Origin of the sequence: Ruminiclostridium sufflavum DSM 19573 (genome assembly GCF_003208175.1) — a bacterium.
GTDB lineage: Bacteria > Bacillota > Clostridia > Acetivibrionales > DSM-1351 > Ruminiclostridium > Ruminiclostridium sufflavum.
This window is the reverse complement of record NZ_QKMR01000001.1, coordinates 155,844-257,594: the sequence shown is the minus strand read 5'-3', so window position 1 is coordinate 257,594 and position 101,751 is coordinate 155,844. Positions and strand designations below refer to the sequence as shown.

Annotated in this window: 83 protein-coding genes and 1 riboswitch (1 of these 84 cut by a window edge); of the genes, 67 read left to right on the top strand and 16 right to left on the bottom strand. The window is 40.8% G+C overall.

Going from position 1 to position 101,751, the window contains the following annotated elements:
- Nucleotides 1-2,053: S-layer homology domain-containing protein (locus tag LY28_RS01045; RefSeq protein ID WP_165835455.1), on the top strand; the 2,053-nt coding region annotated here is incomplete at its 5' end.
- A 98-nt stretch (nucleotides 2,054-2,151) separates the two neighbouring features.
- On the opposite strand, the gene LY28_RS01040 is transcribed toward LY28_RS01045, so the two are convergent.
- Nucleotides 2,152-3,339 carry a DUF2225 domain-containing protein gene (locus LY28_RS01040; RefSeq protein ID WP_110460304.1) on the bottom strand — a complete coding sequence of 396 codons (1,188 nt, stop codon included), beginning with the start codon at nucleotides 3,337-3,339 and terminating at the stop codon, nucleotides 2,152-2,154.
- Nucleotides 3,340-3,489: 150 nt separating this feature from the next.
- Nucleotides 3,490-5,217: a DEAD/DEAH box helicase gene (locus LY28_RS01035; protein ID WP_110460303.1), complete on the bottom strand. Its 1,728-nt coding sequence runs from the start codon at nucleotides 5,215-5,217 to the stop codon at nucleotides 3,490-3,492.
- Between the two features lie 392 nt (nucleotides 5,218-5,609).
- Here LY28_RS01035 and LY28_RS01030 point away from each other — a divergent pair, with 392 nt between their 5' ends.
- From LY28_RS01030 to LY28_RS01020, 3 genes are all read left to right on the top strand, one after another.
- Entirely contained in the window at nucleotides 5,610-6,263 is a 654-nt protein-coding gene (locus tag LY28_RS01030) for an MtnX-like HAD-IB family phosphatase (RefSeq protein WP_110460302.1), read from the top strand.
- 153 nt (nucleotides 6,264-6,416) lie between these two features.
- Nucleotides 6,417-7,481, top strand: a complete 1,065-nt coding sequence (locus tag LY28_RS01025; RefSeq protein ID WP_110460301.1) for an iron-containing alcohol dehydrogenase family protein — start codon at nucleotides 6,417-6,419, stop codon at nucleotides 7,479-7,481.
- A 223-nt stretch (nucleotides 7,482-7,704) separates the two neighbouring features.
- Nucleotides 7,705-8,892 carry a GGDEF domain-containing protein gene (locus LY28_RS01020; RefSeq protein ID WP_110460300.1) on the top strand — a complete coding sequence of 396 codons (1,188 nt, stop codon included), beginning with the start codon at nucleotides 7,705-7,707 and terminating at the stop codon, nucleotides 8,890-8,892.
- Between the two features lie 228 nt (nucleotides 8,893-9,120).
- On the opposite strand, the gene LY28_RS01015 is transcribed toward LY28_RS01020, so the two are convergent.
- The 3 genes from LY28_RS01015 to LY28_RS01005 all read right to left on the bottom strand — a co-directional run bounded on the left by LY28_RS01015 (nucleotide 9,121) and on the right by LY28_RS01005 (nucleotide 11,758).
- Entirely contained in the window at nucleotides 9,121-9,738 is a 618-nt protein-coding gene (locus LY28_RS01015) for an HAD family hydrolase (protein ID WP_110460299.1), read from the bottom strand.
- A 47-nt stretch (nucleotides 9,739-9,785) separates the two neighbouring features.
- Nucleotides 9,786-11,291, bottom strand: coding sequence for a stage V sporulation protein B (gene spoVB, locus LY28_RS01010; protein WP_110460298.1), 1,506 nt, complete (start codon nucleotides 11,289-11,291; stop codon nucleotides 9,786-9,788).
- Nucleotides 11,292-11,491: 200 nt separating this feature from the next.
- A complete protein-coding gene (locus tag LY28_RS01005; RefSeq protein WP_110460297.1) occupies nucleotides 11,492-11,758 on the bottom strand; it encodes a DUF1294 domain-containing protein in 267 nt (88 codons plus the stop codon).
- A 316-nt stretch (nucleotides 11,759-12,074) separates the two neighbouring features.
- On the opposite strand from LY28_RS01005, the gene LY28_RS01000 reads away from it, so the two are divergent.
- The 3 genes from LY28_RS01000 (at nucleotide 12,075) to LY28_RS00990 (ending at nucleotide 15,314) form a co-directional block, all read left to right on the top strand.
- Nucleotides 12,075-12,524, top strand: a complete 450-nt coding sequence (locus LY28_RS01000; RefSeq protein ID WP_110460296.1) for an FHA domain-containing protein — start codon at nucleotides 12,075-12,077, stop codon at nucleotides 12,522-12,524.
- Nucleotides 12,525-12,617: 93 nt separating this feature from the next.
- Nucleotides 12,618-13,829 (top strand): FtsW/RodA/SpoVE family cell cycle protein, encoded by a 1,212-nt coding sequence (locus LY28_RS00995; protein WP_110460295.1) that lies wholly within the window; start codon nucleotides 12,618-12,620, stop codon nucleotides 13,827-13,829.
- A gap of 72 nt (nucleotides 13,830-13,901) precedes the next feature.
- The gene (locus tag LY28_RS00990; RefSeq protein ID WP_110460294.1) at nucleotides 13,902-15,314 is read left to right on the top strand and encodes a peptidoglycan D,D-transpeptidase FtsI family protein; all 1,413 of its coding nucleotides are present in this window, start codon (nucleotides 13,902-13,904) and stop codon (nucleotides 15,312-15,314) included.
- A gap of 5 nt (nucleotides 15,315-15,319) precedes the next feature.
- On the opposite strand, the gene LY28_RS00985 is transcribed toward LY28_RS00990, so the two are convergent.
- Both LY28_RS00985 and LY28_RS00980 read right to left on the bottom strand, forming a co-directional pair.
- Entirely contained in the window at nucleotides 15,320-17,497 is a 2,178-nt protein-coding gene (locus tag LY28_RS00985) for a family 10 glycosylhydrolase (RefSeq protein ID WP_110460293.1), read from the bottom strand.
- An 829-nt stretch (nucleotides 17,498-18,326) separates the two neighbouring features.
- Nucleotides 18,327-18,941, bottom strand: a complete 615-nt coding sequence (locus tag LY28_RS00980) for a CAP domain-containing protein (protein WP_110460292.1) — start codon at nucleotides 18,939-18,941, stop codon at nucleotides 18,327-18,329.
- Between the two features lie 305 nt (nucleotides 18,942-19,246).
- Here LY28_RS00980 and LY28_RS00975 point away from each other — a divergent pair, with 305 nt between their 5' ends.
- The 23 genes from LY28_RS00975 (at nucleotide 19,247) to LY28_RS00865 (ending at nucleotide 47,133) form a co-directional block, all read left to right on the top strand.
- Nucleotides 19,247-21,010, top strand: a complete 1,764-nt coding sequence (locus tag LY28_RS00975; RefSeq protein WP_110460291.1) for a bifunctional homocysteine S-methyltransferase/methylenetetrahydrofolate reductase — start codon at nucleotides 19,247-19,249, stop codon at nucleotides 21,008-21,010.
- Nucleotides 21,011-21,297: 287 nt separating this feature from the next.
- Entirely contained in the window at nucleotides 21,298-23,007 is a 1,710-nt protein-coding gene (locus tag LY28_RS00970; RefSeq protein ID WP_110460290.1) for an AMP-dependent synthetase/ligase, read from the top strand.
- A complete protein-coding gene (locus LY28_RS00965) occupies nucleotides 23,004-23,789 on the top strand; it encodes an inositol monophosphatase family protein (protein ID WP_110460289.1) in 786 nt (261 codons plus the stop codon). The genes LY28_RS00970 and LY28_RS00965 overlap by 4 nt, the downstream gene beginning before the upstream one ends.
- Before the next feature lie 349 nt (nucleotides 23,790-24,138).
- A complete protein-coding gene (locus LY28_RS00960; protein WP_110460393.1) occupies nucleotides 24,139-25,332 on the top strand; it encodes an endo-1,4-beta-xylanase in 1,194 nt (397 codons plus the stop codon).
- 209 nt (nucleotides 25,333-25,541) lie between these two features.
- The gene (locus LY28_RS00955; RefSeq protein ID WP_110460288.1) at nucleotides 25,542-27,452 is read left to right on the top strand and encodes a MutS family DNA mismatch repair protein; all 1,911 of its coding nucleotides are present in this window, start codon (nucleotides 25,542-25,544) and stop codon (nucleotides 27,450-27,452) included.
- 339 nt (nucleotides 27,453-27,791) lie between these two features.
- The gene (locus LY28_RS00950) at nucleotides 27,792-28,982 is read left to right on the top strand and encodes a PucR family transcriptional regulator (protein ID WP_110460287.1); all 1,191 of its coding nucleotides are present in this window, start codon (nucleotides 27,792-27,794) and stop codon (nucleotides 28,980-28,982) included.
- 144 nt (nucleotides 28,983-29,126) lie between these two features.
- Nucleotides 29,127-30,353: a hydantoinase/carbamoylase family amidase gene (locus tag LY28_RS00945; protein WP_110460286.1), complete on the top strand. Its 1,227-nt coding sequence runs from the start codon at nucleotides 29,127-29,129 to the stop codon at nucleotides 30,351-30,353.
- A complete protein-coding gene (locus tag LY28_RS00940; protein ID WP_110460285.1) occupies nucleotides 30,340-31,623 on the top strand; it encodes a dihydroorotase in 1,284 nt (427 codons plus the stop codon). The genes LY28_RS00945 and LY28_RS00940 overlap by 14 nt, the downstream gene beginning before the upstream one ends.
- A gap of 9 nt (nucleotides 31,624-31,632) precedes the next feature.
- Nucleotides 31,633-32,340: a dihydroorotate dehydrogenase electron transfer subunit gene (locus LY28_RS19440; RefSeq protein ID WP_110460284.1), complete on the top strand. Its 708-nt coding sequence runs from the start codon at nucleotides 31,633-31,635 to the stop codon at nucleotides 32,338-32,340.
- On the top strand, nucleotides 32,333-33,235 hold the full coding sequence (locus LY28_RS00930; RefSeq protein WP_242981111.1) for a dihydroorotate dehydrogenase: 903 nt from the start codon (nucleotides 32,333-32,335) through the stop codon (nucleotides 33,233-33,235). Before LY28_RS19440 ends, LY28_RS00930 begins: the two co-directional genes overlap by 8 nt.
- A gap of 1 nt (nucleotide 33,236) precedes the next feature.
- Nucleotides 33,237-34,658: an aspartate ammonia-lyase gene (locus LY28_RS00925; protein WP_110460282.1), complete on the top strand. Its 1,422-nt coding sequence runs from the start codon at nucleotides 33,237-33,239 to the stop codon at nucleotides 34,656-34,658.
- A gap of 224 nt (nucleotides 34,659-34,882) precedes the next feature.
- Nucleotides 34,883-35,617: an IclR family transcriptional regulator gene (locus LY28_RS00920; protein WP_110460281.1), complete on the top strand. Its 735-nt coding sequence runs from the start codon at nucleotides 34,883-34,885 to the stop codon at nucleotides 35,615-35,617.
- Between the two features lie 29 nt (nucleotides 35,618-35,646).
- Nucleotides 35,647-36,393 (top strand): ABC transporter ATP-binding protein, encoded by a 747-nt coding sequence (locus LY28_RS00915; RefSeq protein ID WP_110460280.1) that lies wholly within the window; start codon nucleotides 35,647-35,649, stop codon nucleotides 36,391-36,393.
- Nucleotides 36,390-37,175: an ABC transporter permease gene (locus LY28_RS00910; protein ID WP_110460279.1), complete on the top strand. Its 786-nt coding sequence runs from the start codon at nucleotides 36,390-36,392 to the stop codon at nucleotides 37,173-37,175. Before LY28_RS00915 ends, LY28_RS00910 begins: the two co-directional genes overlap by 4 nt.
- 11 nt (nucleotides 37,176-37,186) lie before the next feature.
- Complete coding sequence (locus tag LY28_RS00905; protein WP_110460278.1) at nucleotides 37,187-37,978, top strand: nucleoside phosphorylase; 792 nt, start codon at nucleotides 37,187-37,189, stop codon at nucleotides 37,976-37,978.
- Nucleotides 37,979-38,019: 41 nt separating this feature from the next.
- Nucleotides 38,020-39,084 carry an ABC transporter substrate-binding protein gene (locus LY28_RS00900; RefSeq protein WP_110460277.1) on the top strand — a complete coding sequence of 355 codons (1,065 nt, stop codon included), beginning with the start codon at nucleotides 38,020-38,022 and terminating at the stop codon, nucleotides 39,082-39,084.
- Between the two features lie 73 nt (nucleotides 39,085-39,157).
- Nucleotides 39,158-39,937, top strand: coding sequence for an ABC transporter permease (locus LY28_RS00895; protein WP_110460276.1), 780 nt, complete (start codon nucleotides 39,158-39,160; stop codon nucleotides 39,935-39,937).
- 393 nt (nucleotides 39,938-40,330) lie between these two features.
- Nucleotides 40,331-42,142: an outer membrane protein assembly factor BamB family protein gene (locus tag LY28_RS00890; protein ID WP_110460275.1), complete on the top strand. Its 1,812-nt coding sequence runs from the start codon at nucleotides 40,331-40,333 to the stop codon at nucleotides 42,140-42,142.
- Nucleotides 42,143-42,291: 149 nt separating this feature from the next.
- Entirely contained in the window at nucleotides 42,292-44,097 is a 1,806-nt protein-coding gene (locus tag LY28_RS00885; protein WP_110460392.1) for an outer membrane protein assembly factor BamB family protein, read from the top strand.
- A 179-nt stretch (nucleotides 44,098-44,276) separates the two neighbouring features.
- Nucleotides 44,277-44,849: a signal peptidase I gene (gene lepB / locus LY28_RS00880; RefSeq protein WP_110460274.1), complete on the top strand. Its 573-nt coding sequence runs from the start codon at nucleotides 44,277-44,279 to the stop codon at nucleotides 44,847-44,849.
- A 15-nt stretch (nucleotides 44,850-44,864) separates the two neighbouring features.
- The gene (locus tag LY28_RS00875) at nucleotides 44,865-45,626 is read left to right on the top strand and encodes an acyl-[acyl-carrier-protein] thioesterase (protein WP_110460273.1); all 762 of its coding nucleotides are present in this window, start codon (nucleotides 44,865-44,867) and stop codon (nucleotides 45,624-45,626) included.
- The gene (locus tag LY28_RS00870) at nucleotides 45,619-46,239 is read left to right on the top strand and encodes a GerMN domain-containing protein (RefSeq protein ID WP_110460272.1); all 621 of its coding nucleotides are present in this window, start codon (nucleotides 45,619-45,621) and stop codon (nucleotides 46,237-46,239) included. The genes LY28_RS00875 and LY28_RS00870 overlap by 8 nt, the downstream gene beginning before the upstream one ends.
- Nucleotides 46,240-46,362: 123 nt before the next feature.
- Nucleotides 46,363-47,133 carry a YdcF family protein gene (locus LY28_RS00865; protein ID WP_242981109.1) on the top strand — a complete coding sequence of 257 codons (771 nt, stop codon included), beginning with the start codon at nucleotides 46,363-46,365 and terminating at the stop codon, nucleotides 47,131-47,133.
- Between the two features lie 14 nt (nucleotides 47,134-47,147).
- On the opposite strand, the gene LY28_RS00860 is transcribed toward LY28_RS00865, so the two are convergent.
- Entirely contained in the window at nucleotides 47,148-48,470 is a 1,323-nt protein-coding gene (locus tag LY28_RS00860) for an MFS transporter (RefSeq protein ID WP_110460271.1), read from the bottom strand.
- Between the two features lie 417 nt (nucleotides 48,471-48,887).
- On the opposite strand from LY28_RS00860, the gene LY28_RS00855 reads away from it, so the two are divergent.
- From LY28_RS00855 to LY28_RS00845, 3 genes are read left to right on the top strand one after another with little or no spacing between them, the layout of a single operon-like run.
- Nucleotides 48,888-49,307 carry a hypothetical protein gene (locus LY28_RS00855; protein WP_110460270.1) on the top strand — a complete coding sequence of 140 codons (420 nt, stop codon included), beginning with the start codon at nucleotides 48,888-48,890 and terminating at the stop codon, nucleotides 49,305-49,307.
- Nucleotides 49,308-49,324: 17 nt separating this feature from the next.
- Nucleotides 49,325-49,660 carry a DUF3969 family protein gene (locus LY28_RS00850; RefSeq protein WP_110460269.1) on the top strand — a complete coding sequence of 112 codons (336 nt, stop codon included), beginning with the start codon at nucleotides 49,325-49,327 and terminating at the stop codon, nucleotides 49,658-49,660.
- Nucleotides 49,661-49,664: 4 nt separating this feature from the next.
- A complete protein-coding gene (locus LY28_RS00845) occupies nucleotides 49,665-49,871 on the top strand; it encodes a hypothetical protein (RefSeq protein ID WP_110460268.1) in 207 nt (68 codons plus the stop codon).
- A 424-nt stretch (nucleotides 49,872-50,295) separates the two neighbouring features.
- Here LY28_RS00845 and LY28_RS00835 read toward each other — a convergent pair whose 3' ends face one another.
- The 3 genes from LY28_RS00835 to LY28_RS00825 form a co-directional block, all read right to left on the bottom strand.
- Nucleotides 50,296-51,486 carry an MFS transporter gene (locus tag LY28_RS00835; RefSeq protein ID WP_242981108.1) on the bottom strand — a complete coding sequence of 397 codons (1,191 nt, stop codon included), beginning with the start codon at nucleotides 51,484-51,486 and terminating at the stop codon, nucleotides 50,296-50,298.
- 120 nt (nucleotides 51,487-51,606) lie between these two features.
- Nucleotides 51,607-52,131, bottom strand: coding sequence for a pyridoxamine 5'-phosphate oxidase family protein (locus LY28_RS00830; RefSeq protein WP_110460266.1), 525 nt, complete (start codon nucleotides 52,129-52,131; stop codon nucleotides 51,607-51,609).
- Between the two features lie 258 nt (nucleotides 52,132-52,389).
- The gene (locus tag LY28_RS00825) at nucleotides 52,390-53,007 is read right to left on the bottom strand and encodes a lactate utilization protein (RefSeq protein WP_110460265.1); all 618 of its coding nucleotides are present in this window, start codon (nucleotides 53,005-53,007) and stop codon (nucleotides 52,390-52,392) included.
- Nucleotides 53,008-53,332: 325 nt separating this feature from the next.
- Between LY28_RS00825 and LY28_RS00820 the strand changes: the two genes are divergently transcribed.
- Entirely contained in the window at nucleotides 53,333-54,238 is a 906-nt protein-coding gene (locus LY28_RS00820; RefSeq protein WP_110460264.1) for a helix-turn-helix domain-containing protein, read from the top strand.
- A 163-nt stretch (nucleotides 54,239-54,401) separates the two neighbouring features.
- Here the strand turns inward: LY28_RS00820 and LY28_RS00815 are convergent, their stop codons facing one another.
- Entirely contained in the window at nucleotides 54,402-55,916 is a 1,515-nt protein-coding gene (locus LY28_RS00815) for a hypothetical protein (RefSeq protein ID WP_110460263.1), read from the bottom strand.
- A gap of 431 nt (nucleotides 55,917-56,347) precedes the next feature.
- Between LY28_RS00815 and LY28_RS00810 the strand changes: the two genes are divergently transcribed.
- Nucleotides 56,348-57,415 (top strand): helix-turn-helix domain-containing protein, encoded by a 1,068-nt coding sequence (locus LY28_RS00810; RefSeq protein ID WP_110460262.1) that lies wholly within the window; start codon nucleotides 56,348-56,350, stop codon nucleotides 57,413-57,415.
- Between the two features lie 193 nt (nucleotides 57,416-57,608).
- Nucleotides 57,609-59,033 carry a family 43 glycosylhydrolase gene (locus tag LY28_RS00805; RefSeq protein WP_110460389.1) on the top strand — a complete coding sequence of 475 codons (1,425 nt, stop codon included), beginning with the start codon at nucleotides 57,609-57,611 and terminating at the stop codon, nucleotides 59,031-59,033.
- 52 nt (nucleotides 59,034-59,085) lie between these two features.
- Here LY28_RS00805 and LY28_RS00800 read toward each other — a convergent pair whose 3' ends face one another.
- Nucleotides 59,086-59,265: a C1 domain-containing protein gene (locus tag LY28_RS00800; protein WP_110460261.1), complete on the bottom strand. Its 180-nt coding sequence runs from the start codon at nucleotides 59,263-59,265 to the stop codon at nucleotides 59,086-59,088.
- Nucleotides 59,266-59,517: 252 nt separating this feature from the next.
- On the opposite strand from LY28_RS00800, the gene LY28_RS00795 reads away from it, so the two are divergent.
- The 3 genes from LY28_RS00795 to LY28_RS00785 are packed head-to-tail and all read left to right on the top strand — an operon-like array spanning nucleotide 59,518 to nucleotide 61,564.
- Complete coding sequence (locus LY28_RS00795; RefSeq protein ID WP_110460260.1) at nucleotides 59,518-60,660, top strand: PP2C family protein-serine/threonine phosphatase; 1,143 nt, start codon at nucleotides 59,518-59,520, stop codon at nucleotides 60,658-60,660.
- 47 nt (nucleotides 60,661-60,707) lie between these two features.
- A complete protein-coding gene (locus LY28_RS00790; protein ID WP_110460259.1) occupies nucleotides 60,708-60,914 on the top strand; it encodes a ferritin family protein in 207 nt (68 codons plus the stop codon).
- Nucleotides 60,915-60,952: 38 nt separating this feature from the next.
- Nucleotides 60,953-61,564 carry a DNA-3-methyladenine glycosylase gene (locus LY28_RS00785; protein ID WP_110460258.1) on the top strand — a complete coding sequence of 204 codons (612 nt, stop codon included), beginning with the start codon at nucleotides 60,953-60,955 and terminating at the stop codon, nucleotides 61,562-61,564.
- Nucleotides 61,565-61,662: 98 nt separating this feature from the next.
- On the opposite strand, the gene LY28_RS00780 is transcribed toward LY28_RS00785, so the two are convergent.
- Together LY28_RS00780 and LY28_RS00775 are read right to left on the bottom strand one after the other, a co-directional pair.
- Nucleotides 61,663-62,619: a sugar-binding transcriptional regulator gene (locus LY28_RS00780; protein ID WP_110460257.1), complete on the bottom strand. Its 957-nt coding sequence runs from the start codon at nucleotides 62,617-62,619 to the stop codon at nucleotides 61,663-61,665.
- Nucleotides 62,620-62,635: 16 nt separating this feature from the next.
- Entirely contained in the window at nucleotides 62,636-64,156 is a 1,521-nt protein-coding gene (locus tag LY28_RS00775; RefSeq protein WP_110460256.1) for an FGGY-family carbohydrate kinase, read from the bottom strand.
- 289 nt (nucleotides 64,157-64,445) lie between these two features.
- Between LY28_RS00775 and LY28_RS00770 the strand changes: the two genes are divergently transcribed.
- The 18 genes from LY28_RS00770 to LY28_RS00685 all read left to right on the top strand — a co-directional run bounded on the left by LY28_RS00770 (nucleotide 64,446) and on the right by LY28_RS00685 (nucleotide 84,115).
- Nucleotides 64,446-65,123 carry a nuclear transport factor 2 family protein gene (locus LY28_RS00770; protein ID WP_110460255.1) on the top strand — a complete coding sequence of 226 codons (678 nt, stop codon included), beginning with the start codon at nucleotides 64,446-64,448 and terminating at the stop codon, nucleotides 65,121-65,123.
- Between the two features lie 36 nt (nucleotides 65,124-65,159).
- Complete coding sequence (locus LY28_RS00765; RefSeq protein ID WP_110460254.1) at nucleotides 65,160-65,834, top strand: nuclear transport factor 2 family protein; 675 nt, start codon at nucleotides 65,160-65,162, stop codon at nucleotides 65,832-65,834.
- Between the two features lie 26 nt (nucleotides 65,835-65,860).
- The gene (locus LY28_RS00760; RefSeq protein ID WP_110460253.1) at nucleotides 65,861-66,637 is read left to right on the top strand and encodes an SDR family NAD(P)-dependent oxidoreductase; all 777 of its coding nucleotides are present in this window, start codon (nucleotides 65,861-65,863) and stop codon (nucleotides 66,635-66,637) included.
- A 90-nt stretch (nucleotides 66,638-66,727) separates the two neighbouring features.
- The gene (locus tag LY28_RS00755; RefSeq protein WP_110460252.1) at nucleotides 66,728-67,441 is read left to right on the top strand and encodes an MBL fold metallo-hydrolase; all 714 of its coding nucleotides are present in this window, start codon (nucleotides 66,728-66,730) and stop codon (nucleotides 67,439-67,441) included.
- Between the two features lie 240 nt (nucleotides 67,442-67,681).
- The gene (locus tag LY28_RS00750; RefSeq protein ID WP_110460251.1) at nucleotides 67,682-68,656 is read left to right on the top strand and encodes a sugar ABC transporter substrate-binding protein; all 975 of its coding nucleotides are present in this window, start codon (nucleotides 67,682-67,684) and stop codon (nucleotides 68,654-68,656) included.
- 92 nt (nucleotides 68,657-68,748) lie between these two features.
- Nucleotides 68,749-70,236, top strand: a complete 1,488-nt coding sequence (locus LY28_RS00745; RefSeq protein WP_110460250.1) for a sugar ABC transporter ATP-binding protein — start codon at nucleotides 68,749-68,751, stop codon at nucleotides 70,234-70,236.
- 15 nt (nucleotides 70,237-70,251) lie between these two features.
- A complete protein-coding gene (locus LY28_RS00740) occupies nucleotides 70,252-71,193 on the top strand; it encodes an ABC transporter permease (protein WP_110460249.1) in 942 nt (313 codons plus the stop codon).
- Nucleotides 71,194-71,348: 155 nt separating this feature from the next.
- On the top strand, nucleotides 71,349-72,407 hold the full coding sequence (gene ulaG / locus LY28_RS00735; RefSeq protein ID WP_110460248.1) for an L-ascorbate 6-phosphate lactonase: 1,059 nt from the start codon (nucleotides 71,349-71,351) through the stop codon (nucleotides 72,405-72,407).
- Nucleotides 72,408-72,423: 16 nt separating this feature from the next.
- On the top strand, nucleotides 72,424-73,467 hold the full coding sequence (locus LY28_RS00730) for a hypothetical protein (RefSeq protein WP_110460388.1): 1,044 nt from the start codon (nucleotides 72,424-72,426) through the stop codon (nucleotides 73,465-73,467).
- Nucleotides 73,468-73,490: 23 nt separating this feature from the next.
- Nucleotides 73,491-74,333, top strand: a complete 843-nt coding sequence (locus LY28_RS00725) for an L-ribulose-5-phosphate 3-epimerase (RefSeq protein WP_110460247.1) — start codon at nucleotides 73,491-73,493, stop codon at nucleotides 74,331-74,333.
- A gap of 108 nt (nucleotides 74,334-74,441) precedes the next feature.
- Nucleotides 74,442-76,439: an oxidoreductase gene (locus LY28_RS00720; protein ID WP_110460246.1), complete on the top strand. Its 1,998-nt coding sequence runs from the start codon at nucleotides 74,442-74,444 to the stop codon at nucleotides 76,437-76,439.
- A gap of 31 nt (nucleotides 76,440-76,470) precedes the next feature.
- Entirely contained in the window at nucleotides 76,471-77,169 is a 699-nt protein-coding gene (gene araD / locus LY28_RS00715; RefSeq protein ID WP_110460245.1) for an L-ribulose-5-phosphate 4-epimerase, read from the top strand.
- 17 nt (nucleotides 77,170-77,186) lie between these two features.
- Nucleotides 77,187-78,164 (top strand): ABC transporter permease, encoded by a 978-nt coding sequence (locus tag LY28_RS00710; protein WP_110460244.1) that lies wholly within the window; start codon nucleotides 77,187-77,189, stop codon nucleotides 78,162-78,164.
- A gap of 22 nt (nucleotides 78,165-78,186) precedes the next feature.
- Complete coding sequence (locus LY28_RS00705) at nucleotides 78,187-79,071, top strand: ABC transporter permease (RefSeq protein ID WP_110460243.1); 885 nt, start codon at nucleotides 78,187-78,189, stop codon at nucleotides 79,069-79,071.
- 11 nt (nucleotides 79,072-79,082) lie between these two features.
- Complete coding sequence (locus tag LY28_RS00700) at nucleotides 79,083-80,066, top strand: ABC transporter ATP-binding protein (RefSeq protein WP_110460242.1); 984 nt, start codon at nucleotides 79,083-79,085, stop codon at nucleotides 80,064-80,066.
- A gap of 64 nt (nucleotides 80,067-80,130) precedes the next feature.
- Nucleotides 80,131-81,093 (top strand): ABC transporter ATP-binding protein, encoded by a 963-nt coding sequence (locus LY28_RS00695; RefSeq protein WP_110460387.1) that lies wholly within the window; start codon nucleotides 80,131-80,133, stop codon nucleotides 81,091-81,093.
- A gap of 51 nt (nucleotides 81,094-81,144) precedes the next feature.
- Complete coding sequence (locus tag LY28_RS00690; RefSeq protein ID WP_110460241.1) at nucleotides 81,145-82,818, top strand: ABC transporter substrate-binding protein; 1,674 nt, start codon at nucleotides 81,145-81,147, stop codon at nucleotides 82,816-82,818.
- A gap of 112 nt (nucleotides 82,819-82,930) precedes the next feature.
- A complete protein-coding gene (locus LY28_RS00685) occupies nucleotides 82,931-84,115 on the top strand; it encodes a lactonase family protein (RefSeq protein WP_110460240.1) in 1,185 nt (394 codons plus the stop codon).
- Between the two features lie 220 nt (nucleotides 84,116-84,335).
- Here LY28_RS00685 and sugE read toward each other — a convergent pair whose 3' ends face one another.
- Nucleotides 84,336-84,656: a quaternary ammonium compound efflux SMR transporter SugE gene (sugE, locus tag LY28_RS00680; protein ID WP_110460239.1), complete on the bottom strand. Its 321-nt coding sequence runs from the start codon at nucleotides 84,654-84,656 to the stop codon at nucleotides 84,336-84,338.
- A 54-nt stretch (nucleotides 84,657-84,710) separates the two neighbouring features.
- A riboswitch (guanidine-I (ykkC/yxkD leader) is annotated at nucleotides 84,711-84,808 on the bottom strand.
- Nucleotides 84,809-85,131: 323 nt separating this feature from the next.
- Between sugE and LY28_RS00675 the strand changes: the two genes are divergently transcribed.
- The 10 genes from LY28_RS00675 to LY28_RS00630 all read left to right on the top strand — a co-directional run.
- Nucleotides 85,132-85,773, top strand: a complete 642-nt coding sequence (locus LY28_RS00675) for a TetR/AcrR family transcriptional regulator (RefSeq protein ID WP_110460238.1) — start codon at nucleotides 85,132-85,134, stop codon at nucleotides 85,771-85,773.
- Between the two features lie 87 nt (nucleotides 85,774-85,860).
- Nucleotides 85,861-86,814, top strand: a complete 954-nt coding sequence (locus LY28_RS00670) for an ABC transporter permease (protein WP_110460237.1) — start codon at nucleotides 85,861-85,863, stop codon at nucleotides 86,812-86,814.
- Nucleotides 86,814-87,608 (top strand): ABC transporter permease, encoded by a 795-nt coding sequence (locus LY28_RS00665; protein WP_110460236.1) that lies wholly within the window; start codon nucleotides 86,814-86,816, stop codon nucleotides 87,606-87,608. Before LY28_RS00670 ends, LY28_RS00665 begins: the two co-directional genes overlap by 1 nt.
- Entirely contained in the window at nucleotides 87,601-88,404 is an 804-nt protein-coding gene (locus tag LY28_RS00660) for an ATP-binding cassette domain-containing protein (RefSeq protein WP_110460235.1), read from the top strand. The genes LY28_RS00665 and LY28_RS00660 overlap by 8 nt, the downstream gene beginning before the upstream one ends.
- Nucleotides 88,371-89,111, top strand: a complete 741-nt coding sequence (locus LY28_RS00655) for an ABC transporter ATP-binding protein (protein WP_110460234.1) — start codon at nucleotides 88,371-88,373, stop codon at nucleotides 89,109-89,111. The genes LY28_RS00660 and LY28_RS00655 overlap by 34 nt, the downstream gene beginning before the upstream one ends.
- A 32-nt stretch (nucleotides 89,112-89,143) precedes the next feature.
- Nucleotides 89,144-90,739 carry an ABC transporter substrate-binding protein gene (locus tag LY28_RS00650; RefSeq protein ID WP_165835454.1) on the top strand — a complete coding sequence of 532 codons (1,596 nt, stop codon included), beginning with the start codon at nucleotides 89,144-89,146 and terminating at the stop codon, nucleotides 90,737-90,739.
- Between the two features lie 56 nt (nucleotides 90,740-90,795).
- Nucleotides 90,796-91,659 (top strand): serine O-acetyltransferase, encoded by an 864-nt coding sequence (locus tag LY28_RS00645; protein ID WP_110460232.1) that lies wholly within the window; start codon nucleotides 90,796-90,798, stop codon nucleotides 91,657-91,659.
- 36 nt (nucleotides 91,660-91,695) lie between these two features.
- Nucleotides 91,696-93,294: a (2,3-dihydroxybenzoyl)adenylate synthase gene (locus tag LY28_RS00640; protein ID WP_110460231.1), complete on the top strand. Its 1,599-nt coding sequence runs from the start codon at nucleotides 91,696-91,698 to the stop codon at nucleotides 93,292-93,294.
- Nucleotides 93,295-93,308: 14 nt separating this feature from the next.
- Nucleotides 93,309-100,979: a non-ribosomal peptide synthetase gene (locus LY28_RS00635; RefSeq protein ID WP_110460230.1), complete on the top strand. Its 7,671-nt coding sequence runs from the start codon at nucleotides 93,309-93,311 to the stop codon at nucleotides 100,977-100,979.
- Nucleotides 100,976-101,751 carry the 5' portion of a Gfo/Idh/MocA family oxidoreductase gene (locus LY28_RS00630; protein WP_110460229.1) on the top strand. Its footprint extends 304 nt past the window's final position, so 776 of the gene's 1,080 nt are visible here — the first part of the coding sequence; the start codon lies at nucleotides 100,976-100,978; its stop codon lies off the right edge, out of view. The genes LY28_RS00635 and LY28_RS00630 overlap by 4 nt, the downstream gene beginning before the upstream one ends.

Here is a 101,751-nt window from a genome sequence, read left to right as displayed (position 1 = left end):
TGAAAGCTATGTGCTTACCGGCGCAGAGTTGGGAAAATATATCGCATTTGAGGTAACGCCGGTAGCCCTGACCGGAACGACACAGGGAACAGCGGCATTGCTTGGATGGATTGGATATGTCTCACCGGCGGAAGCAGCACCTACGGCAACAGTGCAGCCAATAACAGGAATTTTGCAGGTGGGAGAAACACTTACAGGACACTATACTTACTATGATGTAAATAATGATTCGCAAGGAACAAGCATTTACAAATGGTATAGAGCGGATGATTCATCAAGCTTGAATAAGGCTGAGATAGCAGGAGCAACAGGTATTACATATATACTTGCCAGTGCAGATTTAGGGAAATATATAAGCTTTGAGGTGACGCCGGTAGCTCTGACCGGAACGACACAGGGAACAGCAGTATTGAGTGCATGGGCAGGAGCAGTAGTACCCGCGGAGACAGCCCCTACAGCAACAGTGCAGGCAATTACAGGGACATTAAAGGTGGGAGAGACACTAACCGGTCACTATGCCTACAGTGATGCAAACGGGGATTTAGAAGGAACCAGTACCTTTAAATGGTACAGATCAGATGATGGAGCAGGCTTAAATAAAGCTGAGATAGCAGGAGCAAACGCTAAAACCTATGTGCTTGCCAGTGCAGATGAGGGAAAATATATAAGCTTTGAGGTAACACCTGTGGCAGCAACCGGAACGGCACAGGGAACTGCAGCTTTGAGTCCTGTAACAGCTGTTGTAGGCCCTAAGCAGGCACAAGGAACTACTACCTCCTCACCGACAGCGGATACCTCTGATAAAAAAGCAGAAGTTCTTATTAATAATACTAAGGTAAACTTTGCAAGCTCAGAAGTAAAAGAGGAGAATGGAAGGAAAAAGACAATTATTACCTTGGATGATGAAAAATTCAATGTACAGTTTAGTAAGGAAAAAGATGGAAGTATTATTACTATTCCTGTCAGCAATAATTCAGACATTGTTATCGGACAGCTCAATGGTCAGACTGTAAAGAATATGGAAGACAAAAAGGCAGTGATTGAAATTAAAACTGAAGATGTTACTTATAGCATTCCGGCAGAGGATATAAATATTGACAGCATTTCAGAAAAAATAGATAATAAGATTCAATTGAAGGACATTACAGTAAATATCAGTGTTTCCAAGTCATCAAAGGAAACAGAAGCAATAGCTGAAAATTCCTCAAGAAAAAATAATTATCAGCTGGTAGTCAAACCTGTCGATTTTGAAATAACCTGTAAAAACGGTAACAATATAATAGATGTGTCCAAATTTAATAGCTATGTTGAGAGAACAGTGGCGATACCTGCCGGAGTTGACCCTTCAAGGGTAACTACGGGTGTGGTGCTGAATAAAGACGGTACCTTCTCACATGTTCCTACTATGGTTAAGGTTATAGACGGAAAATATTATGCTAAAATAAGCAGTCTTACAAACAGTACGTATACAGTTATATGGAATCCGGTAACCTTCAAGGATGCTGAAAAGCACTGGTCAAAAAGCTATGTAAATGATGCAGGGTCAAGACTTATAGACAATGGAACGGGAAATGGAAATTTTGCTCCAGACAAAGCAATTACGAGAGCGGAATTTGCATCAATGATAGTCAAAGCACTTGGACTGACAGGTACGAATTTTACCGCGAAATTCAGCGATGTTCAAAAGAGTGACTCATACTATAGCTATATATATACGGCATATGAATATGGTATACTTGCAGGCTACTCAAACGGGAAATTCGGGCCGCAGGACTTGATTACAAGGGAGCAGGCTATGACAATGCTTGCAAAAGCTATGGATATAGCAGGAATGGATGTAAAAGTAACAGATGCGGATATAAGCAATCAGCTTGAGCTGTTTAAAGATTCGGAAAGTATTTCTATATATGCAAGGCAGACAGCTGCAATCTGTGTAAAGAATGGCATTTTTGACGGAGATACTAAAGGAAGGCTGACTCCAAAAGACAGCTTTACAAGAGCAGAAAGTGCAACTGTAATCATAAAGCTTTTGAAAAAAGCGGAATTGATTTAAAAGTTAAAGCTTAAAATATTCGGTTACAAAATGAAAAGTCCTGAGCAGTGTTTTCTGCTCAGGACTTTAATACTTTTAAAGTAAAAAATAGACAATTCTCAATTAGAACTGGATTTTTCTTTTTCTTTCAATTCATCAAGTCTGAATTCGGCCATTTGGGCGTAAGTCCTATTCCCGCCTCTTTGCTTGCGGGCAGACATCAAATATTTAAAAGCATCCTCAGGCTTATTGTTCAAGAGACATAGCTCGGCAAGGATAATGCAGAGCTGCTGCTCAGTCTCAGGCTTTAGCTCGCTGTCACATTTAAGATAGGCATCCTGATAATAGCTAAGTGCAGAAGCGGCTGCTGTTTTTTCCATTGCTTCGTCTCCGGAATCTCTGTATAACCACATGAGATTCATCCATATCTTACCCAGCTTTATATTTGGCGCTTTGTACGCTTCGGCACAGTACAGGGAAAGGTAATACTTCGTAAATAGCTGATTAACATCAATATCATTGGTTATAACAAGCTTCTGGCCATTCAGGATGGAACTGAGCTTGGCAGTAACCAGCTTAAACTTGGAAGGCGAAAGATTTGGAAATTCATTATAAAAATTTGAATAACAGCATTCAGGACATGTCCAAAGGTTAAACCACAGGGAATCAAAGTTTTCATATCTTCTTCTCAAGTCCTTATCCATACATGAGGATCTCAGCTTGGATACCTTTTGTCCATACGCCAAAAACTTATTGCCGCAAATAGGGCAATGCACATTTTTTTCAAAAATATATTCGGAACTGTCAAATGCGGGAACAAGGCTGTATGTTTTATGTCCCTCAGGAAAAAACGCTTTAACTGTATTGGTCTGAACAGCTTTGGCCGCTGCTGGCTCTGTATTAGCCGGAACGGGAATCTGTGAGCTTGCGGCGGCTTTTGACAAAGCGGCATTTGCAACTCTCAGCCTTGAAGCCATGGCTTTCATCATTTTAAATGCCATTTCAGGCTGACGGCTGATAAAAAGCTCAAAATTACTTCTGTCTATTTCAAGAACACTTAACGGTTCTAATGCAATTACTGTAGCACTTCTGGGAAGCTCATCCAATAAGCTCATTTCACCGAAGGTTTCACCAACGCTTAATTCAGTGAGCTTAACTGCATCATCAGTAAATGTATTCAAAAACACACCTACCTTACCTGATAATATAAAATACATTTCATTTGTATTTTCACCTTCGAGGGTAACGACAGCATCGGTGTTATATCTTTTTATAGTCCCACAAGACCTAAGTAGCTCAAGATCCATTGTATGCCTCCATAAGAATTATAATCAAATATTTTAAATCTTTTTACAAAATACAATAACATTATAACAAAAAAAACTAAATAAAGGTGAAAAAGACATAAAAAAAGCCACAAATAGTCAAATTATCAGTGGCTTTTATGGCTATGAGAGTTAGTCCTTCTTAAAGTGCTTGTTATTATTTGAAAAGCCTTGCTTCCTTTTTGAACTATGTCCGTTCCTGTTTGGTGAAAATGAATGGAGGCTCTTTTTCCTTGCATTGGATTTTTCTATATTTATTCTTTTACCCTTAATTATATAGTTTTTCATAGACTTGAGCACTTCCGGCGCAAATTCCTTAGGTACCTCTACGAAGGAATACCTGTCATGGATATCTATAGAACCTACCAACTTTCCGGGAACACCTGACGAAGCAACAAGACTTTCTATTATATGCTTTGGCTGAATTTTATTTTCGCTTCCGATATTTATGAAAAATCTTACCATGTCACCCTCGGAAGTAAATTCAGAGGCATCATCAATTTCACTGACCTTGTTTGTCTGCATGCCGGTTTGATCAATATAAAGCTTCAGCAGTGCGGCGGCAATATCAATGGAGGTAACAAAACCGTCACCTGAAGAGCCGGGTTCGGAAGCTTCAGAATTTATGTCCTCTGCAAATTTCTCGATTTGTCCGACAAATTGAGAAATTGGCTCATCCTCTAATTTCTCTTTAAGGGATTTAAGTATGTTGGACATTTTCTTCTCTTCAACATCATTTATACTGGGTGGCTTTATAAACTTAATATTGGATTTTGTATAACGCTGGATATCTCTAAGCTTATATATTTCCCTGCCTGAAATGAAGGTAAAGGCTTTTCCTGCCCTGCCTGCCCTGCCGGTTCTGCCTATTCTGTGGACATAATACTCGTCATCATTCGGCAAATCATAGTTGAAAACAGCTTCAACATCATCAACATCAATACCTCTGGCAGCTACATCAGTGGCAATAAGAATATCAATATTGCCTTTTCTGAACATATTCATTACCTTGTCTCTTTGTTCCTGCCTCATATCTCCGTGAAGTGCTTCGGCAGAGTAACCTCTTGATTGCAGACTTGCTTTAAGCTCGTCAACCTTCCGCTTTGTGTTGCAGAAAATCAGTGCCAGCTTGATATCATTAGTATCTATTAAGCGTGACAGTACCTCCAGCTTTGCAGTTTCCTTCACCTCGAGATAATATTGCTCAATGCGCGGTACGGTCAGTTCCTTGTGAGCTATCTTGATATGAATAGGAGAGGTTTGATATTTTTTTGTAATATCAAGGATTTCTCTTGACATGGTAGCAGAAAACAGTATTGTCTGCCTTGCCTCAGGAACCTTTTCCAAAATAGTATCTATATCTTCTCTGAAGCCCATATTCAGCATTTCGTCGGCTTCATCCAGAACTATCATTTTAAGATTTTCCAGCTTTAATGTTTTGCGTCTCAAGTGGTCCATTATACGGCCTGGAGTTCCGATAATAATCTGCGGACGTTTTTTCAGAGCCATAATTTGTCTGTCTATAGGCTGGCCCCCGTATACAGGAAGAATCCGCACTCCTTCTTTGTATTTCAGCAGGTTTTTTACCTCTTCAGAAGACTGAATAGCCAGTTCTCTTGTTGGACAGAGAACTAATACTTGAATAGCTTCCATTTCAGGGTTAATCATTTCAACAGCAGGTATTCCAAAAGCACAGGTTTTACCTGTTCCGGTTTGGGCCTGTCCGATTAAATCATTTCCGTCTAGGATGTAAGAAATTGATTGAGATTGAATTGGTGTTGCCTCTTCGAAGCCCATATCAATTATTGCTTTTTGTACTTCATTTGAAAGGTTGAAATCCTTAAAACTTAAATTTTCCATTTTAATTCCTTTGCTTTTATTATTTTTTACACTAATAATAATAAATATTATCAGTGGGTTTTGCAATCTTTATTTACTATAAATAGTCTTATTTAAATATTTATAGTAAAGATATTCTGTATCAGTGTACTAAATTGTAAAAAAAATTCCTTGGAGTATAAAAAATAAAATTTATATCTAACAAGTATGTTATGATAAGTATAATATATTACGATAGATTATGCGCTTTAGTATTCAAAAATCAATTTTAACAAATACTTACATGGATTCAGTTCATTAATACAAAAGAATATAAAAGACAATATATAATTATATGTCAAATAAGGATAAAAGACAAGATATTTATATGTAAAAATCAAAGAGTGGATAACTTAACGTGGAGGTTAGTTAAAATGAAGGAATTTGCTTTTGTATCGGATTTTGACGGTACACTTACGGACCGTGATTTTTATCACATAGTAATGGATAAATATTTAAAGGAGTGGGCGTGGGATTATTATAATGAATGGAAAAAAACTAAACGGATAAATGTTGATTTTCTGAATAAGATATTCGGCTCCATGGACAGGAGCGAAGAGGAAATTCTGGAGGATATACTCGGTCTTCCTCTGGATCCGTATGCAATGGACTTTATAAAGAGAGTTGAAGGCTGCGGAGGAGACTTTTATATATTAAGTGCAGGAACCTCTTACTATATAAAAAAGCTGCTGGCACATTACAGGCTAAACACTGTTACCGTTATTTCCATGGAGGGAGTGTATAAAAACAGAGGAATCCAAATACTTCCCGATCCCAAAAGTGAATTTTATTCGGAATTGTGGGGTGTGGACAAGGAAAAAGTAATATTGTCTTTAAAGCAAAATTATTCAAGAATATATTTTTCCGGTGACAGTGACCCGGATGTAGGTGCTGCAAAGGCAGCTGACTGTGCCTTCGCCAGAAATGACCTGAAGGAGCTGCTAAGTGAAAGAAAAATACCTTATGTACCGTTTAATAAATTCAATGAGGTGGAAGAATATATGCTAAGGCAGGGCTGGCTTAAATAGAAGCTTCAGGCATAAAGGTAAGCGGAGGGTATAGAAAAAGAGATACCTCCACGGCTAAAGCCTTCGGACGATAAAATATCGGAACGATATGTATCGGTTTTCATCGGATATTCAGCTGATAGTAATTAACCTATATTATTAGTGGAGGTTGGCATGAGTACAACAATGCATAGAATTGAAATACCTACAATAATGGAAGTTGACAGCAATATACTCAAAAATGCCGGAGCATATATTAAAAGGGCCGGCATCAACAGGGTCGTTGTTTTATTTGGAGAAGGAATAAGGGAACTGTTTGGACAAATAATACTTGATTCTATAAATTCAACAGCCTCTTTAACACTGCTTGAAACATATGATTATGATGATATAAAGATAGAAAGCCTTATGCCTATGGCGTTTTCAATTTCATCAAATACGGAGGCAGTAATAGGAGTAGGAGGAGGAAAGGTACTGGATGCCGCAAAATATATAGCCTTTCTGAAAAACCTTCCGTTTATAAGTATTCCCACATCAACATCAAATGACGGATTTTCCAGTTCGGGCTGTTCTCTGATTATAAACGGCAGAAGGACATCTGTTCATGCAGTAATGCCGTTTGGAATAATAGTAGATATCGCTGTTATTAAAAATGCACCTGTGAAGTTTATTTATTCAGGTCTGGGTGATATTGTTTCAAAGATAACCGCAGTATTTGACTGGTATTATGAGGAAGGTAACAGGGCTGCAAGGGTAAATGACTTTGCGGCAATGCTGGCAAAAAAATCTGTAAACAGTATTGTAAGAATGCCCTATACGCAAATAACGGAAGAATTTTTCCTGAAGGAAATGGTTGACTCTCTTACAATGAGCGGAATAGCCATGCAGATTGCGGATAACAGTGCTCCGGCAAGCGGAAGTGAGCATCTGATATCTCATGCTTTGGACAAAATACTGGAAAAGCCTCAGCTGCATGGTATTCAGGTTGGAATTGCTACTTATCTTATGAGTTTAGTGCAGCAGCACAGGTATAAAAGAATTGAAAAGTTTCTGAGCGACACAGGATTTTTTGATTATGTACAAACTCTGCAATTGAGGGCGGAGGATTTTGAAAGGGCAATTGAATTGGCACCTGAAATAAAGCCGAACAGGTATACTTACCTTCATACTGAAAAAAATAGGGCTATGGCAAAGGAGCTTCTGAGAAGCGACAATATTCTTAATAAGATTTTAAAATAGAGAGCCAGATAAAGCCTTAATAGCAGAAAACGGCAGTTGTATTTGTAAAGATTATTTTAAATGCTCTTAATTTTAGAATTTAATTGAAATATTACAATGTTTGTTATAAAATGGTATAGTATTCAAGCCAATTGCAAAAGCTGAAAGCTTATAATGTATTAGGAGAGCTGTTTTAGCTGTAATTGGCTTAGTTGAAGGCTTTTTAGATGCAAGGGGTATTGGCTTGAAAGAACTTGCTTCGCTTCATGATTTTTTGCTGATACTTGATGTGGGGGTTAATATGCAAGTACTGATTCATCAACAGATGAATATTATTTCTGCAGTTGTGCTGTTATTCTTTATAATATATTCGAGTAATGTCTTTGACAAAAAATTAAAGCTTAACAAATTATACTTAGTCTCTCTGTCTTTAAACATACTGTTAATAACCCTGAATATAATGCTCGACTTCTTAATTGCAGGCGGCAGTACAACTTCTGCTGCAATCAGGAGCGTTAAGGCTCTTATTTTAGCGGCTGCACCTTGTCTGGCATTTGTTTTTCTGAAAACAGTGTGCAATTATTATCCCAGACCGTTCAAAATAAAGAATTCCGTAAGGCTGGTTTTTAACCTGCTTATGCTGGTTAATACTGTAACGGCTGTTTCCATGAATAATATCAGCATAATATCAGAATATACGGTATCAATTTTTGTAAGCTTTATTTTTACGGCATACAGTGCATTTGTAGTATTCAAAAGCAGAAACAAGATAATCAGGTTTGAGTTTGCTTCCATTTTTACAGTAACCGTAATGGCAAGCATGTTCTTAATTATTCAAATTACAGCCGGAGCTACTGCTTCTATCTGGTGCGTCAGTTCAATCATATTAGTGTTCATGTTTGTTATTATTCAGCAAAGGGAGCTGTACAGAGATTCTCTTACAGGTGCCAGAAACAGAATTGTCCTGAAAAAGTCTATTGATGCGTATGCAAAGAAGCCTTATGGTACTCCTGCCGTGATTATGATAGACTTGGACCATTTTAAAAGCATAAATGATTGCTACGGGCATTCAGAAGGAGATTATGCTCTTAAAGCCTTTGTAAGAATACTGCAAAAGGCGTATTCGGAGCAAGGTATTGTTATAAGGATGGGCGGGGATGAGTTTCTTGTTTTGATTAATGATGCCTGTGCGCTGGAGGTAAACGACATGATTAGGGGAATGGCCAAAATGATTGATAATTTTAACAGCAAAAATGAAAAGCCCTATAAAATCAAATATAGCTACGCCAGTGGAATGTATGACAATAAAGGTATGAGCCTTGAACAATTTATTCATGATCTGGATATGAAAATGTATCAAAACAAGCAAGGAAGACGAGATGGGATATGGAGCATTAAAAACATTTCGTCCGAAGGCTTGAGGCGTAATTGACTTCTTGGCAGGGAGGTTCAAGGGCGGCACAAGTCAATTGCTACCGGCTAAAGCCTCCTAAAGTCAAAAACGAAATCAACCCCAAACTGTGTTCAAAATAAGCTTAAAAGCTTATTCGCCTGAAAAGACGATATATCGTCGCGAAGGCTTGAACCGTAATTGACTTTAGTCATATTTAAAGCCGGCTGCCTAGCTGTTTGGCGCGGCCTGGTAAGCAAGACAACTTGCTTATAGTATATTAAGCAGCTCTGACGGCTTATTCAGATAATAGTCCGCGTATATGCTGCCTGCATTGTTAGTGCCCCAGACTGCCAATGCAAACTTGATGCCTGCGCTTCTGGCACACTTTGAATCAAAAACCGTATCACCGATATATATTGTTTCAGATGGGACAGCCTTCATATCATCCATTGCTTTCAGAAGAGGATCAGGATTTGGCTTGTGTTTAGCCGTATCATCAGAGGAAACAACAGAAACGAAATTATGTATCAGACCCTGAAGACACATATCAGCGTCTATTTCATATTTACACCTTGAGGTTACAATTCCCATTGGAATATTTCTGGCCTTTAGCTCCTTAATAACTTCAGCAATGCCATCGAAGGCCGAACAGTGTGAAAAGCCCTCTACAAGGTATTTATAATAATCCTTAATGGCAGCCTCAATATCTGTAAAGCCATAATTGGATAAGGCTTGGGGAGTAGGTACTCCATAGCCTTTTAATAATTCATCGTCTGTCAAATTTCTTCCGAACTTTTCAAATATTATTTTCTGGTATGCATACACAACAGCTTCTTCGGTATCTATCATGGTCCCGTCTACATCAAATACTACATACTTGTACATTTTATCCTCCGTTGAATGTTATAATATTTTTATTATAACATATACCATCAGCTGTTGCTTATTCTATTGTAGAATCTTGAAAGGTAAAATATTGATATAAAGCAGATAATTGTCGAAATACAAACATTAAATACAATCAAGCTGTCAGGAATAATAGTGCTTGAAATCTTTATAGTCATATATCCGATCAGGCCTATCATAATAAAAACGAAAAAGCTTTTAAAGGAGAATTTTATTTCACAAAGCTTTCTTATTTCAAACAGGTTTATTAATAAACCTGTTACAGACGTCAGAATAATAGAAATTCCATATCCGTATATATTTAAGGATGGGATGCCTGTGAGAATTGCCACGCATATCAGTCCTTCCACAGAGACAATAATAGAATTTCTCAGGTTGACATTTTGCTTTCCCAGGGCATTTAAAATTCCAAAGGTAGCAGAGGATGCATAGCTCATGAAGCTGCATATTCCGGCTGCCTTAATCATTGTGCCAAGGTCATCCCTTGAATAAAAAAGAATGCCAAGCTTTTGAGGAATGCAGAGGGATACCAATAATGTTGCCAATCCCACAAGAAAGGATATTTTCAGAACCTGATAAATTCTCCTCTCAGTGCTCCATAAATCCTTCTTGCTTATGCTCAGAGACATATCCGGTATTAATACCGTCATCATTGATCCTACTATTATAAACGGAAGATTGACGGTTGTAAGAGACATGCCTATAAATTTACCAATCAATGCCAGAGCATTATCATAGCTCATTCCGGCAGCTATTAATCTTCTTGGAAGTATTAATGTAGATGCTGTATTTAATATTGAGGACAAAAATCCATTCAGACACAGCGGACTGGATATCACCAGTATATCAACCAAAAGCTGGAGAGGATTTTTAACCTTTGTTTTAATGGGTACAAGCCTTTTAAAAAATATTTTGTAAGACAGGAGCAGCATTATAAGGCTTATGGCTTCTCCTATGGACAAGGCGAGATAGGCTGCGGTTACAGCCCCTTTTACATTATTTAGTGTTAATAAAGACATTGTTGCTAACAGTATTGTTATTCGGATACATTTTTCCAGAATATCAATGCCTGCCGGAATTGTAAACTTTTCAAAGCCATAGAAAACACCCTTGAATATTGCAGAAAAAGGAATGAATACTAGAGCGGGACATATTATTTTCAGAGCATTTGCGGCTCTGATGTCTTTAATGAAAAAAGTACTGATATTAGAAGCGTTGATAAAAACAAGCACTGCGACGGAGATGCTCCACAAGCCCATAAAAATGAATGCAATCTTTACAGTTCTATTCAGGTTTCTATAGTCTTTTTTACTGTTGTATAGCGCACAGGTTTTTGATACTGCGGTTATCAGACCATCTGCCGTCAGGCATATCAGCAGAGAATATACAGGCATTATAAGCCCGTACAGACCGAGGCCTTCGGCACCAAGCTTTTTAGAAAGCACAATCGAAAAAGCAAAACCAATAAAGCCGGTTATAAAATTTGACAACGTAAGTATAGCGGAATTTTTGTAAAATTTATCTGAATTCATTTAATACAACCCCATTTTCACTGTTATTAAAGGGTATTCAGTAAAGTCCGCCATTATTACAAACAAACATTTATAAGGCTGCTTGCATATCATATTAAGGGTTGCTTGCGCTTGTAAAAATATCTGAAAATAAAATTCAGATATACTGCAAAATATTTAGAAAGGAAGTGATTTAATAAAAGAAAAAACAGGAGGCAATCCTATTTTCCCGATAAGAAATATATAAATACAATCTGGGCAAGTATGATTAAAGGTATAATAATCATAAAATACCAATGGCGGGTTTTGTGATTAAATAATATAAGTCCCGTATATACTCCGATGCTGCCTCCAAGTATAGACAAAATGAAAAATGACCTCTCGGGTATTCTCCACAATTTATTTTTTGCTTTATATTTGTCCAAGGAGACTAATATAAAACCAGATATATTTAATATCAGCAATACAATAACAATAAATTTTTGCATAAATATGTCCATGCTTACAATTTAAAAAAATTCCCGATAAAAAATCGGCATGAACTTTAAGGCCTCCTTTTTTATATATTTAAATTACTAAAACTTTATAAATCCTTTTAATCTGAATTTAGCTTAACAGCAAGTATATAAATATTATACTTCTAAAGGATGCATTTTGTTTAGTGCTTTTTATGAAATTTTTGATAAAATATACAAATTATTTGTAAGGTCAAATTTGTAAAACGAAGAGTATTTGTATATAATATGGTTAGATATATGAATATTATATGCAATATATTTAAGAAATAAAGAATGTAGGTGAATTATGAACTTTAATATCTTAGATTTAAGTTTTTTATCAGTAATATTTAAAGTAGTGCTGGTAATAATTGTGTTTTTAATTATAATGCAAGCTTTAAAAATTATGTCTAAGGATGTGAAAAGGAGTACATTAAAGGGAGGAAAAAACCTCGGGTGGAAACTCAGGCTTGATTATTCAGGCGATGGAGGCAGCTTTATTTCAGGTGATATCATACCGATTGGCAGCAGGATATCAATAGGAAGAAATCAAGCTAACCAGCTGCTGCTTCCTTCACAGTCCGTATCGGCCTATCATGCCAGAATATATTTTGAGGATGGGCGATATATGCTTGAGGATTTAAAGTCAACAAACGGTACCTATATAAATGGAGTCAGGGCAGATAAGAAAAGCTTGCAGCCCGGCGATGAAATACGTATTTCTCAAACAGTGCTGGTGGTTATGGACGACGAATAAAAGTCTCTTGCAGGTATTTGAAATTTTGACCGGAATATTGCTGTGTTCTGAAATAAAAGCAATATCCGGAGTATTGGGAGTGAAATGTTATAAATGACTAAAAGCTTAAGAACTCTTCAGTTTTATATATATTTATTTCTATTTTTTGGTTTTTTGAACCTTGCTTTATTAAAAAAGCCTATAGATCTATTGGCTGGAATATTTTTTGCCGTGCTGCTGGTAATAATATCTGTGACTGTACGTATATTAAAAAAATATTACCCAATGGGCGACCACCTGATATTTTTATTGGCTATATCTCTATGCTCAATAGGACTTATAATGCTTTTCAGATTGGACAGAAAAATTGCTGTTAGGCAATTGGTGTGGCTGGTTTTGGGAATATTCCTGTTTTTATTTATTGTTTTGTACCTGAAAAAAGGAATAATTAAGTTTTCTGAATATAGGTATATATTTTTGGCGGGAACTATAATATTTATGGCAATGGCTACCTTCTTCGGAGTTGAAAAATTAGGTGCGAAAAACTGGGTAAAAATAGGGTTGGTTGGCTTTCAACCCTCTGAATTCGGGAAGATATTTCTGATACTTTATTTAGCCTCGGCACTTTCAGATATTTGCTCAAGAAAACAGCTGATTGAGCCGTGTATTGTAATAGGAATTTCTTTGGGCTTTATGGTAATCCAGAAGGATCTTGGAACGGCTCTGATAATATTTGCTATTGCAGTAACAATGGTATATCTTTCAACATCAAAGACGAGGTATGTATTGATTTCCTTGGGCCTTTTTTCGATAGGGGGTATGGCAAGCTATGCAATGTTCAGCCATATCCGGAGGAGAATTATGATTTGGTGGAATCCATGGCTGTATGTATATAATGAAAGCTATCAGGTAGTACAGTCTATGTATGCAATAGCAATGGGAGGTATTTTTGGGAGAGGCCTTGGGATGGGGAATCCTGGATATGTTGCCGTCAATGAGTCTGACTTTATTTTTTCGGTAATATGTGAGGAAATGGGACTTTTGATAGGGTTTTCCGTTTTGATTCTGCATTTTTTGTTATTCTACCGATCCATCAGAAGTGCAATACATGCCAATAATAATTTTACCAAGCTTCTTGTTTCAGGATTAAGTGTTATGATTGCTGTTCAGGCTCTGGTAATTGTAGGAGGAGTGACAGGCTTTATTCCTTTGACGGGAATAACTCTTCCGTTTGTGAGTTATGGGGGGACTTCTCTGTTAATCAGCTTTCTGGCATTGGGGATTATTCAAAAGGTCTCTGAGGGCGATGAATCGGAAAGAAAATAGAGAACAGCCGCTAAAATAATACGGAGGTAAAAAATTTTTGCGATAGAATAAAAGACAAAAATTTATAAAAAAATGGATAATCTAACGTCAAATATAAAAAGAGTTATGATAATTTTTTTGGTTGTATTTATAGTTCTGATGGGCTATTTGTCATATTTTACTTTGTTTAAGGGCCCCGATATTGTAACAAGACCTGATAACAAAAGAATGTGGGATGTGAGAAATAAGGTAGTCAGAGGAATAATCTATGACAGAGACGGAAAAAAATTGTCTTTCAGCCAAAAAAACGGGAGTGCCGGTTATAAACGTGTCTACCAAGGCGGAGCTGCGACGGCTCATATACTGGGGTATTATGATGAACGGTATGGAATAACAGGGCTTGAGAACTTATATGACAGCCGCTTATCCAGTAATAGTTCCACCTCGTTTCTGGCATGGGCCGGTAACGGATTTAAGGAAGTTGATAAAAAGGGTGATGATGTATATACCACTCTGGACTATGAGCTGCAAAAGACGGCTTATAATGCGTTAGGAAGCTCAAGAGGCTCTGTGGTTGTATTGAAGGTTGATACCGGAGAAATATTGGCGATGGTGTCAACGCCTTCCTATGACCCTAATAAGCTTGGGGATATATGGGAATCCCTGAATGAAAATGAGCACAGGCCTCTTTTAAACAGGTCTGTATCAGGCTTGTATCCGCCTGGCTCGACATTTAAGGTTGTTACAGGGATAAGTGCTCTTGAAAATATAGACGGGATTACCGAAGAAATATTTAACGATACGGGTAAGATGGATTTGGGAGGCGGCTATACTCTCAGCAATGATAAGGGCAAAGCCATGGGTAAGATTAATTTCCGGCAGGCTGTGGCAAAGTCAAGTAATTTATATTTTGGAGATTTGGGTATAAGACTTGAAGACAAGCTTTTTAAAACAGCGGAGAGGTTCGGCTTTAACAAGAATATTCCTGCTGAGGGAATACTTATAGACAACAGCCGATTTCCAAAATATAAATCAAGTGAAAAGGGAAATTTGGCACAGAGCGGATTCGGGCAGGCGGAGGTGCTGGCGACACCTGTCCAGATGGCATTGGTGGCTCAGACCATAGCAAATGACGGTATTATGATGCGGCCGACACTTATTAACAAAATTACGGATTACAGCGGCAATGTGGTTCAAAGCCTGAATACCTCTTCCATAGGAGAAATCACAGAAACTCAGTATGCCGCTGAAATGAAAAATTTCATGAAGGATGTAGTCTCAAAGGGAACAGGAACCCGTGCTCAAGTGAGAGGAATAAAAGTCTGCGGGAAAACAGGGACTGCTCAGCACATAGAAAGCAAAAATCCACATAGCTGGTTTATAGGCTTTGCTCCCTACGAAAAGCCTGAGATTGCAATAGCTGTTATCGTTGAGGAGGGCGGCTATGGAGGTGTTGCCGCAGCAGGGATATCGTCAAAGGTGATGAGTGAGTACTTTAAAAAATAAGTATTCTATAACAGTTTTGACAATATTGCTGCGATTTCGGCTCTTGTTGTATAGCCTCTTGGATTTATCCTGTTTCCGGAGCCGCTTATATACCCGTTTTTAGTCAGGACTGCTGCGGCTTCCTTTGCATAATCACTTATCTGTGAGCTGTCAGAGTATTTGGCCAATTCTGACATGTCTGCTCCTGCAAGAGGAATTTCTGCGATTTTCAAGGCTTTATATACTTGAACTATCATATCCTGTCTTGTAATATTACTTTTGGGTTCAAATTTATTATTTCCTGTTCCGTCTGTTATACCCAGAGCCTTGGCAGTACCTACGGCATTGTAATAATAAGAGCTTTCAGGTACGTCGGAGAAATTGCCTTCGAATTCAGCTTCCAACTTTAAGGTTTTTATGAGCATGAGAATAAAATCTCCCCGTGTGATGTTGCTTGAGGGCAGGAAATATCCGCTGCCGACGCCTGAAACGATGTTGCTTTCATATAGCTTGTCAATAGCAGTAATTGCCCATGCTGTATTGGGGCCTACATCCTTAAAGTATTTTGACATATTGCTTATTTTTAAAGAAGAACTTTGATTGTGCAGCCTGTCTAGGGCAGTAACGATATAAACTGCTCCGCTGAGGCTGTTTCCTGAACTATCAATAAATTCCTGCGCGCCATTTCCGGTTTTCCTTATGGTTGTGACCAGATGCCTTGCACTGTCATTTGAATTAATATCTGCCGTTTCACCGTTCAGATATTTGTAAACAGCGTAATAAGCTGTACTGCTGTCATTGTCCGTCCAGCTTATTTTTGTTTTGCCGGATACGGTGCTTATAGAGCCGTTTGCAGGTGCAGCAGGTGCTTTCCCGCCCTTCCAAGGCATTACCGGTACTAAAGCTTTAGTTGACCATAAATCATTTTTAAGTGAATAAACAAAAGATTGCGCAGAGCTTGCAAATAAATAATTTGCTCTAAAGAGAACACTGCCGTCAACTCCTGCCATGGTTGTATTTTGTTTAAGCTGACGGGACATTTCTGGAACCCCGTTGTCAACTAAAAAATCCTTGTCAGCGGTACCCGCTTCGCTGATTTTATACAAGGCCATGCCGATATAGAGATGAACATTTTTGCCTTTAACCAGATTGGACCACCAGGTAACAAGCTCACCATAAGGAGCGGCGGCGTTTGCATAAGTGAAATATATCTGCGGACAGATGTAGTCAATCAGCTCCTCATCAACCCATTTTTTTGTGTCCGCATAGCATTTGTCATAGTTTGTATACGAGGAATTGGTGTTGGAGCCTGCAGGGTCATCCTTTTTGTTTCTCCAAATGGCAGAAGGGCTTATCCCGAATTTTACCCAGCTCTTGGCAGAGGAAATCTTTGCGGAAAGCTCTTTGATTAACAGGTATGTGTTATTTCTTCTCCAATCTGCCTTGCTTGCAAATTGTCCGTTATTGTATTTTTTATAGGTTGTGTCATCACCCATTTCATTTGCTGAAGCCTCATAATAGAAGTAGTCATCAAAGTGAATTCCGTCAATGTCATAATTGTTTACTACCTCCATGACGCAATCTTCAACCCATTTCCTTGCTTCAGGGATACCGGGGTCTACAACAAATCTGCTGTTTGCTGTTTTAATCCATCCGGGATGTTCTTTATAAACACTTTTATTTACATTGAGGGAAGCTATGGTGGCTGTACTTGTGTTCATTGAAACACGATAAGGATTAAACCATGCATGAAGCTCGAGATTCCTTTTATGGGCTTCATCTATCGCAAACTGAAGGGGATCAAAGCCGGGGTCCTTGCCTAAGGTTCCTGTCAGATAGCTTGACCAGGGCACAAGTTTCGATTTGTAGATGGCATCGGCGGCAGAGCGAACCTGTAAAAAAACAGCATTCATATTGTCAGCGGCTGCTTCATCTAAAAGCTTGATAAGCTCTTCCTTCGTTTTTTGGATTCTTTGGGCATCATTTGCGATAGCTTTTGTTTGTGCAGAAGGCCAGTCTAAGTTCGCAACCGTACTAATCCATGCGGCACGGAGATGGCTTTTTGTAATTGGCGTAGAACTGGGGATATACTGGGAATATGGGCCCCATGCTGCTGAAAAAGCATCTAAGGGCAGTGAAAATAAAATAATTGACATTAAAAGGCTTATAGAAACAAAAACCCGAAAAATACCCTTTTTAACCATAGATACCTCCAAAAAATAAAGAAGCAAGAAGGTTTACATAACACTAAGAAAAGCTGTTTTTATAAAGTGAAATTGTATTAAGCGCATAAACAACAGATATATGTTATTAAAAGCCATGCCTCTGAAATTATTTTAAATTTACAATTGTACTTGCAAAATGTACTTCATCAGCTGAAGAAATCAGTATATGATGTTCAAGTAAGGTAGGGTATTCCCGGAACTGATTATCGCGGTGCTATACCGCAGGGATACTATAATCTTTCCATATGATAGCAATTGTCTGTATGAAAGCACATCAGTATAATAGCACACATTCTTATGTTATGTCAACTCGTGAGCAAATGTGACATAAATATGCTAAATAGCCTTATTATGCTGTTAAAAACCTGCAAAAGGCTTTAAAATTAAATTTTAATATTTCGGATTTTTTTTACCGGAATAGATTACTATACATATGAAATGAATAAAGAAATACGGATAATGAATTATTGCTCAGTGACAGTGATATTATATCAATGGAAGTGTATAACAAGCAGTATGATGAATTGCTCACCTGCTACGTAGGTAATACAAAAAGCTCCTTTACTCCAAAGAAATTTAAAAAAAATATCTTTTGGAATAAAAAAGCTGAATAACGTCAATTATGGCTCCAAGCCCTAGCACACTAAAATATCAAGATACTATCGATTTTCAGACAGATTATGTTTTTTAACTGTCTTTAAAAGCAGCTGCCTTCGCGCAAGAAAATACCGCGGATAATATTCTGTTGCGAGAAGGCTTATCATACAAAGCTTTGGGTTTCACCCGGCAAGCAGTGTAGACCTGTATATTACTTTAAAGGCTTTATGAACATTTGTGTCCAATAACATAAGCCATTGCTGTTTTTTGCAAGTCCTACGCCGATATGGGTATATGAGGGACTCAAAATATTAGCCTTGTGACCTGCTGAGCCCATCCAGCTTTTCATAACCGCCGCCGGAGTTTTTTGACCGTAGGCGATATTTTCACCTGCTGAAGAGAACCTTATCCCGAAGGATTCCAGCATTTTAAACGGTGACCCGTATGTGGGAGAGGTGTGTGAAAAGTATTTTTTGTTTATCATATCCTGTGATTTGTATCTGGCTACTCTTGATATTTGCCAGTCTGCTTTTAACGCCTGCAGTCCCTTTTTGGATCTTTCAACGTTAACCAGCCTCATTACTTCGGCTTCCATTGTTTTGACACTGCTTTGATCCGGTATCGTAAGCTTTTGTCCCGGGTAAATCAAGCCGGGATTCTTTATTTGAGGATTTTTCGCCAGAATTTCACTGATGCCTGTCTCATACTTTACAGCGATTTTCCAGATGCTGTCACCTGACTTTACGGTATAGGTTGTCTGCGCGGCAGCTTCCACTACGCTTATACTGAAAATCACTGCTACTAATAATAAAAGTTTTTTTTTCATATACTATTACTATGTCCATATACGGTATTTTGCTTAAACCTATTTTTGCCGTATGGGACTCCTCCTTATAATTTATTTTAGGTTTAAATATTTACTTGATTAATATTATTTGAGGAAAAAATAGATATTATGACAAGAAAATATTTAAAATTTATGAAATAAATACTTCAATTGAATTTCTTAAATTCAAGCTATCGTCTGATAGCCTCGGTTCTTTAGCTGATAGTAATTGACTCTCACACAAACAAAAAGTATAATAACTTTCTGAGGACATAAATAAAGAATGCATAAGGATTAGAGGTGTTATGAGTATTTTTGAGGGGAAGGAATATTTTTTGTTTGACGGGGCCATTGGCACCTATTATTCATCAAAATTCAATAAAAACACAGCGTGTGAGCTTGCAAATCTTTTTGACAGAGATTCGATTTATGACATTCATAGGGAATATATATCTGCGGGTGCTAATGCGATTAAATCCAATACCTTTGGTGCAAACCGGTTTTCATTGGCTTGTGATCAGTCGGAAGCAGATAAGATTATTATAAAAGGCTGGGAAATTGCCAAGAGGGCAGCAGAAGGGACAGCTGCGGCAGTTTTTGCGGATATTGGTCCGTTGCCCATGGATGAAAATATATCGGCACCGGAGGAGTATAAAAAGATAGTTGATATTTTTATTTCATGCGGTGCAGAGAACTTTTTATTTGAAACCTTTTCAGGCTATGATATTCTGCTTGAATTATCAGCATACATACGCTTGAGGATACCAAAGGCTGTTATTATAGCGTCATTTGCTGTATATCCGGATGGATATACAAAAGAGGGATTATTTTATAAGGACATAATTGACAAGGTCAGTACAAGCGGGCTGGCTGATGCATGCGGGCTGAATTGTATCAGCGGTCCTGCGCACATGTGCAGACTTGTTAAGGACTTAAATATTCAGGGCAGAAGAATTATAATAATGCCAAACTCAGGATATCCGTCATCTGAAAGAGGCAGGGATTTATTTATCGATAATTCGGATTACTTTGCTGAAAAAATTCTTGATTTAAAAAAAATGGGAGTGCAAATATTAGGAGGCTGCTGCGGGACTACGCCCAAGCATATTGCTGCATTGGCAGGGCTGCTTGATGCCAATAATCATCAGGAAGGTAATTTGGCTCACAAAGTAAATAGTACAGCTTGCGTACCGTCAGAAGAAAATGTTCTGTATAAGCTGCTGGAAAGCAAAAAGCCTATTCTGGTCGAGATAGATCCCCCCTTTGATACCAAATGGGAGTATATGCTTAAGGATGCCTTTTTATTAAAGCAGGCAGGTGCAGATATGATTACTATAGCGGATTCACCTCTGGCAAAAGCACGGGCGGACAGTTCCATACTTGCTTCGAAAATTTATCGGGAAGCAGGGATACCTGTAATGCCGCATATAACCTGCAGGGATAAAAATCTTTTAGGTATAAAGGCAATGCTTCTGGGACTTCATATAGAAGGAATCAGAAATATTTTAACGATTACCGGTGACCCTATAGCACATACTGAACGGGAAAATATAAAGGGTGTATTCAGCATAAATTCATCAAAGCTTGCAGGCTATATATCCAGTCTGAACAGTAATGTATTCCATGACGGGGAATTTAAAATCGGAGGGGCTCTTAATGTCAATGCTGTTAACTTTGATGCCGAATTAAGACGTTCGGTAAATAAAATTGAAAATGGCATAGGATATTTCCTCACACAGGCGGTATATACAGACGCAGGAATAAATAATGCCGTCAGGGCGGTTCAGACTCTAAAGGTACCTGTATTTGCCGGAATAATGCCTCTTGTGGGCTATAAAAATGCACAGTTCATAAATAATGAAGTTCCCGGAATAGAAATTGATGAGGAGACAATTGAGCTGTTCAGAGACAAAAGCCGGGAAGAATCAGAGCGTATTGGAATAAATTTTTCTATGAAGAGCATAAATAAATTATATAAGCATGTATCAGGTTTTTATTTGATGACTCCGCTCAAAAGGACTCATGTAATCTGTGAGTTAATAAAAATGATTAGGGAAATTAATATATGATTGTGCTTTTAGCTAAATAAATTTATTTATACTAAATCAATTATATTAATATTTATTGATATGTGACATAATACAAGAAAATATGATAAAATCATTTAGTGCGATTTTGTAATTGATATTTAGTGCGGAGGCTGGCAAAACAGCTCCAAGAAGTCTTTGCCGAATTTTTGTGCCCGAATTGGGTGTGGAGGTTAGCTTGAAGGAATTAAGACATGGTTGCAAATTAACTGCGTACCTCCACGAAGTCTTGCCAAATTTTTGTGCCCGGATTGGGCGTGGAGGTTAGTATGAAAAACAAACCCTTATATGAGGTTAGAGAAATTTCCAATCTAAGAGATATGCTTGAACAAAGTGCAAATTTATATTCTGATAAGCCTGCATTTTTAGTTAAGGAGAAGGGGAATCAGGATTACATTCCTGTATCCTTCAGAAAATACAAATCGGATATAGATGCTTTGGGAACTGCGTTGATAAGCTTGGGACTGAAGGATAAAAGGATTGCAATAATAGGTGAAAACAGATACGAATGGTCTACGTCATATCTGGGAGTCTGCAACGGTACAGGTATTGTTGTTCCTCTGGACAGAGAGCTTCCTCAGAATGAAATAGAAAATTGCATACAGAGGAGCTACTCAGATGCTGTTATTTTTTCGGGTAGTGTTTCCGCAAAGATTGAAAAGATAATGAAGAGTGCAGATACCTGCAAATATTTTATAAATATGGATTTAGAAGAGGATACCGGAGGACAGATATCCTATGGGAAGCTGCTTAAAAAAGGGTATGAGCTGCTTGAACAAGGCAGCCGGGAGTTTCTTGATGCGGAAATTGATAATGAAGAAATGAAGATACTTTTGTTTACATCTGGAACTACTGATAAGTCAAAGGCAGTTATGCTTTCACACAGAAATATTGCTGCAAATTTGATGGCTATGTGTTCTATGCTGTATATTGATGATAAGGATGTTTTTCTGTCCGTATTGCCTCCCCATCACACCTACGAATGTACCTGCGGTTTTCTTTGCCAGATGTACAGAGGCTGTACAATAGCATATTGCGAGGGGCTAAGGCATATTGTCAAAAATCTGAGAGAATCAAAATGTACAGTTATGAATGGAGTTCCTCTTGTTTTTGAATCAATTTACAAGCAGCTTATCAATACAGTCAAAAAGAAGCCGGGTGCGGAGAAAAAGCTTAAATTTGCAATCAAGCTGAGTAATATATTAAGCATATTTCATTTAGATGTTAAAAGAACGCTTTTTTCAGAAATTCATGAAGCCTTGGGCGGGCATCTGAGGTTGTTTATAAGCGGAGCCGCTGCAATTAATCCTGAGGTATCAAAGGGATTTAAGGATATCGGTATAAAGCTTGTACAGGGATACGGACTGACTGAATGTGCACCGATAGTCGCATTAAACAGAGATTGCTGGTTCAAGTTTGATGCCGCAGGTCTGCCTCTTCCGGGACTGAAGGTAGTCATAGACAGCCCCAGTTCAGATGGAATAGGCGAAATTAAGGTATCAGGCCCGAGTGTTATGCTGGGGTATTATGAAAATAAGGAAGCAACCGATGCAGCTGTCAAAGACGGCTGGTTTTATACCGGAGATATGGGATATTTTGATTCAGACGGATTTATTCACATAACCGGAAGAATGAAAAACATGATTTTAACTAAAAATGGCAAGAATGTGTATCCTGAAGAGATAGAGACTCTTCTTGGCAGAAGTGATTATATTAAAGAAGCCTTGGTTTATGGGCGTGATGACAAAGATGATATAATTGTTTGCGCAAAAATAGTTCCGGACAAGGAAAAAATTGAAGAGGATATAAAGGAAGGTATTATTTCAGAACAGGATATAACTGCTTTGATAGGCTCCGAAGTCAAGAAGATAAATAAGGAATTAGTCAATTATAAGGCTGTAAAGGAATTTACTCTTCAGGACAGTGAATTTGAAAAAACAACAACAAAAAAGATAAAGAGGTATCAGGAGCTTAAATGAAAACAATAGAGGAATCAATAGTGGAAGAGGCAGTAAAGTTAGTAAGAGAAGCCGGGAAAATGCTTCTCAGCAGTATGGATGATAAAAAGGTGTTTTCCAAAAGCGGTACGGCTAATTTTGTAACAGAAATCGATATACGGGTTCAGGAGAAAATTATCGGAGGCTTGAAGGCTATACTTCCGGAAAGCAATATCATAGCTGAGGAAACAATCGGGAATGAATACTCATTTGGGAAATATACATGGATTCTTGATCCTGTTGACGGCACAACGAATTTGATGTACGGATTCAAATATTCCGCTGTTGCGCTGGGGCTTTTTGCAGAAGGGGTACCCTGTGCCGGAATAGTATATAACCCCTATTTAGAAGAGATGTTTACCGCACAGAAAGGGAAGGGCGCATTTGTAAATAATCAGAAAATAAGAGTGACGGACAACAGGCTGCTTAAGGATAGCCTGCTGACCTTTGGAACATCTCCTTATGACAGGGAAAAGGCTGACGAGACCTTTAGAGTCACCAGAAATGTTTTCCTGAAATGCCGTGATGTCAGACGTACAGGCTCAGCCGCATTAGATATCTGTAACGTTGCCGCCGGCCGTTCGGATGGCTTTTATGAAATGGAGCTTCAGCCTTGGGACTATGCAGGGGCATCCATAATATTGGAAGAGGCAGGAGGCAGAATTACAGACTGGCAGGGCAAAAGACTCAGCTATTTAAGTAAAGCAGCCGCTATTGTCACAAATGGGTATATTCACGATGAGTTAATAAGGGCTGTTATATAGATACTTAAATAGAAAAAAATGTAATAGTTATTCGATAATTGTAAATAAAAAATTGCTTTAACTACATAAAAACACCTGACACATACGCATTATATAGTGTAGGTGTTTTTTGCGTACATATATATGGAATTGGAAGCTGTATATGCTTATGAATAATTACAGCAGATTAGTTTGAAGGGCTTGAAAACAGAGCTTGTACAAGCATAGTGAATTTTCGGGCTGTGAAAACCTGCGTACCGCCGTGAAAGCTTTGCTAAATTTTTTGCCTGAACGGGGTCGGTATATCTGCAGCTGATATTCTGTAAGCATAAATAGTTTTCAATAAAAAAATTAAGGGGGAAAAAGGGGTATGCAATGTTCAAAAATTTTTAAAAGAGGTGCGGCACTGATATTATCGGCGGCCATGCTTTCAGCTCTTTTACCGTCAGGCTTGGCCAGCGCTGCTGGTATGTCTTCCGGTGAAAAATTTCTGGGGAATATTATTGCTTCCAGTGTTCCTGCTGATTATGACACTTACTGGAATCAGGTAACACCTGAAAATGCCAGTAAGTGGGGATCTGCAGAGCCAAGCAGAGACAGCTTCAATTGGGGAAATGTAGATTTGATTTACAATTACGCGAAAAGCAAAAATATGCCGTTCAAGTTTCATACACTTGTATGGGGAAGTCAGGAGCCAGGCTGGATAGGAGGGCTTTCTCAGGCCGACCAGAAGGCTGAGGTTCTGGAGTGGATTCAGGCTGCAGGAAAAAGGTATCCGGATACACAATTTGTAGATGTTGTTAATGAGCCGCTGCATGCTCCGGCATCCTACAGAAATGCAATCGGAGGAGCCGGCACAACGGGCTGGGATTGGATTATCTGGTCATTCGAGCAGGCAAGGCAGGCTTTCCCTAACAGTAAGCTGCTTATAAATGAATATGGGATAATAAGCGATGTCAATGCAACTAATAATTATCTTACTATTATAAATCTCCTGAAGGCCAGAGGATTGGTGGATGGCATAGGAATACAATGCCATAACTTCAATATGGATACAGTTACCGTAAGCACTATGAATACAGTTCTTAATAAATTATCGGCAACAGGGCTTCCTATATATGTGTCAGAGCTGGATATGACAGGCGATGAAAACACACAGATGCAAAGATATAAGGAAAAATTCCCTGTTTTCTGGGAGAACCCTAATGTTAAGGGTGTAACACTCTGGGGCTATGTTGAAGGGAAAACATGGAGATCCGGTACAGGTATACTGAATTCAAATAATACTGAACGTGCCGCAATGAAGTGGCTCAAGGAATATATGTCTACGCACGGCGGAGAACCGGAGCCTGCTTTTATATACGGAGATCTGAACGGCGACAAGGCAGTGGATGCCATCGATAATGCGCAATTAAAGCAGTACTTGCTTGGGCAGATAAGCGACTTCTCCTCCAAGGACGGAAAGCTTGCCGCTGATCTGGATAAAAGCGGAACAATAGATGCATTGGATCTTGCGATAATGAAGAAATATCTGCTTAAAATAATAACAACACTTCCGGTATAGGCGCTTTTTACAAATAAAATAAATCAATGTTAGGGTATGGTATCAGAAGCATATGTTTTTGATACCATACTTTTTAGGGTTTTAAAGGGAAATGGTATTTCGTTGCTATCTGTAAAAATTAATATGGTATTTTACTGTAAAGATTGGTATCATATGCATTAGTGGTATCCGGCATATACTATAATTCAATTTAAACGGAGGAAATGGCAATGACAGCACCTGAAAAAAAATACAGTAAACGGGTTGATATATATTCTGCGAAACTGGGCATATACACGCGAAAAGGCAGTTCTCTCGGCAATTATAAGCTGTTGGTGTTTTTTTCTGGAATAGCGGCGGCAGTAATTCTCTATATATTTAACCAGCTTATTTTTATGCTGGCCCAGTTGATTGTTTTTACAGCTGCATTTATATATCTTGCTGTTATTCACAATAAAATTATAAAGAGAAAAATATATACTTCAGCTATGCTTCAGATAAATAAAATGTGCTTAAAAAGAATAAACGGAAAATGGACTGAATTTTCCGATACAGGTGAGGAATTCGAAAATCATGAGCACAATTACACATATGATTTAGACATATTCGGGAAAAGCTCACTATTTCAGATGATTAACATGACATCAACATATTCGGGAAGGCATAAGCTGGCTGAATTGCTGTTGAATCCTCTTGATAACAGAAAGGCTATTTCCGAAAGACAGAAGGCTGTGACTGAATTATCAGGAAAGCTTGCTTTCAGGCATAGAATGTTATCGAATGCACTGATATCAAATAAAAATATATCCTTGCTTGAGGATGAAGAAAAAAATAATGAAGGCAGGCAAACAGGCAGTGCCTATGGCAGTAAGAAAAAAAGCAGGACCTTGCTGGACACAATGAATAAACCGGAGGATATATATGGCTGGGCAAAGCAGGAAAACAAGCTTTACAGCTCTGTCGGCTTTAAAATTTTAATTATTGTACTTCCGGCTGTGACAATAATATCACTGATGCTTGCCATAATTGGCGTGGTTTCTGTTTTGCTTCCTGCTGCCGGCTTTATTATTCAGTTTTTGATGCTGGCATATAGAGTGAATTTCAGGAACAAAAGCTTTGAAACGGTGGAAAAGTATGCCAATACATTGAAGGTATACAGTGCGGTTCTAAAGCAATTTGAATCTGAAAGGTTTGAAAGTGCATACATCAATGGTCTGAAAAATTCCCTGAAGGGTAAATCGGAGGAGCCGGCATGGAAGCAGATAGACAGGCTTTCAAAGCTGTGGGAATTGATTGCCAACAGGTATAATTTCCTGCATGCAGTTGTAAATGCAGCCACCTTGTGGGATTTTCACTGCCTGGTAAGCTTGGAAAAATGGAAAATGACCAGCGGCAGATTTGTTGAAGAGTGGTTTGACATAATAGGCGAGATGGAGGCTTTAAGCAGTATGTCTGTTCTCAGTCACGACCATCCAGAGTTTATAATGCCTGAAATAGCAGAAGACCTTAGCTCGGGAATATGTGCCGAGCAGCTGGGACATCCGCTCCTTGACAAAAACAGAAAATGCAATGATATCAGCTTTGACAGCAGGCAGCCCATACTTTTGATTACGGGGTCAAATATGTCCGGGAAAAGTACCTTTCTGAGAACTGTGGGAATAAGCCTCATTCTTTCAAATTTAGGGATGCCTGTTTGTGCAAAAGCTTTTAGCTGCCCTGTTTTAAAGGTGTATGCATGTATGAGAACAAGTGATAATCTCGGACAAAACATATCCTCATTTTATGCGGAGCTATTAAGGGTTAAGATGGTAGTTGAAGCTGTTGACAGGGATGAAAGAGTATTTTTCTTATTGGATGAAATTTTTAAAGGAACTAATTCCGCAGACAGGCATATAGGCGCGAAAATGCTTATTAAACAGCTGGATAAGAAGGCCGCATGGGGGATGGTGTCAACACATGATCTTGAGCTTGCCGATTTGGAGCAGGAGAGCAACGGGCATATAAGGAATTATCACTTTAAGGAATACTATAATGACAATAAAATATACTTTGATTATCTTCTCAGAAGGGGAGTATCAGATACCCGCAATGCTATTTACCTGATGAGGATGGCGGGCGTCAGCGTTGAAGAACAGGAATAGCTCAGAGGCTGAAAATTCAGGTTATGTCGTCAACAGCTTTTAAAATATCAAATTCTATGTTATCATGAAATTGAGTATAAAAGGTTTCGGATGCGGATACTGTCCGATATGATTCCACTTTAGCCGATAGTAATTGGCTTCGATAATTATTTTTACGGTATTTTTCGGTTTTATATAGGATATCCTAGAATATATAAGCCAATTAGGGCAGATATGAATATCGCCTGATATTCTGTCGCCGCGAAGGCTTTCAACCCAAGCTATCGGCCGATATCATCGGTTCTTTAGCCGATAGTAATTGACTTTGGTAAGCAGCATATAATTAAGCAGAGGTAAGATATGATATCTGTAAAAAATGTATTGGAGCTTCCGGCATTGAGAACCCTGAGGATTATCGGCGGACATAACGGGCTTGATAACAGAGTAGGGTATGTGACGGTAATGGAAGTACCTGATATAACTAAATGGCTTCGAGGGAATGATTTTCTGATTACAAGCCTTTATTCCGTACGAAATGATGTAGGCTTGCAATGTCAGCTGATTGAGAAGCTGTCTAAATCCTCCTGCTCATGTATAGCAATAAAAACCGGACAATATGTGAAGGAAATAGCCGATGAACTGGTAAAAACAGCTGATGCCTGTAAAATACCCTTGCTCGAAATACCCTATGATGTTCACTATAATGATATTATTATTTGTGTCATGACGGCTATACTGGAGGATAAGGATGTAAATATCGTCATAGAAAAGTACCTTAAGGATATTATTTTTGATAACTATAACGATGAGAACCTGATGATTGAAAGAGGTCGTTTGCTGGGAGTTTTGGTGGAGGGAAGCTTTTATACCTCCATGAATTTCAGCTTTCCAAGCGGATTTGAACCCTCCCGGGAGGAATCGGACAGCTTGGTGCGGGTTGGCAAGGCTCTTGCACAATATGCCGCTAAGCAAAGTGAAATTTCTCCAAATGGAATGATATCAATGAAAAATGATATTTCGATTATATTTAAAGCATGCAGTGCCGAAGCTGTTTTGAAGGGCCTTTTTTTTATTGAGAAGGAAGCTGAAAAACAGTTGGAATACTATTTAAAGGATATTGATGTTAAAATTGGTTATGGAACTATAGAGAAAAACATAAAAGGTATAAAATATACTTACTTTAATGCCTTAAAGGCTGTTCGCACAGGGTATTTATTCCGGCCGAGAGAAAAGGTATACAATTATGAGGACATAGAAATGTATTGTGTTTTGAATAACCTTTTTAAGGAGGACACAAAAGAATTTTCCGAGAAAATTTTGAAGCCTGTTACGAATAAGGAACTGCTCAGTACACTGAATACTTATTATGAATGTAATGCAAGTATAGAAAAGACGGCGGACAGCCTATACGTTCATAAAAATACAATAAAGTACAGGCTGGAAAGAATTCATGAAATAACGGGCTTGGATATTAAGGATAACAATGATAACTTTAAACTGCATTTGGCTGTTCTGATAGATAAGATTAATCGAAATAACAAGGAATTATGAAAAACAAAGAAACCTTTGGTTTCTTTGTTTTTTTTGACAAATTTCTAAAAAATTTTTTAATTTCAGAGACATAGAAAAAATTTTTTTTAGTTGCTATACTAGTCTGCATATGGAAGGTTAGCGTATGTGATTAGGAGAAAAGCCATGAAAAATTATTTGGATGATACAGCTTATGCAGAATATATTTTTGATAAATTTTACAGTGTGGGAAGTGCGGCAAACGGAGGAGTTACAAGACTCGGCTACTCAAAAGAGGAAGATGAAATGCATGAAATATTTAAAAAGCTTGGAGAAGCCGAGGGACATATATATTCTGAGGATGAGGTCGGAAACTCGTTTCTTTATAATAAAGGACAAAAAGGAGACTGCTATTTAATTGGCTCTCATCTGGATTCTGTTATTGAAGGAGGGAGATATGACGGAGTTGCTGGGATTATTACAGGACTTCTGATTTTACATTGGGCTGAATTGGACAAGCTGAGCCTGCCTATAGCTGTGGGTGCCTTCAGATGTGAGGAATCCAGCAATTTCGGCAGATGTACATTAGGCAGCGGCTTAGTAACAGAAGAGGTTTATAAGCAGGATATAGGAGAGCTTATGTCCGTAGATGGAAGGCTTTTGAAGGATATTTTCAAAGAAAAAAATTATACGCTGCATCCCAAAAAAATTTCCGGAATCAAGGAGTATATAGAGCTGCATATTGAGCAGGGAAAGGTTCTGGAGGAATACAATAATAAAATTGGAATAGTTGAAACAATTGCAGGACCGCGAAGATTTTATTTTCATATAAACGGAATGGCGGAGCATTCGGGAGCAACGCCTATGGATATGAGAAACGATGCCCTGTGCGGAGCTGCCGAATTAATTCTGGAAATTGAGCAGGCAGGAAAAGAAGAGGCTGTATATAAGTCTGTTGCAACGGCAGGGGTTGTACGCAATTATCCTAATGCAATGAATGTAATCCCGGGCGAAGTGCTGCTTGGAGTGGATATTAGAGGAGTTGACGCCTCCAGTCTGGACAGGACGGAAAACAGAATTAAGACTGCTGCAAAAAGGATATGTGAAAACAGAGGTTTAACTTATTTCAGAGAAACAATCAGCAGTATTCCTCCTATAAAAATGACGCAGGAAATGCAGCTTAAGCTGGCGGCGGCAGCAAAGAAGCTTAAGCTGTCACATCGGGTCATGATGAGCGGTGCCGGACATGATGCGATGTCCTTCGCTGAAATCTGTAAAACAGCAATGATTTTTATTCCTTGTGAGAAAGGGATAAGCCACAATAAGAGGGAGTTTACATCAATTCAGAATATTTGTGACGGCGCAAGGGTTATTTACGAATATTTAAAAGGAGAAGCTTATGATTCTGATTAAGGACGGAAGGGTTATAGACCCCAAAAGCAGATTGGATGATAATCTGGATGTAGTAATTCAAGACAACAAAATAGTGAAAATCGGAAAATACCAGAGAAGTGACGAATACGAAGATATTATAGAGGCAAAAGGCTTGATTGTAGCACCGGGCTTGATAGATGTACACGTACATTTCAGAGATCCGGGATTTACCTACAAAGAGAATATTTCTTCAGGAGCAAAGGCTGCCGCCAAGGGGGGAGTTACCACCGTTGTCTGCATGGCAAACACTAATCCTGTTGTTGACAGCACGGAAATATTAAAATATGTTCTGGAGCAAGGGAAAAAAACAGAAATAAATGTCCTCTCAGTCGCAGCGGTTACTAAAGGAATGTCAGGAAAAGAGCTTACAGATATGGACGAGCTTAAAAAAGCGGGGGCTGTTGGTTTTAGCGATGACGGCAAGCCTATATTGGACGAGCCGGTTATTATACAGGCTATGATGGAGGCAAAGCGTTTAAATGTTCCTCTGAGCCTTCATGAAGAGCATCCTTCACTTGTTTTCAATGCCGGAATAAATCAGGGCGCTGTGGCTGAAAAAATGGGAATTAACGGGGCTGCCGCGGCTGCCGAGGATGTTTTGGTTGCACGGGATTGTATGCTGGCCATACACACCGGAGCATGTGTCCATATCCAGCATATCAGTTCAGGGAACAGTGTACGAATGGTGAGACTTGCTAAGGAAATGGGAGCAAGGGTATATGCGGAAGCCACACCGCATCATTTTTCCCTGACAGAAGATTCGGTGCTTCTAAAGGGCAGCTGTGCAAAGGTGAATCCGCCCGTAAGAACAAGAAAAGACAGGTATGAAATCATTGAGGGACTGAAAGACGGTACTATTGATATTATTGCCACAGATCATGCCCCTCACAGTACTCAGGAGAAGGAAAAGGCATTAACGGAAGCACCAAGCGGAATGATAGGATTGGAAACAATGCTGGCGTTAGGAGTTACAGAGCTGGTACGGAAGGGCCACTTATCCATGCTTCAGCTTATTGAAAAGATGACGCTGAATCCTGCCGGGTTATACAGAATGAGCGTAGGAAGTATAGAAGAGGGCGCTGCAGCGGATTTGGTTATTTTTGATGAAAATGAAAAGTGGAAGGTGGATAAATTTGTTTCGAAATCGTGTAATTCACCGTTTATAGGGCAGGAGTTGTACGGTAGGGTAAAATACACTATTTGTAACGGCAGGATAGCATATAAGGATAATTTGCAGAAAAAATATTAGGAGGTATATATGGGGAAAATTATATGGAATAGGCAGCTATCCAAAGATTTCTTCCTGATGAAGGCAGAAGAAAAAAATAATGCTGAAATGGGCCAGTTCTATATGCTGAGAGCATGGGACAAGTTTCCTGTGCTGTCAAGGCCAATAAGCATATTTGACAGGGATGAGGAAAGTGTTGTTTTTTTGTACAAAGCAATAGGAGAAGGAACAGAGAGATTTACAAAGCTGAAGGAGGGTGACGAAATTACTCTGGAAGGCCCTCACGGCAATACCTTTCCTAAAATTGAAGGAAGAATTGCATTGGTAGGCGGAGGAGTAGGAATAGCACCTTTTTATCTGACGGCAAAAACATTAAAGGAATACAATCCGGGAAGTGTAGTGGATGTTTATCTGGGCTTTAGTGATACGGCACTTTTAGAGAAGGAATATAAGGAGGTTGCCGATGAGGTGCATATAAATGTAGGAGGCTATATTATAGAGGATATTGATCCAAACCGGTATGACTATGTGCTGACCTGCGGTCCTATGATTATGATGCGGCTGCTGTACCAAAAATGTAAGGATACAAGGGCAGGGATTTATGTTTCAATGGAAAACAGATTGGCTTGCGGTGTGGGAGCATGTTTGGTTTGCACCTGTAAAACCTCGGGCGGAAATAAAAAGGTCTGTAAGGACGGCCCTGTGTTTCCCGGAGAGGAGGTGTTTGGTATTGAGTAATACGAAGGTGGATTTTGCCGGTGTTGCTTTTAAGAATCCTGTTGTTCTTGCATCAGGAACCTGCGGCTTTGGAAGAGAATTCGGCGGGATATTTGATATAGAAAAATTAGGGGGAATTTCCTCAAAGGGTCTTACACTGTGTGCAAGAGACGGAAATGAAGGAATCAGGATATGGGAGACACCAAGCGGGATAATGAATAGTGTGGGAATGGAGAATCCGGGTGTCCACAGCTTTGCAGAGCAGGATCTGGAATGGATAAACAGCCTTAACCTTGTAAATATTGTGAATGTCGGAGGACATTGCTGTGAGGATTATTTGGAAGCTGTTGAATATTTAAATCAGTTTCTTGTTGATTTTATAGAATTAAATATTTCATGTCCCAATGTAAAATCAGGAGGAATGAATTTCGGCATAAAGACGGAAGTGGCAAGGGAAATAGTACGTGAAGTCCGGAAGCTTTGCAAGCACAGGCTGACAATTAAGCTGTCACCAAATGCGGAGGATATTGTTTCTTTAGCTGAAATGTGCGAAGCAGAAGGAGCTGATGGAATTTCAATGGTAAATACCTTTTTGGCACTGGCAATTGATATAAAGAAGAAAAAACCGGTATTTAATAATGTATATGCAGGCTTGTCCGGTCCCGCAATTAAGCCGGTTGCCCTACGAATGGTAAATCAGGTGGCTAAAAGGGTCCGGATACCGATTATGGGCATGGGAGGAATAGCAAGCTGGATGGATGCAATAGAATTTATTATGGCGGGAGCAACTGTTATTCAGGTCGGAACAGCTTCTTTTATAAAGCCTGATATGGGGCTGGCTATTGCAGAAGGTATACGGAATTATATGGAAAGCAATAAAATATATGACTTAAAAGAGATTAGAGGGATTATATAGTATGCGGGAACAAATAAACTATCGTATAGAGAAGGATTCAATAGGAGAGAAACGGGTGCCGGAGGATGCTTATTATGGCGTACAGTCTCTGCGTGCTTCTGAAAACTTCCCGATTTCAGGAACTGCCATGCATTCGGAGATGATTGTAAGCATAGTAGAAATAAAGAAGACATCAGCTATTACAAACTGCGAATTGGGATTAATAGATAAAAAAATTGCAGAGGCTATTGTAAAGGCTTGTGATGAAGTTATTTCAGGGAAATTCAGAGAGCAGTTTATTGTTGATCAAATACAGGGCGGAGCAGGAACCTCTATTAATATGAATGCCAATGAAGTAGTTGCCAACAGGGCTATCGAGCTTTTAGGAGGGGAAAAGGGAGACTATTCCCTTGTAAATCCTAATGACCATGTAAACTGCGGACAATCCACAAATGATGTTTTCCCTACATGCGGAAGAATGACGGTATATAAATTGCTGAAAAAGCTGGAAATACAATTAAAGCGTCTATATGAGGCCTTGATAAAAAAATCTGCCGAATTTGATGATGTGATTAAGATGGGAAGAACACAGCTGCAGGATGCTGTTCCGATTCGTCTTGGACAGGAATTTAAAGCATATAGTGCCGCGGTTGAAAGAGACATATCCCGTATGCAAAGAGCTAAGGATGAAATGAGGTATGTAAACCTGGGAGGTACTGCTATCGGAACAGGGATAAATGCAGATGAACAGTATATACAGAGGATAGTTCAGAATCTGGCTAAAATTTCCGGCCTTAATCTGATGCAGGCTTTTGACTTGGTAGACGCAACACAGAATCTGGATGGGTATGTGGTTGTTTCAGGTATCATTAAAAGCTGCAGCGTAAATCTGTCAAAAATGGCTAATGATTTAAGGCTTATGTCTTCAGGGCCCAGAACAGGGCTGGGAGAAATCAATCTTCCCCCTAAGCAGAACGGCTCATCAATTATGCCGGGAAAGATAAACCCTGTAATTCCTGAGGTGGTGAATCAGGTTGCCTTTAATGTAATAGGAAATGATTTAACCATTACCATGGCAGCAGAAGCAGGACAATTAGAGCTGAATGCCTTTGAGCCTATAATTTTTTACAAGCTGCTTCAGTCTGTAGAGACAATCACCTATGCCGTTGAAACTCTGGTAGATAACTGCATTGAAGGAATTACAGCAAACAGGGAGCGTTGTAAGTTTTTGGTTGAAAACAGTGTGGGAATTATTACCGCAATTTGCCCGCACGTTGGATATATGAAAGCCGCAGAAATTGCAAAAACAGCCTTGAACACAGGGAAACCAATCCGCACCTTGATTATTGAGGAAGGCCTTTTGAGTGAAGAGCAGCTGGACATAATATTGAATACAGAAGCAATGACAAAGCCGGGGATAACAGGTAAAGCAGCGGTAGGCTAGGCACTAAGAGACAGAGTGGCTTTGTTCTGTAAAACAAAAATCCCGGGCTATTTTTGTTTTACAGAACAGGGACAAATAAGCGTAACTATGCTAATATAAAGTCATAAAAAGATTAAAAATGACAGAATAACGCAATTATTGACAAATGGCTTTCTAAGTGCTATATTTTTTTTATCACAAAAGTGAAATATCATTCCGTGTATCGGAACGGGAGAAATAATATTATGCAGATAATTGACCGTACTTTGAAAGCCTTGACCTTTTTGAGCAATGAGCCAACCGGACTGTCTGTTTCGGAGCTGTCTACAATGCTGGGCATTCCGGCGAGTTCTACTCATAGAATTTTAACCGGCTTAAAAGAAAATCATTTTATTATACAGGATGGAGACACTAAAAAATATAAAGTCAGTTATAAATTATTTACGTTATGCTCACAAATAACAAAAAACAGCAGTTTAGTTTCCAGCGCTAAATCGGTTATGAAGAAGCTGGCTAAGAAGCTGGATAAAACAATCGTTTTGTGTGTTATGGAAAATAGCCATATTATTTGTATTGATTATATAGAAAATAAAGATACCTCAATGTACATGGTTAAGATAGGATATGAAATGCCATTGCATGTGACTTCTGCCGGCAAAGTGTTCAGTGCCTTTATGGATAGAAAAGCCGCAGAGCAGGAATTAAGCAAGACATCGATGGAAGCGGCTACACCCTATACGAAAACCAGCTTGGAGGAATTATACAGAGAGCTGGATGAAATTAAGAAAGACGGATATGCGATATGTGACGAAGAGCTGCAGCTCGGGATTCAAGGAATAGCATGTCCGATATTTGACATGAATAATAATGTAGTCGCAACAATTTCATTTGCGGCATTAAAAAGAGAGCATTATATTACGGAAAAAACCATTTCAGAATTAAAAAGCAGTGCTTCAGAAATCTCAAGACTCATTGGCTGAGAAGAATGCATTATTCAAGGGGGACGATCATGAGCGATTATAGTGTGGTTTTAAAGGATTTAAATAAGGTTTATAACAATTTGTTAAAAGATGATACTGTGGCTTTAAAAGATGTAAATTTGGAAATAGGGCAGAGTGAATTTATTTCCATAATAGGTCCGTCCGGATGTGGCAAATCAACCTTGTTAAAAATTATTGGCAATCTGGACAAGGCTACCAGCGGAGAAATTTTATATAAGGATGGTGTTAATCAGCAGCTGGGCTTTGTTTTTCAGGATTCTGTCCTGCTGCCATGGAAAAATGTCAGAGAAAATGCAGAATTTCCGCTTGTAATCCAGAAGAAGCAAACAAAAGAAAACGAGGAGAAGCTGGATGAGCTGCTGGAGCTGGCAGGCCTGACAGAGTTCAAAACCGCTCTTCCAAGGGAGCTGTCAGGAGGAATGAAGCAGAGAGTTTCTATCGTAAGAGCCCTTTCCTATGATGCGCCGCTGCTGTTAATGGATGAGCCTTTTGGTGCTTTGGATGCATTGACAAGGGATCATTTAAATGAGGAATTGTTAAAAATTTGGCAAAAAACAAAGAAAACAATTATTTTTGTTACCCATAGTATTGAAGAGGCTGTTTTTTTATCTGACAGAGTTGTAGTAATGTCACCGAGACCCGGAAGAATTAAGGAGATTGTTAGTATCGATCTGCCTCGTCCTCGCGGAGAGGTTACAAGAAATGATCCTAAATTCAGTGAATACAACAAGTATTTAAGGGGGATTATTGGATGAGAAAGAGCGGTAAGATGACTAAAACCCTCAGAGGAGTTTCTGAATATGTATTATCCGTCGGAATATTTACTGTAATCTGGTATTTATATGTAGCTATAAAGGATGTTCCTGCCTATGTTCTGCCCAGTCCGGGCAAGGTAGGGAAAGGCCTTTTGGACTTGTTTTCGGGCGGAACCATCTGGGCGCACTTGGGGACTACCACATTTGAAGTTATTTTAGGCTTTTTGGCAGGAGCTTTTCTTGGTGTTGTGCTGGGATATATTTTTATGAAGGTGGATTTCTTGAAAACAGCTTTAATGCCTTATTTGATATTTGCACAAACTGCTCCGAAAATAGCGTTGGTTCCTCTGTTTGTTGTCTGGTTCGGTATCGGACTTGTTTCCAAGATTATATTGATTATTTCCATGGTGCTTTTCCCTGTTTTGTCAGGTACCATGCTTGGTATGGATTCAATCCCCAAGGATGTCAGGAACCTTATGAAGGTATTAAAGGCTTCTAAATGGCAGGTTTTTTCCAAGATTGAATTGCTGTACTCATTACCGTCACTGTTTTCCAGCTTCAAGGTTGCAATTGTACAGGCTGTAATAGGAGCCATCGTTGCCGAATGGATGTCCGGAAAGCAAGGCCTTGGATATATACTGACCTTTGCTTCTTCAACCTATAACACCCCGATGCTTTTAGCGGGAATAATCGTAACAATTATTCTTGGGATTGTTACTTATGAAATTATTAATATTCTGGAAAATAAAGCCTTGTACTGGCATGAATCAAAGAAGATATAGGAGGCCTTTAAGTGAATTATACATCAGCAGCAGCGCCGAAATATGATGGAAAGGTGCCTCATTTAAGGTGCGGCAGGGAAGATATAGGTGAGATTATTTTATTGCCCGGTGACCCGGGACGCATTAAGATGTTTGAGGACTTGTTTGATGATTTTAAGGTTTTAAGCACAAACAGGGAATTTACCATAGCTACAGGTTATTATAAGGGCTTGAAGATTTCTGTCTGTTCTACCGGTATTGGAGCCCCATCTACAGAAATTGCGGTATTGGAGCTTATTTCTCTGGGAGCCAGGGCTCTTATACGTATCGGAGGTACGGGAACTATAAAGGAAGAAATAGACTGTGAGGATATGATTTTAAATACCGGCGCAATGAGGCTGGGAGGAGCTTCGACATTTTATGCCCCGCAGGAATATCCTGCGATTGCATCCTTTGAAGTGGTGGACTCCTTGAAAAGAGCTTGTGAAAAGAATGAGCATAAATATCATATGGGGATTTGTGCATCAGTAGGTTCCTTTTATCATGGACAGGGCAGAGAAGTACCCTTTGAATTGAATTATGACGGAACAAAGGTATTGAAGGAATATAGCCGGCTTGGCATTTTGAATTTTGAAATGGAAGCGGAAACGATATTTACCTTATCATCTATTTATGGTGTTTTAGCAGGGAGCATATGCACGGTTCATTGCAACAGAATAACTGACAGGTGGCTGATTGATAATGAAAAGGCCCAGAAGAAGATGTGTGAAACAGCTCTTTTGGGAGCACTCAATCTGAATAATTTATATTTAAACAAATTATAATGAAACATTATAATATAAATTAATTAAAAGGAGACAAAACTATGAAAAAGACGAGATTTTTATCATTTGTGTTATCCGCAGTTTTTGTAGCATCAATGGTGGCTGGATGCGGAACTCAGAATAATGCAGCGACAGACACTACAGCAGCTGTATCAACTGCCGGCGAAACAACTGCTCAAGATACGAAAAGCAAAGATTTGACAACAGTATCAATACAAATTGACGGCTCGGCGGTTCCCTACTATTCCCCGCTGTATATTGCACAGGAAAAAGGGTATTTTGCTGATGAAGGTCTTAATGTAGAATTCTATTATGCAGCAGCAGCGGATATTGTGAAAAATGTGGCGGCAGGCAATGTTGAATTTGGATTTCCGAATGCAGATGCAGTAGTTGCGGCAAAAGCTCAGGGTATTCCGGTAAAGGTAGTTCATACCACATATCAGGAAGGCTTGGGAGCTATAATATTTAACAGCGATTCGGGAATTAAGACACCGGCTGATTTAAAGAACAAGAAGGTTGCGGTAACAAGTCTTGGAAGTGCGAATTATTTCCAGCTGCAGGCAGCCTTGAAAGACTCAGGACTCACAATAGAAGATGTAAAGGTTGAGGTAATAGGCACAGGTGCTATTTTAAATGCATTAACCTCCGGTCAGGTGGATGCGATTGTATTTTCAAAGCTTAGAACAATAGAGCTTAATAATTCGGGCTACAAGGTAAGTGAAATACCATGCGATCAGTTCCTGCCTTCCTTCGGAAATGTTTTGGTATCAAGTGATAAGTTGACCAGCGAAAAGCCGGAAGTTATCGAAGGCTTTAGAAAGGCTCTTTCAAAGGGTATAGAATATATTGCTGCCGGTAACGGAAATGTTGAGGAAGCGGTAGATTACTCTATTAAGACTTATGCTCCTACCTTTGCAGAAAAAAGAGATGTAGTAATTAAAATATTAAATGAAGTATTTATTCCGACATTATGGCAAAGCGATTATACAAAAGCGAACGGAATCGGAGCATCAAATATTGAAAAATGGCAGGCATTAATTGATTCCTCAAAAGAAACCGGAACAATCAGCGAATCCTTTGATGCAAAAGACTTGATTTATAAATAATTTTGTTTGACAAGTATCAGAAAGAGGAGCTTCTTAAACGGGCTTCCTCCTTCTGAAAAATATGAGGTGAAATATGGTATATCAAAAGTATAGAAGGATTTTACTGCCGGTTCTGCTGTTTCCTATCCTGATTATTATATGGGAGCTTTATATAAGAATATTTGAGGTGCCGAATTATTTGCTTCCAAGGCCTTTGGAGCTGGCAGGGAGCATGGTTGATTTGTTTGCCACCGGAGGCGTAGGTAAGCATATTATAGTAACTATGAAAGAAATTCTGATAGGAACGGTTGCCGGCATAGCCATTGGATTGGTTATGGGATATATAATGGCAAAAATCAAATTTATTGAGCGGCTAATTATGCCATTTGTAATTATAATACAAACTGCACCTAAAATTTCTTTAGCACCGCTGTTCATTCTGTGGATGGGACTTGGAATAGAATCAAAGGTGGCTCTGGTTATTTTAGTAGTATCCTTTCCTATTATGATTAATCAAGTATCGGCTCTTCGCTCCATAGAAGAGAATGTTTATAATTTATTGCATGTGTTTAAAGCTACAAAATTGCAAATATTTATGCATGTTGAGCTTCCGTATTCAGTAGAGATGCTGCTTTCAGGTGTTAAGCTGGCGCTCACACAGGCTATGACAGGAGCTGTAATAGGTGAGATGATAGGTGCAAAGGCAGGTCTTGGATATTTGCTTACACTGGGAAGTGAAACCTATGATATAAGGATGATACTGAATGCAGTAATTCTATTAAGTGCTATAGGCTTGACCTTATATTTATTATCAGAGTTTGTAGAAAGAAAAGCACTGTATTGGAAGGAACTGGATAAGTCTGTAATCGGCTGATGGTGAAGGTATATGTTAGATTTTGATATGCTGTATATATGCTTCCGTATTAGTTTTTCCTGAAATATTTAAATAATAAGAGGCAGCCATAGATAGTGTTTAAAACATTATTTATGGCTGTCCCTTTATGTTTTTAATTATTTTTTATGCGGCTTTGAATTCAAAGAATATTCTGTTTTTTTTAGACGAATTATAATATGAATAACTCAACTTTCAGCTCCAATATTTGAGTGGGAAAGTTGAGTGAATAATTAAAATTATATTACTAAGCTGTTTTTTAGGCAAAATGCGATATAAATATTCCAGCCATTCTGATATAATATTTTAAGTGATTATTAAAATCCAGATTATGGTCAAAAATAGTAGAGTAATAAATAAAATGGAGATACAGAGATGAGAACAAGGAAATCAAAGAAAAATAGTTTGCTTCCCGCATTGGTAGTGTTTACGGTAATATTGCTGCTGGTATTTACAGCGCTGGTTCTGATGTATTTCGGAAAGATTCCGGGTATTAAGGCCATGGATGCCAAACGGTCTGATATATCTGCATCAACGGCAGCGGCTACAAATACCGCTGCGGAGTCGAAGCAGCCGCCGGATAATACCGGGGAGCCTGAAAAGGAGCCTGCTGAAAGTACAAATCCTGACGAGCTTCTCATATCGTGGCAAAACCCTGAGAGCTTTGCGGCGAAAAAAATAATGAGTGACGGATCAGTAAGGAAATCATATAATGACGGTTCAAGCATCCAGTTTTGGGCTATGGTTAACAATAAGACTGCAAAGGGCTACAAAGCTCCGTACAACATGGCTTTTGGCTCGCCGGATATGTATTCCGAGCTTGAAGGAGTTACTACCTTCCGGGGAAATAATTTTAGGAATGCCCCTTCATGGGGAAGCTGCAATGTGAAGGAGAAGAAACTCGAAATAGTATGGACTCATGATATCGGCGCTGTTTCAGGGGTGGGCAGCTACTGGCCGGGCGCAGGCTGGACAGGTCAGCCGCTTCTTGTTCATTGGTCTGAGGAAGTGAGAAAGCTAATGAACATAAATGAGGATTTAAAGGCTAAGGACCTTGTGGAGGTTATTTATCCGGTATTTGACGGAAAGGTTTACTTCCTTGATTTAGAAACCGGAAGGGCTTCAAGGCCTGAAATTAATATAGGCTTTACCACTAAGGGGACAGGAATGGTTGACCCTAGAGGCTATCCGCTATTCTACTCGGGACAGGGGCTTAACGAGAACAACGGGAAAAAGGGTGCTTTTAAATACAGAATTTTTAACCTGATAAATCAAAAGGAAGTATTTTCACTGCAGGGAAGTGACTCCGTTGCCTTCAGGTCATGGGGGGCAAATGATTCCTCGGCATTGCTTAACAGATATACCGATACACTGATTAATTGCGGTGAAAACGGATTGGTATACAAGGTTAAGTTAAATACAAAATTTGATAAAGGGGCAGGAAGCATATCTATTGACCCGGATGTAACAAAATATCGTTATAAGAGCAGTTACAGCGCTAATCAGGGAATAGAAAACTCACCGGCATTTTACAGGAACCTTATGTATTTTGCAGATAACGGCGGAACGATACAGTGCCTTGATATAAATACTCTTGAGCCGGTATGGATATATAAATCTGATGACGATACTGACAGTACCATTACGTTGGAGGAAACTGCCGACGGTGTGTTTTTATATACTGCAAATGAAATTGACAAGAGAGGCAAGGCGGGAGCAAGAGCAAATTGCAATATCCGCAAGCTTAATGCTCTTACCGGTGAGCTGATATGGCAGAGAGATTATTCATGCGCATATCAGGACTACATTAACGGAGGTGCGTTAGCGACTCCTGTTGTTGGTAAAAATGATATAAGCGATATGGTCATATTTAATATTGCATTAACAGGCACTACTAATGACGGTACGCTTGTTGCAATCGACAAAAGGACGGGGAAAGAGGTCTGGAACAGACACCTTAAAGCATACAGCTGGAGTTCCCCTGTTGACTTTTTATCAGATGACGGCAAGACATACCTGATTTTATGTGACTTTTTAGGTGACATGCACTTGATTGATCCCAAGACAGGACAGGATATGGATGTAATTTCTGTTGGGGGAAATGTTGAAGCATCTCCTGCGGTTTATAATGATATGGCGGTAGTGGGGACTTATGCAAAAAAGGTGTATGGTGTTAGAATTAAATAGTTTGTGCCGGGAATCCGGCGAGAATATCAGCTTTAGGCTATAAAAAGCATTTTGCTGAAAGCATTTTTGCTATGTTATTAAAAGGAGGCGATAAGTCCATGCCGGCATTATATGTATTTTATGCCGGAATATGGAGCATGGACGTACTTATGAGAAGAAGCAGAAGGAAAGTAACAAACAGATTAAAGGTTATATTGATAATTTTATGCTTTTCCGTAATAGCTACAGGATTATGGATTGGACTGAACAACTGGCTTAATTCTCCGGGAAAAAGCAGCCAGACATCAGGTACTGCTGCCGGTGCAGGTATTTCAACCGCAGATGAAGAGCCAGAGCAGGCTCCGGTTGCGGATCCGATTCCAGCAGAATTGACAGATCCTGAAAAGCTGAAGTCATCTTGGACAGAGGAATCTACTTTTGACGGAGCAAAGGCATTTTCTGATTTTGCCATTGAAAATAAGCTTCCAAACGGTGCAAGCATGCTGTCATGGATATTCAGATATAATACTCCGCTGAAGGCTTTTACTCCAAATAAAAAGGATAAGATCGAGTTCGGAGCAGGGAGCGAATATTCGGAGCTCGAGGGTGTGACTGCCTTCAGGGGAAACAACTACAGGGACAATGCTTCGTTCGGTACAAGAACAGTTTCACAAAAGAAGCTGGAAATTGTATGGGAAAAGGAGGGACTTGGCGCGATTTCCGCTCACAACAGTTATTGGCCGGGAACCGGTTGGACGGGACAGCCTCTTTTGGTTCATTGGTCAGAGGATGTACGAAAGCTGATGAACATAAATTCCGAAATGAAGGCGAAGGATTTGGTGGAAGTAATATATCCTGCCCTTGACGGCAATATATATTTCCTTGACCTTGAAACGGGCAAGCCCACAAGAAACAAAATTGAAATAGGATACCCCATAAAGGGTACTGCAATGGTTGATCCAAGAGGATATCCGGTTTTGTATACAGGTATGGGGATAAATGAAAACAATGGCAAGTTTACAGAATATAAATACAGGATTATAAATCTTCTTGACCAAAAAGAGATATATACCTTGTTCGGAAGGGATGAAGCGGCTTTCAGAGGCTGGGGTGCAAATGACGGCTCCGCACTTTTGGATAAAAAGACAGATACTCTGCTTAATTGCGGTGAAAATGGCTTAGTATACAGAGTGAAGCTCAATACCAAATTTGATAAGGAAGCCGGAACCTTGACAATGGCTCCTCAAATAACAAAATACCGCTACAGAAGCCCGTATAATGATGAACAGGGCATAGAAAATTCGCCTGCCGTATATAAGAATTATATGTATTTCAACGATAACGGCGGTACAATGCAGTGTATTGATTTAAACACATTAAAGCCCGTTTGGATATATGAAACCGGAGATGATACTGATGCCACTACGATTGTAGAGGAGACAGAAAAGGGAGTATTCCTGTATACTGCGAATCAGGTGGATAAACGGGGAGAAGACGGAAAAAATCCTTATGCGGATTGCAATATCAGAAAATTTAATGCTCTTACGGGAGAATTAATATGGCAAAAGGACTATCAATGTGTTTATAATTATTATATAAACGGAGGTGCAATTGGAACACCTGTTTTAGGCAAGGATGACATAAGCAATATGGTGATTTTCAATATTTGCTTTACAGGTTCAAACAGTGACGGGACTATGGTTGCTCTTGATAAAAACACAGGTGAGGAGATATGGAAGAAGAAGCTGGCATCATACAGCTGGTGTTCTCCTGTTGATTTCAAAAGCTCTGATGGAAAGACTTACATGGTCTATACGGATTTTGCGGGATATATGCATCTTGTAGACCCTATGAACGGAAAAACACTGGACTCTGTATCTCTGGGGCAGAACGTTGAGTCCTCACCGGCAATTTACAATGACACTATTGTTGTAGGAAGCTATGCCAGAAAAATATTCGGAGTAAAAGTCAGATAAAAAGTTTCCAAATGTTATCAGACATATTTGCCGGCATCTGAGTATCATGTAAATACAGGGCAGCTTAAAATATGATTATTTTATCTGCTTTTAGATGTATATGCTTTTGCCATTTATTATAAAGGTCTTGGTGTGGCTGGGCTGCATATATGCTTAGCAAAAATGAGGAGATAGAATACATGAGAATTCTTAGAGGAATTTTAAGCTGGTTTATAACTATAATAATAGCAGTAGTTGTGGCATTATTTATAATTGTTTTTTTGTTTCAGCCCACAAGTGTCAGCGGGTCTTCAATGGAAAATACTCTGCATGACAAAAATAAAATAATCATTAATAAAACTCAGAACATATTTCATGGTGAACCTGATTATGAGGATATAGTTATAATTGACAGCAGGGTGAACAGAAAAAGAACGCTTCTGGACAGTATTTCAGATCCTTTGAGATATAATGTTTTTGTTACAAGGGTTACGGGTAACATAGATGAAATATTCTGGGTCAAAAGAGTTATCGGAAAAGAAGGAGATATACTTGAGTTTAAAAATGGAAGGGTAGTCAGAAACGGTGTTGAATTAAAGGAAGATTATATTAAGGAACCTATGCTTTACGAATCGGATAAAAAGGTGACTGTTCCTGAGAAAAGTATATTTGTAATGGGTGACAACAGAAATAACAGTTCCGACAGCCGGGTTATAGGCTGTGTGCCATTAGATCATGTTGTCGGCAAGTATATGATAAAAATAGGCTTCTAGGAGAAGAGATAATTTATGAAAGCATTATCTTTATATAAAAAAAAGTACTGTGTTGAATATGGTGATTCAGATTATTACAAGAGCTTGAAGCTCAGTTCTTTATTCAACTATATTCAATATGTTGCAAGCCTGCATTCAAAAAATTTAGGAGCAGGTATAGACGATATTGAGAAGGAACATGGCCTTGCATGGGTCATGGTGCGTATTTTACTCAATATCGACAGGATGCCTGTGTGGAATGAGGAAATATATATTGAAACATGGCCTGTAGAACCTAAAAAAATGGAGTTCGAAAGAGATTTTTGTGTCAGGGACAAGGAAGGAAAGGCTTTGATAAAAGCAATATCAAGCTGGGTTCTGCTTGACATTGACAAACGCGAGATAGTGAAGTCTGAGTCAGTTAATATTGACTTTCCTCCTTTTATTGGGGAAAGGGCTGTTAACAAACGTATGAGCAAGATAAAATCAAATGGGGAATTAATGTTTGTATACAGCAGGAAAATAAGTTATAGTGATATTGATATAAACGGGCATTTAAACAATTCAAGATATATAGATTTTATAGCGGATTGTTTTCCTATTGATAAGCATTGTATGTATGCAGTTGAAGAGATGCAGGTCAATTATATCAATGAAGCACTTGCAGGAGACACAATTGCTTTGTATAAAGATATTTCTCAGTTTGATACGGGGAATATCTATGTTGAAGGTGTTAATGAAGAAAGAGATAAAGTGTTTTTTAAAGCCTGTATTAAATTAAGGAGGTTATATGAATAAGGTTAATAAACTTAAAGTGATAGTTGGAGTGTTATTTGGATTTATGGTTATACTTGTAGTTTTGCTGGTATATGCCAAAACCATATATACAAAAAATATTGATACTTCTGCAGCAACCAATTCTGCCGCGGATCAGTCACCGGGCTCTGCTTCGCAGCAGGGGGGGAACAGTGACTCAGAGGGAACTGTTGATTTAAAGCTTTATTTTTATGATGCGGATGATTATGACAATCCAAAGGAAGTAACTACGGTAAAGGTTGCCAAGAAATTATATCAGGAGGATATTACCGGTGCTATAAATGAAGTTTTAGCAGCGACACCGTTAAAAATAAATAAGGCTGTTCTGAACGGAAAGCTGATTACAGTTGATTTGTCGAAGGAAATAGCACTCAAGTTCAACAGCGGAAGTGCCGGAGGTATAACGTATACTAATATTTTAGCAATGACAGTATTAAATTTGCCTGATATTGAGGAAATGGAGGTTACTGTTGACGGGACAGCGGGTATTGAGGCAGATCATTTTAGCTTTAACGGTAAATTTATAAAAGATGATCAGGGGAAAAAGTATAAATTTATTGAATCTGATAAACTAAGCAAAGAATTAGATTTCTAATATTAAGAGAAACATAAACAAGGGCTGCTGCAGACAGAACAGGTAATATAAAATGCAGTAGCCCTTTTCAGTTCAAAGGGCTGTTGCTTTTAAATATAAAATGATTTTTATGAGGGGTGCAATGTGAAAAAGGGAAAGCGGATTATATTGCTTATTATTGCCGTTATAGGAATTATAGACACTGTTATTATGGCTGCCAGAAGCGGTCATGCTGATACAGGCATTATACTTCCTTCGGCCGCGGGAGTATTTATCATAATTATTTTAGTATTTTGTAACTCTAAAGCATATAAGAAAAACACCAAATTTTATAATAAGATTGGAAAGATAGTACTTGGATTATTTATTCTTTGGGTAATAACCTTTGCTGCGGTAGTGGCGGTTCTCCTTAATTCGGCTGTTTCTCAGGGAAATGAAAAGGTGGATAGCGTAATAGTCTTGGGAGCAGGCCTGAAGGGTGAAAAGCCGACACTTGTATTGCAGAAACGTCTGGATTACGCTCTTGATTATTTAAACAAGAATACGGAGGCAACAGCCATAGTGTCCGGCGGTCAAGGAATCGGGGAAACAATAACCGAGGCGGAGGGTATGAAAAGATATCTCACAAGTCACGGCATATCCGGGGAAAGGATATTTAAAGAGGAAAAATCAACCAGTACATACGAAAATATGGTTTTTTCAAAGAGGGTGTTTGAGGAAACAACGGGAGAAAAGCTGGATAAGGTAATGATTATAACAAATGATTTTCATATGTTCAGAGCAAAAAAACTTGCGGGGAGAGCAGGCTTAGAGCCTTATGGCATCAGCTCAGGAACCCCGTGGTATATATATCCGAATGTATTTTTAAGAGAATATCTTGCATTATTTAAGTCATATATTTTTGACAGACAGTAATTAGCTTTAGTCAATTACTGCCTGTTGAATATACTGAATTTTTTTTCGTCCTTATCATATACCGACGGGAGCACAAAAATGATTGAGCATATCATAAGCAGGGATGAAACAGCAAACAGTATGTGAAAGTTATTGAAAACCTGACTTCCGAATATGGCATTATTCAATTTGTAAATTATGGTTTTCGATGCTTCCATAAAAGCTCCTGCGCAAATATATGCAATTCCGCTGGAAAGGGTAGTAATAATTGAGTAATTGGCTAAATACATGGATCTGTTTTTTTCCGGGGCAAGCCATATGGAAAAGTTGTTTGACAATATCACAATTCCCTGGCTGAACAGGCCAAACAGCAGAAAGCTTACCGACATTACGGCAATATAGCTGGATGGGGTTGCAATACACCACATCAGCGGTAATATACAAACAGAGTAACAGCATAACCGCAGAATAGGTTTTGTACCATACTTGTCTGAAAGCAGACCTATCTTATTGATGAAAAACACTGTCGTAATACCTGCTAAAAGCTGCTGGAATATTGAAATAGTGAAATAATCAATTTTCAGCTGCTCTATCATGTATATATTTAAAAATGGAATTGAAAAGTTAAAGCCAAAGTTCCAGCAGGATATAAATATAATCAGCTTTAAGTAATTACTGTTTTTAAATGGTTCAATAAGCATTGATATAAAGGATGAATTTTTTTCAATTGGTGTCATCGGCGGTTCTTTAACACCGATAAAACAGCTGGCATCCAAGGCTCCGAATATTGAGGCTATAGTGAATACAATTGCAAAGCTTACAAGTGAGGTTATATTGTCAAGGTATTTTCCGAAGGCTACTCCTGCTATTATACCGGTTATTGCTGATATTGCGGTTCTCTTTCCAAAAAAGCTGCCTTTCTGGCTTGCCGGAACAATATCACCCATCCACGAATTATAGCTGATATTAACCACCGAATTTACTATAGAATAGATGATAATAAGTATGGTAATTATCATAAGGGCAACGTTCTTGTTTTCCTTTGGAATAATTACCGGTATCAAGACTATAGGTATCCATATAAGCCGGTGTATATAACCTGAAATAAGAAACATCATTTTACGTTTCCCGGTTTTTTCTAATGCATAGGATGCAAATATCTGTAAGACACCTCCCAAGTAAGGGGTAGCGGCTATTATACTATATAACAGGTCATTTGCGCCTAATTCTCTTAAAAAACCTGTAAAGGGAGCACCGTTAATGGTTACATAAAATATCTTACCGAAAATAACGGCTGCGGTTATTAAAAATAGGCTTCGTTTGAGTTCCTGCTGTGTAAAGTTCTCTGTTTTGCTCATAATATTATCCTCTGTTAAAGTAAATATAAAAATGACTAAAATTAATTAGGGTAATGCAAAGGTTACCTTTTAAAAAGTACATATCTAATTCTACAAGGAATAAATAAATTTGGCTTGTCTACTTTTGCGCAATAATGCTCAAATTTTGCTGAAAAATGAAGAGAGAAATGTAAGTGATTCAAAACATGGCGTATGTAAAAAAGAATTCCAGTGTGCTACAATTAGCCAGCATCATATATCGCAAAAAAACACTGCAATTCCATAAGCCTCCAACAAATTGCCTTTAATCAAAAGATGAAATACTGCATGTATGCTGTCTGAAAGCACTTCCATGAGTACACAGCATACATCAGCCTTCAAAGTCTGTCAGTATCCTGTATATACTGAGACCCTAGCGGGCATCTGACAGGCTATGAGTTGGACTTTTTCCTTGGTGAAGGTGCAGCTGAAAAATATGGCACGAAATCAAAGAAGAATTCAGAAGCATCATCAGATAGCAGTAAAAGTAATAAAGTTACAATTTCAGACCCAATGCTGGGAATATTGTATGGTGTGGACAGCGGTGAAGTAGGTTGGTGGGAAAGTGTGGGCTGGAGAGTATTCAATGGAAATGTAGGCTCTGGAACTATAGATAACTACAGCAATACAAGTGTAATCAATACATCAAATGGCAGCAATACTACAATCACGAATCATAAGGTTGAGTCTGGTATATGGGAAAAAATATATAAAGATGGATATGATGCAAATGGCAAAAAAATTTCAATTCATTATTTTCAAAGTGAATCAGGAAAAGTGTTTGATGTTAAGACTAAGTCAGGATGGAGTAACAACTAAAGGATGGAGGTTTTATAATGAAACTTAATGTTAGTGTAGAAGGAAAGAATGAAATAGAGCGTTTCATATTGTTTTTAAATTTAGCAATGACAATTGCCATTAAAGAAGGAGTAATTAGCATAAATGATGCTGAAAATTACATTTACAATCCATATTCTTTGAAGAAATTAAATGAAATGGGTATAAATAAAAAAGTTAGTGATTTGATACATCTTGGATGCGAACTTGAGGATATTGAAAGTTTAATTCCGCATAAGTTAAGTAAGTCTATTGAAGAAATAAATCGGCAGTCTATAAAACTTTTACAAGAGATACAAGTTGAGTCAAATCATGCAAAAGAATGGATAGACTAAAAAGATGAATTATAATGGAACTCCACTTGTTCTAGGTTCAACATGGTTAGGCGCAAAAAGAATATATGAGTCAAAATTCCCAATTTCAGGCTATGAAGGTAATGTACCCTCATTTATGGTTCCAGCATTAGAAGGACAATTACCACCAATTCAATTGCCTAAAGTTGAAATAAGCATGCCCAAAGTGAATATTCCTATTCCTGCTTACTAAAAAATTGGAAGGTGGTATAAAATGCAAAACGTGAATAGAGCAAAAATACATTGGATATCTTTTGAAAATGGTGGAAGGAAAAGTCCACCCACAGGTTTACAGTATTCTACAGTGGCAATGGCCAAACGAAGCATGGAGTATTGTGGTAGATTTTATAAAACATGATGAGTCTTGGTCGGAGGGTAATATAAGATTCTTAGTTGAATGGGAACCAAATAACTTGCTTTATTCGGGTAGTAAATTTGATTTGTTCGAAGCAAACAAGAGAGTAGCAACTGGAGAAGTATTATCAAATACCAACAATCTACAGCGGGGTCGGTTCAATATCTCTGCCATTCATAATTGGAATTGCTGTAGGTCAAATTTAAACTAAACAGTTTTGTGCTTCAATATTATAAGCACCTCAACACATTCCAAATCTGAATTATAATTCAATCTTAATTCTTCGCGACAGAATCAGATTAAGCAATGCAATAACGGCGGCTGCCATAAAAACGGCCTGATATCCTATTTTCAACCATAAAAGGCCTCCGAAAATTGGAATGACCATTGAAGCAATATGCTGAAGGCTTACGCCGGTGGACAGTGTCGGGGTAACATCGGCAAGATCGACGGCAATCTTACGGACATATGTTGACCGCGCCATTTCGACCGCAGCCATTGAGTTGTCAATGACATAGCAGCCCGCAATGATTACTACGGCTATGCCGGTTGAAAAAATTCTATCGGAGAAGGCATATCCGATACAGATGGCAAACAGCAAAATAGCCTCAAGGGTCAGCACAAATCTTTCACCCCGGCTGTCAATCAAATTACCGATTAGCTTACGGGTGCCGATACTTATGCAGGCAACTACGATACCTAAAATTGCAAAAATCTGAGGCTTTACGGCAAAAACCTTAATCAGCACCCACGGTGCGAATGTCAGAAAAATTTGATTCCTTGCACCACTGATAACGGCAAGAATATAATAAAGCGAATAACGTTTTCTAAAAACAAATCTTACTTTTCGGATATTTGATTCGCCCTTCTTCATCATCCCGACAGAAAAAGCTGCCGTCACATAAAAAACAGTTCCTGTAACAAACGCAGTCTGATAAGTCATATGCAAGAAATTAAATCCAATAAAGATATAAACATAGGCAATAATACTTCCTGACAAAGTGAAGGCACTTATTGTTCCAAGTCTGGCACCGAAAGCTTCCTGATTGGACAAAGACATGCCTATGGAGGGTGTGACAGGCATGACCATGTGCGTGCCGAGACTGTACATCATCATCCAGATAATCATTACCGCAAAGGTAGGCGACAGCATACCAAGTCCAAGCATACCCAGACCTGCGGCTGCCATACCCAGCATCGCGATACGTATATCACCTAAAAAACTTAATGCTGCCAGAGTCAACATGATGAAAAAGCCCGGAGCTTCTCTGGGTACCTCAAGGAAGCCCCTGATATCCTCCGAAAGCTTGAAAACATCACTTAAATAGTTGTTAAATATAGATGTATTGATACCTGCACCAATTCCGGAGAATAGACCTGCAAGCAAAAATAAATTAAAATCCCGTTCAGAATGGAACCTTGTGCGTAAGCTCATTTGTTTACCAGCTTTCATAGTAGTTATAACTTCCAGCAATTATAACATATGAAATTAATGCTTTCAATAACAAATTTGAAAAACTGCGGAGGGCTTTCCTATTTAAGCTCCTCCGGCAGCAAATTAGACTTAATATAATTATGTTGTTCCGGTTTCCTCAGGCTGACTGTTTACAGAAGGCTTAAATCCAGTCAGTTCCAATGCTTCTTTTCCGCTTATATGCTCGATTGTAAGCTCTATCATGCATACATGCTCAAAAGCCTTTTCAATTTCCTCCAGACGGCCTTGCTCATGGTCGGGAGAATACTTTGCCGCCAACAATTCAAGTGCTCTTCTCTTTTCTGTTTTTTCCTCAAGAATACGTGCTTTTCCAAAGACAATTACACTTCGGAAATAGGAGGTATACTTTTGCGGAACTACTTCGTCCCGATCAATTACACAAAACGAAACCTTTTCATTTCGTGCGATTGCATCCAGCTTATGACCTGATTTGGCACAATGGAAAAAGATACGGGAAGCATGACAGACATAGCTTAAAGGAACCGCATATGGATAATTTCCGTCGCCGGACACAGCCAGCACACCGGACGTTCCTCGATTCAGTACTGCAATAATCTCTTCATTGGATAAAGCTTGCTTTTTACGGCGCATTTCTCTAAACATAAGACACCTCTTCATAAAATAATAAGACACCTCTTATTCATTACTTTGTAAACCAATGAATAAGAGATGTTTAAACGATAACAGCTTTAATATTATTATCAGCATAGCATAATTGAATCAAAAAGCATAGGCTTAGCTATAACATTGAACAATAAATTCCTATACCGGTAGCAGGACGCGTATTGCTGCTTTCTTACAGATATTATGCAAGTATAGTCCGGCAGATGATTAAAAATAATGAGCAGCTTGCTTTAGAAACTAGAAGCCATAATTTCCTTCAATAAAGATAACCTTAATTCTATTCTTTTCAAATTGACCGGTAACCAGAACAAAATCATTACAAATTCTCTGCTTATGATGACAATCTATGCATTTATTAAGTCTGGTGCAGGGAGTGCTTTTTTTAAGACGTTTTGCGTCCAGAGGTGCTGATATGTGGCGTGTACGATAAATGGCTTCCTTTTCTGAGCTGACAATTTTATTGGTTCCCACAACGGCAATCACTTGCTTGGGCCCGTATAAAATCGGAGCAACCCGGCTGCCGTTTCCATCTATGTTGAACAGCTTTCCATCCATTGTGACGGCATTGATGCCTGTTAAAAAGGTATCGGCTCTAAAATTTTGCAGATATATTTCCCTTTTTTCTTCGTGGCTTAATCCGGGGATATGCTTGTCTAAAAAGCTATAGCCTTCATTTCGCATAAGATCAAAGATGCCGGTCTGCTCCAGTGTTGCGGAATCCCCGCAGCCAACCGTTTCCTCCTTCCTAAGCAAAGACCGGATAACCTCGTGCAGTTGTGCAATTGAATTTGTATAATAACCGGTTATATTGTTATTGCTTAGGTTATGAATTGTTTTTTGTACTATATTAATCATGATTTCTTCGCTGACACCTCATTAAATAAGTTATATGCTTTATGTATTAATAATACCATATATTAAGGGTCAACATCACTGCTTTTGTGCCGGAAATTACTGAAATGTTATGTTTTAAGGTGCTTTTCCTTTATACAGGGGCCTTCCTTAGGAAACATTTTTCTGATATCTTTTAAGATGATGGCAGGATAACGAAATTACAGGGTATATGTCTTTTCATAAAAAGTAAAGATTTCAGGTGTTTAAAGCAATACTTTTTTTAGCAATAGAAGTCAAGAAGCCGAAGCCTTTATGAAATATAATACAAGCATCAGGAGGTGCGGAAATGAACGAGTATGAAGCTATTATGGCGGTACAGCGAATGCAGGAATATATTGATGACAGAATCTCTAAAAAAATTACACTGAAGGAATTGGCTATTGCGGCAGGATATTCGCCATGGCATGCGGCAAGGCTATTCAAAGAAGCTACGGGGAAAGCACCGTTTGAGTATATTCGTGCATTAAGGCTTTCAAAAGCGGCACTAATGCTGAGGGACAGTGACGAAAGGGTTATCGATGTAGCGATAGACTTTGTATTTGATTCTCACGAGGGCTTTACCAGAGCATTTTCAAAGGAATTCGGAATGCCACCAAGAAGGTATAGTCAATGTACACCGCCAATAAAGCTGTTCATGCCTCGGAAAGTTTTTGATACCTACCGAGAACTTCATAAAGGAGAAGATATGATGAGTGAAAAAAGTAAAACCAAAGCAATATTTGTACAGGTTATTGAACGTCCTGCACGAAAGGTTCTGTTAAAACGGGGCAAAAAGGCAGCTGAGTATTTTGCATACTGCGAGGAGGCCGGCTGTGATGTGTGGCCGGTGCTTACAAGTGTAAAGGAAGCGATGTATGAGCCTATAGGAATGTGGCTTCCCAAATACCTTATAAAGGAGGGAACATCCCAATATGTTCAGGGAGTAGAAGTACCTGAGGACTATTCCAATAATATACCCGAGGGATATGAGGTTATTGACTTGCCGCCTTGTAAGCTAATGATTTTTCAGGGGGAAGCCTATAATGATGATGATTTTATGGATGAGATTGGCGAGGTTTGGGAGCACATTGAAAGGTTCGATCCTACTGTTTACGGATATCAGTGGGCACCGGAAGCCGCACCGAGATTTCAGCTTGCACCGATGGGATACAGAGGCTATATTGAGGCGCGTCCTGTTAAAGCTATAAATTAAAGAACTCTTTTAAGTTCCTAATATTCAGAGAATTATATTCAGGGAATAAAAGGAGCGTTCGCCTTTTCGGGGAAGAGGTCAGCTCAGAAACAGCCTGTGCTTTGCCGAAGTAGAAGCAGTTCCCCTAAAGGTGTCCGCTGGTACCTGTTGAGAAAATTTGTTTCTATGCCTGTAACAGCTCCACCGTAATATCCTCACTTTTTCTTTCATAAAATGTCATGCGCCACTCAACGTCCTCTGCCGGTATAAAGTGGAGTGCGGAGCAGACCGCATGGAGCTTGTCCTGGCTTTTGCTGTGTGAAATTAAGGTAAACAGACCATGTCCGCCGCCGATAATGCCTATGCAAACACTGCAGGAGGCTTGCGGCTCTTTGGGATTGACGCTCTTCTGCCGAGGCTGGTCGGAACAAACACAATCAGTGACGGTAAATGCACTATTAGGCATATCAGGAGAGAGCGCATAGCTCATTGCAGTATAGTGCGTCGGAAATTCATAATTCTGGCTGCCAAAATGCTCGCCGGATATTTCCTGCCGCTGGTATTCATGTATGGTAAGCGTATGCTTTGTGCCTGTGACCGGGTGTGTGAACTTGATGCACTCACTGGGCGCAGATATATGAAAGTGCGGTCCTGCCACAGGAACAGGATCCTGTACTAGTGTAAGGCTGAGTGTCTTAATCAGCGGTTTGCGTTTCTTCCCCCAGGGAAAAGCAAACCGCTGAATTATCCAGCCATAGGCAGAATCAAGCTTGTAATGCCGTATCGCGCTCTCGGCCTCAAGACTGTTTCTGTCCGGAAAACAGGGATTCCATGAAATGCCGGTGCCATTAGAGCTTGGAAGGACAGCTCCGTTAATCACAATTTTGGGTGATATATTGATGACAAGAGGATTTTCAGCGTTAATCTGCATATGCTGTTCTTCAGTATAATTGCTCCCATAGCTGTCAGCAGATAGCTGCCACTTGCCCATAAAGGAATAAATGCTTTCAGCCGGAACCTGTATGCATAGGTCTGCGACCAAGCCTTTGCCGAAGTTATAAATTGCCGGAATATGACAGCTTTTATCACTCCAGACGAATTGCTTATTAATAGGAATTTCCTTACCGGCTCTTTCACGGCTATGCTTTCCCCAAAAGCTGCCGTTAAAGTAAACCTTCCATTCCGGTATTTTCGGCTCTTCAGGAACCCACTCATAGTAATCTTCCGTATATTTAATACGGCTGTAATCAAACCCGGCCTGCAGCTCTTTGATGTAAGCAAAGGGCTTTTCAATGGGTGACAGCATAAGCTTTTCCCGGATGGTATCCAGTACAGCCTGCTGTTCGGCACTAAGAGGATTGCCCTGCAGGAAGGCATCAAACTGTTCTTCATTCCAGCAATATACCTGTTCGGGTATGGAAGCATCTCCGCAAGAAAGCAGAAGCCGCAGGAAGTCTGGGAAATCTCTTGCTATCGGATGTACATAGTTTCCCGGTGTATTCATTGGACTGACGGCAAAGACCATCCTGCCAAAGCCGGATACGGAGCAAAAGTGAATACCGTCCGTTCCGGTTTGTCCGATTACCTTTGCGCCTTTTGGGGTGCAGAAATAGTTGACCCCGCCTTTTCCAACATGCTCAAAGCCGATAAGAGAGCTGTCGATATTCAGTTTCAGATACCTTTCATAAGTAATTGCCATCCTGACCTCACAATCCGGATAAATACTTTTATCACACTCAGATTTTTGTTTTAGTCATTATACCATATATTACGTGTGTATTTAGCATGCAGATACATATTTTGAAGCAGGAATCACAGAATAATATGCAGCCTGAAGGTATATTGACAGCTAATGGCTGGTTCCGGCAATAAAGGGGCTGCGCCTGTGCTTAAAATTAACTTCCGGTTAATTTATTATTCTTTTGTTTAATAACTGCTCAATTGTTTTGTGTGGTGTTAGTCTGATAAAATGTACTCAGGGCTTGCTTAACAATAGTAATTTTATGAATGCTTGGCGTGGTGACATAAGGTGCAGCTGCTTGAGGGTATACCGGCACTTATATATTCTCCTGTTAAGCAAAACCTGCATAATATAGTATTTATACAAAATTAAATTGAGAGATGATAACAATGCCATTGAATAAGATTATTCAAGAAAAAAGAAAGAAAATCGGATTAACTCAGGAGCAGATTGCAGAGTATCTGGGGGTTTCCACTCCTGCCGTCAATAAGTGGGAGAGGGGGGCTACTTACCCTGATATTTCCTTGCTGCCTCCGCTGGCAAGGCTGCTTAAAATTGATTTGAATACCTTGCTTTGCTTTAACGAAGGCTTGTCGGAACAGGAAGTCGGCCGCTTTTGTAAAGAAGTAATTGATGTTATCCGTAAAAATGGGTTTGACTGCGGCTTTTCTATGGGAGTTAAAAAAATTCAGGAATATCCGAACTGTGGGTTTCTGATTCATTCAACCGCGCTTCTGCTGGACGGCGCCTTGATAATGTCAGGAATGAGCGCCGGGGATAAGCAAAAATACGATAGTAAAATTACAGCTCTGTATGAGAGGGCAGCGAAATGTGAAGATGACAGGAGAAGAAATGAGGCGGTTTTTATGCTCGCTTCCAGATACAAAGGCCGCGGAGAATATGGCAAGGCGCAGGAAATGCTGGATTTGCTGCCCGAAAGAAGTGCTTTGGATAAAATAAAGCTTCAAGCAGATCTTTACATTGTTCAGAACAGGCTTGATGAAGCTGCCGGGCTTTTGGAACGCAAATTGCTGATTGAAATTAATGAAATTCAAGCTATTTTGTTAAGCTTGGTTGATATTGCAGTAAAGGAAGACAAAAATCAAGCCGCTTCACATATAGCGGAGCTCTCCCGTGATGCTGCGGAACTGTTTGAGCTGTGGGATTATAGCTCATATATCGCACCGCTTCAAGTTGCAATTGCCCAAGAAAATGTTCAGGACAGTATTTTGCTTTTGAAATCAATTCTTTCTGCTGCAAGCACACTGTGGGAAATAGAAAAATCCCCATTATACCGTCATATTTCAGTAAACGGAAACAAGGGGAAGGTTGGTGCGAACATATTGCCGACACTGCTTGCTGAAATTGAAAATGACCCAAAATATGGGTATCTCCATTTGAGTGCTGAATTTAAGCAGCTGCTTAAGCAATATCGTGCAAAATGCGAAAAGATATAGCAAGGAATGAAATGAAAATTTCCGCTTACCTGAAATTATGATAAAATATTATTAAAATGTGCGGCCGTAACAAACGCAAGTAAATTGAGGAGTGCCGGCTTGAAGGACCTTAGCTGCAGCTATGAAAATACTGGCGTACCTCCGCGAAGGCTTTACAAATTTTTGTGCCGGAAACCCGGCATGGGAGGTTAATATGAAAAAACAGGGATTAAATCCTTATCTTCCGTCCTGGGAGTATATACCTGACGGAGAACCTTATGTCTTTGAAGGCAGAGTTTATGTGTATGGCTCTCATGACCGGTTTAACGGCTATGCATACTGTCTGAATGATTATGTCACATGGTCTGCTCCGGTGGAGGACTTGTCAGATTGGCGGTATGAGGGAATAATATATAAAGCTGAAGCCGTACAGGATAATTCTGACAGGGACAGCTGTCTTTTTGCACCCGATATTGCAGTGGGGGCGGATGGGAGATATTATCTGTATTACGTTGACAGCAGACGTTCAATTGTGTCTGCGGCTGTTTGCGATACTCCGGCGGGTAAATTTGAGTTCTATGGATATGTGCATTATTCTGACGGAACAATATTAGGCGAGAGAGAAGGGGATGAACCCCAGTTTGATCCTGGGGTATTTAGAGAAGGAGACAGGACATATCTGTATACGGGTTTTTGTGCAATAGGAGACAAATCCAGAACAGGAGCTATGGCCACTGTTTTGGGAGAAGACATGCTGACAATTGTAGAAGAGCCTGTCATTATTGCGCCCAGCGAACCTTTCAGCAAAGGAAGCGGATATGAAGGACATGAGTTTTTTGAAGCTTCGTCAATCAGAAAACGGGGTGATACCTATTATTTTATATATTCCTCTGTAGTGATGCATGAGCTTTGCTATGCTACCAGCAGATATCCCACAAAAGACTTTATTTACAGGGGAGTCATCGTAAGTAACAATGATCTTCATATTGACACGTATAAACCGGCGGAAAAGCCTATGTACTACGGCGGAAATAACCATGGAAGTATTGTGGAAATCAAAGATAACTGGTACATTTTTTATCACAGGCATACTAATGGTACTAATTTCAGCAGGCAGGGATGTATGGAGAAAATAAGCTTTCTTGAGGATGGGACTATTCCTCAGGTGGAAATGACCTCCTGCGGTTCAAATGGAGGACCGCTGAAGGGGAGCGGTGAGTATCCTGCCTATTTGGCGTGCAGTCTGTTCTGCAATGAAGAAGCTATGTATACGGATTGCACCAATGCATGGATGGGCGGACAGTTCCCGAAGATTACGCAGGATGGCAGAGACGGGGATGAGGAAACAGGTTATATTGCAAATATGAAGGATTCTGCAACAGCAGGCTTTAAATACTTTAACTGCAAGGGAATAGAAAAAATTAAAATTAAAGTGAGAGGGTACTGCTTGGGGGAATTTTCGGTTAAAACCGCATGGAACGGGGAGGCTATTGGCAAAATACCTGTGGTATATTCAAACGCTTGGAAGGAATATGAAGGAGATATTACAATTCCGGAGGGTGTACACGCTTTGTATTTTACCTACAGCGGCCAGGGAAATGCACACTTTGCTTCCTTTACATTGGTAAGCCAGTCATAAAATTATGCTTTTTATATTCCGGAGAATAAGCTTCGGTTCGATGAAAATAAGTTCAAATAAGTTTGCAGGGATGATATATTTCTTTACAAACCGGACACATATACTCGGTATTCTGATTCTTGAAGGTGTAGCGGGGCTGTAGGATTGCCTTGCCGCAATTAGGGCAGGATACCTCTTGATTTCTTATCAGCCTTACAGCGTTGTCTCTTGTAAGCTTTATATTAGATGCCATTGTAAGTTACCTCATCAATCCCTAAAATGGATTTAAAATCTGCCGGATTTATAAAAATACCTATCTGAATTTTTGCTTATTGTTATAATACCATGGGGTTATGGGCTTTACTATAATTCTTTTGCAAATATTGAACTTAGTTAATAGAATTTATGGTAAAAGGAAAAATTGAATAAATAATTGTGCGGGAAAATGAGTGTGATATAATATATAAAATACATGAAGAAATTGTTTGTTTGGGGGGGATAACTGTTGGGGAAAGGATTTGAGACAGCAAAAATAAATGAAGCAATAGTTGATATGATTGAAGACTATATTCTGGTTTGCGGCTCAGACGGGCAGATAGTTTTCTCCAACAGAACCGTACAGCTGTACTTGGGATATGCCAAGCAGGAGTTGAATGAAAAAAGCTTTTTTGATATAGTTTCGGACATTTATGTTAACAAAGCGGAAGAATTTTTCAGCAGTGCATCGGAAGAGCCGTCAGCTTGGACGGAATTTTTGCTGCAGGGCAAGCAGGAGGTGCTGAAACTTCATTTCAAGATTCTAAGGAAGGACGGACTTATATATATACGTGGTAATGAAAAGTATGCAGAGTATGAAAGATTACAAAAAAGGCTGGATACCGAAATAGCAAATGCGATAAAAATTCATAACCGTTCCCTTCCGGAGAGTCTTCCCGATACCGGAAATATATCCTTCAAGTCCTTGTATATTCCTGCTGAAGAGATGGGCGGAGATTTATTTGATGCATTTAAAGTAGATAATGGATTATTAAATGATTATTTTGAACATTATGTATGCTTTATTGCAGATGTTTCAGGACATGGACTGGATAGTGCCATGCTGGCTATTTTTGTAAAGGATACCATAAGAAGCTTTTTTACACTGAAGCATGTACCGGGGCAATTATTGTCTCCTAAGGATATTATGCATTTTTTTGTTGAGCAGTATCTGAAGGAAGGATATCCCGAGGAATATCTGGTTTGCCTTTTTATAGCTGTTTTTGATTTTAAAACAAAGGAATTAAGCTATTGTAATGCAGGCCTGCATATATGTCCTTTACTGGTTAAGGACAAAAATAATGTAATAGAGCTGAAGAATGCGGGGCTTCCTGTTTCTTCCGCAATAGATGTTGACCTGCTGAGGTATGAAGACTCTTCTTTGCCTTTGCTTCAGGATATGACTATGTTCATTATGTCTGATGGATTACCGGAGCAGCGCTCTAATAATGTGTTTTATGAGGACAGGATGAAAAGGCTGTTTACAGAGGCTTGTTATATGAGTTCCTCTGATATTATAGACAGGGTTTATAAGGATTTTACGGATTTTCTGGGATATGAGAAAATCAAGGATGATATAACTCTGATTGTAGTGAAATTATTACCGGATTGAGCCGGTCAGCATATTTACAGTGATAAATCATTAAGGGGGAAAACCGCATGCAGCAAATACTGGATGGTATATTAGAAGCTATTGAAGATGAAATAAGGGCACAGAAGCATTACCGGATGCTTGCTGACAAGTCAGAGGATCCAAAGGTTAAAAATTTTTTTGAACAATTGCGGATGGATGAAGAAAATCATGAAGCGGTTTTACGTGCACGCTATGAGGCTTTTTTAAAAATGCGCAATGCAGACATGGAATAAAACGGGTTAAAAGGAATTTTTAAGGAAGGTTAGGAAGGATGAAAAAACTTGACAGAGCTTTTTACAACAGAGATTCTGTTATTGTAGCCGGGGAGCTTCTGGGGAAGGTGCTTGTACATCAAACGGAAGGTCAGAGAATATCGGCAAGGATTACAGAAACAGAAGCTTATATGGGCATTGAGGACAAGGCTGCACATTCCTATGGAGGAAGAAGGACTGCCAGAGTAGAGGTTATGTATGGGGAAGCCGGATTTTCTTATATATTTATGATTTATGGTATGTATTACTGCTTCAATATAGTTACAAATGAAAGGGAAAATCCTCAAGCAGTTTTAATAAGGGCTGTTGAGCCGCTGGAAGGAATTGAACAAATGGCGCAAAGGAGATTTGGAAAGCAATATGAGCAGCTGACAAATAGCCGGAAGATAGGCCTTGCCAACGGACCGGGGAAGCTATGCGGAGCATTGGCAATCGACAGGCGGATAAACGGTATGGATTTGTGCGGTAATGAAATCTATGTTGAGGATGCGAAATGCGAGGACTTAAGGATAGTAACCTCAAAACGCATAGGCATCGACTACGCTGAAGAAGCGAAGGATTATCCCTGGAGATTTTATATAGAAGGCAGCAAGTATGTTTCAGTAAAATAAGCTTGCTTAAATTGGAGTAAATTTAAGCAAGCTTATTTTTATATATTCCTTTTTTACTTCCAGTAGGGCTGCCTGCAAAACGATTGGTGTCATATATTTCAGTGAAGATCAATGATACTGTTAGCAGTATCGGTGTCAGTAACCAGAACATTTATATATCCGCCCCTGATGGCACCCAGTATTGCTTGTGCTTTTGATGTCCCCGAGGCGACGGCAACAACCTCTTCCATGCGATACAGGTTGGAAAGGCTTATTCCGACACAGTTTTTATTCCAGTCATTGTCTAATGCATTGCCGTTTTTATCATAAAAATGCGCACCTATGCAGCCTATGGCATTTTGATTTTTTATTTCCCTGAACATTGACTGTGTCATATATCCGAGCCACGGGTTAAATGCCGTAATTTCATCAAAGGTGCCGATGCCGGTCAGAATTATATCCGAATTGAGTGCCATATCCAGCACATTTGCTATAATCGGATCCAGCAGTATTTTTTGCTTTACGAAATCATTTTCGATATATAAGGGCACATTCAGATAATGAGGAATACCACCATATATTTTTGCAATACGGCTAACCAGCTCATTTGCATTAATTTCCGGATTTTGTATGGAAGCTGCTCCCATAATCTGGACAACATCAATGGGAATCTGTGTTTCTATTTTTAATGAATTGACGGTTTCTGCAATTGTGCTTCCCCATGAAGTGCCCAATACGATAGGCTTGGTTATGCGTTTTTTTAAATATTCGGCTGCAAGGATGCAGACGCCGGACTTAACCTCCTGAGGTGTTTTTTCATGAGTATTATACAAATAAATGTCTCTCAGGCTGAATATCTGCTTGAACCGCTCCTCAAGAGCATAATTGCGCTCGAAAATATGATTGACATGTATCTGAACGATGCCCTTTTCAATTGCCTGCTGCAGCATACGGGATATTCTGGTGCGCGAAAGAAACATACGCTCTGCTATCTCCGATTGAGTCATATTCTTTTCATAATATAGTGATGCTATCTCTGTTAAAAGACTTAATTGCTTTTGCTCTCTAAGCTTCATAATTCCGACCTCACTTTTAATGATTTAAACCGGAGACATCCGTATATATATTTTCCTGCAAAATGGCTCTGTATAATTTTTGACGGATTGGATTCATTTTTCTGTAAAGGGCAGCATTTTCACTTACAGGTGAAAAACTGCAAGTATACGACCTTTCATTTGCCTTATCAAGAGCTGTCCGGTATGAAGGCTGCAGCCCGAGTGATACAGCTGACGAAACCCAAGCCCCGAGAGCAGTCGATTCTTTGTTATCAGGCAATATTACCTCGCAATTGTACAAGTCAGCCTGAATTTGATTGAATACCTTAAATTTGGTCATTCCTCCAGATGCAAATATTTTATCAATTTTGCCGATGCTGTTTCTCATAATTTCGATATTTTCTGCAATTTCAGCTGCAATTCCTTCCAGAATTGAACGGGCAAGGTCCTCACGCTTTGTGGCAAGAGTGATATTAAAAAACATGCCCTTTGCAAGAGGATTCCAGTCAGGTGACCCCCTGCCCTGAAAATGAGGCAGCATTATTACGCCGTTTGCGCCGCAGGGTGATTTTGACACATCAATATCAATAGTGTCCTTCATTTCTGCAATTCCATGTGCGTTCTGATAAAAATTACCGTAGAACCAGTTATAAACCGAGGAGGATGCCGGTATAGCGGATTCAAGAATATATTTGTTTTGAACAGCAGAGACATTACATATGAAGCCTTGCCTTGAATCAAGAACAACCTTGTCCGAAGAAGCGGCTATATATGAGCCTGTGCCTGTAGTGACCTGAAGAGAGCCCTCTTCCATTATGCCTGCACCAAGTGCTCCGCACTGCTGATCACCTCCTGCGGATATAACGGGTGTTCCTGAGCGAAGCCCTGTCTGTGCCTCAAAGGCTTCGGTTGTAACCCCTAGAATCTGCCCTTGAGGAATCAGCCTGCACAGCTTGGCTTCATCGATCTCGAACAGGGACAGCATTTCTTGATCCCATTGCAAGGTATGAATGTTCATAAGAGATGTTCTGCTTCCATAGGTATAGTCTGTGACAAAAAGACCGGTCATTAAAAATATAATATAATCAGGGATTACAATAATTTTGTGGCTTGCCTTATATATATCCGGTTTATTTCGGCGCAGCCAGGTGATTTTAGGACCGGCAAATATTGGATTCAAACGGGTGCCGGTTCTTATATATACGGTGTCGTTATTCTTGGAAAATTCATTGCATATACCGGCGGCACGCTTGTCCTGCCACATTATCGCCTTGGACAGCGGGTTTCCGTCACGGTCCACCGGTATGACGGAGGAGCGCTGAGATGTTAAGGATACAGCTGTTATTTCATATTTAAAATCAGCCGCAAGCCTTATGCATTCAGAAATAATTTGAAGAAGACTGTTTTTCCAGACCAGAGCGTCCTGTTCAACGCAGCTGTCCGAAATATAATCAGGAGAATAAAAACGCTGTACAGTCTTTACAGATGAGCCGTTTTCATTATATATAATACCTCTCATGCTGGAAGTTCCAATATCTATCACAAGAATTGACTTCATATTTTAACCTCTCCGATTTTTAGTTAGTTTATATTGTACAATCTTATTTTATATTATTTTAGCTAAATAAATTAAGTGAGGGAATAAACGCACAATTGTGCTTATTTTAGAATAATGGATGCTATTATTAAAATTATGCTATCATAAAAATGCATAAAAAATCAACTACACGCACAAATTTTCAAACGTCTGACTGGATGCTGCAAATCAAATGCATTTTAATAAAAACTTTTCAACATCCACAAAATAAAACAATACAATTCAAAAAAAGTCAAAGGAGTGGTTAAAAATGGCTGAACAGATTAGTCAGGAAAGAAGAGAAAATCTTAAAAGTGCCATTAAGCGTCTCGAGGCATATCAGGAAATTCAAAACAATATGGGAAGGTGTATGGCAGCTTTTAATTTCAGACAGGCAGACAAGGTTCTTGACTACTTTGCTCTGGGACAGGAGGATGTTTCACTGGAGTATGCCGATGAAGGAGTATTCAAAGGTATTAATGCTGTGGAGACAATTATAAAAGAGGTTGTGGGAGCAGAGCCAAAGTCCGGTGAGATGCTGGATTTACAGTTGACAACACCTATGATAGAGGTGGCTGAAGATATTAAGACTGCAAAAGCATTATGGTGGTGTCCGGGAGCCGGTGCCATTCCCGAGGAAGATAAGGATCCGAAGGCAATTTGGTGCTGGGGAATGATTGCGGCTGATTTTATTTTTGAAAATAATAATTGGAAGATATGGCATATGCATTACTTCAGATTTATCAAGTGTGACTATGACAAGGGCTGGGTGAAGGACACCAGTATGCTAAACAGACTTAATACCCCGGTGCATCCGCTTTCATCACCTTCCACCTATCACAATCCATACTCTCCTCTGAGCGTGAGGGAAGGGATTCCGGCATGCCCCCGCCCTTATAAAACATGGACGGACAGCAGCTGGATGACGGAAAAGGACAAGTCCAGATAATTACGCTGAATCAGAATAAAGAAAGGAGTACAAAAAATGGATATAGATTTAAATGTAATTGATGAGCTGGATGCCGAAGAATTTACAGAGATGGAATGCGCTGTTGAAAAATTGCTGTCTGTATGGGAAATAAAAAATTTGCGCGGTGCGGCAGCAATATTTCATGATGATCAGCATATAGGCCAGAAACGCAGAGAGTTACAGGCTGTCAAGCATCCAAGCGTGGATGTGAAGGGCTTGATGGATTTCAGAAGGAAAGCAGTGGTGGACAATCTGGAAGGCAATATGCTGATTCATCCGCTGACAACACCGGTAATAGAGGTGAATGCCGACTGCACTGTTGCCAGAGGAGTCTGGTGGTCCTTGGGAATAGAAGGCTTGTCAAAATTCCGGGAAGAGCCTATGGCTATCATAAGCCTTGGAATGGTGCCGGGAACACATATAAAGGAAGATGGCGAATGGCGCATACTGAGCGGTGCATGGCAGCGCACAACAAAGAATGAATACAAGAAGGGCTGGGTCAGAGACATGCAGCCTACAAATACAAGACCGCCTCTGACGCCAGAGCAGGACAGAAATTTTCTGGGCAAATATGCTTATATGAAGGATGAGGTTAGAAAGCCTTCACCTGAGCCTCCTCACAAGGACACTTTTGATAAGTTTCCGGAGGAAACGGATAATATCTGGCTATATATAAATCTAAAAAAATAAATATTAATTAACTGGAGGGAATATTCATGGCTGAAAATTACAGAGAACCAAACATAATTTTTGATGGCTGGACAGCACCTGAGGGGACTGGTATCATTGTTACCGGTGCGGCAAGCGGTATTGGTGCGGCAACGGCAATATTGGCCGCACAAAGCGGTTTAAAGGTAGCAGCATGGGATATGTTTGCGGAAGGTATCAAGGAAACAATTGAAAGAGCAGGCGAGTATGGAGTAAATATTAAGCCTGTTCAGGCAGATTTAAGCTCGGATGAGGCGGTACAGGCGGCAATGGAGGAAACCCTTACATTCTGCAAGCCCTTATATCTTGCAAATGTTGCCGGCCCTAAAATGCTTAACAGCCAATGGAATTTCAACGAGGTTATTTCCATAGCGGTCGGAATGATTCACAGATTATGCTTGGCTTTCGAGGCTACAGAGCCGGGGGAGGGTTCAGCTATTGTCAATGTTGCGGCGCTTGCAGGTGTTTTTGAAGCCGGCGGAGGAGATCCCTGGTATGCTTCGGCAAAATCTGCAATTGCCGGTTATACAAGACATCAGGCAGTAGAACTCAAGGGAAGGCCAAGAATGAATTGTGTATGCCCGGGAGGACCTATCCATACACCCAGAAATCATGGGGCGGTTACCGGTGAATTCATGCAGCATTTAGTAAGCATCAATCCTATGGGCAGACCGGGACGTCCGGAGGAAGAAGCAACAGCTATAATGTTTTTGCTGTCGCCGGCATCAAGCTATATCAACGGTGTAATTCTGGCTGTTGACGGCGGATTGCATTTGGCGCGCTAGAAGATTAACCTGATCTGATGAAATTTTGGAAGGGCAGCTAGCCTGAACAAAATTTCATCAGAGATTACCTGTATAAATTGAGGTGTTATTTTGAAAATTCTAAATGGTGTTTATCAGATAAGCGGATGGATGAATGGCGTAAACTCAAATACTTTTGCCCTCGAAACTGAAAAGGGTCTTATACTCATTGACTGCGGATATTCTGAGAAGCAGTATCAGGCAATGGGAAAAAGCCTTGAGTTCTGGGGTTTGGATATCAATTCGGTAAAGGATGCTTTTATTACTCATTCCCATTTTGACCATGCAGGAAATGCGCATATTTTTAAAAAGAACGGCGCCAGAGTATTAATAGGCGAGGATGACAGGAATTCTATCGAGTGCGGAGATGCCTGTACGCTTGAACAGCTTTTCGGCGGCAGCTTCCACACATGTACGGCCGACTATGGCTTGAAAGACGGAGAGGTGTTTGATTACGGGAATGCTACTATTGAGATAGTGGGCATGCCGGGTCACACTAAAGGATCTATTGCTTTGATGGCAGATATTAACAATGTTAAGATTTTATTTACCGGGGATATTTTTATTATTTCAGGTGCAACTCCTGCCGATGAACTTAATTTGGAATTGGGTTGGAATGGTGATCCGCATTTTTGTGCAAAAAAAAGTATTGAGTCATTTTATAAGCTCAGGAAGCTTAAGGCGGATATTATTGCTCCGGGGCACTCGTCAATATATTATGGAAACTCGCAGGAGCTGTTTGAAAGGCTATATAAAAAAGCTGTAGAGGAGCTTACAATAAAATAGCAATAAAAAGTGCACAAAGGTGCGTATTTTAATAAAAATTTTTTTAAAAGTAATAAAATGTTATACTTAATTTGAAAGAAATATCATGGAAGAAGGTTGATGAGATGACTGAAACCTATAAACATCCAAAAATAAGTAAACATAATACTGGTTTAAGCAGGTCTGTAAAATTCATTTCCTAAAACAAGTCTTTAAAATTTATTGTTTATCAGTTGAATAATTTTATAAGGAGATAAAACGATGAAAAAAATTACTGCATTCGGACTAATATTTTCAATTATGGTACTCCTTGCAGCTTGCGGAACAGCTACAGATACTCAGACATCCTCCGGCGGTACGCAAAGCCCTTTAAGCCAAGCAAAAACAGTTAAAGTAGGTTTCTCAGCCATTAACCTTTCTGATCCGGTTGTAGCGCAGTTCGTTTCAGATATGAAATCAGCGGCTAAGGAAAAGAATATGGAATTAAGCGTTAATGATTCCAAAGGTGACCCAAGTACTCAAATAAGTGCTGTTGAAAATTTTGTTCAGTCGGGCTGCAATGTTATTGTCATTCAGGCCTTGGACCCTGACGCGATGGAGCCGGTGGTCAAGGAAGCCATGTCAAAAGGGATTAAGGTCATTTCATACGGTATCGGGCTGAAGGAATATGATGTGTGGTATAAAAATGACAATGCAAGTGTCGGTCAGGCAATAGGCAAAATGGCAGGCGAATGGATAAACAAAAATTGTAACGGGAGTGCCAAGGTTGCATTAATTGAATATCCGACTGTGCCTGTTCTGATTGAGAGAGCGAAAGGTATTGAGGATGCATTAAAAGAGACTGCACCCGGAGCTGAAATCGTGGCGCGCGGTTCCGCAATAGACAGTGAAGCCGGAATGAAGCTGGGTGAAACCTTTCTGCAAAAAAACTCCGATATCAAGGTAATTGTAAGCATCTCCGACGGTCCTGCACTTGGCGCCTATGAGGCTGTAAAGGTTGCAGGCAGGGATAAGGATGATTTCGCTATTTTTGGAAGTGATGTATCTCAGGTGGCAATAGAAAAGATTATCGCGGGAACATGCTACAGGGGTACCGTAGATTGTGACAGCAAAATTAACGGCAAAACTACAATTGATATTGCCGACAAGCTTATGAAGGGCGAAAAGGTTGAAAAAATTATTGTCATGGGTGCAAATCAGGTGACTAAAGATAATGCGGCTGAATATAAGCAATAGCTCTCAAAGGGGTTATGCGGATATTTCTCCCGAAAGCCTGTCAGCTACCGGAAATTTGTATTTTACTTTCTAGCGAAAAGGAATGAAATTAAATGGCAGATGATTATATTTTATCGCTTAAAAACATATCTAAGAGGTATCCGGGTGTAAAGGCTCTGGACAAGGTTTCGGTTGATTTCAAAGCCGGAGAGGTACATGCGCTGGTCGGAGAGAACGGAGCCGGTAAATCAACAATCATTAAAGCAATATCCGGGGCAATTGAGCCGGATGAAGGGTCAATCTTTTTTGAAGGCAGGGAATTTAAGAAGGTAGCTCCGATTGAGGCAAAGAATATGGGAATCGAAGTTGTTTATCAGGAATTTAATCTGGCCCAGTCTTTGAGCATTGCAGAGAATATTTTCATGGGAAATCCGATCAAGAAAAGAGGAACCGTTGATTTAAAGGCGACAGAGAAGGCCGCAGGGGAGATATTGAAAAACCTCGGGGTGGATATAGATCCGGGTGTAAAAATCCGGGATATTACTGTTGCATACATGCAGCTGGTAGAAATTTCAAAGGCAATATCAAAAAAAGCCAAGGTTTATATTATGGATGAGCCTACAGCCGCCTTGACGGAAAAAGAGGTAGAGATACTCTTTAAACTGATAAGGCGGTTGAAAGAAGAAGGTGCTCTTGTTATTTATGTGTCTCACAGGATGGAGGAAATATTCCAAATCTGTGACAGGATAACTGTAATGCGTGACGGAGAGAAAATACGGACCTTAAATGCAAAGGATACGTGCAGGGCAGAGCTGATCAGCCATATGGTCGGAAGGGAATTAAGCGAAAGCTATCCTCAGAAAAACAGAGTATTCGGAGATGTTGTGCTGAAGGTTGAAAATCTGGCCGGAAACGGCGTAAGGAATATATCCTTTGGTGTTAAGGCAGGTGAAATACTCGGATTTGGAGGACTGGTAGGATCGGGAAGAACGGAAACGGCGCAGTTAATTTTTGGAGCATGCAGAAGAGAAGACGGAAGTATATTTGTTAATGGTGCCGAATGTAAAATAAAATCGCCGGGGGATGCCATTAAGTATGGAATTGGATTAATTCCGGAGGATAGGAAGAACCAGGGAGTCGTATTGGATAAAGGAATTGATTGGAACATTACGTTAACCATTCTGAACAGAATTTCAAAAATGAACATTATACAGAAGCCGGCGGAAAACCAGATATCTCAAAAATATTTCAAAGACCTTGAGGTAAAGGCTCCTTCATTGAAACAAAAAGTACAGGCTTTAAGCGGAGGAAATCAGCAAAAGGTGGTTTTGGCAAAATGGCTTGCCACTGATTCGAAAGTACTGATTTTCGATGAACCCACAAGGGGAATTGATGTGGGAGCAAAGCAGGAAATATATAAGCTGATTAATGAGCTGGCAGGCAAGGGTATGGCCGTTATCATGATTTCATCGGATATGGAAGAGCTGCTGGGGATGTCTGACCGGCTGATAGTTTTTTCTGAGGGTGAAATTACCAGGGAACTGGATAAAAGCGAATACTCTCAGAGCAAGGTTCTGGAATTGGCGTCAGGAAAGAAATAATGGAGGTAATGGTCAATGCATAAGAAATTATTTCAGAAATTACAAACTCTTGGAATTTATTTTGCTTTAATAATTCTTATAATATTGTTTACTTTAATGAACAGTTCATTTTTTTCAGCCTCAAATTTTATCAATATTTTGCGGCAGGTGTCTACAATGGGAATTATGGCTGTAGGAGCGATGTTTGTAATGCTGACCGGCGGAGTAGATTTGTCGGTGGGCACTCAGATTTCCATTGTCGGCATCAGTACGGCGTATTTTATGGTGAATTACGGAATGAATCCGGTACCGGCAGTGCTGCTGGGTTTTGCGATAGGCATCGTAATAGGAATTGCAAACGGCATAATTGTTACAAAAACAAAAATACCTCCGATGATAGCGACTTTAGGCATGATGCAGATTGTTAAGGGCTTGAGCTATACCATATGCCAAGGGCTTCCCATATTCGGCTTTCCGGAAAAATTTGCCTTTATAGGTCAGGGAAGTATCGGTATAATACCTTTTCCGATAATATTATTTATACTTTGCGTTCTGGTAGGTTCATTTGTATTGAATAAGACAGTATTCGGAAGAAGTCTTTATGCGATAGGAAGCAACGAAGAGGCAAGCAGGCTGTCAGGGATTCAGGTCAAAAGGCAAAAGCTTATAGCCTATATAGTTTGTTCAGCTTTCACCGGAATAGCTGCCCTTATTACATTATCCAGAATTAATGCGGGACAGCCCATATCCGGAATAGGCTCTGAGATGGATGTGCTTACTGCAATTATTTTAGGAGGTGTCAGTTTCACCGGAGGAGAGGGAAAGGTATCGGGAGCTGTTGCCGGTGTGCTCATTTTAGGAGTGCTGAGCAACGGTATGGTCATGGCAGGCCTCGGAGAGTATATGCAGGTTATATTAAAAGGAGCCGTATTGCTTTTTGCATTAAGTCTGGACGGACTCAAGCAAAGACATGCATAGAGTCGGTTGTTATCGTCCCGAAGGCTTGAACCGTAATTGACTTAGACAAATTAAGCGGATTTAAATCAAGCTGTTCTAGGGTTTAAATTTAGTACTGCGTTATGTTAACTAATTTTGTAGGTTTTATGAAAATTTCTTGCTTGAGGAGGTAAAGGATGAATAAAATATCGGAAATAACAAGAGAAAAATGGATACTGGGGGCATTTCCGGAATGGGGAACCTGGTTGAATGAAGAAATAGATAAAACAGAGGTATTGCCGGGAACCTTTGCAATGTGGTGGATAGGCTGTACTGGAATCTGGCTGAAATCGGAGAAGTCTACGAATATAGCAATAGACCTATGGTTTGGAAATGGCAAGAGAACACAAAAAACAAAGGAAATGGAGCCTTTTCATCAGATGAGGAACATGACGGGAGGCAGAGCAACACAGCCAAACCTGCGTGCAGCTCCTATCGTATTTGATCCTTTTGCCGTAACCCGGGTGGATGCCGTTTTATCTACACATTACCACAATGACCATATTGATCCGTTTTTTGCGGCAGCGGTGATAAAAAACTGTGAGGAGGAGGTTCCGTTTATAGGACCTCTGGAGAGTGTTAAAAAGTGGCTGAGCTATGGTGTTCCGGAAAGCAGATGTAAGGTTGTTAAGCCCGGAGATGTGATTAAAATTAAGGATTGTGAAATCATTGTGCTTGATTCCTTTGACAGAACCTGTCTCGTTACGGCAGACAAGGATATACGCGGGATATGTCCCACAGATATGGATGAGAAGGCGGTCAATTATTTTATAAAAACGCCGGCAGGTACAATATATCACAGCGGAGACTCCCACTATTCCGTTTACTATGCAAAGCACGGCAAGGATCATCAGGTAGACGTTGCTTTAGGATCATATGGAGAAAATCCTGTGGGAAATCAGGATAAAATGACTTCGGTAGATATTTTAAGAATGGCAGAGGCCTTGCAATGCAAAACAGTGATTCCCTTTCACTATGATGTCTGGACAAATTTCAAGGCTGATCCCGAGGAAATATTGATGCTGTATGATTTTAAGAAAGATACGCTGAACTATAAATTTAAACCGTATATTTGGGATGTAGGCGGAAAATTTGTATGGCCGGAGGATAAGGATAAGGTCAAGTATCATTATCGCAGAGGGTTTGAGGACTGCTTCACGGATGAACCCAATGTGCCGTTTAGATCAATATTATAAGAGGGTGTATATTTATATGACAGCAGACAAGAAAAAGATCGGTGAGCTGGAGAAATGTTATTCCGTTTCCCCGCTTGAATATAATAATTCAAAACATTTTTTGGTTGCAACCGAGAAGGACAACAAATGCTTTTTATATGATTTGGACGGAAATGTTGAAGAAACTGTGTGGGACGGGCCTGGAGGAACAATGTCCATGGTTCAGGTGCCGAAGTCAAACGGACAGTTTTTAGCTACTCACAGGTTTTATTCCCCTAATGATTCTAAGGAGGCTTCGATAGTTATTGTAACTCCCGCAGCAAAGGGCAGATGGGAAGTCAGGACGCTGGTCAGGCTGCCTTTTGTACACAGATTTGACATAATAACCGTAAATGGCGTTAATTATCTGATAGCTTGTACGATAAAATCCGGACATGAATACAAGGATGACTGGTCAAATCCGGGAAAGGTGTATGCTGCGGTATTACCGGATAATTTGGAAGGCTTTGGCGATGAAAACCAGCTGCGGCTCGAGGTTATAAAGGACGGTATGGTGAAAAATCACGGCTATTACCGCCGGATTGAAAATGGTGTTCAAAGTGCGGTGATTTCCTGTGAACAAGGTATATATTTATTTTCTCCTCCGGAGGGGCTCAATGAAAATTGGAAAATTGAAATGCTTCTGCCAACGCCTGCAAGCGATGCACTGCTGCTGGATATGGATGAAGACGGAGAAGAGGAGCTTGTTGTGTTTTCGCCCTTTCATGGGGATAGGCTTACCGTATATAAAAGGGTTGACGGCAGATATAAAGCAGTATATGAGTCTGCTGTAAAAATGGAATTTCTTCATGCGATTTACGGAGGGAAAATAAATGGCAGGCCTACAGTTATCGTTGGCTGCAGAGGAGGAAGGCGCGGTCTGTATTCCATGACCTGTGACAAAGACGGCAGCTATGGCATACAGGAGCTGGACTCAGATGCCGGTGCCGCAAATGTTTTTTATTATATGCATAAGGATAAGAACATAGTTATAGCAACTAACCGTGAAATAAACGAAATAGCAATGTATACGCTGTATTAAGCAGAATTCGGCAGGTGAAAACTATGAGAGCATACACCCTTGGTCTGTATGAAAAGGCAATACCCGGACAGCTTAGCTGGAGGGAGAAACTGGAAGCTGCTAAAAATGCGGATTATGATTATTTGGAAATGAGCATTGATGAAACAGATGAAAAGCTTGCCCGCCTTGATATGCCAAAGACAGAAAGGCTTGAGCTGGTTAAGACAATGTTTGAAACCGGAGTTCCAATCCGGACAATGTGTCTGAGCGGACACAGAAAATATCCGATGGGCAGCAGTAACCCTGATGTAAGAAAGAGAAGCATGGACATAATGGAAAAGGCAATCAGGCTGGCTGATGATCTGGGAATAAGGATAATAATGATTGCAGGGTATGATGTCTATTACGAGGAATCCACCCCTGAAACCAGAAAAAGCTTTGCCGAAAATCTCAAGGCATCAGCATTGATTGCCGCAAAATATGGCATTATGCTTGAATTTGAAACAATGGAAACGGAATTTATGAATACGGTGTGGAAAGCAGTGTATTATATAAAGCAGATTAATTCCCCGTATCTGGGGATATATCCCGACAGCGGAAATATTAAAAATGCTGCGGTTTTATACGGTTCTGACGAATATGATGATTTGAAGGCCGGAGCAGGCTATATAACCTCAATACACTTGAAGGAAACTGTTCCCGGCAAGTTCAGGGAGATACCATACGGAACAGGACATGTAAATTTTGAAAAAATTATTGAAACTGCATGGAATATAGGAATAAGAAAATATGTGACTGAGTTCTGGTATACGGGCAGTGGAAATTGGATGCAGGATTTAAAGGATGTTAACCTGAAAATGAGAAATATACTGGATGCAATGAAATAGAAGCAAGCAGTCAAGCAAGCAACAACTTTCGATATAGGCTAAAGCAGCCGTCTTAATAATTAAAAAATCAAATTTAAGTATAAAATATAAAAACGAGGAGTAGTAGCTATGGTAAGCAAGTATCATAATTTGTTTGAACCGGTGAAGATAGGTTCATTAGAATTAAAGAACCGGTTTGCAATGGCACCGATGGGCCCTTTGGGACTGGCGGACAGAGAGGGCGGCTTCAACCAGCGCGGCATTGAGTACTATACCGCCAGAGCGCGTGGAGGAACAGGACTGATAATAACCGGGGTCACATTTGTGGATAATGAGGTTGAAGAGCATGGAATGCCCAATTGTCCTTGCTCGACCCATAATCCTGTTCATTTTATACGTACGGCAAGAGAGATGACCGAGCGTATACATGCTTATGATGCGAAGGTTTTTATTCAGCTGAGCGGAGGCTTCGGCAGGGTAACAATTCCGACAAATCTCGGAGAATATCCTCCTGTGGCGCCTTCACCAATTAAACACCGCTGGCTTGAAAAAATCTGCCGTGAATTGACTGTGGGGGAAATCAAAGCTATTGTCAGAAAATTCGGTGACGGTGCATATAACGCAAAAAGAGCCGGATTTGACGGAGTCCAGATACATGCGGTTCACGAAGGCTATCTTATTGACCAGTTTGCAATTTCATTTTTTAATCATCGTACAGATGAATACGGAGGTTCTCTGGAAAACCGTCTGAGATTTGCAAGAGAGATTGTCGAGGAGATAAAGAAGAGATGCGGAGAGGATTTCCCTGTTGTACTCAGATACAGTCCTAAGAGCTATATAAAGGACTGGCGTGTGGGAGCCCTTCCGGGGGAAGAATTCGAAGAAAAAGGCAGAGATATCCCCGAGGGAATTGAGGCCGCAAAATTACTTGCAGCATACGGATATGATGCTCTGGATGTTGATGTGGGCTCTTATGATTCTTGGTGGTGGAGCCATCCGCCAATGTATCAGAAAAAAGGCTTGTATATACCCTTTGCAAAGCTCATAAAGGATGCGGTAAAGGTTCCTGTCATATGTGCGGGAAGAATGGATAATCCTGATATGGCATCACAGGCTGTCAGTGACGGAGCTTGTGATATTGCAAGTCTGGGACGCCCGTTGCTGGCGGATTCGGATTATGTAAACAAACTCAAGGCGGGAAGAACTTCTTTAATCAGACCATGCCTGTCATGTCAGGAAGGCTGCATGGGCCGTATTCAGGAATATTCTGCATTAAACTGTGCGGTAAATCCGGAAGCCTGCAGGGAAGCTGTTACCTTTTTGACACCTGCTTTGAAAAGTAAAAAGGTACTTATTGCTGGAGGAGGAGTTGCCGGATGTGAAGCAGCCCGTGTTCTGGCACTTCGCGGCCATAAACCGGTAATTTATGAAAAGCACAGCCGCATAGGCGGAAATTTACTGGCGGGAGGGGCTCCTGATTTCAAGGAGGATGACCTTGCATTGGTAGCCTGGTATGAAGAAACCTTGAGGGAGCTTGATGTGGAAATCAGGTGCGGTACGGGAATAAGTGCCGAAGAAATTAAAAGCAGCGGTGCGGATGCCGTAATTATTGCAACAGGCTCAAAGCCAAAGATATTTGATTTCGGAAATGCAAAAAGAGTACTGACTGCGGAGGAGGTGCTTTTGGATAAGGAGGATACAGGTGATGAGGTTGTAATCGTCGGAGGAGGCTTGGTGGGCTGTGAGCTCGCCTTGTGGCTGAAAGAAAGGGGCAGGAAGGTTACCATTGTGGAAATTATGGATAAGCTTTTGGCTTTAAACGGACCTCTTTGCCATGCAAATTCTGAAATGCTGGAAAGGCTTATTCCCTTTAAGGGGATTAATGTACTTACAGACACCAAGGTCATCAAAACGACAGAATGCGGTGCCCTGATAGAAACCGGAGGAAAAACAAAAGAAATTCCGGCAGACAGCATCGTTCTGGCTGTAGGCTATAATTCCGAAAAAACTGTTTATGAGCAATTAAAATATGATATTGGGGAGCTTCATTTGATAGGGGATGCCCGTAAGGTTTCAAATATCATGTATGCAATATGGGATGCTTACGAGGTGGCAAAAAATATATAGATAAAAATAAATTGAGCAGGAAGTGAGAATTATGCTGGAACAATTAAAACAGGATGTTTTGAAAGCTAATCTTGAATTGCCGGAAAAAAAGCTCGTAACCTATACGTGGGGGAATGTCAGCGGTATTGACAGAAACAGCGGGCTTGTTGCAATAAAGCCAAGCGGTGTTGATTACAGCACTATGAAAGCCGAGGATATTGTATTGATAGATCTTACGGGAAGGATTGTTGAAGGAAGGCTGAAGCCATCTTCGGATGCTCCGACACATATAGCTTTATACAATGCGTTTCCCGGAATCGGCGGAGTCTGTCATACGCATTCACGCTGGGCGACTGCATGGGCTCAGGCAGGACTCGGAATTCCGGCATATGGGACTACCCACGCCGATTATTTCTATGGTGAAATTCCATGTACCAGAGAAATGTCAAAAAGTGAAATTGCATCAGACTATGAAGCCAATACAGGCTCAGTGATAATTGAAGCCTTTAATAATCTGAATCCGGAATATATACCGGGAATACTGGTGAAAAATCATGCACCCTTTACATGGGGAAAGGATGCGGAAGAAGCGGTTCACAATTCCGTGGTTCTTGAGGAAATAGCAATGATGGCGATACAGTGCAGATTTTTAAAGCCGGATGCAAAGCCTATGCCTGATAAGCTTCTGGACAGGCATTTTTTGAGAAAGCATGGGGCCGGTGCATATTACGGCCAGTCAAAAAACATATAGATGGGAGGAGGTTAAAAATGCTTCGGTATACCATAAAAAGGATAATAATGATGATTCCTGTATTGCTGGGTGTAACAATTATACTGTTTTTTATTCAGGCACTTACACCCGGTAATCCTGCGGATGTTGCCTTGGGCCAGGATGCGGCTGAGGCTGACAAAGCCGCATGGATTAGCGAACATGGGTTGGACGATCCTATTGTAGTGCAATATGGCAAATATATGTACAAAATTATTACAAAAGGGGATTTCGGCACATCCTATACAAACGGAAAGCCCATAACAGGCGAATTGATTTCTCACTGGCCTACAACCATAAAGCTTGCGCTTATGAGCCTGCTGATGGCATGCATTATAGGTATTTTGCTGGGTATTCTTGCGGCTATGAAGAGGAATACATGGATTGATTCCATAGCCAGAGTATTTAGCATACTTGGGGTTTCAATGCCGAATTTCTGGTTTGCAATGCTGCTGATAATGCTATTTTCCTTAAAGCTGAAATGGCTGCCGGTATCAGGCTCTTACGGGCCGATGTACTGGATATTGCCTATAGCCACGCTGGGCATATTAAATGCGGCAGGTATCATGCGTTTTACAAGGGCCGCAATGCTTGACAACAGCCAGCAGGATTTTGTACGCACTGCACGGGCAAAGGGCCAGTCTGAAAGGATGGTTATATGGCATCATATTCTTGGAAATGCCATGATTCCTATTACTACCTGTATCGGTCAATACCTCATAGGAGCATTGGCAGGTGCGATTATAATCGAGCAGATATTCTCACTGCCGGGACTTGGATCACTTATGATGACAGCTATCAATCAGCGCGATTATCCTTTGCTGAGGGGTTCTGTCCTACTGGTTGCGGTATCGACATCGGTTATCTTTTTGCTTATAGATTTATCATATGCGGCAATTGATCCTCGTGTCAAAGCCAGATTTAAAAGTATTACAAAATCCGGTAAGCTGTCAAAAAAACAGGTTCAAAAGAATTAAAAAAAGCTAGGAGGAAGCTTAAATGCGTGAAAAGAAAAATAAAGCCGGAGTTGAGGAAATCAGGCGCAGAAGCATGTTCAGCGAAGCGATGGCAAGGCTGGTACGCAATAAAACAGCCATGTTCGGATTTTTTATTCTGGTAACGGTGGTTCTTCTTTGTCTTGCGGCTGACATTATCAGTCCCGGCGGGTATGATCAGCAGGATATGAAAAGCCGGTTTGTAGCTCCCGGTCTTGAGCATATATTCGGGACAGACCATCTGGGCAGATCTATGCTGGCCCGCGTACTGTACGGTGGACGCAATTCCCTTCTGATAGGGTTTGCGGCAACGGTGCTGGGAGCTGCGGCAGGTATTATACTCGGTACTATTTCAGCGTATTACGGGAATATGGTGGATAATATTATTATGAGAATATTGGATGTGTTTAATTCAATTCCGAATTTGCTTCTGGCAATTGTCATTTCTTCCGCTTTGGGTTCGGGAAAAGTCAATACTATTATAGCAGTAGGTATTTCGACTATTCCGGGATTTGCACGAACGGTCAGGGGACCTATACTTGCAATAATGGGCATGGACTACATAGAAGCTGCAAGGACTATTGATGCAAAGGATTCGCGTATCATGTTCAGGCATCTTCTGCCAAATGTCCTGTCGCCGATTATTGTCCAGTTTACATTGGGTACGGCTATTTCTATCCTGTGTGTATCCTCACTGAGCTTTCTGGGTATGGGGATACAGCCTCCTGAACCTGAATGGGGCGCACTTCTGTCCTATGGGCGCCAATACCTGAATTATTATCCTTACTTATGTACAGTTCCGGGTGTTGCGATTGCTCTAATTGTATTTTCCATGAACCTGTTTGGCGACGGTTTACGAGATGCGCTTGATCCCAGATTAAAGAATTGAGGTTGGTGAATATGAATCAGAATAATAACATTCTCTCAATAAAAGATTTGTCGGTACATTATATAACTAAAGAAACAGGTATATGCAAAGCGGTTAATAAATTTTCACTTGATATAAAAAAAGGTGAAGCCATAGGGCTTGTAGGAGAGACAGGTGCAGGCAAGACCACTGTTGCGCTGAGTATTCTAAAGCTGCTTCAGACACCTCCCGGAAAGGTGGTCAGCGGAGAAATCTTTTACAAGGGAAAAGATATACTTAAAATGAATAACAGTGAAATCCGTAAAATACGCGGTGAAGAAATCTCCATGATATTTCAGGATCCCATGACGGCACTTAATCCGATTGATTCCGTTGGTAAACAGATTGCCGAGGTTATCTATCTTCATAAAAAAGTAAGCAAAAGGGAAGCAATGAAGCTTGCAGCCGATGCACTTGAGCTTGTCGGCATCCCCAAAGAGCGTATGAATGAATACCCTAACCAGTTTTCAGGAGGAATGAAGCAGCGTGTTGTTATTGCAACGGCGCTGGCCTGTTCGCCGCAGCTGCTTTTGGCGGATGAGCCCACAACGGCTCTGGATGTTACAATTCAGGCTCAGGTTTTGGATTTGATGAATGAATTGAAAAAAAATCTGAATACATCCCTGCTCTTGATAACTCATGACCTTGGCGTAGTTGCGGAGATGTGCGACCGTGTGGCAATCATGTATGCCGGTGAAATTGTTGAAATCGGTCCGGTGAAAAGCATATTCAGAAATCCTCAGCATCCTTATACAAGAGGCTTGTTTGAGGCCTTGCCCAGCAATAAATCAAACAGCAAAAGACTAAAGCAGATTGACGGTCTAATGCCTGACCCTACCAATTTGCCGCCGTATTGCAAATTTGAACCCCGTTGTTCAAAAGGCAGTAAGGGCTGCGGAGCTCAGTGCCCGGAGTTTATCGAGGTTTCAGAAGGACATTGGGTGCGGTGTCACCTGGCTGGCGAAAAATGGGGTTAGTCACGGCGCAAACGCAGTTCATTACTTTTTGTGCCTTAGCATAGCGAAAGGAATGATAGTTGATATGAATAATATATTGGAAGTAAAAAATCTAAAGAAATATTTTGATGTTAGCTCCGGAACATTGCATGCCGTTGATGGAGTTTCCTTTTCGGTAAAGAAGGGTGAAACCATAGGAGTCGTCGGAGAATCCGGCTGCGGGAAATCAACTCTCGGAAGAGTCTTGATACATCTTATAGATAATACGGACGGTCAAATTGTTTTTAACGGTAAGGATATTACCAAAATTGACAGAAAGGAACTTAGCAATCTGCGCAAGGATATGCAGATGATTTTTCAGGATCCCTATTCTTCATTGAATCCTAGATTCACAGTATATCAGACGATTGCAGAGCCCTTGCAGATTGCCGGAGGCTTTAGCCAGCAGGAAATAAGCGAACGTGTATATAAAATGATGGATACCGTAGGCTTGGCACGCCGTTTGGTTAACAGCTATCCTCATGAGCTGGATGGAGGACGGAGGCAGAGAATAGGCATAGGACGTGCTTTGATATTGGAGCCCAGCTTTATTGTCTGTGATGAGCCTGTTTCGGCACTGGATGTCTCAATACAGGCACAAATCATAAATTTGCTTTTGGATATCCAGGAGGAGAAAAAGCTGACTTATATTTTTATAACTCATGATTTAATGGTGGTCAAGTATATTTCCAACAATATTATGGTTATGTACCTCGGGCAGATGGTCGAATTTTCACCCTCTGAAGAATTGTTCGAGCAGCCGCTGCATCCTTATACCAAGGCCTTGCTGTCTGCAGTCCCGGTTCCGGATGTGGAGCACGAAAAAAAGCGTATCGTACTGAAGGGAGAGGTGACATCACCGATTAATCCAAAGCCCTGCTGCAGATTTTCTGCGAGGTGTGCCTATGCAAAGGATATTTGCCACTGCAAATCTCCTGAGCTGATAGAAGTAAATCCCAAGCATAAGGTTGCATGTCATTTTGCCAAAGAAATAAACGGATTAGAATGATATTCGTTTATAATAGAGCTTTTATATTAAATATTGAGGAGGCCAAACAATATGAAAAAAAGTATTAAATCTCTGCTTGCCATGTCAATGGCGGTAATGATTATTCTTGCCGGCTGCGGTCAGACGCAGAACACAGATACCAGCGGCAAGTCCGCCGACGGCAGCACGGGAGGAGCAAACGCAGCTGTTAATCTGGTGAACCAGACTGTAAACACAAAAATCGGAAATGATATTGAATCCGCCAAGGACACTATGGTTATTTCAATACCTACTGATCCCGGTTCTATGGACATACATTATGCCACTACTTATAATTATGTCAATCAGTACACAATAGCCACATTGCTAAAACACCAGTACAGAGCGGATGGTTCGGTTGACTATGTATGTAATGACGAATCCTTGGCAACGGCTTACAAGCTGGATGATAACGATATGGGTGTGACCTTTACCCTGCGCGAGGGTGTAACCTTCCAGAACGGGTACGCCCTGACTGCCGCGGATGTGGCTTTTTCAATAAAGCGGTGCAAGGATTTATCATACTTTAATACTGTTGACTTTGATAACATAAAGGTTGTTAATGATAATACAATTTATGTACCGTTTAAATATGTAGATGCAAATTCTATATACAATATTGGCATTGACATTCCTATTTATTCTGAAAAGTATTTTTATGAGATAGGCGCGGACAAGGATGATTCAGAATTCTGCTCTACTGCAATTATAGGAGCCGGCCCATACAAGCTGGTTGAATGGAAGGCAAATGACTATCTGCTTTTTGAAGCATATGATAACTATTTTGCAGGAAAACCAAAAATAAAGAATCTGAGAATAAGGATTATTAAAGACCCTTCAGTAGCATTTATGGAATTGCAAAACGGCGGTGTTGATATTATCGCAATTAACCCGAACTGGACGGACGTTGAGGCTGTTTTGAAAGGAAATACAAGTGGTATCGCCTGCTGGGAGGAATCCTCCGCATATACCCTTGAGTTAGGCTTTAACTGCTCCGGCCCGTTAAGCGATCTCAAGCTGAGACAGGCTATTGCCTGCGCTGTAGACAAGCAGGCGCTTGCAGAAGGAGGCTATCAGGGAAGCGGTGTTAATACCTACAGCCTTGTTTCCTTGACGCTTCCCGGAACGACGGACTATAAAGATAATTGGCCGTATCAATATGATCCTGAGAGGGCAAAGCAGCTGTTGGCTGATGCGGGATACAAATCTGGAGAGCTGACCTTGAAGATTATTGTAGGTGCCGGAGATACGCTGCGTACTGCTACAGCAGAGGCTATGGGAGCTTATTTAAAGGAAATCGGAATTAACCTTAAAATTGTATCGGTTGATATAGCTACTTATGCATCGACAATTGCAAAGCAGCCGGATCAGTGGGATATGTTCCTGAGAAATTTCGGTTCGGGACTTTCCATCGCACCTAGTGCCCATGCCTTTTTCAAAGACAATGTTACCGCAAACTGCCATATAGATAAGCAGGACACCTCTGCAAAAATGCTTGATTTGGCTACAAAAATGGGAGAAGAAATGAATATCGAAAAGAGAAATACAGTTTATAAGGAGTTGCAGGACTATTATATAAATGACTGCCTGTATACTTACCCCATAGTACAGGCTAAATCGTACATGCTTGTGAACCAGAAGCTGAAAAATGTTACAAGAGTAGGCTATGATACATGGAGCGTAGCCTTCGGATATTTTGAGAAATAGTGCCGCATTGGTATTGGAAGACAGGGCTGCAGCTGTAATTATACGGCTCAGCCCGTCAGCCTTATGCACGGAAAGCTATTTGAAACAAATATTTTAACGGAGGTAGTTAATAGTGGCCAGAAACTTTGTATATGTAGGCTCATGGCTGGATGATGCAAAAGAAAACGGAGGGATACATTTATATGAGCAGGAGGAAGATACAGGCAGGCTGAGGCATGTAGAGGATTATGCCTCTGAAATGTCCGTTGGCTTCTTTTGCATATCTCCTGACAAAAAGTATTTGTATGCCGTTGACGAAATAAAACGCAAGCCTGATAAAATATTATGCGGAGGCAGTGTGCATGCCTTTTCGATAGACCAAGGCAGCGGAAGGCTCACACATATCAATAGTGTTCCTACAGCCGGAATCTTTCCGTGCTATATAACGATTGATTCTCAAGGCAGGTATCTATTTGTTGCAAATTACGGATCTGAGGATGTAACAATCAATTCGGAAGTCGATGAAAACGGAAGATATTTTCTGCGGCACAAATTCGATGAGGCCAGTGTTGCCGTTATAAAAATATGCGGCGGCGGAAAGCTTGACGGTGTCATAGATTTGGTCACACTAAATGGAGTGCCAAGTAAAGCTTATGAGTACTTCCAGTCGTCTCCGCACCCTCATTCAATAAGTATCAGTCCTTCGGATGAAATGGTTCTGGTCACAGACAGAGGCTGTGATGAACTATTGATGTATGGATTTGATTCATGTTCAGGGAAACTCAAATTATTGGAGGTACTGAAGACTAGAATAGGTACAGGCCCGAGAAATGCAGTGTTTCATCCGGATATTCCATGCTTTTATGTCGCCAGTGAATTAATGCCGTATGTAACTGCCTATACATATGACAGTCAAACAGGCAAAATATGTGAGCTTGGCTGTATTGCTACAGTACCGGAAAATAAAATACCTGAGAACTTTGATAATTTCTTTGAGGATGCTCATCCGGCAGATATTTGCATGCATCCTGATTCAAGGCACCTGTATGTGAGCAATAGAGGGACCGACACCATTGCTGTGTTTAAGGTCAGTGAAACAGACGGCTCTCTGGTGCCGGACGGCTGCACAGCATCTGGAGGTGCATGGCCATGGACTCTCAGATGGAGTGAATCAGGAAGCTTTTTCTATACAGGTAACAAAAAAACCAATAATATTGTATTGTTTTATCTTGACAGCAACACCGGAGGATTAAAAGAAACAGGCTTGAGTATAGGTGTTGAACGGCCTGTTTGTATCAGAACCTTAATGCTTTTGTGATATGGATATAATTATTTCTTACTCAACTTTCGCTTATAAATTTGCAGAGGTTCAAGTTTATAAGCGGAAAGTTGAGTTTTTTGCAATACTCTGTATTTGTGTTGGCAATAGAAGCACCTGCCGGTCAGCGGAAAGCCTTTTATACATCCAGCCGGCACAGGAGGTTTGAAATCGCCACCTTGCTTTCATAATTTTTTCGTGCCGGAACGTGGCGTGAGGGTTAATATGACGAGGTAAGCTTTAGTCCGAGAATACCGGCCAGTATAAATACCAGAAATACTATTCTTAAAATGTTAACAGGCTCATTAAAAAGCAAAATTCCGAATAAAACTGTTCCTAAAGCGCCGATTCCTGTCCATACGGCATAAGCCGTACCGATGGGGAGCGATTTTACCGCAAGTGATAAAAAATAAAAGCTTATTACCATTCCGCCCAGTGTAATCAAAGACGGGTATAATTTTGTAAAGCCGGTAGAATATTTGAGCCCCATTGCCCAAACAACTTCAAAAATCCCTGCTATTAAAAGATAGAGCCAAGCCATGCTTTCACCTCCCCTGCAAAAAAATAAAGCCTGAAAAATATCCTAATTATTGATATCTCCCAGGCTTTTGTCCTTCCGTGACACGGTTTAAAACCGTGAGTTTTCTCTTGGTCACAGGCCAGTTCTGCTGCGGAACCCTAGAAAACATTTGTATTTATATATATTTTGATTGTTACTTAAAAAGTCAATTACTATCCGCCAAACAGACAATTGCATCTTCTTGAATGTAATCCTTCGATAGTTTGGGCTTGAACAGTAATCGGCTTTAGTTATATATTATTATACTATCTTTCATAATAAAGTCAAAAAAATAAAATTGGAAGCCTCTGTGCAAGGCTATTTTTTTATACAATTAAGGCTTCTGTAAAAAAAAATTAATGGCAGTATTGACAAATATAACTGTAAATGCTATATTAATAACGATGTTATGAAACAGTGTTATTAATGCAATAAATTAACTTTTTTGAGGTATCAAATGGCAAAGCAGATAGAAGGAGTTTATGAAAGGCTTCTTGAGTGTGCAAAGAAGGAATTTCTGGAGAAGGGTTTTGAAGGGGCATCCTTGCGGACAATAGCGCAGGCTGCCAATACCAGCACGAATTCTATCTATGTTCGTTTCAAAGACAAGGGCGGAATATTTGAGGCATTAGTGCATCCGGCGGCGGAAGAGCTGAAGAGTATGATTTACAGGATTCAGCATGATTTCAGCTGCCTGAAGGCTAAGGAGCAGCTGGAGCAGTCTTATCAATATGGAACGGACAGCTTTCCGGAAATTCTTACATATATTTATGACAATTTTGATGTTTTTAAGCTGTTGCTTACCTGTTCATACGGAACCCCTTATTCTGATTTTATTCATGATTTATCTGTGATTGACGCCGGGTGCTACAAAAGATATATTGAGCAGACAGGTGCTGCATCTGTTATAGAAGAAAATGTTTCTGATAATTTGCTGCACATATTGTCAAGCGGATTTTATTCCAGTTTGCTGGAGATGGTAGTGCACAATTTGTCAAGAGAAGAGGCCGAAAAGGATTTAGTCAGGCTTAGAGAGTTTTATAAGGCCGGCTGGGAAACGATTTTAGGAAAGCAGGATAAAGGCTTTGGGAGTAAATAAAAATGAAGGCTGTAAGTGAAAGCTTATAAGCCTTAAAAAATAGAAACTGGTTAGTCTTGACTAACCGACTTTATATTGGAGGGTGCAATGAAGAAAAGTACGGGAATATTTATAGGAAAGAAAACAGGCGAGCTTTTTCTGACGCTTGTTATTGTTACAATGATTTCATTTGTCCTTATGCAGTTTTCCCCTATAGATGCAGCTACCGCTTATGCAAGGCGCAATGCTTTTGCCATAACTCCGGATACCATAAACAGCCTGAGAGAAAAGATGGGATTAAATGATTCCCTGCCTGTGCAATATTTTAATTGGGTTGCGGATTCTGTTCATTTGGATTTCGGCACTTCCTATGTAAACGGACGTGATGTTTTTACCGAGGTTACAAATGCGTTTGGCATTACAGCTTCTATTGTTTTGATTTCGGCTGTGCTTCAGGCAATAGGAATTTTGCTGGTGGGATGTATATGCTACGGCATGAGAAGAAATTGGCTGGGAAGTGTTCTTAATTTTATTTGTATTGCGGGTATATCAATACCGGCATTCTTTTTTGCGGGCACGTTTATCGATATATTCGCTGTCAGGTTTCAGTGGATGTCGGTAGCGGGAAATACCGGCTTCATGCGATATTTTCCTGCCGCACTTTGCCTGTCAATCGGGGGAATAGCTTTCTTCGGGCAGCTGCTTGCAGGGAATATCAATAAGGGAATGACGGAGGACAGTGCGGTTTATTCCAGATGCAGAGGCCTGACCGAGAAAAGAATCCTGCTTTTTCATGCTTTGCCGGGTGCCGTATACGGACTTCTGCCCAACTTTATGCAGATGCTGGGGCTTTGCATGGCAGGCTCCATGATTGTCGAACGTATATTTTCTTTGCCTGGGCTGGGATATCTGATTGTTGACAGTGTGTTATTCAGAGATTCTCCCATGATTCATGCCACTATCTTATATCTTGCGTTCTCTCTGGTTATTTTTAATATTTTATCAGATATTATAAAGCGTATATTACAGGGTGGAGCAGTAAATTCGGAGGTGAAGGGCTGATGAAAAATAAAATAAATATAATTTTACCTGCTGCTGTTATTCTTTTCTGCCTTTTTGGTTTTCTGCTGGCCGCTCATAATCCGAAGGAAACAAATATCATGAACAAGTTTATGGAACCCGCATTACAGTATCCCTTCGGCACTGATGAATTAGGAAGGTGTGTTTTTTCAAGAGTCCTGTGGGGAGGCTGGGTTACAATAGGCATCGTATTAGCGGGTTCGGCTATTGTAGCTGTGTTTGGAAGTATTATCGGACTGCTTTTAGGACAGAGCTCCTCTGTTAAAAATCTTGTAATGGATAGTCTGCTGAATGCGGTTACGGCTATTCCGCCTATTGCATATCTGATTATTTTTATAGGGATTTGGGGAAACAGTATCCCCACTATGCTTGTTGCTCTTACGGCATCGCTGATACTCAGAATGATAAAGCTGGTGAAGACCCTGACGGAGGTCGAAATGGAAAAGGCGTATATCATGTGTGCTGTTTCCTGCGGTGCGGGAAGAGCCAGAGTTTTGTTCGTGCATATTCTCCCGAACATAATAAAGGGAGGAATTATTCATTTCCTGTGTCTGTCCTGTGCCGAAATGATTATGGCTATTTCTGGTTTTTCCTTTATAGGACTGAGCCTCGGGGATGATGTGATAGACTGGGGTACGATGCTGGCTTCTGCCAGAAATATGATAGGAATGAGGCCTATGCTTCTTTTTTACCCTATATTCTTTATTTTTCTTAGTACAGTTTCCTTTAATCTGCTGGGTAAACAGCTGGAAAAGGGGGAAACTGCCAATGCTTGAAATTAAGAAGCTTTCCGTTGAAGGAAAAAATAACAAAAAGCTTTTAAAAAAAATAGACTTCTCGGTCAGACCGGGAGAATATATAGGGCTTACCGGTTCCAGCGGTGCCGGTAAAACCACCCTGATAAAAGCGATAATGGGGATTCTTGATTATAACTGCAGGATTGTAAACGGAAGTATCATGCTTGATGGAACAGCCTTAACGGATTTATCCGCTAAGGAGCGCAGAGAGCTTTGCGGAATTACTATGGGGTTTATACCCCAGAATCCCATGACGGCTTTTGACAGACACAAAAAAATCGGTAAGCTGATGGAGGAAACATACCGCATCAGGCTGGGCATACCGCGCAGAGAGGCTGACGAGCTAGCAGCTGAAACACTGAGGGCGGTAAATTTAACGGATGTAAGCAGGGTTAAGGCTTCTTATCCGGGGCAGTTATCCGGAGGTATGCTGCAAAGGGTAACAGTGGCTATTTTATGGGGCTTAAAACCGCGTTATATTTTGGCGGATGAACCGACCTCGGCATTGGATGAAAAAAACCGTGACATTTTATTGGAGCTGCTTAAGGAAAATCCCGAAAAGGCGGGAATTGTTTTTTTGTCCCATGATGCAAAGGCTTTGAAAATGTTATGCAAACAGATAATGGTGATGGAGAACGGCGCTTTGGTTGAAAGGCAGACGGTCGAAGAGCTGTTCAGGCACCCTGTGAATGAGTGGACAAAAAAATTTATTATATCTGCAAATATGGAAGAGGGCGGTGAGTGGATTTGGAAGGAATTGAAATATCCAATGTGACAAAGAGGTATCTTGATACAAGAGGAGATGCCTTTACTGCACTGAACGAGGTTTCCCTTTCGTGGAGGCCTAAGGAAAATCTGGCTGTAATAGGAGAAAGCGGCTCAGGAAAAAGTACATTGGCAAGATTGATAGCCGGCTTGGAAAAACCAACGGAAGGAATTATTAAAATAGAAGGCAAGGATATTGCACAGTGGGATTTCCGCAGGTGGCGCAGGGAGAGGAAGCATATTCAGGCAGTTTTTCAGGATGCGTCGGGAACAATGAATCCGGCATATTCTGTCTACCGGAATATAGAGGAGGCCTTGCTGAATCTTACTGAGCTAAGCCGCAGCCAGAGAAAAAAAAGGATATACGAGCTTTTAGACATGGTAAATATCAGCCCTGAATTGCTGAAAACTCCAGTCCGTCAGCTATCGGGAGGAGAACAGAGAAGATTGTCTCTGATTCGGGCACTTTCCATCCATCCTGAGTATCTGATACTGGATGAAGTGACAAGCGGCTTGGATCTGCTTTCATCGGATGCGGTATTGTCTGTTCTGGAAAAATATCATAAGGAATCCGGCTGTGCATATCTTATGATTACTCACGATAAGCAGAATGCTTACAGGATATCCGACCGTATACTGGAAATGCAGAAGGGCAAAATTGTAAGAATGGGCGAAAGAACAGAAATTAAGGCAAAAGCAGAAAAGAAATGCAGTTAAACACAATTTACAAAAAAATTTGGAGGGAAAATATGAAAAAAAGAATAATCTTGTCGGGCTTGCTTTCTATATGTATGTTTTTTACTGCCTGCAGCAATTCGGCAGAAGTTGCAGGCACTCCCGAGGATACCGGAAGGGTGCTGAAAATGGCTATTGCCTCGGAAACTACACTTTTATCTCCTTTGTACATGGGAAACTCAAATTTTTGTACGGCTACACTCGTGTATGAAAACCTTGTTAATTACGAGGACGGCAAAATAGTGCCGGGTCTTGCCGAGAGCTGGAAGTTCAGCGAGGATGGCCGCAAGCTTACCTTTCACCTTAGACCCAATGCTGTTTTTCATGACGGCAAGCCGTGCAATGCCGAAGCAGTAAAGGCAAATTTGGAGCATAAGCACTCAAATCCCAGCTTTTATACATTGAAAGCGGTCACTGATTTTGAAAGCATAGAAGTGGTGGATGATACCACCTTAACCATCAATTATACCCATCCTTATTTTGCTTATTTGAATGATTTCTGCTGGCAGGATGTAATGACAATTGTTTCTCCTGATTTGCTGATAGCCGGTGATTTCCAGACTGTTAAGGGTGTTGTGGGTACAGGACCTTATGTATATGATGAAATTGTCTCGGGGCAGTATACACGTTTTGTCAGAAACGAAAGCTATTGGGGTGAAAAACCGTATTATGATGAAATTCTTGTAAAATACATACCGGATTCTGCTTCACGTATTCAGGCACTAAAGACCGGAGAAATAGATATGATTTACGGAAGTGCCCTGATGAGCTATGAGGAATACAGGCAGGCATCGGCAATACCCGGAATGAAGGGACAGATAGCGGATAAGGACACAAGAGCAAGAGATATCACCTTGAATGCTTCAAGGCCGGGACTTTCGGATTTGAAGGTACGTCAGGCAATTGCTTATGGCATCAACAAGGATGAAATTTCAGAAGGCCTTACCTATGGCTATGAAGGAAAGGCGGAAATACCCTTTACTCTTGACTCACCGTATTCTGACATTCCTCTTGAAAAGGTTTACAGCTACAATCAGGATAAAGCAAAGGAACTGCTGGATGAAGCCGGATGGCTTATGAATGAAGCCACAGGCGTCAGAGAAAAGGATGGAAAGCCTTTAAAGCTTTTGCTGACTATGGATGCATCCTTTGATTCCTTGAACAAATCCCTTGCAACACTTCTGCAAAGCCAGCTTTCCAAGATAGGCGCGGAAGTCAGCATAAAAGGAATGGAACAAATGGAATGGTACAGCTGTTTTGTCGAGGGAAGCTTTGACATTACAATCTGGCAGCCTCAGTATGCATATGCTTCACCTCACTGCTGGTTTACGCCTATGGACTCGACTACGCCGCAAACAGCCTCGTTAAAAGGAATGAAGGATTCAAAAGAATTTCTGGATAAAATCAAGGAAACAACTCAGACAGATAACAAGGATAAGCTTACAGAATTGTTCACCTATCTGTACAATTACGATCTGGGCAATGTAATTGATATACCTTTGACCTACTCCAAGGATATGATTGTGTATAACAGCAGTAAAATCGGAGGGTATTCCTTCAAGGGCACTCCCTGCTTCTTTGATGTAAGTGATTTAAAACAGGCAGAATAAAAAAGGCTGTGACAGTTCACATGTGTTAAGCCGTAAAATCCGGCTCGGAGGATAGGATGAAGGAAATAACAGCGGATTATATTATAAGCAACTGTAAGGAATTTGCTTCACATAATAAAATTTCAGCGGCATTTTGCTGTGATAATGAAATATACGTTCTAATCAAGACCTTGAGGCAGCTGCTGTTTCCCGAATATTTGCTGCCTGACGAAGGGGAGGCTGTAAGAAAGCTTTATCTTAATAAGCTAGACAAATTGGAAATTATATTAAATAAGATATTCAAGAACTATCAGCCTGCGGAAAATATGAAGCCTCATGATGAGCTGACAGAGAGCTTTATCGGAAGCCTGCCCGCATTAAGAGAAATCTCAATGACGGATATTAAGGCTGCATATGAGGGTGACCCTGCCGCTGTCAGCTTTCAGGAAATCCTTCTTTGCTATCCCGGAGTATTTGCGGTAAATGTATACAGGATAGCCCATTTGTTTTATTGCATGAGAGTACCGCTTGTGCCGAGACTTATAGGAGAATATGCCCATGCAAAAACAGGGATAGATATTCATCCTGCTGTCAAAATAGGAGCGCATTTTTTTATCGACCACGGTACAGGTGTGGTAATCGGAGAAACAACAGAAATCGGCAGCCATGTAAAAATATATCAGGGAGTTACTCTGGGGGCTATTTCCACTGCCAGCGGACAGAAGCTGAAGGATGTGAAAAGACATCCGACAATCAGGGATTTTGTCACGATATATGCGGGAGCCACAATACTGGGAGGAAATACGGTCATAGAGGAGGGCGCAGTGATAGGAAGCAATGTATTTATCACCGATTCAATTCCCAAGGATAAAAAGGTGATATTGGAAGCACAGAAGCTGATAATAAGGAACAGAAATAACAGGTGTATGGAGAGCGGATAGAAAAAACGAGGAACCGGGAATGGAGGATTAGTGATAATGCAGAACAAAAGATATATAAAAAAGCTTGAGCAGTATGAAGGTCTGGAAGGCTGGAACAGGATGCCTCTTGGGCGTCAGCTGGAAATATGGGCGGACGGATACGGAGACAATACGGCGGTAAGTGATGAGAATGGAGAAATTACATACAGGGAATTAAATGAAAAGGCGGAAAAAATGGCATACGGGTTTCTGGACAGAGGCATCGGCAACGGTAAAAAGGTTCTTGTGCAGCTTCCAAACCGAATCTCCTTTGTAATTGCCGCTTTTGCACTGGCGAAGGCGGGAGCGGTTCCGATTATGGCACTGCCTGCACACAGGGAAGCGGAGCTGAGCGGAATCATGGAGCTGGCAAGGCCCGTTGCTTATATTACCGCAGACAAATATCTTGGATATGATTATATGCCTATGGCTAAAATGCTTGAGGAGAAATATGATTTTCTGGAGCATGTTATTATAGACGGAAAGCAGGAAAACAAGGAGGAATTGACGGCTATAGAGGGTGAAAAAAGGGAGCTGCCGGAGGTTGACGGCTATAGTACTGCCTTTCTGCTTCTGTCGGGAGGCACTACAGGCATTCCTAAATTAATTCCAAGAACTCATGCGGATTACCTGTACAATGCCAGAATGTCGGCAAAGCGATGCCGCATGAATGAAAACAGCGTCTATCTTGCTTCCCTGCCGGTTGCTCATAATTTTCCCCTTTGCTGCCCGGGACTGCTGGGCACCCTTGATAAGGGAGGAAAAGTGGTGCTTTGTGCAAATACAAGCCCCGATGAAATTTTGTCGCTGATAACTGAAGAAAAGGTGACAATTACAGCTTTAGTGCCGGCAATGGTTACAGTTTGCATGGAAATGCTGGAGCTTGATGAGGAATATGATATATCGAGCCTTAAAATATTGCAGGTTGGAGGTGCTTTGCTGGAGGATACTCTGGCAGACAGAATTATTGCTGAGTGGCCGTGCAAGCTTATGCAGGTTTTCGGAACAGCCGAAGGGCTGCTTTGCTTTACAGGCTTGGAGGATAGTGACGGGATTGTTGCAAGGTGTCAGGGGACTCCTGTTTCACCGGCGGATGAAATACGAATTGTGGATGAAAGCGGCAAAGAGGTCAAGGACGGGGAGTATGGAGAGCTTTTGTCAAGAGGGCCTTATACCATTGATGCATATTATATGGCAGACGAGGCAAATGAAACGAGCTTTACCTCCGACGGCTTTTACCGCACCGGCGACCGTGCCATGCGTACAGGGGAAGGAAACCTGCGTATGGGCGGCAGAATTAAGGAGCAGATTAACAGGGCGGGAGAAAAAATATTGCCTGCCGAGATAGAGGCGTATTTGTGCAGGTACGGAAAAATCAAGGAGGCTGCTGTCGTAGGTGTTAAAGATGAGGTTCTGGGAAACAGGAGCTGCGCTTTTATATTGGCCGAGGACGGAGAAAGCCTTGAGCTGGGGGAAATACACCGTTATTTGCAGGAGCTGGGGGTTGCGGCATATAAATATCCGGACCAATTGGAGATATTGGAGTTCTGGCCTCTTACCAGTGTGGGCAAGATAGATAAGAAGGTGCTGGCAGATATGGCGGTATCAAATAAATAAAATGAGGTAAAGCTATGGAATACAGAGAGATTAAAGACCAGATAATAGAGAAGCTTGCCGTTCCCAAAGACTTTGACGATTCTCAGAATCTTCTGGAATTAGGCTTGAACTCCCTGCAGGTAATGAGACTTGTGAACCAGTGGAGAAAAAAGGGCATCAAGGTACAGTTCGGCGATTTATTGGAGCATCCTACCTTCGCAGAATGGTGGATTAGAATACAAGCAGGGAAAAAGAAAAAAGAGGAAGCTGTTAATCAGGAAAGAGCGGCAAAGGCGGAGCTTTTCAAGCCATTTCCGCTCACAGAGGTACAGTATGCCTATAAAATAGGGCGCGGAGAGGATCAGGAGCTGGGAGGAATAGGCTGCCATGCATATCTTGAATTTGACGGACAGGGAGTAGAGGCGGAAAGACTGGAAAAGGCATGGAGACAGGTGCAGTATCATCATCCTATGCTGCGTGCAAGATTTTTGGAGGACGGTACGCAGGAGATAATGGATAAGCCGTATTCGGAAGCTATTGCAGTAATTGACCTGAGAAGTGAGACCGATGCTTCCGCGGCGGAAGGCAGATTGCTTGACATACGCGAAGGCCTTTCCCACAGGAAATTAAACGTAAGGGAAGGTCAGGTGGCGGGAATTACTTTGAGCATAATGCCCGAGGGGAAAACACGCATCCATTTTGACTTGGATTTGCTGGTTGCCGATGTCCAGAGTCTGCAAATATTACTGCGTGATTTGGCTTGTGCCTATATGGGAAGAGCCTTGCCTGAAAACTCAAAGGATTGGAGCTTTGCGGCTTATTTGGATATGCAGGCCGGAGAGGAAAAGGCGGACAGGAAAAAAGCCGGGGAATATTGGAGGGAAAGGCTAAGGAGTCTGCCGGGAGGACCGGAGCTTCCGCTTGCAAGAAAGCCGTCTCGGGTCACGCAAACCAGATTTTTCAGAAGAATAATCAGGCTGGACAGAGAAATATGGGACGGTCTGCAGCAAAAAGCGGCACAGGAACACACCACTCCGGCTATGCTGCTGTTATCTGCTTATGCTATGGTTCTCGGACGCTGGAGCAGTACAAAGAACTTTCTTATAAATATACCCCTGTTCAATAGAAAAACAGAATATAAAGAAATAGAAGATGCGGTGGCGGACTTTACAAACTTATTATTGCTGGAAGTGGATTTGAGAAAGCATCAGACCTTCCGGCAATTTTTAGACACTGTACAGAGCAGGATGCACGAGGATATGAAATATGCAATATATTCCGGAGTACAGGTTCAGAGGGATCTGGCTCAAATGCACGGAGGGCATCAAAGTACCGCTCCCGTTGTATTTGCGTGCAATCTGGGGACACCCTTGCTTAATACGGAGTTCAAAAAAAATCTGGGTGAATTTTCATATATGATTTCCCAGACTCCGCAGGTATGGCTGGATTTTCAGACCTATGAGGATGAAAACGGGCTGATGCTTACCTGGGATACCGTTGATGAGCTTTTCCCCGAGGGAATGATAAAGGATATGCTGAAAGGCTTTGAGGCTTGTCTGCATCAGCTGTATGAAATGGATTGGAATCAATGGTTTGATGTAATGCCGGAATATCAGAAGGAGTTTATAAGAAAGGAATGTGAAGTAAAAAGGCCAAAAGGTTCTGAATGCCTGCATAACGCCTTCATAAGAATTGCGGAGGAATATCCCGATAGAATTGCCCTGATAGCCTCAGGAGAGGGAGAAACTCTCACTTACGGCAGACTGGCAGAGGAAGCCTTGAGGACAGCGGCCTTTCTTGTAAATAAGGAGGTTGAAAAAAGTCCGGTTGCGGTATCGCTTCAAAGAGGAAGGCAGCAGCTTGCCGCAATTTTGGGAATCCTGCTTTCCGGTAATTTTTATGTGCCGGTTAGTCTCAACCAACCGGAAGAGAGAAGAAAGCTTATACACAAAAAAACTGGGATATATTATGCAATTACAGACAAAGGGCATGAAAAGGCGGTTGCATGGCCTGAAGGTACAACTGTTTGGACCTTTGAGGAAATGAAGGAGGAAGAACCGCTGAAGCATATGCCGGATATTAAGCCGGAGGATACCGCATACATAATCATGACCTCGGGCACCACGGGACTTCCAAAGGGAGTGGAAATTTCACACGGAAGCGCATGGAATACAATATCTGATGTTAACAGCAGGTACGAAATATCGGAAAAGGACAGTGCCTTGGCTGTATCGGCCGCCGATTTCGATTTGTCTGTATACGATATATTCGGTATTCTCGGCAGCGGAGGCAGGCTTGTCCTTATACCGGAGGATAAAAGCCGGGATGCGGGCTTCTGGCTTGAGCAGGTAATAAAATATGGTATAACCCTTTGGAATTCCGTTCCTGTGCTGCTTGAGATGCTTCTTGTTACGGCTGAGGCACATAGCTGTATGCTGCCTCTTAGAAAGGTGCTGCTTTCAGGAGACTGGATCGGTATGGATTTGCCTGAGAGAGTCAATAAGCTGACAGAGAGCTGCAGGTTTATTTCTATGGGCGGTGCCACCGAGGCAAGCATTTGGTCAAACCATATTGAAGTGAAGCTGCCTATGCCTGCGCATTGGAAATCCATACCTTACGGGCGACCATTGTCCAATCAGTGCTACCGCATCGTGGCAGATAACGGTGAGGATGCGCCTTTTTGGTCTGAAGGCGAGCTGTGGATTGGAGGATGCGGAGTTGCCAAAGGATACCGGGGGGATGAGACCTTAACAAAGGAAAAATTTCCTGAGGATGCTATGGGAAGATGGTACAGAACCGGTGATAAGGGAAGGTTCTGGCCGGATGGAACCATTGAGTTCCTTGGACGAAAGGATTTTCAGGTAAAAATCCGGGGACACAGGATAGAATTAGGTGAAATCGAAGCAGCGCTGAAGTCTGTGGAGGGAGTGCGGAATGCGGTTGTGGAGGTCGCCAGGCGTACGGAGGGCGATAATTATTTAATTGCGTATCTGGAAACGGGAAATGAAAGAAAGGCTCCCTTGTATAAGGAATGCTCCGAGCCTGCGGATGAGCAGGATAAGGCTTGGGCGGACTTGTCACAGGAGGACGTGGATTTCAGTCCGCAGCAGAAGGAACGGTTTTCAGCGGCTATGGATACCGCGGATAAAAATAGCTGCTCACTTATGCTTGAAACGCTTACAGCGCTGGGAGCATTTTGCGGCAGCAATAAGGTGCTGACATATGAGCAAATACTTGAAACGTGCAATATTGCTAAGGACCAAAGGCTGACAGTAAAAAGCTGGTTAAAGGCTCTGACAAAGTCGGGATACCTTGACAAAAATGAGGAAGGCTACAAATTGCCCTCCCGTATAAATAAAGAAGAAAGCAATTCAAAGATAGAAGAGGCTGGAGCAGCTTATATGGAAAGGCTGAAGCCCTACCTGCCGGAAATTTTAAGCGAAGGAAGAGAACCTATTGAAATATTCTATATGGAAAACGGAGGGCTGACACCTAATGATTTACTGAATCTTATTCCCGGCTATGACCTTGTAATTAAAGAGCTTATACGGAGGCTTGGAATTTTTGCAAGGAATAAGGACGGAAAAAACCTCCGAATATTGGAATACGGAACAAGAAACAGGAGAGTGACCGAAGAAATACTGGCTTCTCTCAACTGCGGGGAAATAGAATATACCTGTGGCGATTCCTCCTTGTTTTTTGCCGGCGATGCTCAGGCATTGGAGACAAAATATCCATTTGTAAGGTTCAAGGCTCTGGATATGCAAGAACCGGAGGGTATGCAAAATCAGGAATATGATTGTATTATTGCGGTGAATTCCTTTCACCGGTCAAATTGCAGCCTGGATATCTGCAGGCATGCTTCCCGGCTGCTGTCTCCGTCAGGAATTCTTTTTATGGCGGAATTTACAGCGGATACCTGCTTGCAGGAAATTACCGCCAGAGTACTGGAAAGCGGTGAGCGTGGAATATTCCTGCCGGCGGCGGAGGAGTGGGCGTCAAAATTATCTGAGGCAGGGTTTGAAAAGGTAAGCTGCTATCCTAAGAAAGGAAGCTTGTGCGGCAGCAATATCATCCTTGCAAGGAACGGCAGAAAGAAGCATGAGCTGGATGAAATGCTCATACGTGAATATTTAAGCAAGCGCTTGCCTGAATATATGATACCGAAGATTTATTATGCTATTGATAAGCTTCCGCTGAATTTAAACGGCAAAATAGACAGGAAAGCGTTAAGACAGTCTGAGGAGGAGAAGGCAGGGCAAAGCATAAAAGCGCCTGTACGGATGACAGACACCGAGGAGAGGCTGGCTGGGCTGTGGAATAAGATCTTCTGTATGGACGGGATAGGAATTGATGATAATTACTTTGTGCTGGGAGGGGATTCACTAACCGCTACAAGGCTGATTGCCGGAATTAAGGAGGAATTTAATTTAGAGCTTTCCATAGGGAAAATATTTGACAGAGTGACCATACGGGAGCAGGCACAGATGCTCGACAGTCTTTCGGCTGACAGCAGGGAAGCCTCGGATATGGGAAGTACCCTGCAGGCAGTGCCCGATAAGGAGCATGAGAATGAGCCCTTTCCGCTGACAAGCGTACAGCAGGCATACTGGATAGGCAGAAGCGGCTATTATGAGCTGGGGCAGGTTTCAACCCATTGCTATTTTGAGCTGGACTGTACGGAGGTGGATATTTTAAGGCTGCAAAAGGCATGGAACAGTATGATTGCTTATCATGGAATGATGAGAGCCGTTATTTTGCCGGATGGAAGGCAGCAGATACTGAAAACGGTTCCGGAGTATAAAATAGAAGCTCTTCATCTGGAAAATGAGGAGGAGGCCTATGCCGTCAGGGAGCTGGAGGAAATAAGGAGCAGACTGTCCCATCAGGTTATAACAACAGATATCTGGCCTTTGTTTGAGGTAAGGGTCACTGTAATGAAGGAAGGAAAAACAAGAATACATATCAGCTTTGATAATCTTATTTTTGACGGCTGGAGCATGTTCCGCCTGCTTGGAGAATGGGCGGAAAGATACAGAGAGGAAAAAGAGGAATATCCTGTACTGCAATTATCCTTCAGGGATTATGTACTGGGACTGGAGAAAATTTCCGGGACAGAACGCTATGAGCGGGATAAAGGGTATTGGACACAAAGAATTTCCACATTGCCGGCGGCACCTGAGCTTCCTTTGGCAAAGAAAGAGGAGGAAATTAAAAATCAGTGCTTTGTAAGGAGAAGCACCGTGCTCAGCTGTGAGGAATGGGACTGCCTGAAGCAAACCGCCGGAGAAATGGGAGTGACTCCTTCCGTACTCTTGCTTACGGCATATGGTGAGGTGCTTCGCAGATGGAGTTCAAATGACGATTTTACCGTAAATCTTACACAGTTTAACAGAGAGCCTCTTCATCCTCAGACAGAGCAGCTTGTAGGTGATTTTACCACATTAATCCTGCTTGAAATGAGCAACGGCAGGGAGGACAGCTTTTCAGGCAGGGCAAGGAGGGTGCAGGAACAGCTTTCCGGAGATTTGGACCATACCCTTTACAGTGCGGTTGATGTAGAGCGTGAATTGAAAAAGAGGAATAAAAATATAAAAAGCTCGGTTATGCCGGTTGTTTTCACAAGCGGTCTGGGTATGGAGCAGTGGAAAAAGGGAAAATGGGTAGGAGACCTTGTTTATAATGTATCCCAGACACCTCAGGTATGGCTTGACCATCAGGTGGTGGAGTATGACGGGGAGCTGTGCCTGTTCTGGGATTCCGTTGATGAGCTTTTTCATCCGGGTATGCTGGATGAAATGTTCAGGGCATATGTTGAGCTTTTGCAGGCGATGTCAGCCGATAAAAGTATTATTTTCAGGGAAAGCCGCAGTCTTGTACAAATACCTGTTTCGAAGGAGAGACAGCTTGCAAATGAAACAAAGCGGGAATTGGCAGAAAAAACTCTGGATGAATTGTTTCTGGAGGCGGCAGCCCTGTATCCTGAAAAAACAGCGGTTGTCAGCGGGGATTACCGTATTTCCTACAGAGAATTGAAGGAAAAGGCTTTGTTTATTTGCAGGCAGCTTCTGGGCAGACAGGTCAAGAGGGAGGAAGCGGTTGCCGTTTTGATGGATAAGGGCTGGGAACAGGTTTTATCCGTATATGGAGTATTATTTGCAGGTGCGGCATATTTGCCGCTGGACGTAAATAATCCGGCAGAGCGCCTGAAAAAGATTTTAAAGGACAGCAACACAAAAAGGGTTCTGGTAAAAAAGGATTTCTTGCTTGAAAATGAGTGGATAAATGAATGGGATTGCATCATTGCGGACGGAGTGGGCATATGTACGGAGGATGCCCTGATACAAAGCAAGCAGCCGGATGCGCTTGCATATATCATATATACCTCCGGCAGCACAGGGCTTCCAAAGGGTGTAATGATTACCCACAGGGGAGCTGTCAATACCATAGCGGATATTAATTCAAAATACGGCATTACTCATGAGGATTCTGTCCTTGCCCTTTCAAACCTGCATTTTGATTTATCGGTATATGATATCTCCGGTGTGCTGGCAAAAGGCGGAAAGGTAGTTATACCTGACAGCAAAGGGCTAAAGAATCCCGAACATTGGGCAGAGCTGATGAATTGTGAAAAAATAACCCTGTGGAACACTGTTCCGGCATTTATGGAAATGCTTTTAGAATATAACCAAGGCAGTAATAAATTGCAGGGGAGCTATTTAAGATATGCTTTTCTGAGCGGTGACTGGATAGCTTGCTCACTGCCCGGAAAAATTTATGCCGCTTTTGAAAGGGTTAGGGTGATAGCCCTCGGAGGTGCGACGGAAGCGTCAATCTGGTCTAATGATTTTCCTGTGCCGCAGGAAATACCGGATACATGGAAAAGTATTCCTTACGGCAAGCCGCTGGCAAATCAAAGATTTTATGTCTTGGACTCTCTTTTGCTGGACTGCCCGGAGGGTGTTCCCGGAATGCTGTATATAGCCGGAGCTTCGGTTGCAAAAGGATATCTGAATGACAAGGAAAAAACTGAGGAAAAATTTATATGGCATGAGGAGAAGAAGGAACGCTTGTATTGCACAGGCGATATGGGGAAATACCGGGCAGACGGCAATATAGAATTTTTGGGCAGACAGGATTCTCAGGTCAAGCTAAACGGATACAGGGTAGAGCTGGGAGAGATTGAGAATACCGTCAAGGAGCTTGAGGGCGTAAGGAATGCAGCAGCTGTCACTGATACTAAAAACGGAAGCAGACTGATACTTGCGGTTGCGGGTGACAAAGAACTGAAGGCTGAAACGATAGGTATTCTTATGAAATCGAAGCTGCCTGACTATATGCTTGCCGATGATATTTTGATACTGGAGGAGCTTCCTCTCTCCGTAAACGGTAAAATTGACAGGAATAAAATTATTGATTTGACAAAGGACAGGAGGCTTCAGCCGGCAGACAATAAGCGGAGCCGTCCGAAAACGGAGGCTCAGGAAAGAGTTCTGAAAATATGGGAGGAAGTGCTTGAATACCAGAATGCCATGATAGAGGACAACTTTTTCGAAAGCGGAGGGAATTCCCTTCAAGCTATAAAATTGGTGAACAAATTAAGCCTTGCTTTTGAAAAGGAAATATTAATGGATACTATTTTTGATAACCCCACTCTTCAGGAATTGGCTGCAAGCCTTGAAGAAAACGGAGGTGGACAGGAATGAGAAAGCTGAAAACCGTTGTGTGCGGAAGTACCTTCGGGCAGTTTTATCTGGAAGCCCTGTCAAGGGATAAGGAACACTTTGAGCTGTGCGGACTGGTTGCGGGAGGAAGCGAAAGGTCGGAAAAGTGCGCAGAAAATTATGGAATAAAGCTGTATAACGGAATAAGGGCTTTGCCGGAGGATATTGATTTGGCCTGCGTGGTGCTGCGCTCCAATGTATTGGGGGGAAAGGGGACAGAGCTGGCTGTGGAGCTGATGAAAAAAGGGATTCATGTTTTACAGGAGCATCCTATCCATCCAAAGGATTTGATATTTTGCTATAGGACAGCAAAGGAAAGCAAGGTGTTTTTTAAGACGGGAAATCTATATGCAAACCTGCCCGAGGTAAAAAAATTCACACGCTGTGCTCAGGAATTAAACAGGAGGCAAAAACCGGCTTACATAAATGTAAGAATGGCAGCACAGGTTTCATATCCGGGGATAGAAATACTGATGCAGGCTATGGGCTCCATTCATAAATGGAGCCTGAAAAGCAGTGTTAAGGATAACGGACCCTTTGTGATACTGAGCGGAACTCTTGATGATATACCTGTTACCTTTGAGATACATAATGAAATATATCCTCAGGACCCGGACAATCACATGTACCTGCTGCACAGCATTTCATTTGTATACAAAAGCGGAAGGCTGACTCTGGAGGATACCTTCGGACCTGTTATATGGAATCCAAGAATGCATGTTTCAACAGAGCTATATGAGCGCGGAAAGGTTAC

Bases quoted from the DNA above. Each gene is read 5' to 3' on its own strand.
- LY28_RS01040 (WP_110460304.1), bottom strand. From the start codon at position 3,339: ATGGATCTTGAGCTACTTAGGTCTTGTGGGACTATAAAAAGATATAAC.
- LY28_RS01035 (WP_110460303.1), bottom strand. From the start codon at position 5,217: ATGGAAAATTTAAGTTTTAAGGATTTCAACCTTTCAAATGAAGTACAA.
- LY28_RS01030 (WP_110460302.1), top strand. From the start codon at position 5,610: ATGAAGGAATTTGCTTTTGTATCGGATTTTGACGGTACACTTACGGAC.
- LY28_RS01025 (WP_110460301.1), top strand. From the start codon at position 6,417: ATGAGTACAACAATGCATAGAATTGAAATACCTACAATAATGGAAGTT.
- LY28_RS01015 (WP_110460299.1), bottom strand. From the start codon at position 9,738: ATGTACAAGTATGTAGTATTTGATGTAGACGGGACCATGATAGATACC.
- spoVB (WP_110460298.1), bottom strand. From the start codon at position 11,291: ATGAATTCAGATAAATTTTACAAAAATTCCGCTATACTTACGTTGTCA.
- LY28_RS01005 (WP_110460297.1), bottom strand. From the start codon at position 11,758: ATGCAAAAATTTATTGTTATTGTATTGCTGATATTAAATATATCTGGT.
- LY28_RS01000 (WP_110460296.1), top strand. From the start codon at position 12,075: ATGAACTTTAATATCTTAGATTTAAGTTTTTTATCAGTAATATTTAAA.
- LY28_RS00995 (WP_110460295.1), top strand. From the start codon at position 12,618: ATGACTAAAAGCTTAAGAACTCTTCAGTTTTATATATATTTATTTCTA.
- LY28_RS00990 (WP_110460294.1), top strand. From the start codon at position 13,902: ATGGATAATCTAACGTCAAATATAAAAAGAGTTATGATAATTTTTTTG.
- LY28_RS00985 (WP_110460293.1), bottom strand. From the start codon at position 17,497: ATGGTTAAAAAGGGTATTTTTCGGGTTTTTGTTTCTATAAGCCTTTTA.
- LY28_RS00980 (WP_110460292.1), bottom strand. From the start codon at position 18,941: ATGAAAAAAAAACTTTTATTATTAGTAGCAGTGATTTTCAGTATAAGC.
- LY28_RS00975 (WP_110460291.1), top strand. From the start codon at position 19,247: ATGAGTATTTTTGAGGGGAAGGAATATTTTTTGTTTGACGGGGCCATT.
- LY28_RS00970 (WP_110460290.1), top strand. From the start codon at position 21,298: ATGAAAAACAAACCCTTATATGAGGTTAGAGAAATTTCCAATCTAAGA.
- LY28_RS00965 (WP_110460289.1), top strand. From the start codon at position 23,004: ATGAAAACAATAGAGGAATCAATAGTGGAAGAGGCAGTAAAGTTAGTA.
- LY28_RS00960 (WP_110460393.1), top strand. From the start codon at position 24,139: ATGCAATGTTCAAAAATTTTTAAAAGAGGTGCGGCACTGATATTATCG.
- LY28_RS00955 (WP_110460288.1), top strand. From the start codon at position 25,542: ATGACAGCACCTGAAAAAAAATACAGTAAACGGGTTGATATATATTCT.
- LY28_RS00950 (WP_110460287.1), top strand. From the start codon at position 27,792: ATGATATCTGTAAAAAATGTATTGGAGCTTCCGGCATTGAGAACCCTG.
- LY28_RS00945 (WP_110460286.1), top strand. From the start codon at position 29,127: ATGAAAAATTATTTGGATGATACAGCTTATGCAGAATATATTTTTGAT.
- LY28_RS00940 (WP_110460285.1), top strand. From the start codon at position 30,340: ATGATTCTGATTAAGGACGGAAGGGTTATAGACCCCAAAAGCAGATTG.
- LY28_RS19440 (WP_110460284.1), top strand. From the start codon at position 31,633: ATGGGGAAAATTATATGGAATAGGCAGCTATCCAAAGATTTCTTCCTG.
- LY28_RS00925 (WP_110460282.1), top strand. From the start codon at position 33,237: ATGCGGGAACAAATAAACTATCGTATAGAGAAGGATTCAATAGGAGAG.
- LY28_RS00920 (WP_110460281.1), top strand. From the start codon at position 34,883: ATGCAGATAATTGACCGTACTTTGAAAGCCTTGACCTTTTTGAGCAAT.
- LY28_RS00915 (WP_110460280.1), top strand. From the start codon at position 35,647: ATGAGCGATTATAGTGTGGTTTTAAAGGATTTAAATAAGGTTTATAAC.
- LY28_RS00910 (WP_110460279.1), top strand. From the start codon at position 36,390: ATGAGAAAGAGCGGTAAGATGACTAAAACCCTCAGAGGAGTTTCTGAA.
- LY28_RS00900 (WP_110460277.1), top strand. From the start codon at position 38,020: ATGAAAAAGACGAGATTTTTATCATTTGTGTTATCCGCAGTTTTTGTA.
- LY28_RS00895 (WP_110460276.1), top strand. From the start codon at position 39,158: ATGGTATATCAAAAGTATAGAAGGATTTTACTGCCGGTTCTGCTGTTT.
- LY28_RS00890 (WP_110460275.1), top strand. From the start codon at position 40,331: ATGAGAACAAGGAAATCAAAGAAAAATAGTTTGCTTCCCGCATTGGTA.
- LY28_RS00885 (WP_110460392.1), top strand. From the start codon at position 42,292: ATGAGAAGAAGCAGAAGGAAAGTAACAAACAGATTAAAGGTTATATTG.
- lepB (WP_110460274.1), top strand. From the start codon at position 44,277: ATGAGAATTCTTAGAGGAATTTTAAGCTGGTTTATAACTATAATAATA.
- LY28_RS00875 (WP_110460273.1), top strand. From the start codon at position 44,865: ATGAAAGCATTATCTTTATATAAAAAAAAGTACTGTGTTGAATATGGT.
- LY28_RS00870 (WP_110460272.1), top strand. From the start codon at position 45,619: ATGAATAAGGTTAATAAACTTAAAGTGATAGTTGGAGTGTTATTTGGA.
- LY28_RS00860 (WP_110460271.1), bottom strand. From the start codon at position 48,470: ATGAGCAAAACAGAGAACTTTACACAGCAGGAACTCAAACGAAGCCTA.
- LY28_RS00850 (WP_110460269.1), top strand. From the start codon at position 49,325: ATGAAACTTAATGTTAGTGTAGAAGGAAAGAATGAAATAGAGCGTTTC.
- LY28_RS00845 (WP_110460268.1), top strand. From the start codon at position 49,665: ATGAATTATAATGGAACTCCACTTGTTCTAGGTTCAACATGGTTAGGC.
- LY28_RS00835 (WP_242981108.1), bottom strand. From the start codon at position 51,486: ATGAAAGCTGGTAAACAAATGAGCTTACGCACAAGGTTCCATTCTGAA.
- LY28_RS00830 (WP_110460266.1), bottom strand. From the start codon at position 52,131: ATGTTTAGAGAAATGCGCCGTAAAAAGCAAGCTTTATCCAATGAAGAG.
- LY28_RS00825 (WP_110460265.1), bottom strand. From the start codon at position 53,007: ATGATTAATATAGTACAAAAAACAATTCATAACCTAAGCAATAACAAT.
- LY28_RS00820 (WP_110460264.1), top strand. From the start codon at position 53,333: ATGAACGAGTATGAAGCTATTATGGCGGTACAGCGAATGCAGGAATAT.
- LY28_RS00815 (WP_110460263.1), bottom strand. From the start codon at position 55,916: ATGGCAATTACTTATGAAAGGTATCTGAAACTGAATATCGACAGCTCT.
- LY28_RS00810 (WP_110460262.1), top strand. From the start codon at position 56,348: ATGCCATTGAATAAGATTATTCAAGAAAAAAGAAAGAAAATCGGATTA.
- LY28_RS00805 (WP_110460389.1), top strand. From the start codon at position 57,609: ATGAAAAAACAGGGATTAAATCCTTATCTTCCGTCCTGGGAGTATATA.
- LY28_RS00800 (WP_110460261.1), bottom strand. From the start codon at position 59,265: ATGGCATCTAATATAAAGCTTACAAGAGACAACGCTGTAAGGCTGATA.
- LY28_RS00790 (WP_110460259.1), top strand. From the start codon at position 60,708: ATGCAGCAAATACTGGATGGTATATTAGAAGCTATTGAAGATGAAATA.
- LY28_RS00785 (WP_110460258.1), top strand. From the start codon at position 60,953: ATGAAAAAACTTGACAGAGCTTTTTACAACAGAGATTCTGTTATTGTA.
- LY28_RS00780 (WP_110460257.1), bottom strand. From the start codon at position 62,619: ATGAAGCTTAGAGAGCAAAAGCAATTAAGTCTTTTAACAGAGATAGCA.
- LY28_RS00775 (WP_110460256.1), bottom strand. From the start codon at position 64,156: ATGAAGTCAATTCTTGTGATAGATATTGGAACTTCCAGCATGAGAGGT.
- LY28_RS00770 (WP_110460255.1), top strand. From the start codon at position 64,446: ATGGCTGAACAGATTAGTCAGGAAAGAAGAGAAAATCTTAAAAGTGCC.
- LY28_RS00765 (WP_110460254.1), top strand. From the start codon at position 65,160: ATGGATATAGATTTAAATGTAATTGATGAGCTGGATGCCGAAGAATTT.
- LY28_RS00760 (WP_110460253.1), top strand. From the start codon at position 65,861: ATGGCTGAAAATTACAGAGAACCAAACATAATTTTTGATGGCTGGACA.
- LY28_RS00750 (WP_110460251.1), top strand. From the start codon at position 67,682: ATGAAAAAAATTACTGCATTCGGACTAATATTTTCAATTATGGTACTC.
- LY28_RS00745 (WP_110460250.1), top strand. From the start codon at position 68,749: ATGGCAGATGATTATATTTTATCGCTTAAAAACATATCTAAGAGGTAT.
- LY28_RS00740 (WP_110460249.1), top strand. From the start codon at position 70,252: ATGCATAAGAAATTATTTCAGAAATTACAAACTCTTGGAATTTATTTT.
- ulaG (WP_110460248.1), top strand. From the start codon at position 71,349: ATGAATAAAATATCGGAAATAACAAGAGAAAAATGGATACTGGGGGCA.
- LY28_RS00730 (WP_110460388.1), top strand. From the start codon at position 72,424: ATGACAGCAGACAAGAAAAAGATCGGTGAGCTGGAGAAATGTTATTCC.
- LY28_RS00725 (WP_110460247.1), top strand. From the start codon at position 73,491: ATGAGAGCATACACCCTTGGTCTGTATGAAAAGGCAATACCCGGACAG.
- LY28_RS00720 (WP_110460246.1), top strand. From the start codon at position 74,442: ATGGTAAGCAAGTATCATAATTTGTTTGAACCGGTGAAGATAGGTTCA.
- araD (WP_110460245.1), top strand. From the start codon at position 76,471: ATGCTGGAACAATTAAAACAGGATGTTTTGAAAGCTAATCTTGAATTG.
- LY28_RS00710 (WP_110460244.1), top strand. From the start codon at position 77,187: ATGCTTCGGTATACCATAAAAAGGATAATAATGATGATTCCTGTATTG.
- LY28_RS00705 (WP_110460243.1), top strand. From the start codon at position 78,187: ATGCGTGAAAAGAAAAATAAAGCCGGAGTTGAGGAAATCAGGCGCAGA.
- LY28_RS00700 (WP_110460242.1), top strand. From the start codon at position 79,083: ATGAATCAGAATAATAACATTCTCTCAATAAAAGATTTGTCGGTACAT.
- LY28_RS00695 (WP_110460387.1), top strand. From the start codon at position 80,131: ATGAATAATATATTGGAAGTAAAAAATCTAAAGAAATATTTTGATGTT.
- LY28_RS00690 (WP_110460241.1), top strand. From the start codon at position 81,145: ATGAAAAAAAGTATTAAATCTCTGCTTGCCATGTCAATGGCGGTAATG.
- sugE (WP_110460239.1), bottom strand. From the start codon at position 84,656: ATGGCTTGGCTCTATCTTTTAATAGCAGGGATTTTTGAAGTTGTTTGG.
- LY28_RS00675 (WP_110460238.1), top strand. From the start codon at position 85,132: ATGGCAAAGCAGATAGAAGGAGTTTATGAAAGGCTTCTTGAGTGTGCA.
- LY28_RS00670 (WP_110460237.1), top strand. From the start codon at position 85,861: ATGAAGAAAAGTACGGGAATATTTATAGGAAAGAAAACAGGCGAGCTT.
- LY28_RS00665 (WP_110460236.1), top strand. From the start codon at position 86,814: ATGAAAAATAAAATAAATATAATTTTACCTGCTGCTGTTATTCTTTTC.
- LY28_RS00660 (WP_110460235.1), top strand. From the start codon at position 87,601: ATGCTTGAAATTAAGAAGCTTTCCGTTGAAGGAAAAAATAACAAAAAG.
- LY28_RS00650 (WP_165835454.1), top strand. From the start codon at position 89,144: ATGAAAAAAAGAATAATCTTGTCGGGCTTGCTTTCTATATGTATGTTT.
- LY28_RS00645 (WP_110460232.1), top strand. From the start codon at position 90,796: ATGAAGGAAATAACAGCGGATTATATTATAAGCAACTGTAAGGAATTT.
- LY28_RS00640 (WP_110460231.1), top strand. From the start codon at position 91,696: ATGCAGAACAAAAGATATATAAAAAAGCTTGAGCAGTATGAAGGTCTG.
- LY28_RS00635 (WP_110460230.1), top strand. From the start codon at position 93,309: ATGGAATACAGAGAGATTAAAGACCAGATAATAGAGAAGCTTGCCGTT.